This window comes from Mesorhizobium sp. P2_F8 (assembly GCF_056403655.1).
Genome location: NZ_JBFUFB010000010.1, coordinates 164,323 through 272,160, shown reverse-complemented (window position 1 = coordinate 272,160; position 107,838 = coordinate 164,323). Strand labels below are relative to the sequence as shown.

Annotated in this window: 119 protein-coding genes and 2 tRNA genes (2 of these 121 cut by a window edge); 49 read left to right on the top strand and 72 right to left on the bottom strand. The window is 63.2% G+C overall.

The genetic code is table 11. The features are described from left to right. Positions 1–843, top strand: partial view of a GlxA family transcriptional regulator gene (locus AC1DZP_RS25010; RefSeq protein WP_477306068.1) — the 3' portion only. It extends 120 nt beyond the left edge of the window; only the last 843 of its 963 coding nucleotides appear in the window; its start codon lies beyond the left edge, outside the window; the stop codon is at positions 841–843. 59 nt (positions 844–902) lie between these two features. Further along, positions 903–2,786 (top strand): DNA mismatch repair endonuclease MutL, encoded by a 1,884-nt coding sequence (mutL, locus tag AC1DZP_RS25005; protein ID WP_477306066.1) that lies wholly within the window; start codon positions 903–905, stop codon positions 2,784–2,786. A gap of 45 nt (positions 2,787–2,831) precedes the next feature. Here mutL and AC1DZP_RS25000 read toward each other — a convergent pair whose 3' ends face one another. Next, the gene (locus AC1DZP_RS25000) at positions 2,832–3,176 is read right to left on the bottom strand and encodes a DUF2185 domain-containing protein (RefSeq protein ID WP_477306064.1); all 345 of its coding nucleotides are present in this window, start codon (positions 3,174–3,176) and stop codon (positions 2,832–2,834) included. Positions 3,177–3,247: 71 nt separating this feature from the next. Continuing rightward, positions 3,248–4,141, bottom strand: coding sequence for a DMT family transporter (locus tag AC1DZP_RS24995; RefSeq protein ID WP_477306062.1), 894 nt, complete (start codon positions 4,139–4,141; stop codon positions 3,248–3,250). A gap of 92 nt (positions 4,142–4,233) precedes the next feature. On the opposite strand from AC1DZP_RS24995, the gene AC1DZP_RS24990 reads away from it, so the two are divergent. Further along, entirely contained in the window at positions 4,234–5,160 is a 927-nt protein-coding gene (locus tag AC1DZP_RS24990; RefSeq protein ID WP_477306060.1) for a LysR family transcriptional regulator, read from the top strand. Here the strand turns inward: AC1DZP_RS24990 and AC1DZP_RS24985 are convergent. Further along, a complete protein-coding gene (locus tag AC1DZP_RS24985; protein ID WP_477306058.1) occupies positions 5,157–5,756 on the bottom strand; it encodes a hypothetical protein in 600 nt (199 codons plus the stop codon). The genes AC1DZP_RS24990 and AC1DZP_RS24985 overlap by 4 nt on opposite strands. A 125-nt stretch (positions 5,757–5,881) precedes the next feature. On the opposite strand from AC1DZP_RS24985, the gene AC1DZP_RS24980 reads away from it, so the two are divergent. Next, complete coding sequence (locus AC1DZP_RS24980; protein ID WP_095085946.1) at positions 5,882–6,115, top strand: DUF2093 domain-containing protein; 234 nt, start codon at positions 5,882–5,884, stop codon at positions 6,113–6,115. 51 nt (positions 6,116–6,166) lie between these two features. Here AC1DZP_RS24980 and lpxK read toward each other — a convergent pair whose 3' ends face one another. The 6 genes from lpxK to AC1DZP_RS24950 form a co-directional block, all read right to left on the bottom strand. Further along, positions 6,167–7,192 carry a tetraacyldisaccharide 4'-kinase gene (gene lpxK, locus AC1DZP_RS24975; RefSeq protein WP_477306056.1) on the bottom strand — a complete coding sequence of 342 codons (1,026 nt, stop codon included), beginning with the start codon at positions 7,190–7,192 and terminating at the stop codon, positions 6,167–6,169. A 1-nt stretch (position 7,193) separates the two neighbouring features. Then, positions 7,194–8,510, bottom strand: coding sequence for a lipid IV(A) 3-deoxy-D-manno-octulosonic acid transferase (gene waaA / locus AC1DZP_RS24970; protein ID WP_184871010.1), 1,317 nt, complete (start codon positions 8,508–8,510; stop codon positions 7,194–7,196). Continuing rightward, positions 8,507–9,298 (bottom strand): lysophospholipid acyltransferase family protein, encoded by a 792-nt coding sequence (locus AC1DZP_RS24965; RefSeq protein WP_477306054.1) that lies wholly within the window; start codon positions 9,296–9,298, stop codon positions 8,507–8,509. The genes waaA and AC1DZP_RS24965 overlap by 4 nt, the downstream gene beginning before the upstream one ends. Positions 9,299–9,303: 5 nt before the next feature. After that, on the bottom strand, positions 9,304–9,549 hold the full coding sequence (locus AC1DZP_RS24960) for a DUF4170 domain-containing protein (RefSeq protein ID WP_477306052.1): 246 nt from the start codon (positions 9,547–9,549) through the stop codon (positions 9,304–9,306). Between the two features lie 76 nt (positions 9,550–9,625). After that, a complete protein-coding gene (locus AC1DZP_RS24955; protein WP_477306050.1) occupies positions 9,626–10,429 on the bottom strand; it encodes a 3'(2'),5'-bisphosphate nucleotidase CysQ in 804 nt (267 codons plus the stop codon). Next, on the bottom strand, positions 10,416–11,759 hold the full coding sequence (locus tag AC1DZP_RS24950; protein ID WP_477306048.1) for a TldD/PmbA family protein: 1,344 nt from the start codon (positions 11,757–11,759) through the stop codon (positions 10,416–10,418). Before AC1DZP_RS24950 ends, AC1DZP_RS24955 begins: the two co-directional genes overlap by 14 nt. 165 nt (positions 11,760–11,924) lie before the next feature. Here AC1DZP_RS24950 and AC1DZP_RS24945 point away from each other — a divergent pair, with 165 nt between their 5' ends. Continuing rightward, on the top strand, positions 11,925–12,341 hold the full coding sequence (locus AC1DZP_RS24945) for a VOC family protein (RefSeq protein ID WP_477306046.1): 417 nt from the start codon (positions 11,925–11,927) through the stop codon (positions 12,339–12,341). A 28-nt stretch (positions 12,342–12,369) separates the two neighbouring features. Here the strand turns inward: AC1DZP_RS24945 and epmA are convergent, their stop codons facing one another. Next, positions 12,370–13,428 (bottom strand): EF-P lysine aminoacylase EpmA, encoded by a 1,059-nt coding sequence (epmA, locus tag AC1DZP_RS24940; RefSeq protein ID WP_477306044.1) that lies wholly within the window; start codon positions 13,426–13,428, stop codon positions 12,370–12,372. A 113-nt stretch (positions 13,429–13,541) separates the two neighbouring features. Between epmA and efp the strand changes: the two genes are divergently transcribed. Together efp and AC1DZP_RS24930 are read left to right on the top strand one after the other, a co-directional pair. After that, positions 13,542–14,111 (top strand): elongation factor P, encoded by a 570-nt coding sequence (gene efp / locus AC1DZP_RS24935; protein WP_095085972.1) that lies wholly within the window; start codon positions 13,542–13,544, stop codon positions 14,109–14,111. 190 nt (positions 14,112–14,301) lie between these two features. Beyond that, positions 14,302–14,841, top strand: coding sequence for a dihydrofolate reductase family protein (locus AC1DZP_RS24930; protein WP_477306042.1), 540 nt, complete (start codon positions 14,302–14,304; stop codon positions 14,839–14,841). A 126-nt stretch (positions 14,842–14,967) separates the two neighbouring features. Here AC1DZP_RS24930 and AC1DZP_RS24925 read toward each other — a convergent pair whose 3' ends face one another. The 5 genes from AC1DZP_RS24925 to AC1DZP_RS24905 form a co-directional block, all read right to left on the bottom strand. Beyond that, the gene (locus AC1DZP_RS24925) at positions 14,968–15,840 is read right to left on the bottom strand and encodes a patatin-like phospholipase family protein (RefSeq protein WP_477306040.1); all 873 of its coding nucleotides are present in this window, start codon (positions 15,838–15,840) and stop codon (positions 14,968–14,970) included. Between the two features lie 5 nt (positions 15,841–15,845). Next, the gene (locus AC1DZP_RS24920) at positions 15,846–17,096 is read right to left on the bottom strand and encodes a M16 family metallopeptidase (protein WP_477306038.1); all 1,251 of its coding nucleotides are present in this window, start codon (positions 17,094–17,096) and stop codon (positions 15,846–15,848) included. A 298-nt stretch (positions 17,097–17,394) separates the two neighbouring features. After that, positions 17,395–18,783, bottom strand: coding sequence for a M16 family metallopeptidase (locus AC1DZP_RS24915; protein ID WP_477306036.1), 1,389 nt, complete (start codon positions 18,781–18,783; stop codon positions 17,395–17,397). 118 nt (positions 18,784–18,901) lie between these two features. Then, positions 18,902–19,456: a 16S rRNA (guanine(966)-N(2))-methyltransferase RsmD gene (gene rsmD, locus AC1DZP_RS24910; RefSeq protein ID WP_095085986.1), complete on the bottom strand. Its 555-nt coding sequence runs from the start codon at positions 19,454–19,456 to the stop codon at positions 18,902–18,904. 29 nt (positions 19,457–19,485) lie between these two features. Next, positions 19,486–21,615 carry a pseudouridine synthase gene (locus AC1DZP_RS24905; protein ID WP_477306034.1) on the bottom strand — a complete coding sequence of 710 codons (2,130 nt, stop codon included), beginning with the start codon at positions 21,613–21,615 and terminating at the stop codon, positions 19,486–19,488. Positions 21,616–21,896: 281 nt separating this feature from the next. Here AC1DZP_RS24905 and AC1DZP_RS24900 point away from each other — a divergent pair, with 281 nt between their 5' ends. Beyond that, positions 21,897–22,346: a nucleoside deaminase gene (locus AC1DZP_RS24900; RefSeq protein ID WP_477306033.1), complete on the top strand. Its 450-nt coding sequence runs from the start codon at positions 21,897–21,899 to the stop codon at positions 22,344–22,346. Between the two features lie 39 nt (positions 22,347–22,385). Here AC1DZP_RS24900 and AC1DZP_RS24895 read toward each other — a convergent pair whose 3' ends face one another. From AC1DZP_RS24895 to AC1DZP_RS24885, 3 genes are all read right to left on the bottom strand, one after another. After that, on the bottom strand, positions 22,386–23,066 hold the full coding sequence (locus AC1DZP_RS24895) for a hypothetical protein (RefSeq protein WP_457152033.1): 681 nt from the start codon (positions 23,064–23,066) through the stop codon (positions 22,386–22,388). 216 nt (positions 23,067–23,282) lie between these two features. Continuing rightward, positions 23,283–26,255, bottom strand: coding sequence for an isoleucine--tRNA ligase (ileS, locus tag AC1DZP_RS24890; RefSeq protein ID WP_477306031.1), 2,973 nt, complete (start codon positions 26,253–26,255; stop codon positions 23,283–23,285). Between the two features lie 292 nt (positions 26,256–26,547). Next, on the bottom strand, positions 26,548–27,354 hold the full coding sequence (locus AC1DZP_RS24885; protein ID WP_477306029.1) for a MipA/OmpV family protein: 807 nt from the start codon (positions 27,352–27,354) through the stop codon (positions 26,548–26,550). Between the two features lie 196 nt (positions 27,355–27,550). Here AC1DZP_RS24885 and AC1DZP_RS24880 point away from each other — a divergent pair, with 196 nt between their 5' ends. Further along, positions 27,551–28,105: an HdeD family acid-resistance protein gene (locus tag AC1DZP_RS24880; RefSeq protein WP_457152030.1), complete on the top strand. Its 555-nt coding sequence runs from the start codon at positions 27,551–27,553 to the stop codon at positions 28,103–28,105. 112 nt (positions 28,106–28,217) lie between these two features. Here AC1DZP_RS24880 and AC1DZP_RS24875 read toward each other — a convergent pair whose 3' ends face one another. Both AC1DZP_RS24875 and AC1DZP_RS24870 read right to left on the bottom strand, forming a co-directional pair. After that, positions 28,218–29,198, bottom strand: coding sequence for a bifunctional riboflavin kinase/FAD synthetase (locus AC1DZP_RS24875; RefSeq protein WP_477306027.1), 981 nt, complete (start codon positions 29,196–29,198; stop codon positions 28,218–28,220). A gap of 6 nt (positions 29,199–29,204) precedes the next feature. Next, positions 29,205–30,065, bottom strand: a complete 861-nt coding sequence (locus AC1DZP_RS24870) for a TIGR01459 family HAD-type hydrolase (RefSeq protein WP_477306025.1) — start codon at positions 30,063–30,065, stop codon at positions 29,205–29,207. A gap of 234 nt (positions 30,066–30,299) precedes the next feature. Here AC1DZP_RS24870 and AC1DZP_RS24865 point away from each other — a divergent pair, with 234 nt between their 5' ends. Both AC1DZP_RS24865 and AC1DZP_RS24860 read left to right on the top strand, forming a co-directional pair. Continuing rightward, a complete protein-coding gene (locus tag AC1DZP_RS24865; protein ID WP_477306023.1) occupies positions 30,300–32,285 on the top strand; it encodes a TadE/TadG family type IV pilus assembly protein in 1,986 nt (661 codons plus the stop codon). A gap of 123 nt (positions 32,286–32,408) precedes the next feature. Next, the gene (locus AC1DZP_RS24860; RefSeq protein WP_095086701.1) at positions 32,409–33,041 is read left to right on the top strand and encodes a LysE family translocator; all 633 of its coding nucleotides are present in this window, start codon (positions 32,409–32,411) and stop codon (positions 33,039–33,041) included. 6 nt (positions 33,042–33,047) lie between these two features. Here the strand turns inward: AC1DZP_RS24860 and AC1DZP_RS24855 are convergent, their stop codons facing one another. Next, positions 33,048–33,872 (bottom strand): DUF2189 domain-containing protein, encoded by an 825-nt coding sequence (locus tag AC1DZP_RS24855; protein WP_477306021.1) that lies wholly within the window; start codon positions 33,870–33,872, stop codon positions 33,048–33,050. A 290-nt stretch (positions 33,873–34,162) separates the two neighbouring features. On the opposite strand from AC1DZP_RS24855, the gene AC1DZP_RS24850 reads away from it, so the two are divergent. Then, positions 34,163–35,386 (top strand): TadE/TadG family type IV pilus assembly protein, encoded by a 1,224-nt coding sequence (locus tag AC1DZP_RS24850; RefSeq protein WP_477306019.1) that lies wholly within the window; start codon positions 34,163–34,165, stop codon positions 35,384–35,386. Between the two features lie 79 nt (positions 35,387–35,465). After that, positions 35,466–35,981, top strand: coding sequence for a CAP domain-containing protein (locus tag AC1DZP_RS24845; protein WP_477306017.1), 516 nt, complete (start codon positions 35,466–35,468; stop codon positions 35,979–35,981). 48 nt (positions 35,982–36,029) lie between these two features. On the opposite strand, the gene AC1DZP_RS24840 is transcribed toward AC1DZP_RS24845, so the two are convergent. From AC1DZP_RS24840 to AC1DZP_RS24830, 3 genes are all read right to left on the bottom strand, one after another. Next, the gene (locus tag AC1DZP_RS24840) at positions 36,030–37,562 is read right to left on the bottom strand and encodes a DHA2 family efflux MFS transporter permease subunit (RefSeq protein WP_477306015.1); all 1,533 of its coding nucleotides are present in this window, start codon (positions 37,560–37,562) and stop codon (positions 36,030–36,032) included. Between the two features lie 322 nt (positions 37,563–37,884). After that, positions 37,885–39,054 carry an HlyD family secretion protein gene (locus tag AC1DZP_RS24835; protein ID WP_477306013.1) on the bottom strand — a complete coding sequence of 390 codons (1,170 nt, stop codon included), beginning with the start codon at positions 39,052–39,054 and terminating at the stop codon, positions 37,885–37,887. Continuing rightward, positions 39,051–39,530, bottom strand: coding sequence for a MarR family winged helix-turn-helix transcriptional regulator (locus AC1DZP_RS24830; RefSeq protein WP_457151787.1), 480 nt, complete (start codon positions 39,528–39,530; stop codon positions 39,051–39,053). Before AC1DZP_RS24830 ends, AC1DZP_RS24835 begins: the two co-directional genes overlap by 4 nt. Before the next feature lie 244 nt (positions 39,531–39,774). Between AC1DZP_RS24830 and AC1DZP_RS24825 the strand changes: the two genes are divergently transcribed. The 7 genes from AC1DZP_RS24825 to AC1DZP_RS24795 all read left to right on the top strand — a co-directional run bounded on the left by AC1DZP_RS24825 (position 39,775) and on the right by AC1DZP_RS24795 (position 46,644). Then, positions 39,775–40,380, top strand: coding sequence for a CDP-alcohol phosphatidyltransferase family protein (locus AC1DZP_RS24825; protein WP_477306011.1), 606 nt, complete (start codon positions 39,775–39,777; stop codon positions 40,378–40,380). A 37-nt stretch (positions 40,381–40,417) separates the two neighbouring features. Then, complete coding sequence (locus AC1DZP_RS24820; RefSeq protein WP_477306009.1) at positions 40,418–42,196, top strand: bifunctional alpha/beta hydrolase/class I SAM-dependent methyltransferase; 1,779 nt, start codon at positions 40,418–40,420, stop codon at positions 42,194–42,196. 5 nt (positions 42,197–42,201) lie between these two features. Beyond that, positions 42,202–43,527, top strand: a complete 1,326-nt coding sequence (locus AC1DZP_RS24815) for a phosphatase PAP2/dual specificity phosphatase family protein (protein ID WP_477306007.1) — start codon at positions 42,202–42,204, stop codon at positions 43,525–43,527. Continuing rightward, positions 43,524–43,967 (top strand): hypothetical protein, encoded by a 444-nt coding sequence (locus tag AC1DZP_RS24810; RefSeq protein ID WP_477306005.1) that lies wholly within the window; start codon positions 43,524–43,526, stop codon positions 43,965–43,967. The genes AC1DZP_RS24815 and AC1DZP_RS24810 overlap by 4 nt, the downstream gene beginning before the upstream one ends. Beyond that, positions 43,964–44,626 (top strand): lysophospholipid acyltransferase family protein, encoded by a 663-nt coding sequence (locus AC1DZP_RS24805; protein ID WP_457151781.1) that lies wholly within the window; start codon positions 43,964–43,966, stop codon positions 44,624–44,626. The genes AC1DZP_RS24810 and AC1DZP_RS24805 overlap by 4 nt, the downstream gene beginning before the upstream one ends. Beyond that, positions 44,626–45,561 (top strand): phosphatidate cytidylyltransferase, encoded by a 936-nt coding sequence (locus tag AC1DZP_RS24800; RefSeq protein WP_457151782.1) that lies wholly within the window; start codon positions 44,626–44,628, stop codon positions 45,559–45,561. The genes AC1DZP_RS24805 and AC1DZP_RS24800 overlap by 1 nt, the downstream gene beginning before the upstream one ends. A 108-nt stretch (positions 45,562–45,669) precedes the next feature. After that, positions 45,670–46,644, top strand: coding sequence for a nucleoside hydrolase (locus tag AC1DZP_RS24795; protein WP_477306003.1), 975 nt, complete (start codon positions 45,670–45,672; stop codon positions 46,642–46,644). Between the two features lie 187 nt (positions 46,645–46,831). Here the strand turns inward: AC1DZP_RS24795 and AC1DZP_RS24790 are convergent, their stop codons facing one another. From AC1DZP_RS24790 to AC1DZP_RS24770, 5 genes are all read right to left on the bottom strand, one after another. Further along, positions 46,832–47,815, bottom strand: a complete 984-nt coding sequence (locus tag AC1DZP_RS24790) for a substrate-binding domain-containing protein (protein ID WP_457151784.1) — start codon at positions 47,813–47,815, stop codon at positions 46,832–46,834. 67 nt (positions 47,816–47,882) lie between these two features. Then, a complete protein-coding gene (locus AC1DZP_RS24785) occupies positions 47,883–48,932 on the bottom strand; it encodes an ABC transporter permease (protein ID WP_477306001.1) in 1,050 nt (349 codons plus the stop codon). Beyond that, positions 48,932–50,449: a sugar ABC transporter ATP-binding protein gene (locus tag AC1DZP_RS24780; RefSeq protein ID WP_477305999.1), complete on the bottom strand. Its 1,518-nt coding sequence runs from the start codon at positions 50,447–50,449 to the stop codon at positions 48,932–48,934. The genes AC1DZP_RS24785 and AC1DZP_RS24780 overlap by 1 nt, the downstream gene beginning before the upstream one ends. Further along, positions 50,446–51,444 (bottom strand): LacI family DNA-binding transcriptional regulator, encoded by a 999-nt coding sequence (locus AC1DZP_RS24775; protein ID WP_477305997.1) that lies wholly within the window; start codon positions 51,442–51,444, stop codon positions 50,446–50,448. The genes AC1DZP_RS24780 and AC1DZP_RS24775 overlap by 4 nt, the downstream gene beginning before the upstream one ends. Beyond that, entirely contained in the window at positions 51,428–51,724 is a 297-nt protein-coding gene (locus AC1DZP_RS24770; protein WP_477305995.1) for a hypothetical protein, read from the bottom strand. The genes AC1DZP_RS24775 and AC1DZP_RS24770 overlap by 17 nt, the downstream gene beginning before the upstream one ends. Positions 51,725–51,923: 199 nt before the next feature. On the opposite strand from AC1DZP_RS24770, the gene AC1DZP_RS24765 reads away from it, so the two are divergent. Together AC1DZP_RS24765 and AC1DZP_RS24760 are read left to right on the top strand one after the other, a co-directional pair. Continuing rightward, a complete protein-coding gene (locus AC1DZP_RS24765; RefSeq protein WP_477305993.1) occupies positions 51,924–53,498 on the top strand; it encodes an FAD-dependent monooxygenase in 1,575 nt (524 codons plus the stop codon). A gap of 77 nt (positions 53,499–53,575) precedes the next feature. Next, positions 53,576–53,905: a hypothetical protein gene (locus tag AC1DZP_RS24760; protein WP_477305991.1), complete on the top strand. Its 330-nt coding sequence runs from the start codon at positions 53,576–53,578 to the stop codon at positions 53,903–53,905. On the opposite strand, the gene AC1DZP_RS24755 is transcribed toward AC1DZP_RS24760, so the two are convergent. Then, entirely contained in the window at positions 53,881–55,416 is a 1,536-nt protein-coding gene (locus AC1DZP_RS24755; RefSeq protein WP_477305989.1) for a winged helix-turn-helix domain-containing tetratricopeptide repeat protein, read from the bottom strand. The genes AC1DZP_RS24760 and AC1DZP_RS24755 overlap by 25 nt on opposite strands. 154 nt (positions 55,417–55,570) lie before the next feature. On the opposite strand from AC1DZP_RS24755, the gene AC1DZP_RS24750 reads away from it, so the two are divergent. Then, positions 55,571–56,407 carry a GyrI-like domain-containing protein gene (locus tag AC1DZP_RS24750; RefSeq protein ID WP_477305987.1) on the top strand — a complete coding sequence of 279 codons (837 nt, stop codon included), beginning with the start codon at positions 55,571–55,573 and terminating at the stop codon, positions 56,405–56,407. A gap of 4 nt (positions 56,408–56,411) precedes the next feature. Here the strand turns inward: AC1DZP_RS24750 and AC1DZP_RS24745 are convergent, their stop codons facing one another. From AC1DZP_RS24745 to AC1DZP_RS24735, 3 genes are read right to left on the bottom strand one after another with little or no spacing between them, the layout of a single operon-like run. Beyond that, positions 56,412–57,557 (bottom strand): alanine racemase, encoded by a 1,146-nt coding sequence (locus AC1DZP_RS24745; protein ID WP_477305985.1) that lies wholly within the window; start codon positions 57,555–57,557, stop codon positions 56,412–56,414. Continuing rightward, positions 57,554–58,834, bottom strand: a complete 1,281-nt coding sequence (locus tag AC1DZP_RS24740) for a D-arabinono-1,4-lactone oxidase (RefSeq protein ID WP_477305983.1) — start codon at positions 58,832–58,834, stop codon at positions 57,554–57,556. The genes AC1DZP_RS24745 and AC1DZP_RS24740 overlap by 4 nt, the downstream gene beginning before the upstream one ends. A 9-nt stretch (positions 58,835–58,843) precedes the next feature. Then, positions 58,844–60,031, bottom strand: coding sequence for an MFS transporter (locus AC1DZP_RS24735; protein ID WP_477305981.1), 1,188 nt, complete (start codon positions 60,029–60,031; stop codon positions 58,844–58,846). A 124-nt stretch (positions 60,032–60,155) separates the two neighbouring features. Between AC1DZP_RS24735 and AC1DZP_RS24730 the strand changes: the two genes are divergently transcribed. The 3 genes from AC1DZP_RS24730 (at position 60,156) to groL (ending at position 62,970) form a co-directional block, all read left to right on the top strand. Next, the gene (locus AC1DZP_RS24730; protein WP_477305979.1) at positions 60,156–60,782 is read left to right on the top strand and encodes a TetR/AcrR family transcriptional regulator; all 627 of its coding nucleotides are present in this window, start codon (positions 60,156–60,158) and stop codon (positions 60,780–60,782) included. 173 nt (positions 60,783–60,955) lie between these two features. Continuing rightward, positions 60,956–61,252 carry a co-chaperone GroES gene (gene groES / locus AC1DZP_RS24725; RefSeq protein ID WP_006203049.1) on the top strand — a complete coding sequence of 99 codons (297 nt, stop codon included), beginning with the start codon at positions 60,956–60,958 and terminating at the stop codon, positions 61,250–61,252. 62 nt (positions 61,253–61,314) lie between these two features. Further along, positions 61,315–62,970 carry a chaperonin GroEL gene (groL, locus tag AC1DZP_RS24720; RefSeq protein WP_095086076.1) on the top strand — a complete coding sequence of 552 codons (1,656 nt, stop codon included), beginning with the start codon at positions 61,315–61,317 and terminating at the stop codon, positions 62,968–62,970. 156 nt (positions 62,971–63,126) lie between these two features. Here groL and AC1DZP_RS24715 read toward each other — a convergent pair whose 3' ends face one another. Next, a complete protein-coding gene (locus tag AC1DZP_RS24715) occupies positions 63,127–63,735 on the bottom strand; it encodes a TetR/AcrR family transcriptional regulator (protein ID WP_477305977.1) in 609 nt (202 codons plus the stop codon). A 98-nt stretch (positions 63,736–63,833) separates the two neighbouring features. On the opposite strand from AC1DZP_RS24715, the gene AC1DZP_RS24710 reads away from it, so the two are divergent. The 3 genes from AC1DZP_RS24710 to AC1DZP_RS24700 are packed head-to-tail and all read left to right on the top strand — an operon-like array spanning position 63,834 to position 65,730. After that, positions 63,834–64,844 carry a zinc-dependent alcohol dehydrogenase family protein gene (locus AC1DZP_RS24710; RefSeq protein ID WP_477305975.1) on the top strand — a complete coding sequence of 337 codons (1,011 nt, stop codon included), beginning with the start codon at positions 63,834–63,836 and terminating at the stop codon, positions 64,842–64,844. Positions 64,845–64,878: 34 nt separating this feature from the next. After that, positions 64,879–65,328, top strand: coding sequence for an OsmC family protein (locus AC1DZP_RS24705; protein WP_477305973.1), 450 nt, complete (start codon positions 64,879–64,881; stop codon positions 65,326–65,328). A 15-nt stretch (positions 65,329–65,343) separates the two neighbouring features. Beyond that, the gene (locus AC1DZP_RS24700; protein ID WP_477305971.1) at positions 65,344–65,730 is read left to right on the top strand and encodes a nuclear transport factor 2 family protein; all 387 of its coding nucleotides are present in this window, start codon (positions 65,344–65,346) and stop codon (positions 65,728–65,730) included. A 20-nt stretch (positions 65,731–65,750) separates the two neighbouring features. Here AC1DZP_RS24700 and AC1DZP_RS24695 read toward each other — a convergent pair whose 3' ends face one another. From AC1DZP_RS24695 to AC1DZP_RS24650, 10 genes are all read right to left on the bottom strand, one after another. Continuing rightward, positions 65,751–66,362 carry a LysE family translocator gene (locus AC1DZP_RS24695; protein WP_457150662.1) on the bottom strand — a complete coding sequence of 204 codons (612 nt, stop codon included), beginning with the start codon at positions 66,360–66,362 and terminating at the stop codon, positions 65,751–65,753. A 140-nt stretch (positions 66,363–66,502) separates the two neighbouring features. Beyond that, positions 66,503–66,886: a YkgJ family cysteine cluster protein gene (locus tag AC1DZP_RS24690; protein WP_477305969.1), complete on the bottom strand. Its 384-nt coding sequence runs from the start codon at positions 66,884–66,886 to the stop codon at positions 66,503–66,505. A 4-nt stretch (positions 66,887–66,890) separates the two neighbouring features. Beyond that, the gene (locus AC1DZP_RS24685; protein WP_477305967.1) at positions 66,891–67,046 is read right to left on the bottom strand and encodes a hypothetical protein; all 156 of its coding nucleotides are present in this window, start codon (positions 67,044–67,046) and stop codon (positions 66,891–66,893) included. Position 67,047: 1 nt separating this feature from the next. Beyond that, complete coding sequence (locus AC1DZP_RS24680) at positions 67,048–67,455, bottom strand: hypothetical protein (protein ID WP_477287079.1); 408 nt, start codon at positions 67,453–67,455, stop codon at positions 67,048–67,050. Further along, complete coding sequence (locus AC1DZP_RS24675; protein WP_095086096.1) at positions 67,455–67,682, bottom strand: hypothetical protein; 228 nt, start codon at positions 67,680–67,682, stop codon at positions 67,455–67,457. Before AC1DZP_RS24675 ends, AC1DZP_RS24680 begins: the two co-directional genes overlap by 1 nt. Positions 67,683–68,065: 383 nt before the next feature. Beyond that, complete coding sequence (locus AC1DZP_RS24670) at positions 68,066–68,275, bottom strand: cold-shock protein (RefSeq protein WP_010915421.1); 210 nt, start codon at positions 68,273–68,275, stop codon at positions 68,066–68,068. Between the two features lie 85 nt (positions 68,276–68,360). Then, complete coding sequence (locus AC1DZP_RS24665; RefSeq protein WP_477305965.1) at positions 68,361–68,564, bottom strand: hypothetical protein; 204 nt, start codon at positions 68,562–68,564, stop codon at positions 68,361–68,363. Between the two features lie 106 nt (positions 68,565–68,670). After that, on the bottom strand, positions 68,671–69,453 hold the full coding sequence (locus tag AC1DZP_RS24660; RefSeq protein ID WP_477305963.1) for an SRPBCC domain-containing protein: 783 nt from the start codon (positions 69,451–69,453) through the stop codon (positions 68,671–68,673). Further along, positions 69,450–69,770, bottom strand: a complete 321-nt coding sequence (locus AC1DZP_RS24655; protein WP_477305961.1) for an ArsR/SmtB family transcription factor — start codon at positions 69,768–69,770, stop codon at positions 69,450–69,452. Before AC1DZP_RS24655 ends, AC1DZP_RS24660 begins: the two co-directional genes overlap by 4 nt. A gap of 212 nt (positions 69,771–69,982) precedes the next feature. Beyond that, positions 69,983–70,642 (bottom strand): glutathione S-transferase family protein, encoded by a 660-nt coding sequence (locus AC1DZP_RS24650; protein ID WP_477305959.1) that lies wholly within the window; start codon positions 70,640–70,642, stop codon positions 69,983–69,985. Between the two features lie 164 nt (positions 70,643–70,806). Here AC1DZP_RS24650 and AC1DZP_RS24645 point away from each other — a divergent pair, with 164 nt between their 5' ends. Beyond that, complete coding sequence (locus AC1DZP_RS24645) at positions 70,807–70,995, top strand: CsbD family protein (RefSeq protein ID WP_477226350.1); 189 nt, start codon at positions 70,807–70,809, stop codon at positions 70,993–70,995. A gap of 54 nt (positions 70,996–71,049) precedes the next feature. Here AC1DZP_RS24645 and AC1DZP_RS24640 read toward each other — a convergent pair whose 3' ends face one another. Both AC1DZP_RS24640 and AC1DZP_RS24635 read right to left on the bottom strand, forming a co-directional pair. Next, positions 71,050–72,183 carry a metallophosphoesterase gene (locus tag AC1DZP_RS24640; RefSeq protein ID WP_477305957.1) on the bottom strand — a complete coding sequence of 378 codons (1,134 nt, stop codon included), beginning with the start codon at positions 72,181–72,183 and terminating at the stop codon, positions 71,050–71,052. Between the two features lie 95 nt (positions 72,184–72,278). Next, positions 72,279–72,839 carry a TetR/AcrR family transcriptional regulator gene (locus AC1DZP_RS24635; RefSeq protein ID WP_477305956.1) on the bottom strand — a complete coding sequence of 187 codons (561 nt, stop codon included), beginning with the start codon at positions 72,837–72,839 and terminating at the stop codon, positions 72,279–72,281. A gap of 149 nt (positions 72,840–72,988) precedes the next feature. On the opposite strand from AC1DZP_RS24635, the gene AC1DZP_RS24630 reads away from it, so the two are divergent. Further along, positions 72,989–73,780, top strand: coding sequence for an NIPSNAP family protein (locus AC1DZP_RS24630; protein ID WP_477305954.1), 792 nt, complete (start codon positions 72,989–72,991; stop codon positions 73,778–73,780). Between the two features lie 56 nt (positions 73,781–73,836). Here the strand turns inward: AC1DZP_RS24630 and AC1DZP_RS24625 are convergent, their stop codons facing one another. Both AC1DZP_RS24625 and choX read right to left on the bottom strand, forming a co-directional pair. Continuing rightward, a complete protein-coding gene (locus tag AC1DZP_RS24625; RefSeq protein ID WP_477305952.1) occupies positions 73,837–74,676 on the bottom strand; it encodes an alpha/beta fold hydrolase in 840 nt (279 codons plus the stop codon). Continuing rightward, positions 74,673–75,611: a choline ABC transporter substrate-binding protein gene (choX, locus tag AC1DZP_RS24620; RefSeq protein ID WP_477305950.1), complete on the bottom strand. Its 939-nt coding sequence runs from the start codon at positions 75,609–75,611 to the stop codon at positions 74,673–74,675. Before choX ends, AC1DZP_RS24625 begins: the two co-directional genes overlap by 4 nt. 82 nt (positions 75,612–75,693) lie before the next feature. Here choX and betI point away from each other — a divergent pair, with 82 nt between their 5' ends. From betI to AC1DZP_RS24595, 5 genes are all read left to right on the top strand, one after another. Beyond that, positions 75,694–76,353, top strand: a complete 660-nt coding sequence (betI, locus tag AC1DZP_RS24615) for a choline-binding transcriptional repressor BetI (RefSeq protein WP_477226344.1) — start codon at positions 75,694–75,696, stop codon at positions 76,351–76,353. Between the two features lie 67 nt (positions 76,354–76,420). Next, positions 76,421–77,179 (top strand): SDR family NAD(P)-dependent oxidoreductase, encoded by a 759-nt coding sequence (locus AC1DZP_RS24610; RefSeq protein ID WP_477305948.1) that lies wholly within the window; start codon positions 76,421–76,423, stop codon positions 77,177–77,179. A 127-nt stretch (positions 77,180–77,306) separates the two neighbouring features. After that, entirely contained in the window at positions 77,307–78,704 is a 1,398-nt protein-coding gene (gene fumC, locus AC1DZP_RS24605) for a class II fumarate hydratase (protein ID WP_477305946.1), read from the top strand. A 180-nt stretch (positions 78,705–78,884) separates the two neighbouring features. Continuing rightward, positions 78,885–79,304 carry a DoxX family protein gene (locus AC1DZP_RS24600; protein WP_477226342.1) on the top strand — a complete coding sequence of 140 codons (420 nt, stop codon included), beginning with the start codon at positions 78,885–78,887 and terminating at the stop codon, positions 79,302–79,304. A 181-nt stretch (positions 79,305–79,485) separates the two neighbouring features. Further along, entirely contained in the window at positions 79,486–79,890 is a 405-nt protein-coding gene (locus tag AC1DZP_RS24595) for a DoxX family protein (protein WP_477305944.1), read from the top strand. Positions 79,891–79,911: 21 nt separating this feature from the next. Here AC1DZP_RS24595 and ppx read toward each other — a convergent pair whose 3' ends face one another. Further along, a complete protein-coding gene (gene ppx / locus AC1DZP_RS24590) occupies positions 79,912–81,447 on the bottom strand; it encodes an exopolyphosphatase (protein WP_477305943.1) in 1,536 nt (511 codons plus the stop codon). Then, positions 81,447–83,648, bottom strand: coding sequence for an RNA degradosome polyphosphate kinase (locus AC1DZP_RS24585; protein WP_477305941.1), 2,202 nt, complete (start codon positions 83,646–83,648; stop codon positions 81,447–81,449). The genes ppx and AC1DZP_RS24585 overlap by 1 nt, the downstream gene beginning before the upstream one ends. Before the next feature lie 236 nt (positions 83,649–83,884). On the opposite strand from AC1DZP_RS24585, the gene AC1DZP_RS24580 reads away from it, so the two are divergent. Continuing rightward, on the top strand, positions 83,885–84,130 hold the full coding sequence (locus tag AC1DZP_RS24580; protein ID WP_095086137.1) for a zinc-finger domain-containing protein: 246 nt from the start codon (positions 83,885–83,887) through the stop codon (positions 84,128–84,130). Between the two features lie 19 nt (positions 84,131–84,149). After that, on the top strand, positions 84,150–85,388 hold the full coding sequence (locus AC1DZP_RS24575) for an FAD-dependent monooxygenase (protein WP_477305939.1): 1,239 nt from the start codon (positions 84,150–84,152) through the stop codon (positions 85,386–85,388). 40 nt (positions 85,389–85,428) lie between these two features. On the opposite strand, the gene AC1DZP_RS24570 is transcribed toward AC1DZP_RS24575, so the two are convergent. The 5 genes from AC1DZP_RS24570 to AC1DZP_RS24550 form a co-directional block, all read right to left on the bottom strand. Then, positions 85,429–86,097: a TIGR02117 family protein gene (locus AC1DZP_RS24570; RefSeq protein ID WP_477306086.1), complete on the bottom strand. Its 669-nt coding sequence runs from the start codon at positions 86,095–86,097 to the stop codon at positions 85,429–85,431. A 115-nt stretch (positions 86,098–86,212) separates the two neighbouring features. Further along, the gene (locus AC1DZP_RS24565) at positions 86,213–86,962 is read right to left on the bottom strand and encodes an amino acid ABC transporter ATP-binding protein (protein ID WP_184872215.1); all 750 of its coding nucleotides are present in this window, start codon (positions 86,960–86,962) and stop codon (positions 86,213–86,215) included. Positions 86,963–87,041: 79 nt separating this feature from the next. Beyond that, positions 87,042–88,199, bottom strand: coding sequence for an amino acid ABC transporter permease (locus AC1DZP_RS24560; RefSeq protein WP_095086157.1), 1,158 nt, complete (start codon positions 88,197–88,199; stop codon positions 87,042–87,044). Between the two features lie 4 nt (positions 88,200–88,203). Next, positions 88,204–89,391, bottom strand: coding sequence for an amino acid ABC transporter permease (locus AC1DZP_RS24555; RefSeq protein WP_477305936.1), 1,188 nt, complete (start codon positions 89,389–89,391; stop codon positions 88,204–88,206). A gap of 62 nt (positions 89,392–89,453) precedes the next feature. Continuing rightward, a complete protein-coding gene (locus AC1DZP_RS24550) occupies positions 89,454–90,482 on the bottom strand; it encodes an amino acid ABC transporter substrate-binding protein (protein WP_095086162.1) in 1,029 nt (342 codons plus the stop codon). Here AC1DZP_RS24550 and AC1DZP_RS24545 point away from each other — a divergent pair. After that, positions 90,481–90,828, top strand: coding sequence for a hypothetical protein (locus AC1DZP_RS24545; protein WP_143748784.1), 348 nt, complete (start codon positions 90,481–90,483; stop codon positions 90,826–90,828). The genes AC1DZP_RS24550 and AC1DZP_RS24545 overlap by 2 nt on opposite strands. A 76-nt stretch (positions 90,829–90,904) precedes the next feature. Here the strand turns inward: AC1DZP_RS24545 and AC1DZP_RS24540 are convergent, their stop codons facing one another. Then, positions 90,905–91,795: a DUF2182 domain-containing protein gene (locus tag AC1DZP_RS24540; RefSeq protein ID WP_477305934.1), complete on the bottom strand. Its 891-nt coding sequence runs from the start codon at positions 91,793–91,795 to the stop codon at positions 90,905–90,907. 9 nt (positions 91,796–91,804) lie between these two features. Next, positions 91,805–92,440, bottom strand: a complete 636-nt coding sequence (locus tag AC1DZP_RS24535; protein ID WP_477305932.1) for a DUF1326 domain-containing protein — start codon at positions 92,438–92,440, stop codon at positions 91,805–91,807. Between the two features lie 330 nt (positions 92,441–92,770). Here AC1DZP_RS24535 and AC1DZP_RS24530 point away from each other — a divergent pair, with 330 nt between their 5' ends. From AC1DZP_RS24530 to AC1DZP_RS24510, 5 genes are all read left to right on the top strand, one after another. After that, entirely contained in the window at positions 92,771–93,940 is a 1,170-nt protein-coding gene (locus tag AC1DZP_RS24530; protein WP_095086170.1) for a cystathionine beta-lyase, read from the top strand. Between the two features lie 167 nt (positions 93,941–94,107). Next, positions 94,108–95,193, top strand: coding sequence for an HPP family protein (locus tag AC1DZP_RS24525; protein ID WP_477305930.1), 1,086 nt, complete (start codon positions 94,108–94,110; stop codon positions 95,191–95,193). Between the two features lie 100 nt (positions 95,194–95,293). Next, the gene (locus AC1DZP_RS24520; RefSeq protein WP_477305928.1) at positions 95,294–95,968 is read left to right on the top strand and encodes an RNA polymerase sigma factor; all 675 of its coding nucleotides are present in this window, start codon (positions 95,294–95,296) and stop codon (positions 95,966–95,968) included. A gap of 105 nt (positions 95,969–96,073) precedes the next feature. Continuing rightward, complete coding sequence (locus tag AC1DZP_RS24515) at positions 96,074–96,598, top strand: DUF4142 domain-containing protein (RefSeq protein ID WP_477305927.1); 525 nt, start codon at positions 96,074–96,076, stop codon at positions 96,596–96,598. 11 nt (positions 96,599–96,609) lie between these two features. Then, a complete protein-coding gene (locus AC1DZP_RS24510) occupies positions 96,610–96,918 on the top strand; it encodes a cupredoxin domain-containing protein (protein ID WP_477305925.1) in 309 nt (102 codons plus the stop codon). Here AC1DZP_RS24510 and AC1DZP_RS24505 read toward each other — a convergent pair. After that, positions 96,864–97,760 carry a crotonase/enoyl-CoA hydratase family protein gene (locus AC1DZP_RS24505; RefSeq protein WP_477305923.1) on the bottom strand — a complete coding sequence of 299 codons (897 nt, stop codon included), beginning with the start codon at positions 97,758–97,760 and terminating at the stop codon, positions 96,864–96,866. The two genes, AC1DZP_RS24510 and AC1DZP_RS24505, sit on opposite strands and share 55 nt — an antisense overlap. 87 nt (positions 97,761–97,847) lie before the next feature. On the opposite strand from AC1DZP_RS24505, the gene AC1DZP_RS24500 reads away from it, so the two are divergent. Then, complete coding sequence (locus AC1DZP_RS24500; RefSeq protein WP_477305921.1) at positions 97,848–98,435, top strand: TetR/AcrR family transcriptional regulator; 588 nt, start codon at positions 97,848–97,850, stop codon at positions 98,433–98,435. Between the two features lie 98 nt (positions 98,436–98,533). Here AC1DZP_RS24500 and AC1DZP_RS24495 read toward each other — a convergent pair whose 3' ends face one another. The 11 genes from AC1DZP_RS24495 to AC1DZP_RS24445 form a co-directional block, all read right to left on the bottom strand. Beyond that, on the bottom strand, positions 98,534–99,760 hold the full coding sequence (locus tag AC1DZP_RS24495; protein WP_477226327.1) for an anion transporter: 1,227 nt from the start codon (positions 99,758–99,760) through the stop codon (positions 98,534–98,536). A gap of 120 nt (positions 99,761–99,880) precedes the next feature. Then, positions 99,881–100,768, bottom strand: a complete 888-nt coding sequence (locus AC1DZP_RS24490; protein ID WP_477305919.1) for a glycosyltransferase — start codon at positions 100,766–100,768, stop codon at positions 99,881–99,883. Positions 100,769–101,088: 320 nt separating this feature from the next. Then, positions 101,089–101,871, bottom strand: a complete 783-nt coding sequence (locus AC1DZP_RS24485) for a GGDEF domain-containing protein (protein ID WP_477226326.1) — start codon at positions 101,869–101,871, stop codon at positions 101,089–101,091. Between the two features lie 178 nt (positions 101,872–102,049). Continuing rightward, complete coding sequence (locus AC1DZP_RS24480; RefSeq protein WP_095086203.1) at positions 102,050–102,274, bottom strand: hypothetical protein; 225 nt, start codon at positions 102,272–102,274, stop codon at positions 102,050–102,052. Positions 102,275–102,546: 272 nt separating this feature from the next. Next, a tRNA-Ser gene (locus AC1DZP_RS24475) sits at positions 102,547–102,611 on the bottom strand. Between the two features lie 252 nt (positions 102,612–102,863). Further along, positions 102,864–103,223, bottom strand: a complete 360-nt coding sequence (locus tag AC1DZP_RS24470; protein WP_457155689.1) for a DUF7674 family protein — start codon at positions 103,221–103,223, stop codon at positions 102,864–102,866. A 116-nt stretch (positions 103,224–103,339) separates the two neighbouring features. Next, positions 103,340–103,555: a hypothetical protein gene (locus AC1DZP_RS24465; protein WP_457155688.1), complete on the bottom strand. Its 216-nt coding sequence runs from the start codon at positions 103,553–103,555 to the stop codon at positions 103,340–103,342. 207 nt (positions 103,556–103,762) lie between these two features. Continuing rightward, complete coding sequence (locus AC1DZP_RS24460) at positions 103,763–103,969, bottom strand: hypothetical protein (protein ID WP_477305917.1); 207 nt, start codon at positions 103,967–103,969, stop codon at positions 103,763–103,765. Positions 103,970–103,973: 4 nt separating this feature from the next. Next, on the bottom strand, positions 103,974–104,237 hold the full coding sequence (locus tag AC1DZP_RS24455; protein WP_457155651.1) for a hypothetical protein: 264 nt from the start codon (positions 104,235–104,237) through the stop codon (positions 103,974–103,976). 183 nt (positions 104,238–104,420) lie between these two features. After that, the gene (locus AC1DZP_RS24450; RefSeq protein ID WP_477305915.1) at positions 104,421–104,771 is read right to left on the bottom strand and encodes a hypothetical protein; all 351 of its coding nucleotides are present in this window, start codon (positions 104,769–104,771) and stop codon (positions 104,421–104,423) included. Between the two features lie 9 nt (positions 104,772–104,780). Then, positions 104,781–105,008: a helix-turn-helix domain-containing protein gene (locus AC1DZP_RS24445; RefSeq protein ID WP_457155618.1), complete on the bottom strand. Its 228-nt coding sequence runs from the start codon at positions 105,006–105,008 to the stop codon at positions 104,781–104,783. Positions 105,009–105,090: 82 nt separating this feature from the next. On the opposite strand from AC1DZP_RS24445, the gene AC1DZP_RS24440 reads away from it, so the two are divergent. The 4 genes from AC1DZP_RS24440 (at position 105,091) to AC1DZP_RS24425 (ending at position 106,404) form a co-directional block, all read left to right on the top strand. Then, positions 105,091–105,333, top strand: a complete 243-nt coding sequence (locus tag AC1DZP_RS24440) for a hypothetical protein (RefSeq protein ID WP_477305913.1) — start codon at positions 105,091–105,093, stop codon at positions 105,331–105,333. Further along, a complete protein-coding gene (locus tag AC1DZP_RS24435; protein WP_477226324.1) occupies positions 105,330–105,656 on the top strand; it encodes a hypothetical protein in 327 nt (108 codons plus the stop codon). Before AC1DZP_RS24440 ends, AC1DZP_RS24435 begins: the two co-directional genes overlap by 4 nt. Further along, on the top strand, positions 105,653–105,859 hold the full coding sequence (locus tag AC1DZP_RS24430; protein ID WP_477226323.1) for a hypothetical protein: 207 nt from the start codon (positions 105,653–105,655) through the stop codon (positions 105,857–105,859). The genes AC1DZP_RS24435 and AC1DZP_RS24430 overlap by 4 nt, the downstream gene beginning before the upstream one ends. A 176-nt stretch (positions 105,860–106,035) precedes the next feature. Next, complete coding sequence (locus AC1DZP_RS24425) at positions 106,036–106,404, top strand: hypothetical protein (protein WP_477226322.1); 369 nt, start codon at positions 106,036–106,038, stop codon at positions 106,402–106,404. A gap of 212 nt (positions 106,405–106,616) precedes the next feature. Here the strand turns inward: AC1DZP_RS24425 and AC1DZP_RS24420 are convergent, their stop codons facing one another. The 3 genes from AC1DZP_RS24420 to AC1DZP_RS24410 form a co-directional block, all read right to left on the bottom strand. Next, positions 106,617–107,444: a hypothetical protein gene (locus tag AC1DZP_RS24420; protein ID WP_477305911.1), complete on the bottom strand. Its 828-nt coding sequence runs from the start codon at positions 107,442–107,444 to the stop codon at positions 106,617–106,619. A 171-nt stretch (positions 107,445–107,615) separates the two neighbouring features. Next, positions 107,616–107,692 (bottom strand) — tRNA-Arg (locus tag AC1DZP_RS24415). Positions 107,693–107,738: 46 nt separating this feature from the next. Further along, positions 107,739–107,838: the end of an ETC complex I subunit gene (locus tag AC1DZP_RS24410; protein ID WP_095086744.1), read on the bottom strand. It continues 206 nt past the right edge of the window; 100 of the gene's 306 nt are visible here — the last part of the coding sequence; the start codon falls outside the window, past its right edge — the gene reads right to left on this strand; the stop codon is at positions 107,739–107,741.

Here is a 107,838-nt window from a genome sequence, read left to right as displayed (position 1 = left end):
GCCGTGACCATTGTCGGGGTGAGCGACACGGTCCACACCGCGCAAGGCCTTCAGGTGCCGGTCGTCTCGATGGGCAGCGAGCCCGAGCCCGACTGGCTGGTGATCCCCGCGATCGGCCAGAAGATGCCCGGCCCGCTTGGCGAGGCGCTGAAGCGAAGCGACATTGCCAAGGCGACCAAGGCATTGCGGGCTGCCGCCGATGCCGGCGCGCGCATCGGGGCGGCCTGTATCGGTACTTTCATCCTGGCGGAAACCGGCCTGCTCGACCGTCGGCCGTCAACCACGACCTGGTGGCTGGCACCGATGTTCCGGCAACGCTACCCGCAAGTGCGGCTCGATGCGTCGCGCATGCTGATCAATGACGGGCAGTTCGCAACCGCCGGAGCAGCACTCGGCCACATCGACCTCGCTCTGATGGTCATCCGCCAGACAAGCCCGGAGCTTGCCGCGCTGACCGCCAAATATCTGATCGTCGACAGCCGGCCGTTGCAGTCGGCCTATGCCATCTCGGATCATCTCGCCCATTCGAACCCGCTGGTCGAGCGGTTCGAGCGATGGGCGCGCTGCCATCTCGCCGCCGGCTTCAACCTGGACGAAGCTGCCGCGGCACTGGGAGCCAGCAAGCGCACGCTGTCGCGGAGGGTCAACGATGTGCTTGGCAAGACACCGCTGTCCTATTTTCAGGATCTGCGGGTCGAGCAGGCTGTGCATTTGTTGAAGACCACATCCGACAGTGTCGATGAGATCGCCGCGAAGGTCGGCTATGGCGACGGGGTGACGCTGCGCAATCTGTTGCGCCGGCGGCTGCACAAGGGCGTGCGTGAAATCCGTGCCGCGCACTGATCCCCCGCTCTCGCGATATTGCCTCTCCCGCGCCCCCCGAATCCGCTTATAGTATCTCCATGCCCATTCGCCAGCTTTCCGAAACGATGATCAACCAGATCGCCGCCGGCGAAGTCATCGAGCGTCCGGCAAGCGTGGTCAAGGAACTGGTCGAGAATGCGCTCGATGCCGGTGCCGGCAAGGTAGAGGTCGTCACCGCCGGCGGCGGGCTGAACCTGATCCGCGTCACCGACGACGGCTCCGGCATCCCCGAACCGGAGCTGGCGATGGCGATCGCACGCCACTGCACCTCCAAGCTCACCGAGGATATCAACGACATCCGTTCGCTGGGCTTTCGCGGCGAGGCGCTGCCGTCGATCGGCTCGGTGTCGCGGCTGTCGATCCGTTCGCGGACAGCAACAAGCGACAGCGCCGCCGAGATCGGCATCGAGGGCGGCCGCGTCTTGCCCGTCAGGCCGGCGGCAGCCAACCGCGGCACCACGGTCGAAGTGCGCGACCTGTTCTTCGCCACGCCCGCCCGACTGAAATTCATGAAGGGCGAGCGCGCGGAGAGCTCGGCTACCAGCGACGTGGTCAAGCGCATCGCCATCGCCTTCCCCGCCGTGCGCTTCACATTGGCGGGTTCGGATCGCTCGACCCTGGAATTGCCGGCGACGGACGACAGTCCGGAAGGCAGCCTGCGCCGCGTCGCCCAGGTGATGGGCGCCGAGTTTCCGGACAATTCCATTGCCATCGACGCGATGCGCGAAGGCGTGCGTCTGACCGGTCACGTGTCGATCCCGTCCTTCACCCGCGCCAACGCGCTGCAGCAATATGCCTATGTCAATGGCAGGCCGGTGCGCGACAAGCTGATTGCCGGCGCCATACGCGGCGCCTTCGCGGATGTCTTGCCGCGCGACCGCCATGCGGTGACGGTGCTGTTCATGACGCTCGATCCGGCCGTCGTCGATGTCAACGTCCATCCGGCCAAGGCCGATGTGCGCTTCCGCGATCCCGGACTGGTGCGCGGGCTGATCGTCGGCGCTGTCCGGCAAGCACTCGCGGATGCCGGCATCCGCGCCGCCACCACGGGCGCGGCCGGCATGATGGCGGCGTTCCGGCCTGGTGCGGCATCCTACGGCCACGGCGGGCCCGCCAATGGCCACCGCAGCTATGAAGCATCCTACCATGCCTCCGGCCCAGCCGGCTTTGATCCGACGCGCTCGCCGCAGCGGCCCCTCGACATGGGGTTCGAAGGGGCGGGTTTCGAAGGCCCCGGTCAGCGCGGCTTGCGCGAAAATGGGCAGGCGGCATTCGATGCCGGCCCGCTGGCCAGCGCCGACGCACGCGCCGGGCAGAGCGAAGCGGCCGAGACGCTGCTTGGCGCGGTGCTGGGTGCGGCACGCGCTCAGGTGCATGAGAACTATATCGTCGCGCAGACCAGGGATTCGCTCATCATCGTCGACCAGCATGCGGCGCATGAGCGGCTGGTCTATGAGGCGCTGAAGAACGCGCTGCATTCGCGCGCCGTGCCGTCACAGATGCTGTTGCTGCCGGAAATCGTCGACCTGCCGGAAGAAGACGCCGAACGGCTGGCGATGCATTCCGAGACGCTGGCCCGCTTTGGACTTGGCGTCGAGCGTTTCGGCCCGGGTGCGGTCGCGGTGCGCGAGACGCCGTCGATGCTGGGCGAGACCAATGTCCAGCAACTGGTGCGCGACCTTGCCGACGAGATCGCCGACAACGACACGGTCGACACGCTGAAGGAGCGGTTGGACAAGATCGCGGCCACCATGGCCTGCCACGGCTCGGTACGCTCCGGCCGCCTGCTCAAGGCCGAGGAGATGAACGCGCTGCTGCGCCAGATGGAGGCAACGCCCGGCTCCGGCACCTGCAACCACGGGCGGCCGACCTATATCGAACTCAAGCTCGCGGATATCGAGAGGCTGTTTGGGAGGCGGTAAGGGGCATGCTCGCCGCGGTGCTTCTCTCTTCGGTCATCTACGAATTCAAACTTCGTCCAGAGGTTCGAGCTTCTCACGGACGAATTTTCCATCGACTCTAAAAAAGGCAGTTCCGAAAGGAGCTTCTAAGCAAGTCGCTATGAGCGGGTCGTAATTCGCAATTGTATTGACATCGTACAAGCCAAAATTATTTGGGTTGTCGGCGTACTCGTCAGATTCATCACCGGCAAAAAAGCGCCAACCGCTGTCGGTCGGATGATCTGGCGTTTCGCGGTAGAGATAGCCGACTTGCGCACCATCCACAGTGATCCGGTCAGCAGCAATACAGCTGCCGTAACCGATCGCGATCGGGCGAAACGTCGACGCGTCCCGAAAAAACGTCCTCGCCATTCTCAACTCGCTGCTGGTGCCCGTATCTCTAGTCAGCTGAGTACGCCGCCAACAGTCAAGTACCGCTCGCATCACCTCTTCAAATTCACCACGATGACACCGCCCAGCGCCAGCGCGCCGCCAAGCATGCCGAGCAGCGTCGGCACTTCGCCCAGCCAGAAGAAGCCGATCAGGGCGGACATGGGCGAAACCAGATAGAGGAAGTTCGACGCACGTGCGGCCGGCAGGCGCGACAGAGCGGTCGCCCAGGCGGCATAGGCGATCAGGCTGGGCACGATGCCGAGAAAGATGACGGCGCCAAGGCCAGCTGTGTCGGCGACCGCTGCCTGCGCGAGGCCGCTCGGCAGGAAGGGCGACAGGCAGAGAGCGCCAAGTATCATGTTCGAGGCCGAAATGGTCAGCGGGTGGTGGCGGGCGAAGAGCGGCTTCTGGACGATGGTGTTGACGGCCGAGCAAAGCGCCGAACCCAGCACCAGCAGCGCCCCGGCGTTGAAATGCAGGCCGTCCCCGTCGCCGATGGCGATGATGCCGATGCCGGCGAAGGAAATGGCGGTGCCAACCCATGCCGTGCCGGAGAAGCGTTCGCCAAGCAGCGCCATCGCCATGATGGCGGTGAAGATCGGGCTGACATTGATGATGAAGCCGGCAGCGCCGGCCGAGACGGTCAGTTCGCCGAAATTGAGCATTGCCGTGTACAGCGCCACGAAGATGGCACCGCCAAAGGCCAGGCGCCACAATTCATCCAGCCTCGGCAGCGCCGGACGCTTGACGGCGAGGAAGATCGCCGCCGGCACCGCGGCGATGGCAAAGCGCAGCGCGCCGAGTTCCAGCGGCCCGAAGGCGGCAAGCCCAGCGCGGATAGCCGGAAAAGCAGAGGCCCAGCCGACCACCGTGAGCGCCACCGCGATGGCTGCCGTGGTGTCCATCCGTTGTGTCGGATTCAACGTGCTGGTCATTGCGCTCATCTCACTGTCCTCTTGATTCTCGTGCCCTGAAATGCAGAAAACGCCTTTTCGGGCCAGTTGACAAACGACCAAATCGAGGATCAGCTGTGACTATGGATCACAGCTCAGACACAATGGTGCCACTCGAAACGCTGCGCGCCTTCGACGCGGCGGCGCGGACGGGCAGCTTTTCGGCAGCAGCTGAAAAGCTCAACATCACCCACGGCGCCGTCAGCCGGCAGATCGCCAAGCTCGAGGACTGGCTGGGGCTGAAAGTGTTCGATCGCGGCGCGCGCGGTGTCTCGCTGACGATCGAAGGCAACAGGCTGCATCTGCGCACGGCGGAAGCATTCGCGCTGATATCGACCCATTCCGACCGCTGGGTCGAGCCGCGCGGCACCGCGGTGGTGCGCCTGACCTCGATCCCTTCGGTCAGCGGGCTGTGGCTGATGCCGCGCATGGCGGCGCTGGAGAACAATCCCTCCAAGCTGCGCATCGTACTCGACGTCGATATCCGTCAGGCCGACCTTGCCGATGAGGGTATCGATCTGTCGATCCGCTGTGGCCGCGGCGGCATTCCGGGCCGCGTCTCGGTGCAGCTTTTCGAGGAACATGTTTTTCCCGTCGCATCGCCCGAGCTTGCCCGCGAGATCGGCCGCGGCGACCCTGCCCGGCTGCTCAAATTTCCACTGATCAACGATTCCGATGCTTCGGCCTGGCGTGCCTGGTTTGCCGCGCAAGGCATGGATTACCGCCCGCGCCCGCAGGACCGGCGCTTCGAGGACTACAATCTGGTGCTCGACGCCGCAGCTTATGGGCTCGGCATTGCGCTGGCGCGCCCACCCCTGACCGGGCATCAATTGAAGGCCGGCCGCATCACGGCCGTCGACGAGCGCACCGCGCTCAATCCGGTATCCTACTGGCTCGACCGGCCGATGGGACGACCCCGTGCGGCAGCGGCAGAACTGGCGCGCCGTATCGCGGTGCAGGCAGGACTTGCATCGGAAAAGATGGAAGCCTTTATCGAGGCTGAGAGTTAGCTCAGCACCACCAGAACGAACCCGACGACCGCCGCGGCCAGCAGCCCGGCAGTCAGCGACATCAGCCCGACACTCGTCCGCCTGTTTTCAGGCCTGGCCGCTTCGCTCGGCCCGGCGCTTGCACGCCCTCGCCTGGCCACGGCATCGTTGTCATGCGTGCGGTGCAACGGCAACAGTTCGGATGCAAGAAGAGGTAACCATGGCAAGGTCGCCGGCCTTACCGGGGCACCCTCATCGCCCCTTGCCAAAGGCAGCGCCAAGCCACGCTGCACAGTGTCGCTGTCAGTTGGTCTCCTCGGCGCGGTGGACACCGATGCGGCGTCGCCGACTGTTTCGTCGTCCGGTTCCGCGAGTGCCAGATAGGCTTGGATTATTTCGGCCGAGGCCGTCTGCTGCGCTCTTATCGCTGTCGCCTGCGACAGCACCGGCAAAGTCGGTGTCGCCACGGGTCGCACGGGTGCGCCAGAAGGCGCCGGCGGCGCCACCAGCGCCTTCACCAGTGCCGTTTTGACCGGATCGGCCTTTGCCGACGGCACGGCCCGCGTCGTCATCGCTTCCCTGAGCAAGGCAGCAAGACGAGCGGAGGAAATGTCCATGGTGCCCCGACAACAGCATTTTTCCGCGAAAGATTAAGGGGGCAGCATTGTCTCAGGCTTGTCACATGCTTGACCTTGCCGCCAATTTGTGGCGATGAAATCCTCATGAACCTCGGCGCCGCTGCATGATGAACCGTTTCGAAGGCCCTGGCGGCAAGGAAGCCCGTATCCGCTATCTCGATGGCGACTTCCAGGTTACCAGCCCGGGCGCTTTCGTGCGCTGCGCGGTGACCGGCGAAAGCATCCCGCTCGATGAGTTGAAATACTGGAGCGTCGCCAGGCAAGAGCCCTACATCAACGCTGCCGCTTCGCTGCGCCGCGAAATCGAAGTGCAGCCGGAGCTACGCAGCCGGCGTTGATGTTTGCGCGAGTCGTTTGCGCAAGCCGGTAACGCACTTCACGACGACAGGTCAGCCCTTCAGCTTGCGTTGACGCCAGGCATCCAGCGTTTCGTCGATGATGCGTTCGGGCACGCGTTCGAGCTCGAAAACCGTGTCGATTTCCAGAACCTCGAGCTGGTCGAGAAAGTCCTGCGGGGCGCCGTGGCGCAGCCGGGCGGCGTCCTTGGCGGTGGTGATGAGGCCGAGCCCTTCGGCGCGCGCCGTCGCCGCCAGTTCGGCGAGCTCGTCCTCGCCGTAGAAATGATGGTCCGGAAACGGTCGCGTCAACGCCAGTTCGCCGCCCGCCTCGCGCACCGTGTCGAAGAATTTTTCGGGATGGCCGATGCCGGCGAAAGCCAGGAACCGCTTGCCGGCAAGCCCCTGCTTGCTGCTTGGCTTGGTGTGGGCCTCGAAGATCGGCCGGGCGGCGCGTGCCGCCTGGCGGACCACGGCGTCGGCGGCGGTGCCCTCGCCCATCTTCAACAACCCGCTGGTGAAGACCAGCTGGTCGACGATCCTGGCCCGGAGCGGACCGCCCGGAATGACGCGGCCATTGCCGATGCCGTAGCGCGCGTCGACGACCACCAGCGCATAATCGATGTGGATGCGCGCGCTCTGGAAACCATCGTCCATGATCAGGAAATCGCAGCCATGCCTTTCCAGCAGCAGCCGGGCGCCGGCCGCACGGTTCGGCGTCACCGCCACCGGCGCGTGTTCGGCCAGGAGCAGCGGCTCGTCGCCGACATGCCTGGCGCTGTCGTGATGGGCATCGACGACATGCGGCTCGGCGAACGAGCCGCCGTGGCCGCGCGACAGGAAACCGGGTTTGAGCTGCATGCGCTTGGCCTGTTCGGCCAAGGCGATCGCCACCGGCGTCTTGCCGGTGCCGCCAACGGTGAAGTTGCCGATGCATAGGACCGGCGCCTCGATCTTCTCGCGCCGGGCGCGCCGCATGCCGCGGCCGGCGACGAGCGCATAGATGGCCGACAGCGGCGACAGTGCCAGGACCCGCCAGTCCGGCTTTTCCCACCAGAATGGTGGTGCTTCGGAAGCCACCTTAGCGCCCGTTCGCGCCCTTCAGGCGCGACTTGATGACCAGCGGCTGGATGTAGGGTTCGAGCGATTTCAGCGTGCGCGCCAGCGCGCCGCGCATCTCGTCGACGGTCGCCACGCCCGCAGCCATCATTTCGTGACGCGCCACTTCGTTGGTCAGCAGGAAATTGACGGCGCCGGCCAGCATGTCACGATCGCGCACAAGCTTGGCGCCGCCGCTGTCGAGCAGGCGCTGGTAGGCCTCGCGAAAATTCTGGACATTGCGGCCGGCGAGTACCGCCGTGTCGAGCATGGCCGGCTCGAGCGGGTTCTGGCCACCCTCAGAGGTCAGCGAGCGGCCGACAAAGGCGATTTCGGTCAGCCTGAGATAGAGCCCCATCTCGCCGATCGTGTCGCCAAGCAGGATGTCGGTGTCGGCGGCGATCCGGTCGCCCGTGCTGCGCCGCGCGACCGTCAGGCCCATGCCCGAAATCTGTGCGGCAAGCGCCTCGGCGCGATCGGGATGGCGCGGAACGACGATGGTCAGAAGACCATGGTGGCGTTTGTGCAGCGTCGCATGAACCTCGGCGGCGACCACCTCTTCGCCATCATGGGTCGAGATCGCCGCCCAGGTCGGGCGGGCGCCGATCTGACGCCGCAGCGTCGCCAGCACTCGTTCGTCGACAGGCGGCGGCAAGGTATCGACCTTGAGGTTGCCCGACACGGTCACCGGGCGGGCGCCGAGCGCAAGGAAGCGCTCGCCATCGACATCGGACTGGGCAACGACGTGGGCGAGATTCTCGAACAGCGCCTCGGCGATGTTGGCCCGTTTCTTCCACGAGGTGAACGAACGGTCGGACAGCCTGCCGTTGACCAGCACCTGCGGCACGCGGCGCGCGCCAAGCTCAAGAATGGTCATCGGCCAGATCTCGGATTCAGCGATGATTGCCAGATCCGGCTGCCAGTGATCGAGAAACCGGCTGACCGCCGGCTTGAGGTCGAGCGGCACATATTGGTGGATGATGCGATCGCCGAGCCGCTCGTCGACGACCTGCGCCGAGGTCACCGTGCCGGTCGTCAGCACAATGTTGACGCCGTAATCGAGTATGCTTTCGACCAGTGGCACGACGGCCAGGGTCTCACCGACGCTCGCCGCATGGATCCAGATCATCGGCCCCTCGGGGCGTGGTCGGCCGGCGACGCCGTAGCGCTCGCGGCGGCGGCTGCGGTCTTCCTTGCCGCGCGAGGTGCGCCAGGCGACATAGGGCCCAACCAGCGGATAGGCGGCGGCACCGGCGAAACGGTATGCCGTCAACATGGTTCGCGCCCAGCGACCGCTCATCGCGAACCATCCACGAGACGGTAGGCCTCGGCAGTCGCGGCGTTGAGCGCGACCGTGATTTCCTGGCGCTTGCGCTCCATTTCGGCCTCGTCGGCGCCGATCGGCACGAAGATCGGCGCGCCGATGACGATCGACGAGCGGCCGAACGGCAGGTTGATGGTGGTCTTGTCCCAGCTCTTCTCCAGCACCTTGCGGCGGCTGGTGGTGATGGCGACGGGCAGCAGAGGCCGACCGGAGAGGCGTGCCAGAAGAACGATACCAAGTCCCGCGTCACGCGGCGTGCCGTGGGGAATGTCGGCGATCATGGCGACGTTCTTGCCGGCGGCGAGCGACTTTTTCAGGGCGATGAGCGCCTTTGCCCCGCCCTTGTCGAGATGCCTGGCATTGTCACGCCCGCCCGAACCGCGCACCGCCTCGATGCCAAATTTCCCCAGCATCAGCGCGTTAAGCTCGGCATCGGCGCTGCGCGAGACCATCGCGACCAGCGGCTTGCGCCTGGGATAATAGGCTGGGGTCAACAGGTGCTGGCCGTGCCACAGGGCGATGATGCCGGGCTCGAATTCGGCATAGGCGCTGCTCGAAAACCGCGCCGACCCATCGACGACGCGATTGGTTATGCGCACCAACCGCACAAACTGGGCGAACAGGCTGGCGATGGCGTTCTTGACGAATCGCGACTGCGCCAGCGGTTCGCGAATCCTGCGCCAGAAAGCCTTGGTCGTGCGGCTGCGGCCCCTGCGCACGGGCGTGGGCTCAGTGGCTGGCTCTTTCGCCAGGTCTTGCTCCATCGAGGTCAACCGACAGCCTTGTTGTCGGGGTCCAGCAGCCGGTGCAGATGAACGACGAAATAACGCATGTGGGCATTGTCCACGCTGGCCTGCGCTTTGGCTTTCCACGCCGTGCGCGCGGATTGATAGTCCGGATAGATGCCGACGATGTCGAGCCCGTCGAGATCGCGGAACTCGGTGCCGCCAAGCTTCGTCAGTTCGCCACCGAACACCAGGTGCAAAAGCTGCTTTTTTCCGTCTTCCGCGGCCATGTCGGTCCTTCACATATCGTGAGTTTGTGACAGGTCTAGACCAAAGCCGTCGACTTTGGAACCTTCGAAAACGCTTTCACCCATCCAGCCCGGCAATGACGCCGGCGAGCACGGCCAGCAGTTCACCGCTGCCGGCGGCGAGCGCGCCGTGGCGGGTCACCTCGCCGGCATAGAGCGGGGCGCGGCCATGCCGGTCGAGCAACTGGCCGCCGGCCTCGCGCAAAATGAGATCGGCGGCGGCAATATCCCAGTCATGCGCGTTCGGCTTGACGAAAGTGGCATCGAGCGCGCCATTGGCGATCATGGCCAGCCGATAGGCGAGCGACGGGCTGTAGGGCGCCCGCTTCAGTCGCGCCTGCCAGTCGGTCGGCATCAGGTCGGTCAACTGCTTCAGCCCGGAAATCTCGGCCGTATCCGCCAGCTTGCGCACCGCGATGCGCTTGCCGTTGCGGAAGGCGCCCTGTCCGGGCAGCGCCCAATAGGTCTCGTTCATCGCCGGGCATTCCAGCACGCCGGCAAGCGTGCGGCCACGCTCGACGACGGCAACGCTGACGCACCAGGTGCGCTGGCCTTCCAGGAAGCCGCGCGTGCCGTCGATCGGGTCGACGACGAAGGTGCGGCGCGCCGAAAGCCGCACCGGATCGTCGGCTGTTTCTTCCGACAGCCAGCCATAGTCGGGCCGCGCCGCAAGCAGCGTCTGGCGCAAATAGGCGTCGGCGGCATGGTCGGCTTCGCTGACCGGCGATGTGCCGCCCTTCATCCAGACTTGCGGGTTGTTGCCGAAGTAGCGCATGGCGATGACCCCGGCCTCGCGGGCGGCATCGCGCAGCAAAGGCAAATCCTCGGTAGCACTGGCAGAGATCAGGTCATGCTCCGGCAAGGGTCATGCCTTCGATCAGAAGCGTGGGGGCGGCGGTGCCGAAATTCCGGTCGAGGTCATCAGCCGCCACCATGTTGAGGAACATGGTCTTCAGGTTCGAGGCGATGGTGACCTCGGCGACGGGATAGGCCAGCGCACCATTTTCGATCCAGAAGCCGGAGGCGCCACGGCTGTATTCGCCGGTGACCATGTCGACGCCCTGGCCGAACACCTCGGTGACGTAGAAGCCGGTCTTGAGCGATTTGATCAAATCCTCGGGCGACCGTTCGCCGGGTTCGATGGCGAGATTGGTCGAGGACGGCGAGACGGACGAGCCGCCGCGCGAACCGCGCCCATTGGTGACGAGACCAAGCTCGCGCGCGGCCGATGTCGACAGGAACCAGTGGTTGAGCACGCCTTTTTCGACCATGAACAGCTTCTCGCCCTCGATGCCTTCGCCATCGAACGGACGCGAGGCCTGGCCACGCTGCCTGAGCGGCTCGTCGGTGATGGTGATCGCGGAGGCGGCCACCTGCTTGCCCATCATGTCGCGCAGGAACGACGTCTTGCGCGCGACCGAGGCGCCGTTGATGGCGCCGGCAAGATGGCCGGCGATGCCGCGCGCGACGCGCGGGTCGAACACAACGTCAATCGGCCCGGTCGCCGCCTTGCGCGCGCCGATACGGCGCACGGCACGTTCGCCGGCCTTGCGGCCGATGTCTTCAGGCGCATCGAGATCGGCAAAATGCTGGCGCGAGGAGAATTCATAGTCGCGCTCCATGCCAGTGCCCTCGCCAGCAATGACGCTGGCCGAGCGCGAGAAACGCGACCCGACATAGTGGCCGAGGAAGCCGTGCGAGGTGGCCAGCACCAAGCCGCCGAGGCCGGCACCGGCGCTGGCGCCGGCCGAATTGGTCACGCCCTTGACGGCAAGGGCCGCCGCTTCCGCCGCAAGTGCCGCTTCCTTCATTTGATCGGCCGACACCTCGGTGGCGTCGAACAGGTCGAGATCGCGCGTCTGTTTCACCAGCAATGCCGGGTCGGCCAGCCCCTGATAGGGGTCCTGTGGCGACACTTTCGCCATCGCCACGGCACGCTCGGCTAGGGTTGCAGGATCGGATGCTGCGGTTGCCGAGACGCTGGCCACACGCCCATCGACGAAGACGCGTAGCGAGACATCCTCGCTCTCGGCCGATTCGGTGCCCTCGACCTTGCCGAGCCGCACCGACACACCGGTCGAGCGGCTGCGCACGGCCACCGCATCGGCGGCGTCGGCGCCAGCCTTCTTGGCAGCTTCGACCAGAGCCGCGACACGGTCGGTCAATTTTGCTGCATCTGTGATATCGGTCATGCGCGTGATCCTGCTGGCGCGGCGAGCTTTGGCCGCAGCCACCATCTATTGTTCCGGTCCGGCTTGTGCAATGGCATAGGCTTCAATCAAAATGCATCGGTTCACGGTTCAGATCTCGAACCGAGGCATGGTAACCCGGTCCGCAGCCCGCTCGGAGCATTTTCGATGACGCCTTTCCATCTCGCCTTCCCGGTCCGTGATCTCGATGAAACTCGCTTTTTCTATGGCGAGGTGCTGGGTTGTGCGATCGGCCGCTCATCGGCGACCTGGGTCGATTTCGATCTTTACGGCCACCAGATGTCGGCGCATCTGCGGCCACAGGCCATGCCAGCCGTCAGTGACGGCAAGGTCGACGGCATCGTCGTGCCGATCCCCCATTTCGGCGCCGTGCTCTTGATGGACGACTGGCAGCGGCTGGCGACGCGGCTGGAGGCGCGCGGCGACATCGACTGGCTGGAACGGCCAATGGTCCGCTTCAAGGGCGAGCCCGGCGAACAGGCGACGCTGTTCATCCGCGATCCCTCGGGCAATGCGCTGGAATTCAAGGGCTTTCGCTCACTGGAGCAGGTTTTCGCGCACTGAGGCGCCGGGCAGGCAGCGAACCCGTGGTTCAGGACGCCGAGACAGGCGTCCAGATGACATCATCGATTTTCTGCGCGCCCGTCGCCAGCATCACCAGGCGGTCGAAGCCGAGCGCGATGCCGCTGGCCTGCGGCATGATGGCAAGGGCGGCGAGAAAATCCTCATCCAGTGGATAGCGCTCGCCATAGATGCGCTCTTTCTCGTCCATCTGGATGATGAAGCGCCGGCGCTGCTCGTCGGCATCGGTCAGTTCGCCAAAGCCGTTGGCGAGCTCGACGCCGCAGCAATAGAGTTCGAAGCGCTCGGCAACGCGCGCATCCCTGGGGCTTGGCCGTGCCAATGCCGCCTCGGCCAGCGGATATTCGCACAGGATGGTCGCCCGCCCATGGCCGAGCAACGGCTCGATCTTTTCCACCATCACCCGGCTGAACAAATCGGCCCAGCTGTCGTCAGATGCGGTGCGCAGGCCGGCCTGGGTCAAGGCGGCATAAAGCGCGTCCCGGTCGGTGGCGCCGTCGGCGGCGACCGTGGCCAGCAGATCGATGCCGGCATAACGGGTGAAGGCATCCGCGACCGTCAGCCGTTCCGCCTCGGCAATCGGATCGCAGTCGCGGCCCCGGAAGGAAAAGCGCGTCGCCCCTGCCCTTGTCGCGGCCAGCGCCAACATGGCCGCGCAATCCTGCATCAGGCTCTCATAGGCCTCGCCCACCCGGTACCATTCGAGCATGGTGAATTCGGGATGGTGCAAGGGGCCGCGCTCGCGGTTGCGGTAGACCGGACCGAGGCTGAAAATGCGCTGTTCGCCGGCGGCAAGCAGCTTCTTGCAGGCGAATTCCGGCGAGGTGTGGAGATAAAGCGGCGACCGCGTGCCGTCCGGTCCGATCGCTTGCGTGGTGAAAGCCGCCAGGTGTGCCTCGTTGCCGGGCGAGACCTGCAGGGCCGCCGTTTCCACCTCGACGAAGTCTTCGGCGGCGAACCAGTCACGCAGGCTGGCGGCGATGGCGTTGCGCAGCATCAGCCGCGGGCGGCGGTCGGTGTGGACATGCGGCGTCCACCAGGGCGAGGCATCGGGCGACGTAACGTTCATGGGGCTCAGATCATATGGAATGGGGCTGGCGGTTGCGGCCAAGATGCGCTAGTTCGCAGCGGACGGCTGCTGAAGCCGATTTGTACCAATCAACCATTTCAGGATTGTAAGCCGTGGTGAAAGTCATCGCCAGTTCGCTCCGTAAAGGCAATGTCGTCGACAAGGACGGCAAGCTTTATGTGATCCTCTTTGCCGAAAACATCCACCCAGGCAAGGGCACGCCGGTGACCCAGCTCGACATGCGCCGCATCGGCGACGGGGTGAAGGTTTCGGAGCGCTACCGCACCACCGAGCAGGTGGAGCGCGCCTATGTGGAAGAGCGCGAGCACACCTTCCTCTACGCCGACGGCGAAGGCTATCATTTCATGAATCCGGAAAGCTACGACCAGGTGGCGGTGTCGGAAGCCGTGGTCGGCGACATGGCGCCTTATCTCCTGGAGGGCATGGCCGTGCAGTTGTCACAGTTCAACGGCATTGCCATTTCACTTGTGCTGCCGCAGCGCGCCACCTTCGAGGTGGTGGAAACCGAGCCGACGACCAAGGGACAGACCGCGTCTTCATCCTACAAGCCGGCCGTGCTCTCCAACGGCGTGCGCACGCTGGTACCGCCACACATCGCCCCCGGCACTCGCGTGGTGGTGATGACAGCGGACGGGGCTTACGTGGAGCGCGCGAAGGACTGAGGGGGAGCCTTCGCTCACAAACCCTTTGGGCTATCGTCGATGATCAGGTACGGGCGTCGGCGCGGTGGCCGTGGTATCGGTCTTCGTAAGCTCGCGCTGAAAGCCCTTCTGACAAAGCGCCCCGATTTTTCATGCAGCGTGTCGCACAAGGCCCGCATGGTTCGTCCTCTGATGGAAGAAGGAGAACGCCATGCGAAAACTTATCGTCACCGAATTCATCAGCGTCGATGGCATTGCCGAGGTCGAGAAGCTGCCCGGCGTGACCTGGAACGATGAGATGAACAGGTTCAAGGAGGACGAGCTTGCCGACAGCGGCGCCATGCTTTTGGGGCGCACGACCTATGAGATTTTTGCCGGCTCGTGGCCCAAGGAAACCGGAGATTTTGCCGACCGGTTCAATGCGCTGCCAAAATATGTCGCATCGACCAGCCTGAAGGCGCTCGACTGGAAGCCGGCCGAATTGCTGAAGGGAGCCCTGCCGGAAGCGGTCAGGGCGCTGAAGCAAGGCAGCGGCGGCAACATCTATGTGCATGGCAGCCTCAGCGTCGCGCAGGAACTGCTGCGCCACGGCCTGGTCGATCGCGTCAGGCTGCTCAGCTACCCCGGCGCTGTCGGCCAGGGCAAGCCGCTGTTCCCCGTCGGCGAGGCAGTGGCGCTCGAGCTGATTTCGGCGACGCCTTTCAGCAACGGCGTGGTGGCGCTGGAATATGTGCCGGTGGCGAAGTCGTAGTTGGCTTCGTGGATGACAACAGCGCTCGACTTTAAGCCCTTGTTTTCATGCATGTCGTTGTCCCAAAACTGGGGCCACATTTGAGCGACATGCATTGGACGATCAATTGCCGACGTCGCTCCGCCTTCACCCGGCCTTCTTCCTCCGCCTGCCCTTGACGGCAGCGCCATTCCTAGCCTCCACCACCCGCTCGACCTCTCGCTTCAGCTGATCCTTTATGTCGGCCGTATCGTTCATCAAAGCCTCGATCTTCAGGAAATCGAGCACGCGGTATTTTGATACTGCCGGGCGGACCAGGATGTCGGGGCTGCACTGCTTCAGCTTGTTGGCGATGATCGACTGCATCATCAATTGCGTGGCGCCGAACATCAGGTCGACGGAGGTCGGGTGCCTGCGGTCGGCTTCTTCCGGCGCGCCGACCACGTCGACGCCGATGATGATGTCGGCGTCGTTCTCGATCAGGTCGAACGGCACGGGGTTGTAGATGCCGCCGTCTATCAGCAGCCTTCCGTCGCGCGTCACCGGGCGGAACACGGCGGGTATGGCCGCCGAGGCGGCAAGTGCCGAGTGCAGGTCGCCGTCATGGAACACGGCGAGCTTGTGGCCGAAATAGTCGGTCGCCGTCACCTTGAGCGGGATCTTGAGCTCGGCGAAGGTCTCGGGGATAGCCTCGGGCAAAAAGGCCTTCAGGATGCGCTCGACGTTGAACTGGCTGACGCGGATGCCATTCTGCATGGCTTCGGCGATAGTGCCCGGCCGCGCCCGCCACATGCGGCTCGCCACTTCGGCGCGGCGGCCGAGGATCGAGCGGGCGTAGTCGTGGATGTCCTTGCCGGTCATGCCGGCGGCCATGCCGGCGCCCATGATGGCGCCGATCGACGAGCCGGCAATGGCCACCGGCCTGATGCCCAGTTCGTCCAGCGCCTCGATGACGTGGATATGCGCCAGCCCGCGCGCGCCGCCGCCGCCGAAGGCGATGCCGAAGGTCGGGCTCGTCATTGGGCTCATCCCTTGCCGGCCCCGGCCAGTTTCGGGCCGATAACCATGATGGTCGGCTCGGCCGACAGCAGCTTTTTCGCCGCCGCCTTGACCTGATCAAGCGTCACCGCGTTGATATAGCCGGCGCGACGCTGCATGTAGTCGATGCCGAGATCGTCGAGCTGCAGCTCGACCAGCGTCGAGGCAATGGAACTCGAAGAGTCCAGATTGTTGATGGCGTAGGCGCCGATCATGTATTTCTTGGTCGCCGCCAGCTCAGCCTCGGTCGGGCCTTCCTCGGCCAGTTGCTTGACCACGTCGCGGACGATGCCCAGCGTCTCGGCCGCTCGGTCCGACCGGGTCCCGGTGCTGACGACCAGTGCGTCGGCATGGTCCTGGTTGATCAGCGAGGAGTTGACGCTGTAGGCCAGCCCGCGCTTTTCGCGCACCTCCTGGAACAGGCGCGAGGTGAAGGTGCCACCGCCGAGGATCTCGTTCATCAGCACGGCGGCAAAAAAATCCGGCGCCTTGCGCTTCACGCCGGGATAGGCGAGCTGCAGCGAGGTCTGTGGCAGGTCGTAGTCGACCTCGACATGCTGCGCCAGCTTCGGGTCGATATCGGCCACCGGCCTCAGCGCCTGGTTCTGCGGCAGATCGCCGAACACCATGTCGAGCTTCTTCTTCAGCGTCTCGGGGTCGATGGCGCCGACCACGGCGACATGCAGGCCGCCGCGCGCGAACACCGCCTTGTGCAAGGCTTTCAAATCATCCGGCGTGATGGTGGCGATGCTCTGCCTGGTGCCTTGGTCGGAGCGGGAATAGGGATGATCGCCATAGAGTGCGCGCGCCCATTTGTCCTGCGCGACCGTATCGGGATCGTTCTCGCCGGCGATGATGCCGGACAGGATCTGGGCGCGGATGCGGTCGATCGGCGCCGGGTCGAAGCGCGGCTGGTTGACCGCCAGCCGCAACAGGTCGAACGCCTCGTCGCGCTGCTCGGCCAGCATGCGCATCGAGCCGTAGATGCCGTCGCGGCTTTCGTCGAAGCTCATCTCAGCGCCGGCATCGTCGAGCTTGATCTGGAAGGCTTCTGAGTCGAGCGGGCCGGCGCCTTCGTCGAACAGCCCGGTCATCAGATTGGCCAGGCCCTCTTTGCCAACTGGATCCTGCGTCGAGCCGCCGCCGAAGACGAAGCGGATGGCGACGACCGGCACCGAATAATCCTCGACCAGCCAGGCGGTGATGCCCTTTGGCGAGGTGACGGACTGGATGTCCATGGCGCGAGCGGTGAGTGCCGGCAGGATCAGGAAGAGGATGGAGAGGAAAAGGGTCGCAAGCGCTGCGGCAGCGCGCCGGGCTCTTCCTTCTCCCCTTGCGGGAGAAGGTGGATCGGCGCGTAGCGCCGAGACGGTTGAGGGGTGTTGGACGGCGTACGGACGGTGCCAAGCGGGAGCACCCCTCATCCGACCGAGCTGCGCTCGGCCACCGCCCTGGGGCGAGCCACGGGTCTCGCCCCGTCCTTCGGACCCCACAAGGGGGAAAGAAAGAGAGCGGCGGTGCTGGTTCGTCATCAAATCAGTTCTCCGCCTTGACTTGCGGCAGCAAATAGCCGGTCGTCGACCGGTCGAGCACCAGATAGCGCGCGGCGACGGCCTTGATCTCGTCTGCTGTCACCTTGCGGATGCGCTCTGGCCATTGCTGGACGTCTTGCACATTGCCGCCGGTGGCCAGCGTCGAGCCATATATGTTGGCCATGGACTCCTGCTTGTCGCGGGCAAAGATCATCGAGCGCACGTAGCGGTCCTTGGCCTTTTCCAGCTCCGATGGCGTGACGCCGTCCCTGGCGATGCGCGCCACCTCGGCATCAACCGCCGCTTCGACATCGGCGAGCTTGGCATCGCCGCGCGGGGCGCCATAGACGGTGAAATTGGTGTCGTCCAGCATGGTGCCCTGGAAATAGGCGCCGGCGTTGGACGCGATGCCTTGCTGGACGACGAGTGCCTGGTAGAGCCGGCTGCGGGTGCCGCCACCGAGGATCTCGGCCAGCAGGTCGAGTGCTTCGGCCTCGCCCGGCTTGCCCGAGTGATAGGACGGCACCACCCACTGCGTAGAGAAACTCGGCACGCTGACACGGGCGTCCGAGAGCGTGACCGTGCGCTTGGTGTTCTGCTCGGGTTCAACCGGACGGATGCGCGGCGGCAGATCGGGCCCGCGCGCCACCTTGCCATAGGTTTTCTCGGCCAGTGCCCGCACCGTGTCCGGTTCGACATCGCCGGCCACGATCAGCACGGCGTTGTTGGGCCGGTAATATTTGTCATAGAAGGCGGTGGCGTCGGTGCGGTTCAGCTGCTCCATCTCCTGCATCCAGCCGATGACCGGGATGCGGTAAGGCTGGTTCTGCCACAGCGTGGCGTCGACTTCCTCGTCCAGCACCGCCTCGGGATTGTTGTCGATGCGCGAGCGGCGCTCCTCGAGGATGACGTCGCGCTCGGTCTTGATGACGTCGTCGGTGAGGATGAGGTTGCGCATGCGGTCGGCCTCGAAACTCATCATCAGCTCGAGCGCCGACGGCGCCACCGTCTCGTGGAAGGCAGTGTAGTCGTAGGAGGTGAAGGCGTTGTTGGAGCCGCCGATATCGGAGATGGCGCGGTCGAACTCGCCGGCCACATGGTGGGTCGTCGCCTTGAACATCAGGTGCTCGAAGAAATGGGCGATGCCGGATTTTCCGGGCGGCTCGTCGGCGCTGCCGATCTTGTACCACACCATGTGGGTGACGATCGGCGCGCGGTGGTCGGGGATGACGACCACCTCCATGCCGTTGTCGAGCAGGAAATCCGTCACCTTGAACGCGTCCGGCTTCGCGTTGGCCAACACGGTGCTGTCGGCCAGGACCGGGCCGGTCATGGTGATAGCCAGCGATGTCGCCAGCAGTGTTGCGCGCAGCCATTCAACCCTAGATGTCATCAATGGCTCCGTTTTCCAGGCAGGACGATAGGCAAGGCGCTGGCGACAGCATAGTGAATTGTTGGTCATGTTGCCGGCAAAGGCGGCGGCAAAGAGGCCGGCATCGATGCAAGGCGCATCACGCAACCTCGATAAACCGGATCACCGTCTCGCCGTAATTGCGCTCATCCAGCACGGAAAAGCCGGGACCCGGCTCGAAGGGCGCCACAGCCGCCTCCTCGACCACGCATAGCGCGCCGGGACGAAGCCAGCCGCCGGCCCTGGCCGACTGCAAGGCGCGCTCGCCGAGGCCCTTGCCGTAGGGCGGATCGGCGAAGACGAGGCCGAATGGAGCGAGCGTGCCAGCTTCGCCAAGGCCGGTGGCATCGCGGCGAAAGATCTTGGTGCGGCCCGTCAGGCCGAAGGCCTCGACATTGTCGCGGATCAGGCCACGGCCTTCCGCCGATTCCTCGATGAAGACGCCGTAGGAAGCACCGCGCGACAGCGCTTCGAGGCCGAGCGCGCCGGTGCCGGCGAACAGGTCGAGCACGCGCGCCCCGTCCAATTGCTCCGCAAAACGATGCGCCAACACATTGAAGACGGCCTCGCGGGTGCGATCGGTCGTCGGGCGGATAGCGCTGCTGCGGGGCGTCGCCAGGGGACGCCCGCGAAACTCACCGCCGACGATTCTCATCTTGCGCTAGGCCTCATTCCATCCGGGCCTCATTTCGTCCTGGGACCCTTGGGGCCGCTGCGCGGCCGTTCGCCGCCACCGGCACCGCCCGGACGCTCGCCACGCGGTTTGCCGAACGGCTTGGCGCCCGCCGGTTTGCCATAGGACGGCTTGAACGACGCCTTGCGCGCCTTGGCGTCGGCCGCCTTGGCGGCGTCGGCCTCAGCCCTGCCCTTGCCGATCGGCCGCGCTCCCGGTGCCATCCAGACATTGGCCTTGCGCTGGCCAGGCGGCTCGATCGGCCGCTGCTCGCGCTCGGATTTCTTGCCACCGCCCGGCTTGCCACCAAAACTGCCGCGCGGCTTGTCGCCAAAGCCGCCACGGGGCTTGTCGCCAAAGCTGCGTTCGGGTCGCGGGCCGCGCTCACCATAGCTCTTTTCCGGCCCAGCGCTTCTGTCGGGACTTGTCGACAGCTTGCCCAGTGCCTCGTCGCGGCTGCCTTCGCGGCGCTTGCGGTTCTTGATCAGCCCGCCCTCGCCGATCGGCCGGCGCTCGCCATCTCTTGTGAACTTCGGCCGCTCCGGCTCCGGCTCGCGGATCTCGGTGCGCCGCACCGGCTTGTTGGAAAACGGCTTTGAAATCTCGGCATCGAAATTGGCGCCGGATTCCTCGACCAGACGCTCGCCAAGCTGGTCGCGCAGCACCCGCCCCTTGATCTCCAGCACATGGCCCTCGGCGAGGTCATCGAGTTGGAACGGCCCGTAGGAAATGCGGATCAGCCGCGTCACATCCAGGCCAAGCGAACCGAGGATGTTCCTGACTTCGCGGTTCTTGCCCTCGCGCAGGCCGATCGTCAGCCAGGCATTGGTGCCCTGCTCACGGTCGAGCGTCGCTTCGATGGCGCCGTAAAAGACGCCATCGACGGCAATACCTTCACGCAGGCCGGCGAGCGCGCTTTCCTCGACCTTGCCGTGGACGCGGACGCGGTAGCGGCGCAGCCAGCCGGTTGCCGGCAGTTCGAGCACGCGCGACAAGCCGCCATCATTGGTGAGCAGCAGCAGGCCTTCGGTGTTGATGTCGAGGCGACCGATGGTCATCAGCCGCGGCAATTCGGCCGGCAGCACGTCGAAGACGGTCTTGCGGCCCTCGGGATCGCGGTTGGTGGTGACGACACCGGCAGGCTTGTGGAACAGGAACAGCCGTGTGCGCTCGATCGGCGGGATTTCCATGCCGTCGAGGTGGATGATGTCGTCGGGCATGACGTTGAAGGCCGGCGAGGTCAGCGCCCGGCCATTGACCTTGACGCGGCCGGCGGCGATCAGTTCCTCGGCATCGCGGCGCGAAGCAAGGCCGGCGCGCGCCAGCCGCTTGGCGATGCGCTCGCCTGCCTCTTCCGTCACTTCCGCCGAACGCGGACGCGGTTTGAAGCCAGCACCCGATGCCCCTTGCGGCCGATCACTGAAGTCGCGCTTGGGACGGTCGCCACCGAAGTCACGCTTGGGGCGATCGGCGAAGTCGCGCTTGGGACGGTCAGCGAAATCGCGCTTCGGACGATCGCCGGCGTCGCGCGGCGCGCGATCGCTGAAATCCCGCTTGGGACGTTCGAAGCGCTTTTCGCCGCCCTCCGCCGCCGCAGCAGCCGGACGGTCGCCGCGTGGTGCATAAGGCTTGCGCGGTCCTTCGCGCTTTTCATACGGCTTGCGCTCGCCTTCGGCCGCCGTCGGACGGTCGCCACGTGGCGCATAAGGCTTGCGCGGTCCTTCGCGCTTTTCATACGGCTTGCGCTCGCCTTCGGTGGCCATCGGACGATCGCCGCGCGGCGCATAGGGCTTGCGCGGTCCTTCGCGCTTTTCATACGGCTTGCGCTCGCCTTCGGCGGCCATCGGGCGGTCGCCGCGAGGTGCGTAGGGCTTGCGTGGTCCCTCGCGCTTATCGAAGGGCTTGCCTTCGGGACGCGGACCCTTGCCGAATGGCTTGTCACCACCCTTGAAGTCGCGCTTCGGCCGCTCGCCCTCAGCAGCCATCGGCCGATCTCCGCGTGAGGCGTAAGGTTTCTTGGTACCAAAGGACGGCTTGCCGCCTTTGTCGGCGGCGCCATCACGGCTGCGCGGTCCGGCAGCCTTCGAGCCGCTCCTGACCGGACCCTTTTTGGGTCGGAATTTCTTGTTGTTGTCGTCCATGTGGCCTTTGTCCGTTTGCGCTGCTACAGCGTGGCGCATCCTTTGGGGCGCGCAACGAACGCTGTAGCACTTTTGATTTGGCGCATGATCATTTCCGAAAACCGAGTCCGATTTTCGGGTTATGCGCTCAATAACAGGATCACCAGAGTTTGTCAGGGAAAAGTGGAGACCGGCTTTTTCCGAAAAGACAAACGAAAATCAAAAGCCTGGAGCAAGTGCGGTTCATTCGGAAGCGGACTTGCTCCAGCGAGTGACGAGGAGATAATCGGAATGGAGATCGCGTGAAGCGGCCGGATTTCATGGCGCTGGCGCTGAAAGAGGCTGAGGCCGCCGCCTTGCGCGGCGAAGTGCCGGTCGGCGCCGTGATCGCCAGCGGCGGCACAGTCATTGCCAGCGCCGGCAACCGCACCCGCGAGCTTGCCGACCCGACGGCGCACGCCGAGATGCTGGTCATCCGCGAGGCCTGCCGCAAGCTCTCGAGCGAGCGGCTCACCGGCCATGATCTCTATGTGACGCTGGAGCCTTGCGCCATGTGCGCCGCCGCCATTTCCTTCGCCCGGCTGCGCCGGCTCTATTTCGGCGCCGCCGACGACAAGGGGGGCGCGGTGATCAATGGCGCCCGCTTCTTCGCCTCGACGACCTGCCACCACGCGCCCGACATCTATCCGGGCATGGGCGAGACCGAAGCGGCCCTGCTGCTCAAAGGATTTTTCCGGGAGCGGCGCGACTGAACCGGGCGCACCGCAAAGGCAACGAAGCGTGGCCCGTTCTTACAGGGACGGCAGCCAGTCGAACCAGCCGCTGCCCTTCTTGCCTTCGGCCTCTTTCTTCAGCCGGCGTTCCTTCTTGTACTCGTCTTCGCCAAGCTCGTTCTGCGGCGCGGTGTCGGAGGCGACGCGATATTGCACCGGCGGCTCGCTCAGATATTTACGGGTGTTCGGATCGCCCTGCTTGCTTTCGACAAGGCGGCGCTGGATCTCGGCGGCACGACCCTTGTCCGAATCCGCGGGGCTCCACGCCGGCGGGTGGCTCGAGCCTGAATCCGCCATTGCCTTCTTGATCGATGCTGGATCGGACTGCACGTCGTCGACGATCTCTGACTGATAAGCCGGATCGTTCTGATGGGCGGTCGCGTCGGCGCGCAGGCGGGCGCGACGCTGCTCCGGCGATTCGGGCCATTCGGCGCTCGCCGTCTCGATGCTGTCCTGCGGCGCCGGCAACACTTCCTTCTGGCCTGGTGCCGGCTTGACCAGCGTCGGGCGCGGCTTGTAGTCGATCCGTTCCTTTTGCTTCGGCGCGATCGAAAAGGCGCTTGAAATATCGCCGGCCAGCTGTTCACCGGCGGTCTTGTCGGTGCCATAGGTCGGAGAGCTCATGCAGCCGGACAGAGCGAGGCCCGATGCGACAAGCGGCGCCAGCAGCGCCAGGCGCACGTTATATCTCTCGGTCATGCCAAAAAGTCCCACTCTAGACAGCCTCTCGATTGCCACCGGCCCTGTGTCCGGTCCCCATCGTCCAAGCACTTGCGACGGAAATCCGGCGACAATTTGTCTTCCGGAGTTTCGCGTGTTTACCTCAACCACTCGTTAAGGGCAACGCGCGGGCGGTTTTCGCCCGCCCGGCGTGGCATTTGTGCACCGATAGAGCCATTCCGACCGGCCGGCCTGTCAAAGCCGGCCAAGCGCTTTCAACTCATGCAGCACCGCCGCATCCCTGGCCGAAACGTCGGGAAACGCAACGTCCTGCCCGACATCAGCGGTGTAGCGCCAGGAACGCGCGCACTTCACCAGGCCGCGGTCCTCGGCCTTCTCGACCACGACGGCGACACCCCTGACGTCGTCGAGCGTGAAGGCGCCAGCCGGCACCTCGCCATGCGCGATGACGAGATCGCTGGTGATCGCCATCTCGGCCATGTCGACATCGGATATCGCCGCTTCGAGCGCTGCATCGTCGATGGTGACGACCGGCACCGCTTCCAGCGACGAACCGATCACCTTCTGTGCGCGCGCGATCTCCAGTGCGCCGGTGACGACGCGTCGCACCTGCCGCACCTTGCGCCACTTTTCCGCCAGCGCCTCGTTCTTCCAGTCCGCCGGGATTTGCGGAAACTGGTCGAGATGCACCGAGACGGCGTCCGCATGAAGGTCGAGCCAGGCTTCTTCCATGGTGAAAGGCAGCATCGGCGCCAGCCATTTGACCAGACAATCGAAGAGATGACGCACCACTTGCACCGAGGCCTTGCGCCTAACGCTCGACGGCGCGTCGCAGTACAGCGCGTCCTTGCGGATGTCGAAATAGAAGGCCGACAGTTCCACCACCATGAAATCAAGCAGCATGCGCGTGATGCGCTTGAATTCAAAGGCGTCGTAGCCCGATCGCACCACCTCATCGAGCTCGGCCAGCCGATGCAGCATCAGCCGCTCCAGCTCCGGCATCTTGTCGAGCGGCACCTCCTCGCCATCGTCATGGGCAAGCGTGCCCAGCATCCAGCGGATGGTGTTGCGCAGCTTGCGATACGCGTCGATGTTGGTCTGCAGCACATTCTTGCCGAGACGCTGGTCTTCCCAATAGTCGGTCGTCACCACCCACAGGCGCAGGATGTCGGCGCCCGACTGCTTGATGACGTCCTGTGGCACGACGGTGTTGCCGAGCGACTTCGACATCTTGCGGCCGTCTTCATCCATGGTGAAGCCGTGGGTGACGACGGTGTCGTAAGGCGCCCTGCCCCTGGTGCCGCAGCTTTCCAGCAGCGACGAGTGGAACCAGCCGCGATGCTGGTCGGAGCCTTCGAGATAGACATCGGCCGGCCATTTCAAATCCGGGCGATCCTCCAGCGTGAAAACGTGAGTCGAGCCTGAATCGAACCAGACGTCGAGGATGTCCATCACCTGCTTCCACTTGGATGCATCGTGGTTGCCAAGGAAACGCTCCTTGGCACCGGCGGCGAACCAGGCGTCGGCGCCTTCCTGCTCGAAGGCGTCCATGATGCGCTGGTTGACAGCCTCGTCCTTCAGCACATTGCCGTCGGCATCGGCGAAGACGGCGATCGGCACGCCCCAGGCGCGCTGGCGCGACAGCACCCAGTCAGGACGCTCCTCGATCATGGCGCGGATGCGGTTCTGGCCGGCGGCGGGCACGAAACGGGTGTCGTCGATCGCCTTCAGCGCGCGGCTGCGCAACGTCGAGCCATCGCCGAGGTCCTTGTCCATATAGACAAACCATTGCGGCGTGTTGCGGAAGATGATCGGTTTCTTGGACCGCCAGGAATGCGGATAGGAGTGCTTCAGCCGGCCGCGTGCGAACAGTGCATTGCGCTTGATCAGCTCATCGATGACTGCCTGGTTGGCGTTGCCCTTCTTGCCATTGTCGTCGATGACGCGCGCGGCTCCGCCCTCGCGGTCCGGGCCAAAACCCGGCGCGTCCTTGGTGAAGAAGCCGCCATCGTCGACGGTGAACGGAATGGCGCTGTCGATGCCGCGCGCGCGCAAATCCGCCGCGGCATCCATCCAGGCGTCAAAGTCCTCGCGGCCATGGCCGGGCGCGGTGTGGACGAAGCCGGTGCCGGCATCGTCGGTGACATGGTCGCCGGCGAGCATCGGCACGGGAAACTCATAGCCGCCGCCAAAACCCTTGAACGGATGGGAAAGCGTAAGCCTTCCAAGCTCTTGCGGCGAAACACTGCGAAGCCGATTCAAGGTGACCTTGGCCTTGGCAGCGGACTCGTCGGCCAGCGCGTCGGCGAAGATCAGCTTTTCGCCCGGCTGCGGGCCGAACGCATTCTCGGCCGCCGTTACCTCGTAGAGGCCATAGCTGATGCGAGGCGAGTAGTTGACGGCGCGGTTGCCCGGGATCGTCCATGGCGTCGTCGTCCAGATGACGACGTGGGCCTGCAACAGATCCAGCGCCCCTTCCGTCAGTTTGGTCACGCCGTCATCGACCGGCTGGTCCAGGCTGACGACCGGGAACTTCACCCAGATCGTGTCGGACTCGTAATCCTGGTACTCGACCTCGGCCTCGGCAAGTGCCGTGCGTTCGACCACACTCCACATCACCGGCTTGGAGCCGCGATAGAGTTGGCCCGACATGGCGAACTTCAGCAGCTCGCCGGCGATGCGTGACTCGGCATGGAAGGCCATCGTCGTATAGGGGTTCTTGAAGTCGCCGATGACGCCGAGCCGCTGGAACTCGCCGCCCTGCACCGTGATCCAGTGCGCGGCGAACTCGCGGCACTCCCGGCGGAACTCGTTGACCGGAACCTCGTCCTTGTTCTTGCCCTTGGCGCGATACTGCTCCTCGATCTTCCATTCGATCGGCAGGCCATGGCAGTCCCAGCCCGGCACGTAGTTCGAGTCATAGCCACGCATCTGGAACGAGCGGGTGATGACGTCCTTGAGGATCTTGTTCAGCGCGTGACCGATATGGATGTTGCCGTTGGCGTAGGGCGGACCGTCATGCAGCACGTATTTGGTCCGGCCGGCCGCGCTCTCACGCAGCTTGCGGTAGAGGTCCATGTCCTGCCAGCGCTGGACCAGCAGCGGCTCCTTTTCGGGCAAGCCGGCGCGCATCGGGAAATCCGTCTGCGGCAAATAGAGCGTCTTGGAATAGTCGATTGTTGAATTATCGGACGTTTTGTCGGTCATTGGTCTGCCATCTACATTACCCGGCCGCGAATGGCTCGGGCGTGAGGTCGTTGCTTTGACGGATATCGTTTTCCCAAAACCGAAGCCACTTTTGGGCGATATGCGTTGATGATCTGGAAAAAGCGCGAGAGGCCGCGCGCAAAATTCCCGGCGGCTCCGGCGACCCCTCAGGCCGCCCGGAACACCGGGCCGGTAATTCGTATGGTCAGCGCGTGAAGGCGCGAAAAGCTCGTCATCGGTGGGCTTCTAGCGGAGATAGGCGCAAGAATAAAGTGTCTCTCGCTCGATTCCGTTACATCGTAAAATCGAAGCGGTAGCTGGTCGACACGCCGATCATGAACTGATTGCGGTCGCCGCGTTCCCTGACCAGGCTGGAATCGGCCGCCGGTCCCATCAGGCGCGAATATTCACCGAACAGGCTGGCGGTCATCGGCTCCGTCACCTTCCAGGTTATCGCGCCACCGAGGCCGGTCGACTTCAGGCCACCGCCGGGATGATATTCACTGAGCCCGGAGGCCACGGCCTCCTGTGCGTCGACGCCATAATAGGCATCGAAATATTTTTCCGAGGCGAAGGAGACACGCGGTCCCCCAGAAATCCGGACAGTTGGCGTGACATCATAAAAAGCGTCGGCGGCGATATCGGCGACAAAGCCGTTATGGGCGCGGATGCCGTGGCGCAGCTCGGCGCGTGCGCGCAGCCAGTCGGTCGGATAGAATTCGAAGAAGCCGCCGACCTCGCCGCCCCAGCGCACCGGATCGAGGCCCTTCAGTTCATCGGCATTGTCGTCATCACGGGAAAACAGGAACTTGCCGGTCAGGCCGGCGCGAACGCCGCCATCGTCGATCAAGGCCAGCGAGATGTTGTCGTTACGCGAGGTGAAGCGGGCCGCCGGTCCGGCCTTGCCCAGCGAGATGATCGGCGAGGCGCTGAGCAGGTATTTCTTGCCGCCCTCGAAGTCCGGCGCGATCATGCCGGTTGCGCCAACGGTCAGATACCAGTCGCCGGACAGCCAGCTGCCCTCGCCCGCATTGGCGGCGCCCGCACCACCCAGCAGCGCAGCGGCCACCACCACAGAGATTCTTCCGAACGGACTCATGGCCACTCCACTACCACAACGCGCACTGTTTACCGATGACAGCTTTGAAGGCCGTTTGGTAAAATTTGATTTAAATCCGAGACGTCCGATCACGGATTGCAGCGCTGCAGCTTTCGGCCATCGACTGGACGTTGGCAAGCGCCGGGATTAACCTCCGCCCGGCAGTATCCCGCAGCCCCAGATGGAGACCGCGACAATGACCCTGCATGGCGACGCCTTGAGAACCGCGATGGAACAGACACGGACAAAATGGGGATGGTTCGTCGCGCTTGGCGTGCTGCTGCTCATCTTCGGCGGCATTGCCTTTGGCAATCTGTTCATCGCCACCGTGGCTTCGGTCTATGTCGTGGGTTGGCTGATGCTGATGGCCGGCGTGATCGAGATCGTGCATGCCTTCGGCGTCAAGACCTGGAGCCGGTTCTTCTACTGGCTGCTCAGCGGACTGCTCTATGCCATCGCCGGATTTTTCGCCTTCGACAATCCGCTGCTCGCTTCAGCGGTATTGACGTTCCTGCTGGCGATCGCGCTGATCGCTTCCGGGGTGCTCCGGGCCTGGGTCGGCTACAGCCACAGGCCGGAACCCGGCTGGGGCTGGATCGTCGCCGCCGGCGTCATCAGCGCGCTTGCCGGCCTGATCATCGCCATGGGCTGGCCCGTCAACAGCCTGTGGGTGCTCGGGCTGTTTCTGGCGATCGACCTGATCTTCCAGGGCTGGACCTTCATCGCCGTCGGCCTGGCGCTGAAAAAGTAAATTTTGCCTGGGCATGATCTTGCCCGAAAACCGGTTCCCACTTTTCGGGATCATGCTTCTTGCCTGGGCATGATCTGGTCCGAAAACCGGTTCCCACTTTTCGGGACCATGCCTAGAAGGCCATGGCCGCGTCGAGTTCGGAGAGCGGCTTGACGCCGGCAAGCAGCGCGCGCGCCTCGGCTTCATCGCGCTTCATCTGCGCGACCAGCGCATCGAGCCCTTCGAACTTCACCTCCGGGCGCAGGAAACCGAAGAAGGAAACCTGGCAGACCTCGCCATAGAGGTCGCCTGAGAAATCAAAGACGAAGGTTTCCAGCAGTGGCGCGCCGTTGTCGTCTACGGTCGGGCGGCGGCCGAAGCTGGCGACACCGTCGTGAAGCGTGCCATCGGCGCGACGAAAGCGGACGGCGTAGATGCCCTCTTGGAGCGCGGCTTCCGTGGAAAGCCTCATGTTCGCGGTTGGAAAGCCAAGCGTGCGGCCGAGCTGCTGGCCGCCCACAACCTCGCTTTCGATGGTGAAGCGATAGCCGAGCAGTCCGGCCGCCTCGGCCACCGCGCCTTCGCTTAGCAAGCCGCGGATGCGGCTCGACGACACCACCTCGTGGCCCTCGTCACGAAAGGCGTCGACGAGCGTGACGCCGAAGCCATGACGCTCGCCGGCCGCCATCAGGTACGCCGGACCGCCTTGACGGTCCTTGCCGAAATGGAAATCGAACCCGGTCACGGCGTGGGTAATGCCAAGGTTCCTTTCCAGCACATCGGTCACGAAGGCTTCCGCCGACAGCGAGGCGAAGTCGCGCGTGAACGGCTGCTCGACAAGCGCGGCAAAACCCAGCAACGACAGGAGCCTCGCCTTCATCGGCGGCGGCGTCAGCACGAACAACGGCATGTCAGGCTTGAAGACCTTGCGCGGATGCGGTTCGAATGTCAGCACCAGGGCCGGCACCTGGCGTCGCCCGGCCTCGGCCAGGGCTCGCTCGAGCACCGTCTGATGGCCGCGGTGGACACCGTCGAAATTGCCGATCGCCACCACGCCGCCACGCAAATCGGCGGGCAGCGACGCGGTTGCCAAAATGTGCTGGAGGGCCGCCATCGTCACCTACCGCAGTCTGGGAATGACAGCCACCGGACGATATCCATGCTTTTCCAGGAAGGTCGCCAGCCTTGCTGGATCGGGTTGTAATGCATCGCCATAGTCGCGCGCATGGATGCCGCCGGACACGTAGAGAACGTCGAAACCATTGTCGACCGCGCCCTTCACGTCGGTCATCATGCCGTCGCCGATGGCCAGCACATGCGAACGCTCGATCGGCCGGCCAAGAATCTCGGCAACCTCCTTCATCGCGACGTTATAGATCGGCGCGTAGGGTTTACCGGCGATCAAGGTGTGACCGCCGAGCTGGGCATAGTCGCGTGCCAGCGCACCGGCACACCAGATGATGCGTTCGCCGCGCTCGACCACGATATCGGGATTTGCACAGATGAAGGGCAGGTTCCTGGCGCGCAACCGCCGCAGAAGCTCGGTGTAGTCCTCGGGCTTTTCGACCTCGTCATCGAACAGACCGGTGCAGACGACGCCGGACGCCTCGAATTCCTCGACAAGCTCAACGTCGAGACCGTCATAGAGGGTGAAATCTCGGTCGGCGCCAATATGAAAGATCTTTCGGGGGCCTTCGGCGATCAGGTCGCGGGTGACGTCGCCTGACGTGACGACACGGTCGTAGGCTGACGGTGGGACGCCGATCGCGTTCATCTGCGCCACGACATCGGCACTTCTGCGCGGCGAATTCGTGATCAGAACGATGGGGATTTCCGCCTCGCGAGCCCTCGCCAGCGCCGAGGCCGCGACAGGAAAGTGCGTCTCGCCATTGTGCACCACGCCCCAGACATCGCACAGGATTGCCGAATAGGGCTTCGACACGTCTTCGAGCGAGCCGATGATTTCAGGCGAATCCGCCATGCCGTTTCCTTCAGTCATGATCATTGCGAGCGCCGCGGCCGACGGTTCGCCGCAGCCGGTTCCGATTAACCGAACCGCCCCCGCCTGTCACCAGCTTTCGCCCGGATGCCGGATTGGTTAGCGGTTGGTGAAGCGCGGACCAGGCAATCGAGCGGTTTCCCAAACCCGTCCTTCAGCGTTTTGTGGAAAGTTGGCGCCTGATCAAGAATCCGCCGGCGGGGGCCGCAGCAAGACATGCATGAACTTTGGCGTCAGTTCTGCCGCGACAAACGCGGCAACTATGCTCTTATGACGGTTGTTGCGCTGGTTCCGCTGATGGGCGGGCTGGCGATGGCGGTCGACTACACCGAGATGAATCGTGAAAAGCAGACGGTGTTGAATGCGCTCGATGCCGCCAACTTCGCCACGGCACGACGGCTGACGGAAGGTGCGACCGACGACCAGTTGAGAGCCTATGCGCTCGACTTCTTCAACGCCAACCTCAACAGCGTTGATCCCGCCAACGCGACGCTCAACGTCACCTTGCCGAGCAACACCAGCGGCGGCGGCTTGCTCAAGATGAGCGCGCGGCTTGACTACAAGCCCTATTTCTTTCCTGCCTTCGGCCAGCTCATCGGCAAATCCCAAACCGACGCAAACCAGAAGATCAGCTTCGACGTCAACTCGGAAGTGCGGCTGAAGAACACGCTGGAAGTTGCCCTGGTGCTCGACAATTCCGGATCGATGACCACAACCGGAACCGGCTCGGGGCAAAAGCGCATCGATCTTCTCAAAACTGCTGCCAAGCAGCTGGTCGACACGCTGGCCCTGCAAGCGGCAATGATCAAGCAGGTGGACAGGCCGGTGCAATTCGGCCTCGTGCCCTTTGCTGCCTCGGTCAATGTCGGTGCCAGCAACGGCAACGCATCGTGGATGGACACCGAAGGCCTGTCGCCGGTATCGAACGAGAACTTCGACTGGTCGACGCTGAACACGGCCAACAAATACGCCCAGCAGACCAACGGCATATGGTACAAGCGCGGCTCCGGATGGGGTGCCGATGAAGGCCAGATGCTGACCAGGTTTTCGCTCTATCGCGACATGAAGGTCGTCACAAACCACGAGCGCGTCACCAACAGCAAGCGCGTGGTGTGCGACGAGTACAACTCGAACAACACCTGCAAACGAAGCCACGACGAGTATGACTACATCGATTCCTATGGCCCGTTCGCCAGTTGGCAAGGCTGCGTCGAAGCCCGGCCCTACCCCTACAATGTCAACGACGCGCCGCCGTCCGGCGGCTCGTCGAACACCGGCATAGGGATCGGCGATCCGGCGACGATGTTCGTGCCGATGTTCGCCCCGGACGAACCCGGCAACCATTGGAAGCTCACCCAGGATCCCGATGAGGCCATGCCGACGACCTATGGCGCCGTGAACAGCTGGTGGAATGACGACCCGACGAGCAGCACCGGCCAATCCCGGCTGCGCAACATGGCCAAATATTTCCAGCCGCGGCCGATCGATGCGCCGGCGCTGCCGGCCGGAAACGGCCCGAACTACAGCTGCACCACCAACCCGATCACACCGCTGACCGATGTCAGCGTCACCGACGGACTGACCTCGATCAAGGCCGCGATCGACCTGATGCAGCCGAATGGCGGCACCAGCGTTCCGGAGGGCATGGCCTGGGGCTGGCGGGTGGTCTCAAGCGGCGAGCCGTTCACGCAAGGACGCCCGGAAACAGAAAGAGGCAACGACAAGGTCGTGATCGTGCTGACCGACGGCGCCAACACCTACTACACGCCTGCGTCGCTCGGCTATTCCGATCCCGCCGATTCGAAGTCGACCTACGCGTCCTACGGCTATCTCAACCCCGGCTACAACGGTACCTCGGTCGGCCGCATGTTTCTGGGGACATCGAGCGCCATCGGCCAGTTCGACTATTCGAACGGCAACTACACGAGCGCGCTCAACGAACAGATGGCGACGCTTTGCAACAACGCCAAGGCAGCCAACATCATGGTGATGACGGTGGCGCTCGACCTGTCCACGACCAAAACCAGCGATCAGGCGGCGATCGCGGCGCTGAAATCCTGCTCGTCGAACTCGCGCTTCCGCAAGGACCCGACGGATCCGAGCAAGCCGGCCAAGCTGTTCTGGAACGCCACCGGCGCCACCTTGTCGAACGATTTCAAGGAAATCGGCAACGAATTGTCGAACCTGCGCGTCGTCAGCTGATCCGGAGGCACTGGCAGCCATCTGGCGCAACGGCTGGCGGCGCCATGCCCTTGCGGACGCCCGCCGGTGCGGGCAGATATTGGCCGCTCGCTTCCGCACCGGGGTGCGCAGGGGAACGAACAGATGCCCGAAACCGCCAACCATCTCGCCTTTGCGCTAGTCTGCCTCGGCATGGTGCTGACGCCAGGCCCCAACATGATCTACCTGATCTCGCGTTCCCTGTCGCAGGGGCCAAAGGCGGGGCTGATCTCACTTGGCGGCGTCGCGCTCGGCTTTGTCTTCTATGTACTGGCGGCGGCGTTCGGCATCACCGCGCTGCTGCTTGCCGTGCCCTATGCCTATGACGCGCTGCGCTTTGCCGGCGTGCTCTATCTCCTGTGGCTGGCCTGGCAAGCTGTGAAGCCGGGCGGACGCTCGCCGTTCCAGGTGCGCGAGCTGCCGCGGGACCGGCCGCGCAAGCTGTTCGCCATGGGCCTGATGACCAATCTGCTCAATCCGAAGGTGGCCGTGCTCTATCTGTCGCTGCTGCCGCAGTTCATCAGCCTGGACAAAGGCCATGTCCTGTCGCAGCTGCTGGTGCTCGGTGCGACGCAGATATCGATCAGCCTCAGCGTCAATGCCATTATCGCGGTGACAGCAGGCTCGATAGCCACCTTCCTCGCCGGCCGGCCGCTATGGCTGGTCATCCAGCGCTGGATGATGGGCACCGTGCTGATGGCACTCGCGCTGAAGATGGCGACAGACGCACAGCGCTGAGGTTCTTTACATCGGCCGCCGGATCTGCTGCGCCCGTTCCGGCTCGACCACCTTGCGGTAGAGATGCCAGGTGGCGTGGCCGAGCACCGGCATGACCACTGCGAGCCCGGCAAACAGCGGGATCGAGCCGATCACCAGCAGTACGGCGACTATCAACCCCCACAGCGCCATCTGCAGCGGGTTTGCCATCACCGCGCGCGCCGAGGTCTCGATGGCCGAAACAGCGCCGACATCGCGGTCGAGCAACAGCGGGAAGGCAACCACAGTGGTGGCGAGCACGACAACGGCGAAGACAAAACCGGCGGCGTTGCCGGCGAGGATCAGGGTCCAGCCCTTGCCGGTCGTCAGCACCTCGCGGACAAAGTCACCGATCGATGCCGGCGGCTGGTCGCCGAACAGACCGGTGTAGATCGACTGCGCGGTGTAGAGCCACAGCAGGAATAGCGCCACCAGCATGATACCGATCGCCGCGATCGACGGAATCGCCGGCGAGTGGCGCACATCGAGCGCATGCCGCCAGGAGGTGTTCATGCCGAGTTCGCGGCGGCGGCTGATCTCGTAAAGACCGATGGCGGCAAACGGGCCGACCAGCGCGAAACCTGACATCAGGGGATAGATGAGCTGGATGGCATTGGCGCCGGACGTCCATCGCGTCAGGATCAGACCGACAACAGGGTAGATCAGGCACAGGAACACGTAGTGCGATGGTTTTGCCCAGAAATCCTCGGCGCCGAGGCGCAGCGCATCCCTGAGATCCGCAGTGGTGATGCTGCGCACCGTGGGCTGTACGTGCGCCCCGTGTGCGTCCGCCATGACATGAAAGCCGGCCATAACCTTCCTCCCGTGTGTCGGGGACGGTCACCGCCCGGCCGCCCGCAGCTGCCACTAGTAGATGTAGCACCATAGCCGATTTGCCAGGGGTTGTCGCCGCGTCAATAGCTTGAAGCTGCTCCTCGTGCTCATCTCTCCCTGTCGCCTCTCATATGGCCGTGCGTTGGCAGGCTTTCGTTTTGGTCGGCCATCTTGCTGCATTTAAGCATTACAAATTTTAGTAATTACTGAAATAGYGCGTAGAGACCCCTGGCGTATCACTTGGGCTTTACAGGTTTTGGCGAGGGGCGATGTTCGTATTGAAGGGCTTCTGGTCTTCGGAGCGCGGCAACTTTGCCATGGCGACCGCCATAGCAATGCTGCCGATAATGCTTGTCGTGGCCGGTACGATCGATCTGACAGGCACGAGCGACGACGCCGCGCAATTGCAGAATTCGCTGGACGCGGCTGGACTTGCCGTCGGCACAAAGTACCTACCCAGCATGACCGCGAGTGATGTGCAGGACCTTGGGCTGGCATTCTTTACGGCCAATATGAGCGTCGCCGACCAGCAGGAGTATGCGGGCAGTGTCTCCGCCTTTTCGGCAAGCGCCAGCGGCGACCCGAGTGCCTATTACATCTCGGTTTCGTCCAGCATCAACCGTCCGAGCTTCATCAATGGCGCGGCCCCCTGGCCAGCCCACCGCTCGGCCACGGTCAAGATGAATCCCGGCGCGCAGGCCTGTGTGCTGGCGCTCGATCCACATGCGTCGGCCGCCGTGAGCCTGCAGGGCTCGACCGATGTCTCTATGAGCAGTTGCGTGATCGCGGCAAACTCGGATGCGCCCGATGCTGCCAGCTTAGGTGGTTCGGCGCAGGTGTCGGCGGGCTGCGTCTCGACCGTCGGCGGCACTTCCGGACTTTCGCCGCCCAACGCCAATCTTACCTGCGGTGCGCCGCTCGAACATCAATATGCGTCGTTCGATCCACTGGCGGACGTCGTCCCACCCCCCTACACATTGTGCCTGCCCGTGCCGAACGGCAAAACCTACACGCTGTCGCCCGGCACGTATTGCGACAAGACCTTGTCGGGAAACATCACGCTCAATCCAGGTGTCTACATCCTGCGCGGCACCACCATAAAGCCGGGCGGCAACGGCAGCCTGAACGGCCAAGGCGTGACCATATTCCTCATGGAGGGCGCACAGACCTACATAAATGCAAATGAGATGGTGAACCTTTCCCCTCCCACCAGCGGTCCCTACGCTGGCATTACCATTTTCGAGAGTCATGGCAACACTTCGGCCTTGACGCTGAATGGCGGCGCAAATTCCGTGATCAGCGGGTTCGTCTATGCGCCCGACGCGCCCATTTCCTTTGCCGGCAACTCAGATATGAGCGGTCAAGGCGACTGCCTGAGGCTTGTTGGCCTGACCGTGCAGATGACCGGCAACTCATCCATCAAGACCGACTGCACAGCCGTGCTTGGAAATCGCGAGATGTATGCAAGCCGCCTCATCACCCTGGTGAAATGAGCGGGCAACTGCCGTTTCGATTCCAGATTTCCACCGCCCTGCCCGGCAAAAGCCATGATCGCGACTATCTCAGGCAGGCATGACCACTACGGGAATCGAACACGAGCAGATCGCGAACTTGAACAGGCGCAAATGGCTCAAGGCAGTCGGCCTTGCAGCCCTGGCCGGGCTTGCCGCCTGCAGCACAGTTTCGCTGCCGACCGGCGAAGGCGCCGGCGTCTCCTCGTCCGCCACCGGCACGCTGGCCAGCATCCGCGCCTCGACCGGGCTTCCGCCGCTGGTCGCCGACCCACAGCTCGAGCAAGCCGCCCTGCAGCAGGCCGGCTACATGGCGCGGCGTGGCCGCATGAACCACACCACCGGCTGGGGAAAGGATTTCGCCTCGCGCGTCAAGGACAATCGCATTGCCGGCGCCGCCGCAGAGAATATTGCCGAGGGCCGTTTCGACCTGCAGAAGCTGTTCGACATATGGGCGCATTCGCCCGACCACCGCCGCAATATGCTCGACCCGCGCTTCACCCGCTTTGGCCTCGCCTATGTGCGCGACGGCCGCGACGGCGCCCTGCGCTATTGGAGCCTTGTGCTCGGAAGGTGAGGCGGCACTCGCCGATAGGTCGTTCCCTTAGATTTCGAGGGCGACGATCTAGTCCATGTGTGCGGCTGGTGCGCTACCGGCCGGCGCCTGTTTTGGCTTGCGCAGCAGGAAAACAAACGGAATGGAAATCAGCGTCATCACCATGAGTATTTTGAAGTCATTGACGTAGGAGATCATCATCGCCTGCAGATTGACCATGCGATCCACCTCCGAAAGCGCCATTGGATCGCCGCTTGCGCCCGCCGGCGATACCGCCCACAGATTGGGGTTGAACGGATTGATGAAGGCCGAAAGCTCGGTGTGATTGACCTGCGTGTTGCGCACCATCAGAACCGTCACCACCGACACGCCGATGGACGAGCCAAGATTGCGCACCAGGCTGAACAAGGCCGTGGCATCGGTGCGGAAGCGCACGTCAAGCGTGGCGAACGCCACGGTCGAAAGCGGCACGAACACCATTCCCATTCCCAGGCCCTGGATGACGCCGGAGCTGATGATCAGCCAGTTGTCCATCTGCGGCGTGAAGCTGGACATGGTGTAGAGTGACTGCGCGGTCAGCAGAAAGCCGATGACGACCAGGATCCTGGCGTCGATCTTGCTCATGATCCGCCCGACGACGAGCATCGAAATCATGGTGCCGATACCACGTGGCCCAAGGACAACGCCAATGGTGATGGTCGGATAGCCGAAGATGGTCGACAGCATTGGCGGCAGCAGCGACATGCTCGCCAGGATGAGCACACCCATGACGAAAATGAACGCCAGGCCGGTGACGAAATTGCGGTCGAGGAAGATCTTGGGATCGATGAAGGGATGTTCGGCCGTCACCGTGTGGATGATGAACACCCAGAAGCCGGTCAGCGAAAGACCAAGCTCGATCCAGATCTCATTCGATGAAAACCAGTCGACCTCGCCGCCGCGATCGAGCAGCAGCTGAAGCGCACCGACGCCGAGCGATATCATGGCGAAGCCGAAGAAATCGAAACCGCGCACCCGCCGGGCAACAGCCGGCAAATAGGCGGCCATGCCGAGGAAGGCGACAATGCCGACCGGCAGGTTGATGAAGAACACCCAGCGCCAGTTGAAATTCTCGGTCAGCCAGCCACCGAGCGTCGGGCCCAGAATTGGCCCGAGCATAATGCCGGCGCCCCAGATGGCCATCGCCTGGCCGTGGCGCTCCCTCGGGTTGATGTCGAGCAGGAAGGTCTGCGACAACGGCACGATCGCGGCGCCGAACACGCCTTGCATCAGCCGGAAGAACACTATGCTCTCCAGGCTCCAGGCGATGCCGCACAGCATCGAGAACACCGTGAAGCCGACCACCGCCGTCAGGAACAGTTCCTTGCGGCCGAAGCGGTCGGCCAGCCAGCCGGTGACCGGCGTCATGATGGCGGCGGCAACGATGTAGGACGTCAGCACCCAGTTGATGTTGTCCGGCGAGGCGCCGAGATCGCCGGTCATGGTCGGCAGCGCGACGTTGGCGATCGTCGTGTCGAGCGCCTGCATGATCGTCGCCAGCATGAGCGCGACCGTAATCAGGCCACGATGCGGCACTTCTTTGAAGGGTTCGGGCGTGCTCATGATGCGGAACTTCCGGCAGGTAACAAAATCGTGTAGAACAGGTTTCCGGGCGGCATGGCCTTCCGTTGAGAGACCCTCATTCGCGGTGGGACGCGATGGTCGATGTGGGGGTTACATCGACCGAAAGTCTCTGATGAGCGGATGCCTGCCGCCCGGAAACATGAGGACCGAGGGGTCCGTGTCGAAGATTTCAGATTCCGGTCGAGTCGCGACGCGGGTCCAACCAAACGCTTGTTCTTCCCATCCTCCCATCAGACCAATCCTGCTACCGGTTTGCACCCGCTTGGTTCCCCACAGGCTCGCGCCGATTTTACTCCGCCGCCTAGCCCGCCGTAGCGTGGCCGAATATGGCGGGAAACCCGCGGGCAACGCCGGTGTCGACTGTAACGGTCGCGCTCATGCCGGTGCGCAACGCCATCTTGGCGTCGGCATCGGTCAGTTCCAGGCGCACCGGAATGCGCTGCGTGACCTTGACCCAGTTGCCTGTGGCATTCTGGGCCGGCAGCAGGGAGAATTCGGCTCCCGTGCCGGCGCCGATTGCCTTGACCGTCGCCTCGAAGGTTCTGCCCGGATAGGTGTCGACCATGATCTCGGCCTTCTGGCCGGGCTTCATGTGGGTCAGCTGGGTCTCCTTGAAATTGGCGTCGATCCAGGTGTCGCCGGTCTCGACCAGCGAAAACAGCGGTGTGCCGGAGCCGACATACTGACCGACCTTGAACGACGAGGCCTGGCTGACGACGCCGTCGGCCGGCGCCTTGACTGTGGTCTGCGCCAGATCGTAGGCCGCCTTGTCGCGCGCTGCGAGCGCGGCCATCACGGTCGGATGCTTGTCGGTCTCGATGTCGGGATTGCCACCAAGGGCCGCCTTGGCGCTGATGATGCCTTGCTCGGCAACGGCAAGCTGCTGCTTGGCCTTGTCGAGATCGTTCTTGGCCTGGTCGAGCGACGACTTGGCGTTGATGCCCTTCTGGGCAAGGTCCGCGGCACGGTCGAATTGCGACTGGGCGAAGTCGACCTCACTGGCATCGGACCTTTGCTGTGCCATCGACTGGCCATAGGCCGCGCGCAACTGCTCGACATTGAGACGCGCGCCCGCCACCGCCGCGTCGGCCTGGGCCAGCGCGATCCGGTAGGGCTCCGGGTCAATGGCAAACAGCACATCGCCCTGCTTGACCAGCTGGTTATCGGCGATGTCGACCTGAACGATGCGACCGGCCGTGTCGGAAGCGATCGACACCTTGGCCTGCTGCAGATTGGCGTTTTCCGTCTCCTGGTAGCGGCCGCCGGTGACCCAGACGTAACCGCCGCCGATAGCTAGCACCGCAGGCAGCGCAACCATCAGCAGGGAGCGGCCCAGCCGGCGCTTCTTCTTCACCGGCGCCGGGGCCGGCTGCATCGGAGGAGCAACCGCCACCGGGGCCGCGGCCGGCTGCGCCGGCGCGTCCACTTCCAGCTCGGTCACCTTCTCGTCTATCTTGGCTACCGCGTTCATGCTGCTGCGCCTTCTGCACTCTTCACTTTTTCAACGGACGGCGTCTCGTCGTCAGTCAGGTTGCGGACCATCGCCTCAAGTCCCTCGATCAGGACGCGACGGGCTTCCGGTTTCACGCCGACCAGCGATTCTTCATAGACTTCTCCCGCAATGCTCTTGATCACGGCGTAGGCGTCGCTCGCCTTGGGCGTCAGGAAGATCATGCGGACGCGGCGATCGGCTGCGTCGGGGCGGCGCTCGATCCAGCCACCCTCCTCCATGCGGTCAACCAGGCGCGAAACGCTGATCGGCTCGATTTCAAGAAGTTCGGCCAGCCGCGCCTGCGCGACACCATCTTCCTTGGCAACGCGGACCAGAAGCCGCCATTGCGCCGAAGAAAGCCCCAAGCCACTGGCCCTCGCCTCGAAGCGTTTGCGCATCAGGCGCTGCACGTCGTGGATCAAGAAGCCCAATCTGTCTATGCCATCAGAAACCATGAGCGGCATATATAATAAGCGTGCTTATTATTCAAGATGCCGGGTTGCACCAGAAACCGGCAAATGTGCATGACGGCCGTGCTTCGCAATCATGGTTAGCAGGCGGTGAACGTCTGGTTGGTGGCCATGGCAGTCGGCCCGCATCCACATCAGGGTGTGCGCACTGGAGAGGCGCCGCTTCGTGCCGCTGGTCGAATGTGACAGATTGATGTACAGCCGCTGTCAGGATCGGGGGATCAACGAAATGCCGACGCTCTACGCCCTCAAGCCAGCTTTCCAGGGAAGGCTGCGGCCACTGGTCAATCGGCTGGCGGCGATCGGGATCACAGCAAACAGCATAACCATCCTTGCCGCCCTGATGTCGATCGCGGCCGGGACGGCCATCGCGATCTGGCATGACTGGCGCTCGCTGCTGCTCGTTCCCGTCGTGATGTTCGTGCGAATGGCGCTGAACGCAGTCGATGGCATGCTGGCGCGGGAACACGGGCAGGCCTCGACGCTCGGCATGTATCTGAACGAGTTTTGCGACGTCGTTTCGGACCTTGCGCTGATCCTGCCGTTCGCCGTCTTTCCACAGTTCGGCCCATGGGGCGTCGTCGCCTTCGCCCTCACCGCTGTGCTGACCGAGTTCGCCGGCGTGCTCGGCATCGCCGCCGGGATCGGGCGAAATTATGCCGGGCCGTTCGGCAAGAGCGACAGGGCGCTGGCGCTGGGCGTGGTCGCAGTGTTGTGCGCCGCCGGGCTCTGGCCGGCTTCCATCGCGCCGCTTGTGTTTCCTGCCATGGCAACGCTTTCACTGTTGACCGCCATAAACCGGATACGCGCTGGCCTTATTGGCAGCGCCAGCTAAGCATCGAGGCTTCGCCATGCCGCCCGAGGGAAAGACCATGATGCACGAACCGATCGCCGCGGAAAGCCTTGAGCGGCAAGCGCAAGAGCGTGTCTTCCGCAGCCATGACGGGACGGAGATCTTCTACCGCTTCTGGCCGGCAGCTTCGGCCAATGCCAAGGGCGCGGTCGTGCTCTTCCACCGCGGCCACGAGCATGGCGGTCGCATGGTCCATCTCGTCGACGAATTGCAGATGCCGGACCACGCCTTCTATGCCTGGGATGCCCGCGGCAATGGCCGCTCGTCCGGCGAGCGCGGCTATGCTCCTTCCTTCTCGGCCCTGGTGCGCGACATCGACTGCTTCGTGCGCGAGATCGCCGCCCGGGATGGCTTCGCCACGCAGGATATTGCGCTGATCGCGCAATCCTTCGGTGCCGTGCTCACTGCGGCCTGGGTGCACGACTATGCACCGAAGCTGCGTGCCATGGTGCTGGCTTCACCAGCCTTTTCGGTCAAGCTCTACGTGCCCTTCGCCAAGGAAGGCATCGCGTTCTGGCAGAACATCAAGGGCCGCTTCTTCGTCAATTCCTACGTCAAGGCGAAGTTCCTGACCCACGATCCCGTGCGCATTGCGTCCTTCGAGAGCGATCCGCTGATCACGCGGCCGATCGCCTCCAACATCCTGGTCGAACTCTACCAGCACGCGGCGCGCATCGTTGCGGACGCCCGCGCCATAACCGTACCGACGCAGCTTCTGCTTTCCGGCAGCGACTGGGTGGTGCGCCACGGCCCGCAGCACGCGTTTTTCGTCAATCTCGGCAGCCGCACAAAGGAACGCCACGTGTTGCCGGGTTTCTTCCACGACACGCTGGGCGAGCGTGACAGAGCGCAGGCCCTCGACCTGATCCGGCCGTTCCTGGAAAAGCAGTTCGCGTCGCCGGATGCGCCTGTCGACCTGAAGCAGGCTGATATCGCCGGGTACACGCGCGATGAGGCCGACAGGCTTGCGTCGCCGCTCGATCTTTTGTCGCCGAAGGGCCTTTATTGGGCATTCAGCCGCGCCTCCATCCGCATGGGCGCCTGGGTCTCGTCAGGCATGAAGGCGGGCGTCACCACCGGCTTCGATTCCGGCTCGACGCTGGATTATGTCTACGAGAACGACGCGCGGGGTCTCACACCGCTTGGCCGCGCCGTCGACCGCATCTTCCTGGAAGCCATTGGCTGGCGCGGCATCCGCCAGCGCAAGCTGCATCTCGAAGAGCTGATCGGCTCTTGCCTGGCGGCGCTCAAGGCCGCTGGACGGCCAGCCCACATTCTCGACATCGCCGCCGGCCATGGCCGCTATGTTCTCGACGCCATCGTGAAGAGCCCCGAACAGCCGGCGAGCGTGCGCCTGCAGGATTACTCCGACCTCAATGTCCAGCTTGGCCGCAAGCTGATCGCCGAACGGCAATTGCCGGCGAGCGTCTCGTTTCAGCGCGCGGACGCTTTCGATGCCGACATGCTCGCCTCGATCGATCCGGCGCCCGACCTCGCCATCGTTTCCGGCCTCTACGAACTGTTCTCCGACAATGCCATGATCGCCCGCTCGCTAGGTGGGCTTGCCCACGCCATGGAGCCGGGCAGCCTGTTGCTCTACACCAACCAGCCCTGGCATCCGCAGCTTGAGATGATCGCCCGCAGCCTGACCTCGCATCGCGGCGGCCAGGCTTGGGTGATGCGCCGGCGCACGCAAGGCGAGATGGACCAGCTCGTCGAAGCCGCCGGTTTCGACAAGCTCGAGCAGCGCATCGACCAATGGGGCATCTTCACCGTCTCGGTCGCACGGCGCCGCTGAACAGGATGGCGTCATCACTTGCATCCACGGTGCGCGCAGAACCTTATGGCCGGGTGGTCGTCAGGGCAGCCCTTTGGCTGGCCTTCCTGGCGCCGTTCTTCTACCTCAGCTACGGCTTCGCCAACTGGCTGTCGTCGCGGCGCGACGACGTCGGCAGCATCGTGTTCGCCTGGGAGCACAGCATCCCCTTCCTCGCCTGGACCATCGTGCCCTACTGGTCGATCAACCTGTTCTACGGCCTGTCGCTGCTGCTCAACGACAGCAGGCAAGGGGTCGACCGCCTGGCCGGGCGCTATCTCACCGCGCAGATCGTCGCCGTTGCCTGTTTCATCCTGTTCCCGCTAACGCTGACGTTCGTGCGGCCTGCAACGAGCGGCCTGCCGGGCTTCCTGTTTGCCGTGCTTGGCGGTTTCGACAAACCGTTCAACCAGGCGCCCTCGCTGCACATCGCCCTGCTGGTGATCATCTGGGATCACTGGCGCCACCGGCTCGGCGGCCTCCTCCTGCCGCTCTGGCATGGCTGGTGCTTCCTGATCGGCGCCTCGGTGCTGACGACCTGGCAACATCATTTCATCGACATCCCGACCGGCGCGCTGCTCGGGTTCTTCGCCCTGTGGCTGTTTCCGCGCACCGGCGAGCTGCCGTTTTCAGGCGCCCGGCTGACCAGCGATACCAAGGCGTGCCGGCTGGCGCAGTTCTATGCGCTGGGCGCCGTCCTTGCGTTGGCCGGTGCCGCGCTCGGCGCCTTCTTTTCCGCCACGGCACTCATCCTGCTTTGGCCGGCACTGGCGCTGGCCATCGTCGCCTTCGGCTATGCCGGGGCCGGCGCAAAGGTGTTCCAGAAGACTGCGGAAGGTCATGTGTCCCTGGCAAGCCGCGTCCTGCTTTGGCCCTACCGACTTGGCGCTGGGGTGAATGCCGCGATTTGGACGCGTAAGTTCCCGCCGTTCGTAGCTATCACCGACGGTGTCTTTCTCGGCCGCTTTCCGACGGCAAGCGAGGCCAGCGGCTTCGGCACCGTGATCGATCTCGCCGCCGAACTTGAAAGACCGGCGGGAACGGATTGCCGCTGGATCAGCTTTCCGATGATCGACCTGTTGCCGCCGCCCGTGACGATGCTTGAGCAGGCAGCCAGCGCGCTGGAGAGCGCGCGCCGCGACGGCACCGTGCTGGTCTGCTGCGCGCTCGGCTTCCAGCGCAGCGCCGGCGTTCTCGCCGAATGGCTGGTGGCAACCGGCAGGGCCAGGGCGCCGAAGCTTGCCCGCGAGATGCTGATGGCCACCGGCCGGCCGGTTCATCTTGCCGAGGCCAAAGAGCGGGCGGCGTCATGACGGGCAATGCCGACCAGGAACGCGCCGGTCGCTTCGCCCGCACGCTGATGCAGCAGGCCGCATGGCCGGCCGCGATTGTGGTGGCCGCAAATATCCTTGCGCCTTTGGCTGCTTCGGCACGCGGCGCCTTCGAGACCTTGCCCGCGGCCATCGCGCTGTCCCTCACCGCCGCGAGCGCGGTTGCCGTGCTGGCGCTGTCGGCGCTCCTGGTGTTCGACGCGCTGTTGTTCCGGCTGATGGCCAGCCACGATGACGAGGCTTCCGGTGGTGCCGCGGTGGATGACATACTGGCGCGCATGCGCCTGAAACCCTTCCCGTCCACGACACGTTCGCTCGATGACCGCATGGCCGGTACCCGCGCCTTGCTGTTCAAGCAGCGCGCCGCGCTGGCCCTGTTTGCCGCAGCGCTTCTGGCGGCGGGGTTTTGGGCGCCGCGATGAGCAAGCTTTCGCTCACGACCTTCACCTTGCTGCAGACGGTAACTTCCGTCGGCCTGTCTGCGCTGGCCTGGGTGGTGACCGGGGTGCGTCCGATCTGGAATGGCAGCCTGCCGTCCGACCGGCAGCGCATCTATTTCGCCAATCACACCAGCCACGGCGACTTCATCCTGCTGTCGGCCTGCCTGAGCGAGAAGGAGCGCGCGGTCACCCACGCCGTTGCCGCCGGCGAGTACTGGGGAAAGTCGCGGCTGCGACGCTTCATCGCCGAGGACATGCTGTCGTCGGTGCTCATCAACCGGCAATGGACGAGACCTGAAGAAAACCCCATAGAGATCATGCTGTCCGTTCTCGACCAGGGCCATTCGCTGATCCTGTTTCCCGAGGGCACGCGCAACATGACCGAAGAGCCGCTGCTGGCATTCCGCTCGGGGCTCTACAATCTTTCGATGGCACGGCCTGAGGTCGAGCTGATCCCCTGTTGGATCGAGAACATGTCGCGCGTGCTGCCCAAGGGCCAGTTCCTGCCGGTGCCGCTGCTGTGCCGCGTCGTCTTCGGCGCGCCGGTGGCGGTGGCTCCAGGCGAAGAACGCCGCGCCTTTCTCGAGCGCGCCCACGCCACGCTTCTGGCGCTCAACCCGCGCCCCGAGCGAGACGATTGATGCGCCACGAAATCTCCATTCTGATCATCGGCCTGCTGGCGGTGCTGACCACCGCCAGCATCGTCGCCGCCATACTTTCGGCGCGGGCGCCGAAGCCGCTCAGTTCAACGTTGGTCAACCTCACCCAGCGCATCAACGCCTGGTGGGTGATGGTGGTGTTGATAACGGTCGCCTTCTTCTTCGGCCGCGACGGCATGACCATCCTGTTCGCGCTGATTTCGTTTGCGGCGCTGCGCGAATTCGTGACGTTGACGCATACAAGCCGCAGCGACCATTGGGTGCTGCTCGGCATGTTCGGCATCATCATACCGTTTCAATACTGGCTGGTGTGGACCGCCTGGTACGGGCTCTTTGTCATCTTCATTCCGGTCTACTGCTTCCTGCTGATGCCGGCCATCACCGCGCTGCATGGCGACACCGAACGCTTTCTCGAGCGGATCGCCGCCCAGCAATGGGCGGTGATGATCTCGGTCTATTGCGTCAGCCACGTTCCGGCGCTGCTAACCCTCAATGTGCCAGGCTTCGAAGGCCGCAACCTGTTGCTGATCGCCTTCCTGATCATCGTCGTGCAAGGCAGCGACGTGCTGCAATACATCTTCGGCAAGCTGTTCGGAAAACACCGTTTTTCGCCGAACGTCTCGCCTTCGAAAACCTGGGAAGGCCTGATCGGCGGACTGGTGTCGGCGAGCCTGCTCGGCGCGCTGCTGTCGTTCGTGACGCCGTTCTCGCCGCTGCAGGCGGCAGCCGTGGCCTTCGTCGCCTGCTCGATGGGTTTTCTGGGTGGACTGGTCGCCTCGGCCATCAAGCGCGACCAGGGCGTCAAGGACTGGGGCCATCTGATCGAAGGTCATGGCGGCATGATGGACCGCACCGACAGCCTGGTCTTCGCTGCCCCGGTCTTCTTTCACATCGTGCGCTATTTCTGGACGGTGTGAGCGCCTGTTTGGAAACTCTACGCTGGGTCGGCTGAGCGCCAGACGCTTGACGGCGTAGGTGCGGCAGTCTCTTGTCCCGACAGGCTCGGCCGGCAAAAGAGGTGCCACATGGAAAAGATCATACTGGACTGCGACCCTGGGCATGATGACGCTATCGCCATCCTGCTGGCGGCAGGCAATCCACGGATCGATCTCCTCGGCATCACCACGGTGTCGGGCAACCACAATGTCGAAAACACCACGCGCAATGCCCTTTCGGTATGCACCGCCTACGGCATCAAGGTGCCGGTGGCGAAGGGCTCTCCCGGTCCGCTCCTCATCGATCAGGTGCTGGCCATCGAGATCCATGGCGAAACCGGGCTCGACGGCCCCGTACTGCCGCCCGCCTCGTTCGAACTCGACAAGCGCCATGCCGTCGACTTCATCATCGACACAGTCATGGCGCATGAGCCGAAGACGATCACGCTGGTGCCGGTCGGTCCCTACACCAACATCGCACTTGCCGTGCGCAAGGACCCCCGCATCGTCGAGCGGGTGAAAGGGGTCGTCGCGATGGGGGGAAGTTATACCAGAGGCAACATCACGCCCTCGGCTGAGTTCAACGTCTATGCCGACCCGGAAGCCGCCGATGTGGTGTTCCGGGCCAACTGGGACGTCACCATGGTGGGGCTCGATCTCACGCACCAGGCGCTGGCCACCAAGGGACTTCAGGACAGGGTGCGCGCCGTCGGCGGCCCGATGGCCAAGTTCATCCTCGATATCTGGGAATTCATCGCGACCACGCATGGCGGCCTCCTGCAGATCGAGTATCCCGCCGTCCATGACGCATGCTGCGTCGCGGCCATGATCGACCCGACCGTCTTCACCACCGAGAAGGCCGACATCCGCGTCGAGCTTGCCGGACGGTGGACCAAGGGCATGACGGTCTGCAATTTCGAGAAGATGGGTGGCATGCGCCATTTTGGCGGCACGGCGAGCGAGCAGGTCGACTTCCGCCACACTGTTGCGATGAAGCTCGACCATCAAAAATTCTGCGATTTGATTGTGGATGCGCTGGAGCGGCTGACCAAGAAAAAGGCGTGACACCCCCTCCTCCGGATAGTCGTCGTAGCGATATCGCTATCTTCGCCCGTGACGTCACGCGCCCCGTGTGATCCAGCGAACTCTTACCCACCGCGATCAGAGCCGGTCGACTTGCCGGTGAGGGTTGCGAACGCGCGCAGGGCGGGGTCTGGACCCCGCCCTGGTTCGGACAATCTACAAGAAGGGCCTACTTGCCGGCGAGCTGCTTGGCGTTCTCGGGCGTGATCGCGGTGGTGTCGACGGTGACGGTCGAATCCACTGACGAGGCGCAGTCGAGCAGGATCTTCTTCGACATCTCGATCGCTTCCTTGGCACCGGTCGGATAGGTGAAGGTCGCGGCCCAGTCGCCTTTCGCCACCGCCTCAATGCCGCCGGCAGGTCCCGGCAAGCCGTCGGTGCCGATGATCTTGACGTCCTTGCCGGCGCCCTTGGCGGCGAGCAGTGCCCCGGCCGCCATCATGTCGTTCGAGGCATAAAGCACCTTGATGTCGGGGTGCGCCTGCAGCATGGCCGAGAAGGCAGTCTGGGCTTTGTCCGGCACCCAGTCGGCGGCTTGTTCGGCGACGACCTGGATCTTGGCATTCTCCTTGACGCCATCCTTGAAGCCGTTCAGCCGTTCGACTGCGGGCGTGGAGCTTGGCAGTCCTTCGAGCACGGCTGCTTCGCCACCATCGGGCAGCAAGGTCTTGGCGGTATACTTGCCCGCCTCGAGCGCGATCTTGTAATTGTCGCCGCCGATGAAAGCGGTGTAGTCCTTGCCGGGATCGCCGACCGTCTTGCGATCGAGTTCGATGACCGGGATGCCGGCATCCATGGCGCGTTTGACCGCCGGCGTCAGCGGTGCCGCCTCGAAGGGCGAGATCAGCAGCAAGTCGACCTTCTGGGTGATGAAATTGTCGACCTGCGAGGTCTGCGTGTTGACGTTGCCGGCGCCGTCGGCGATCTGCAGCGTGAAGCCCGGCACTTCCTTGGCCGCCGCGGTCAGCTCGTCATTGACGTGCTGACGATAGGGTTCGGCATTGTTGGCTTGCGAAAAGCCGATGATGAACTGGCCGTCCTTGGCACAGGCCTTGACCATGGGATCGGCAGCCTGGGCGGCTCCCGCGATGCACAGGCCAGCGCCTGCCAGAAGTGCTGCCTTGAGGGCACGCCTTTGTCTTGTGGTTTTCATACTCACTCTCCTCCTCGTCGGGCCGGGGCCAGACCTTGGTTGACTTCGACTTCCTGCCGCCAACCTCCTAACGACCCAAACCCTCGCGGCGACGAACGAGGGATTGAAGCACTGCCGCCAGCACGATGATCGCGGCGGTCGCGAGCAGCTGCATGGCGGGGGTGATGTTGTTGAGCTGAAGGATGTTGGCGAGCGCGCCGAGCATAATGGTGCCGGCGACGGTGCCGACCATCGAGCCGGCGCCGCCGAACAGGCTGGTGCCGCCGATGACCACGGCGGCAATCGCGGTAAGCTCGTAGCCCATGCCGTCATTGGCACTGCCAAAATTGAACTGGCCGGCATGCACGATGCCGGCAAGTGCGGCGGCAAAGCCGGTGATGGCGTAGACCGATATCTTGACCATCGACACCGGCACGCCGGAAATACGCGCTGCGCGCTCGTTGCCTCCAACGGCAAAGACATAGCGGCCGAAACGTGTGGTGTTGAGTACGATCGTAGCGATCGCGGCAAAGACGATGAACACGATCGTCGCCACAGGCACGGTGTTGTCGAACAGCCGCTCACCCAGCACCGCGAACACCGGTGGCGCCAGCCCCGGCCCGTCGCCATAGGAAATGTTGATGTACTGATTGCCCGACACGACCAGCGCCAGTCCGCGCGCCGCCTGCAGGCCGGCGAGCGTCACGATGAACGGCTCGAGCCGGAAGCGGCTGGAGATGGTGCCCTGGATGACGCCGAAGACGATGCCCATGACGAGCACCGCGAGGATGGTGGGGATGAGCCCGAAGCCGCCCGAGATCATCATCGATGCCGTGACGACGCTGGAGAGCCCGAGCACCGCGCCGACAGAAAGGTCGATGCCGGCGGTGATGATGACGAAGGTCATGCCGATGGCGATGATGCCGGTCTCGGACACGGCGCGAACGATGTTGGCGATGTTGTCGGGGTTGAGGAACAGGATTTCGCCATGCCGGCGCGGCGAGAAGATGACCCCGCCGATGGCCACGACGACGAGGCCGATCAGGCTCTGGAAGCGCACCACCAAGGCTAGCGGATCGCGATGCACCGGTGCTGGGGCCACCGGGCCGCTTGCCTCCGAAATCTTCTGCTCAGACATCAGGCCTCCCTGCCATTTGCCGCGTCAAGTACTGTGTGCTCGTCGACGCCGCCGATGAATTCCGCCACGTTGCGCCCTTGGCGCAGCACCACGATGCGGTCGCACAGGCCGATCAGCTCCGGCATCTCGCTGGAAGCGACCAGAATACCGAGGCCCTGTGCAGCCAGTTGCCGCAGCCGCGTGTAGATCTCACCCTTGGCGCCGACATCGACGCCGCGCGTCGGTTCGTCGAGCAGCAGCAGCTGGGGATTGCCGAGGATCTCCTTGGCGAGCACCACCTTCTGCTGATTGCCGCCCGAAAGCGCGCCGACGGCGATGTCAGGATTCTTCGGCCTGATATCGAACTGGCCGAAGGACTGCTTCACCGCGTCCGCCTGCCGGCGCGCCGACATCAGCCCGAAGGGTGAGATGCGCCGGATCACCGACATCACCAGGTTGAGGCCGACCGCCATCCTCAGCATCAGGCCGCTGCCGCGCCGATCGTCGGTGACGAAGGCGATGCCGGCGTCGCGTGCGGCCTTGATGGAATCGAGCTTTACCGGGCGGCCGTCGACCGCGACATCACCCTCCCAGCGGCCGGCAAGGCCGGTGCCGTAGAGCGCGCTCAAGAGCTCGGTACGCCCTGCCCCCATGATGCCGGCCAACCCGACGATCTCACCCGCCTTGACGTCGAGTGAGATGCCTGTCGGCGGCTGCCATCCAGCGCTTTCATGGGCGAGCCTGAAGCTCGCATTGCGCAGGCTGAGCAGCGTCTTGCCAGCCTCCCTGGCGCGCTCGGGATAAAGCTCATCCAGTGGTCGCCCGACCAGAAGGCGCACCAGCTCGGCCTGCGGCGCATGCGGCTCGGTGACGCCGGCGACGCGACCGTCGCGCATCACCGTAACCCGGTCGGCGATCTGCGGCACCTCTTCCAGGCGATGCGAGATATAGACGATGCCGACGCCGCTGGCGGCGAGCTTGCGCATGATGTCGAAGAGCCTTTCGACCTCGCCCACCGTCAGCGCTGCCGTCGGCTCGTCCATGATCAGCACGCGCGAGGCGTAGGAAAGCGCCTTGACGATCGCCACCACCTGGCGCTGACCGATCGACAGGTTCGCCACCATGCTGGCGGGATCGATGGCAAGCTCTATTGCTTCGAGCCGTTTGCGGGCCTGGCTGCGCATCGCCGGCACGTCGAGGAAGCCGCCCGGCCGCATCAGTTCGCGGCCGAGGAAGAGGTTGGCCGCCACGTCGAGCGTTGGCACCAGGTCGAGCTCCTGGAAAATGGTGGCGATGCCGGCCGCCTGCGCTTCCCGCGGGTTGTTGAAGCGCACTGGCTTGCCGTCGATCTGGATGGTGCCCTCGTCCGGCGCATAGACACCAGACAACAGGTTCATGAGGGTCGACTTGCCGGCGCCGTTTTCGCCGAGCAGCGCATGGATCTCGCCGGGTTTGAGGTCGAAGTCGACGCCACGCAGCGCCTGGACGCCGCCAAAGCGCTTGACCGCGCCGGTGACCGACAGAAGTGGCGCACTCATGCCGGCCTCGCACAGGATTGACGGACCTGCAGCGTGGCCTGCAGCCGCACCGCCTGCGGCTCCAAACCGGTGGACGCGATGCGGGCACAGAGCAAGGCAGCCGCCTGTCGTCCGATCTCGGTACAGGGCTGCGCGACAAGCGTCAGGCGCGGCTCGAAGCAGTCCGCCCATTCGAAATCGTCGAAGCCGGCAAGCGAAAGGTCCGCCGGTATCGAGAGGCCTCGTTCGCGGATCGCCCGCACCGCTCCGATCGTCGTCATGTTGTTGCCGGTGACCAATGCCGTAGGCGGCGAAGGCAATGACAGGATGGCGTGGGTCGATGCCGTTGCGCTCGCCGTGTCGACGTTCTCCGGCGAGACATAGTGCGGCAGGCACTCGAGTCCATTGGCGGCCAGCGACCCGCGAAAAGCGTCGATGCGTTCGCGCGTCGTCGCCAGGTCCGGCTGGCCGGCGACATAGCCGATGCGTTTGTGGCCGAAGGAGGCGACGTGATCGATCAGCGCGCGCATCGACGACTGGTTCTCGACGCCGATCTGGTCGAAGCGGTCGTCGGCGAAGCGGTCGATGAACACGCAGGGCAGCTTCTTCTCTGCCAGATAGTCGATGGCCCGCTGCGGCGCGCCCGACGGCGCCAGGATGACGCCGTCGACCCGCCGCTGGTGGAAGGCCCGCACCACCGAAAGCTCGCGGTCGGGATCCTCCTGCGTATCAGAGAGGAAGACCATGAGGCCAAGGCGCGCGCATTCGGCCTCCACCGCGCAGATGATGTCGGTGAAATAGGGGTTGGAAATCGCCGAGATCGCCAAGCCCACACTGTTGGTCGAGGCCACTTTCAACGATCGCGCCAGCTCGTTGGGCTGATAACCCATGGCGGCGATCGCATCATTGATGAGCTGCGCCTTCTGCGGCGAGACAAAGCGGGTGCGGTTGATAACATGCGAAACGGTCGAAACCGACACGCCTGCGCGGCGCGCGACCTCAGCCATTGTCGGCATGGTGACTCAAACGGAGTGCTGGCAAGCGCTCCTCCCTGATGATGCGTTCCAGTCCGCTCTCATTGGTCTTGGCGGATTTTGGGAAACAATAGGGCCATCGAAACGTTTGCGCAATCGCTTCGATAGCCTTTTCCGGCCCAATTCTCGTCGCCCCCAAAAGATGGGCGTCTTGCAGGATCGGCCGATCATCTTCGTTTCGACTTTGCTCGATGCGCATTCGATGAAACAGACCGGGGTATCCCTTGGCGCTGTCAAGCGACGCTCTGCTGAGGCTGTCCACTCAAGGCAACATTCCCGGCCCGCCGTGCCGCGATCCTTGCCGCGCCGATAGCTCGAGGCGGTGGCGATGCCTGCACAAGCAGACGACCAACTCAACCAAACATCGGAAAATTTTCAGAAACGAATCGGGATTTTTGGGCCCCGAAATCGCAAGACCATGCGGCTGGCGAAAAAGTCCGCACTGTTCAAGGAGAAGAAAAATGAGCATGTCAAAGACCAAGGTCCTCATTGCCGGTGCCGGGCCGACCGGGCTGACGCTCGCGCTCTGGTTGACGCGACTCGGCGTGCCGGTCCGCATCTTCGACAAGGCGTCCGGTCCAGGCGAAACCTCGCGTGCGCTGGCCGTCCAGGCACGGACGCTGGAGTTCCATCGGCAGATCGGCATCGTCGAGGACGTGCTCGCCGCCGGCGTGCGGATCGAACAGCTCACCGTGCACACGCCGGCCGGCATAGCAGCCAGGTTGCCGCTCACCGACTTCGGCCGCGGCATCAGCCCCTACCCGTTCGCTTTCGCGTTGCCGCAGGACATCCACGAGCGCGTGCTGATCACGCACCTGGAACGTGCCGGCGTCGAGGTCGAGCGCGACACGGAGCTGGTCGCCTTGGAGGACAAGGGCGATGCTGTCGTCGTTACCTTGAATAGGGACGGCCGCACTGAAACGGTCAGTGCCGCCTACCTGGCCGGTTGCGATGGCGCTCGCAGCGCCGTGCGCCACGGGCTGAACATCGGCTTTCCCGGCGGCACCTACGAACAGTCCTTCTACGTCGCCGACGTCGACGGTCGCGGCGACGTCACACGCAATGGCATGGACACTGTCATCAGCGCCTATGGCTTCGCCATCGTCATGCCAGTCCGGCAATCGGGCTCCCTGCGCCTGATCGGCATCGTGCCGAAAGCGCATGAGGCCGACGAGTCGATCACCTTCGAGACGATCCGCGCCGATGTCGAGCGTGACACCGGCGTCAAGGTTCATCAAGTCAACTGGTTCTCGACCTACCGCGTGCATCATCGAGTCGCCGAGAATTTCCGCATCGGCCGGGTGTTCCTCGCCGGCGATGCCGGCCACATCCACAGCCCGGCCGGCGGCCAGGGCATGAATACCGGCATGGGCGATGCGGTTAACCTCGCCTGGAAACTCGCTGCAGTGGTTCAGGGGCGCGCCGACCAGCGCCTGCTCGACAGCTACCAGCCGGAGCGCATCGCCTTCGCCCGCAAGCTGATCGACAGCACCGACCAGGCGTTTCGGGTCGCGACCAGCCGCTCGCGGCTGGTCGGGCTGTTCCGCCGCTACCTGATGCCGAAGATCCTGCGCATAGTGCTCGGGACGACGGTGGGATCGCGCGCGTTTTTCGGGCTGATTTCGCAGACCCGCATCCGCTACCGCGAAAGTCCGATCAGCAGCGGCAAGGCCGGTAAGATCGAGGGTGGCGACCGCCTGCCCTATATCGCCGGCACCAAGGACGACAATTTCGAGCCGCTGCGATCGCTGGATTGGCAGGTGCATGTCTATGGAGAACTCAATGCCGAGTTCCGGGCGATGCTTGCGCCCGCCGGCATCCCAATCCATGCCTTCGCCTGGTCGGACATGGCCAAGGCCGCTGGCCTGCAGCGCGACGGCGCCTATCTGGTGAGGCCGGACGGCCATGTCGCGCTGGCCTCACCGGTCCAGGAACCAGCCTCCTTCCAGCGGTACATCGCAGGCCTCGCCATCAGGCCTCGGATCGCCGAGCGCGCGCCCTATCGCATCTCGGGCACCATGCACAGCCTGGCTTGAATGCGCCAACCCAACGGCGTGCGCATTCTCGCGTACAGAAAAGACGTTTCATCATGACCAAAATCAGGAGAGAGAAAATGCCTATCGAATCCGTGAATAAAATCAGCCTGATCGCCACGGCGGCCGCAATTGGCCTCGCCGTAGAGATCATCGGCAGCACCCTGCCGGCGCTGTCATTCGTCAGCCAGGCCGAAGCGCGTATCGGTCAGCCCTGGACGCCCCGCAGTGCCGCAGGCGTGGCGCGGCGGACCACAGCATGGCGCGTGCTGAGACACACCACGGCTTGGGTCGCCACACTGCCGGCAGGCTGCGTGCGCACCAAGGTCAACGGCTTCGACGTCTGGCGTTGCGGCGGCACATACTACCGTGCCTATCAGGGCCGCTATATCGTGGTGGTCGTCGATTGACCGGCCTCGGACGTGGTCTCGCCGAGGGCGAGTCTGACGCCTTCCGCAAGGTGCTCGGCGTCAACCTTGTTCTCGAACGGCACGCCGCCCAGAGCATAGTCGATCGGCGAAAACGGATCGCCCGCCTCGATGAGGGCGATCTGACGCCGCGCCCGCTCCATGTCGCCTATCTGGGCATAGCAGGCTGCCAGCCTGGTGCGTATCCAGGGTGCCGGACGCGTGGCTAGCTCCAGCGCCTCCGCCGCCTGCCGGTATTCCCCCATCATGTAGAGCGCCAGAGCCCGGTCAAACTGGTACCAGTGCGGGTGCAAGGGATCGATGCGGATGCCGCGCGCGAGCCACGTCAGTGCATCGAGCGGCCGGCCGCGCATGGTGAGCAGCATGCCCATCTGCTCAATGCAGTCGGCATCGTAGGGATTGAGCTGCAGCGCGATGCGCATGTGATGCTCGGCCGCTTCATGGTCGCGCATATATAGCCTGATCAATGACTGCACACGATGGCCGGTCGGCTGGTCCGGCGACAATGCCAGGCCCTTGTCGGCGAGATCGCGCGCATTTTCCAGCACTGCGTCGCTGGCGCGTCCGAATTCCCCATCCAACGCCTTGGTCAGAGCAAGGTAGGTGTAGGCCAGTCCATAGTTCGGATCCTTGGCGATTGCCGCCTCGAACAGTTCCTCCGCACCTTTCTGGTCGGTCTGGGCTGGATCACGCAACAGCGCAAAGCCGCGCAAAGCAAGTTCATAGGCGGCAAGGCTGGTGACCGGCTTGCGCGATGCCTGTTGCAGCCCTGCATTGGTGACTCGCGTAACCAGCCTGCCGACGATCTGTTCGACGACCTCCTGCTCGATCGCGAACAGGCCTGTGCCCTGCGACTGGTAGCGGTCGCCCCAGAGTTGGCTTGCGGTCGCGATGTCGATGAGGTTCACGGTTGTCATGACTTGCTCGCCTTGGCGGCGCAGCGATCCTTCGACAAGATAGTCGGCGCCGATGCGGGCGCGGATTTGAGACCACTCGTCGCGCCCGAAGGAGGCGAACGAAAAACTCGAATTGCGGGCGAGCACGGTGACGGTGCCGAAGCGCGCCAGGCCGTTGATGATGTCCTCGGCAAAGCCGTCGACGACCGCCTCGTCGGCCGGATCACCGCTGTCGTTGCGAAAGCGTATCACGGCCACAACCGGTTGCCCCCCGATCTCCGGCGCAGTCTCTGCTTCGGCGGCGAGCATATAGCCGCGCTTGGATACAGTACGCACCATGTCGTCGCCGAGCACCTTGCGGATTTCGCGGATCGATTGGGTCAGCGAATCCTCGGTGACGTAGACACCCGGCCATACGACATCCATCAGTTCCGATTTCGGAACGACGCGGCCCATGTTGCGGGCAAGGTGCGAAAGCAGCGCGTAGGCCTTCGGGCGCAGGAACAGCGGCTCGTTGACGCCACGCAACGTTCCCTTGGCGAGGTCGAGTGTGAATCCGCCAAACAGGAAAAGCTGACCGGCAGTCGCAGTTGTCATTGAGACCCCTCCCCGGACACTGCACATCATGCCGTGTCGAACCCACATCAACGCGGCACGGGATTTGGTGCATTATTGCCCAGTGCGCAATTTCAATCAAACTGGCCGCTTGGAGAGACAGCAAGATGATCTGGCCAACGCGGGAAGGAACTCGATGAATCCGACGGAAAAAGCGCTGTGGTTCGTCGAGAGCCATCTGCCCGAAGCGATCTCGCTAGACGATATCGCCCAAAGCAGTGGCGTGTCGCGCTTTCATGTGACGCGGGCTTTCGGGGCCGCCACCGGCCGCTCGGTGATGGGCTACATGCGCGCACGCCGGCTGACCGAAGCGGCGCGCAAGCTGGCCGGCGGGGCGCCCGACATCCTCTCGCTCGCGCTCGATGCCGGCTACAACTCGCATGAGGCGTTCACCCGCGCCTTCCGCGACCAGTTCGGCACCACGCCGGAACTGGTGCGCGCGCGAGGCACGCTCGACAACCTCGATCTCGTGGAGCCCATCCTGATGGACCAGTCCTTTCTTGCCAACCTCGAACCGCCACGCTTCGAAACCAGCCGGCCGTTCCTGATCGCCGGCCTCGGCGAACGCTACAGCTGCGAATCGAGCGCCGCCATTCCCATGCAGTGGCAACGCTTCGGCCCCTATATCGGCAACATTCCGGGCGAGACCGGCGACGTCGCCTACGGCGTCTGCGTCAACGGCGACGATGCCGGCAATTTCGACTACATCGCCGGCGTCGAAGTGACGGATTTTTCTTCCGACCTGCCGAAGGAATTTAGCCGGGTGCGCGTGCCGGCGCAGAAATATGCCGTATTCGCCCACCGCGAGCACATCTCGACCATCCGCCGGACCGTCAACACGATCTGGAACAAATGGCTGCCGGCCTCCGGCCACGAGATCGCGGATGCTCCCGAATTCGAGCGCTACGGCCCCGAATTCGATCCGCGCAGCGGCAATGGCGGGCTGGAGATCTGGATACCGGTCAAGGCGTAGTCGTTCATCCCATCGGCAGAGCGGGCCATCGCTCGGCGATCCTGCCGCCGGAAAACACCGCGATCGATCCGAACTGCTGCAGCACCGCCTCGCTCTGCGTCGGGCGCAGGAAGGCGTAGTCGCCGGGCCTTGCGGTCGCGTCGGCCGGCAGGCCCATGAATTGCTGGTTCGAGGACAGGCCGAGCAGGCCGTTCGTCTTTATTCCTGAGGGAAAGACCGGCTCGGCCATCCACTTGCCGCTATAGAGATAGCAGCCCTTGCGCGGAAACCGGCCGAGCGCCTGCAGCAGGCGGGTGACGGCCGGCGGGCCGGGCAGCTTCGGCTCTACCACTTTCAGGATCGGCGTCGCGATAAAGGCCGCCGGCTGGAAGCCTTCGAGGCCGGGCGTATCGAAATCGCTCGGCAGCACAAAGGCCGAGCCCATCGAAACCTCGTTGGCGGCGCTGCGATGGTGAAGCAGCGCGGTCTTGCTGCCGCCGATGTTCAGGATACGGCGCTGGTCGGCGCCGAGGCACGCGACGAAGGCGGTGGCCCGTTCCGAAGCTTGAGCCAACGCCTTGGCCGGCCCGCCGAACAGGCCGGGGATGAGCGGCGCATGCGCCTCGTAAGCCATGACGCCTTCGCAATGCAGCCGTTGATGAGCCGGCAGCGCGCCTAATGCTTTCGATAAGGCCTCCGGGCTGGCAAAGCCGCCGCGATGCAGCCCGACATCGATCTCGAAGGCGATGCGCAGCTCGACGCCGAGTTCGTCCGCGAGTGCGCCGTACTCGGCCAGCCTCTCCTGGGTATCGATCAGCCAGCAGACACGCGACCAGTCGGCGTCCCCTTTCACCAGTGCCGCCCTTGCCCCTTCGACCGGCATCGGCTTGCCATAAAGCAGATCGGCATCTGGAAATGCCTTCAACACCGCTCCGCTGATCGGCGGATGGAAAGTCATGAATCGATTGGTGCCTAGAGCCTTGCCGATGTGCGACAGCAGCGGCAGGCAAGCGAGCGACTTGTCGACCAGCCGCACGGCAAGGCCGGCGTCAAGCCTCTCTTTCACCAGGTCAATGTTGCGGTCCAGCCGATCACGATCGAGCAGCAGGCAGGGCTGGAAGATACCGGCTTCCTTCAACGCATCCGAAAGAGCGACGAAATAGGCGCTCATTGGTCGATGCCGAACAGGCCGGCCATGTATGGCGAGATGAGTCGGTTTTGCGGGTCGATGTCGCGGCGGACCGCCATGGCGTCGTCCCAGCGCGGATAGAGCTTTTTCAAGTCCGCCGCCTTCAGGCTGTGCATCTTGCCCCAATGCGGCCTGCCGCCATATTTGCGGAAGATCGGCTCGGCCGCCCGCATGAACGGCAGCGGATCGCTTGCCGCGTCATGGTGGATGGCGATCGAGCAGGTCAGCCTGTTGTGGAATGGCGAAAGCCAGAACTGATCCGGTGCGACGGAGCGAACCTCCATCGGGAAATAGACCTCGGGAAACCGCTTTTCCGTCAGCTCGATGATCTCGGCCAGCGCCTTCGGCCCCTCCTCGAACGGCAGATGATATTCCATCTCGTTGAACTTGGTCTGTCGGTCGCTGGCATAGACGTTGAGCCAGTCCTGCACATAATCCTCGGCGGGCACTTTCGCGACGGCGCCGCGGATCAGCCGGCGGCGGAGCGACGGCAGCCAGGCGAGCCCGGCGCGCAGCCGGCGCAGCGTCCTCAACCCGCCCTCGTCATCCTCGGTCGGGCGCGTGGTGGTCGCCGCAGTGCTGAAATCGCTTGCGATGAACTGCGCATAGCTGGAAAACGGAATGTAGTAGAATTCGGCCGAACGATGCGCGGCCATCATCGTTTCGAAATCGCGCAGCATGTCGGCGATCGGCAGCACCCATTTGCGGCGGCGCAGCCGGTAGGTCGCAATGTTGTTCAGCGTCACCTCGGTCATCACGCCGAAGGCGCCAAGTGCCACGCCGATGGCATGGATCATCTCCTGATCCCCTGCCCGCTTGAAGTCGCGGAGTTTGCCAAGCCCGTCGGCGATCTGCACCGTTTCAAGCTGCGTGTGGTAGGCACCGAGCGTCGGTCCAGAGCCATGCGTGGCGGTGCCGAGCGCGCCACCGATCGCCTGGCGGTCGATGTCGCCCATATTTGGCAGGCCCTGGCCGATGCCTTGCAGGATGTGCATGAGCGGGCCGAGCCGGGTCCCTGCCCGCACGCTTGCCTGATGTTTTTCGGCGTCGTGCGAAACCAGCCCTTCCAGTCTCTCCAAGGACAGGATCGTGCCCTCGGATTTCACCAGCGGCGTGAAGGAATGGCCAGCACCGACGACGCGGACCGGACCGGGTGCGGTGCGAACGAGATCACCGAGTTCGCCGGCGTCAGTTGGGGTGGCAATCAGCTGCGGTTCAGCGCTGACGTAGCCGGACCAGTTGCTCCAGGTGTTCGACATGTTGCCTCCTCAGGCAACGGCGCGGCGACGCCGCGACACGAGGATGAACAGGCCGAGCAGCGCCGCGCTGGCAATGGCGCTGGTGGCGGCGAATTCCGGCACCGGGCGAAAATCCTTGCCGTCGATAAGCAGCGACGCCGCGACCGGCCCGATCGCCAGGCCAAAAAGCTGCGCCGCCGGCACCAGCAGCACGGCGGTGCGCGTCTCATCGGCGGTGATCGCCAGTCGGATCTGGTAGGGTACGATGAACAAGAGGATGAAGCCCATGACCAAGGCGGCAACCCAGAATGTGATGAGGTCAGGTCCGCTGGCGAGGACCAGGGAGCTGACAAACGCGACGGCGCCGATCGCGGCGATGGCAAGGCGGTAATCGATGCGCGCCTCGAAGACGGTCGCTGTCATCGCACCCAGGACCTGAACCGCGAGGCTTGCCGAGACGATCAGCCCGACGGTGCGGCCATCGATGCCGTATTGTGCGCCAAGCGGCTCCAGAAAGGCCCACACCGCGCCGAAGAACATGAAGTAGCAGAAGACCGACAGCAGCGCAGTCATCGAGGGGACCGTCAGCACATTGGCCAGATTCTCTTCCTTGGGCAGATCGGCATAGTCACTGGGAACGGTGAAGGCGACCGCCACCGAGGCAACGCAGACGACGGCGAGAACGATGAAGCCGCCCGCCGACCCGGCTGCCGGGATGACATAGAGCGCTAGCAGCAGGGCAAGCGCGCATTGCGCCAGCGTCTGCATGGTGACGAAATAACCGCCGATGCGCTCGGCCCGCCGCGAGCGGGCAATGAGTTCGGTGGCGACCGCCACCAGGCCGCCCTCGGCCAGGCCTGCCAGGGCGCGAGCCGCAATCAGCATGTTGGCGCCGGCGGCATAGGCCGTCCAAACATTCGCCAGCGCCAACAGGAGCAGGAGGGCCGCACTTTTCCAGCGCATGTTGTGGGCCGAAAGCAGCATCGCCACGATTGCCGAGCCGATGGCAATGGCGATCATCTCGGCGGTGGCGACCAGCGCCAGCTCATCGCCGCTGACATGGCCCTCGGTGAAAAGGGCGCCGAGCAGCACCGGTTGCAGTCCGAGAATGAGCAGGCCGACCGAACCGATCCACAGCGCCGAGGCGAGCTGCCTGCCGGTGGGATTGCCGACCAGCCAGTCGCCGCTTCCGGTGTGCCCGGTATCTGTCGAAGTCAAAGGCGCCTCCCAACGTCCTTGCCGTGCGGCAAAAAAACTGACAACCTGTCAGTATTTCAGAAACTGATACTTGATCATATTTTTTGTCAATCAGAATTTGGAAACTCGTGCGAAAGACCCGTGCATGATGGAAGCAACGCGAACAGCCACCGAACCCAGGCGCAAACCCAAGCAGGAGCGCAGCCGCGAGCGCATCGACGCGATCCTGTCGACAACCATGCGGCTGATCGGCGAAAAGGGCATCGACGCCGTGACCATGAAGGAGGTCGGCATGCTGGCGGGCGGACCGATCGCCACCGTCTACCATTACTTTCCCAACAAGTCGGCGATCCTGGCAATGCTCTACGAGCGGTTTTCCGAGGTCAGCCGCACGCGGCTGACAGCGATCATCAGCGACATCCGCGAAGCCAAGGACGTGATCGTGGCGGCCGACCGGCTGCTTGACGACTATCACAGCCGTGTCGCCGGCGATCCGGCCATCCAGGATTTGCAGAACGCCATCCAGGCCGACAAGGCGCTCAAGAATCTCGACATCGCCGAAACCCGGCATCAAGCCAAGATGTTCTGCGACCGCGTCAGTCCCCTGCTCGCCCCCGAGAAGCGCGAGCAGTTCGAACGCATCGTTCTGCTGATCTTCCAGCTAGCCGGTGGTGTGGTGCGCCTGGCGCTTGCCGATGGCGAAGCGGAAAGTCGGCAAACCATCGAGGATTACCGGTCGATCATCCACACTCAGTTGCGGCTCTTTCTCTAGCCGCCGCCTCATGCGAATTTCGCGTGTTTCAACAGCGTGTCGCGCCTTGACTCTGGCAGGCCGGCGGCCTATTTCAGCGCCACGTTAGCACTCGCCATTGGTGAGTGCTAACCATATGTCCGGCGTCGCCGGACGGAGGAACTGTTCTCACCGTTCTCATCGAGGAAGAAAAAATGGCAAAGTCGAAGTTCCGCCCGCTTCATGACCGCGTGGTCGTTCGCCGGGTCGAATCCGAATCCAAGACCGCCGGCGGGATCATCATCCCCGATACGGCAAAGGAAAAGCCGCAGGAAGGCGAGATCATCGCTGTCGGCTCCGGCGCTCGTGACGAAGCCGGCAAGCTTGTCCCGCTGGACGTCAAGGCCGGCGACCGCATCCTGTTCGGCAAGTGGTCGGGCACCGAAGTCAAGCTCAATGGCGAAGACCTTCTGATCATGAAGGAATCCGACATCATGGGCATCATCGGCTGATATCAGCACTTTCCGTCAACTGAATTCCCGGGCTCAATCCAAGCCCTTGCCAGGAGTTAAAAATGGCTGCCAAAGACGTAAAATTCTCCCGTGATGCCCGCGAGCGCATGCTGCGCGGCGTCAACATCCTCGCCGACGCGGTGAAGGTCACGCTCGGCCCCAAGGGCCGCAACGTCGTTATCGACAAGTCGTTCGGCGCCCCGCGCATCACCAAGGACGGCGTCACCGTCGCCAAGGAAATCGAGCTCGAGGACAAGTTCGAAAACATGGGCGCGCAGATGGTCCGCGAAGTTGCTTCGAAGACCAACGACATTGCCGGCGACGGCACCACGACCGCGACCGTTCTGGCGCAGTCGATCGTCCAGGAAGGCCACAAGTCGGTTGCCGCAGGCATGAACCCGATGGACCTGAAGCGCGGCATCGATCTGGCCGTGACCGAAGTCGTCGCGGCGCTTGGCAAGGCTGCCAAGAAGATCAAGACCTCCGAGGAAGTTGCCCAGGTCGGCACGATCTCGGCCAATGGCGACGAGTCGGTCGGCAAGATGATCGCGGAAGCGATGCAGAAGGTCGGCAACGAGGGCGTCATCACGGTCGAGGAAGCCAAGACCGCCGAGACCGAACTCGAAGTCGTCGAAGGCATGCAGTTCGACCGCGGCTACCTCAGCCCCTACTTCGTCACCAACGCCGACAAGATGGTTGCCGAGCTCGAGGACGTCTACATCCTCCTGCACGAGAAGAAGCTCTCCAACCTTCAGGCCATGCTGCCGGTTCTCGAAGCCGTCGTGCAGACCTCGAAGCCGCTGCTCATCATCTCGGAAGACGTCGAAGGCGAGGCTCTGGCCACGCTGGTCGTCAACAAGCTGCGTGGCGGCCTGAAGATCGCCGCCGTCAAGGCGCCGGGCTTCGGTGATCGCCGCAAGGCCATGCTGGAAGACATCGCCATCCTCACCGGTGGCCAGGTCATTTCGGAAGACCTCGGCATCAAGCTCGAGAACGTCGGCCTCAACATGCTCGGCCGCGCCAAGAAGGTGTCGATCTCCAAGGAGAACACCACCATCGTCGACGGCGCCGGCAAGAAGGCCGAGATCCAGGGCCGCGTTGCCCAGATCAAGCAGCAGATCGAAGAGACCACCTCGGACTACGACAAGGAGAAGCTGCAGGAACGTCTCGCGAAGCTCGCGGGCGGCGTTGCGGTGATCCGCGTCGGCGGCGCGACGGAAGTCGAAGTCAAGGAAAAGAAGGACCGCGTCGATGACGCCCTCAACGCGACCCGCGCGGCCGTGGAAGAAGGCATCGTTGCAGGCGGCGGCGTCGCCCTGCTGCGCGCTTCGGCCAACATCAAGGCCACCGGCGCCAATGCCGACCAGGCCGCTGGCATCAACATCGTTCGTCGTGCACTGCAGGCTCCGGCCCGCCAGATCGCGGCGAACGCCGGTGCGGAAGCATCGATCGTTGCCGGCAAGATCCTTGAGAACAAGGGCGCGACCTTCGGTTACAACGCCCAGACCGGCGAGTATGGCGACATGATCGCCATGGGTATCGTCGATCCGGTCAAGGTCGTGCGCACGGCTCTCCAGGACGCGGCCTCGGTTGCCGGCCTGCTCGTCACCACCGAAGCCATGATCGCGGAGGCTCCGAAGAAGGAGTCGGCTGGCGGCGGCATGCCTGGCGGCATGGGCGGCGGCGGCATGGGCGGCATGGGCGGTATGGACTTCTAAGAAGTCCATAAACATGCCCATGAATCCAAGTTGCTCAAGCCCGCAAGCGGGCTTGAGTGGCGGCATGGACTTCTAATCCAGCCAATCTCGCTGAGCTTATGGAAAGGGCGCCGAAAGGCGCCCTTTTTGTTCGCCTGCACCTTGATCGCAGCGGCCTCAGACCGCGGCATCCGCGCGTCGCCCTGCCTCTCCAGCCAGCACCGCGCCTTCAATCAGTGCCGCGACTTCGTCGGCGACCGCCTGCAGCGGGGCACGGTCGCGGGTGGCGCGCGCGATCACCATCAGCCCTTCCAGCGACGATTCGACCAGCAGCGCCAGGGCATGGGCGCGGCGCTCGGGCACCCCTGCCCTGACGAAGGCCTGTTGCAGAAGGCCGATCCATTGCTCGAAGGCCGACCGGCACAATTCGGCCAGCTCCGGTACATCGACCGGTGAATCCAACACCACGGGTGCGATCGGGCAGCCGAGCGTGAATTGGTTCTCCTCGAGCATGTGTCCGACCTCCTGGTAGATATGGTGGACGGCCACTGCCGGATCCTGCTCGGCGGCCAATGCCGCGCCGAGCCTTTTCGTCACCTTGTCGACGCTGTCACGCGTCACCTCGATGACCAGTTGGTCCTTGCCGCCGGGAAAATGGAAGTAGAGCGAGCCGCGCGGCGCACCGCTGGCGCTCAAAATGTCGTTGAGCGAGGTGCCGTGATAGCCGCGCTGCCTGAGCAGCAGCGCTGTCGTCTCGAGTATGCGGGTGCGGGTGTCGTTGGCCATGTCAACCTCTGTCAGTAGCCATCATTATATGCCTTGCATCAAATATGACAATCGGTCTACATAATATGTAGATCAGTCTATATATTTGAGAGGTCGACATGAACGCCTATCGTCTTGAAGGATCCAGCGGGGCGGAACGCCTGGTGATGCGCGACGAAGCGCGCCCGGAGCCGAAACCGCATGAGATCGTCGTGCGCGTTCGCGCCACCTCGCTCAACCGGCGCGACACGATGATCCTCAACGGCGCCTATCCGCTGACGCCACGCCAGGGCGTCGTTCCCCTGAGCGACGGGGCTGGCGAAATCGTCGCCATCGGCGATGCCGTCACCCGCTTTGCCGTTGGCGATCGCGTGACCGGCAGCTATTTCGCCCGCTGGATCGACGGCCGCATCAACGCCGGCCTCATCGACCAGCTCGGCTGCACGCTTGACGGCATGCTGGCCGAACATGCCGTTCTCGACGAGCAATGGGCCGTGCGCTTGCCAGATCATCTCGACTGGCACGAAGCAGCAACGCTGACCTGCGCCGGCCTGACCGCCTGGAATGCGGTGACCGGCGCTGGAATTCCGAAGCCTGGCCAGTGGGTTCTGGTCATCGGCTCGGGCGGCGTCTCGCTGTTTGCGCTACAGTTCGCCAAGCTGCTCGGCTGCCGCGTCGTCGCCGTCACCTCACGTGGCGAGAAGGCCGAGAGGCTGCGGATGCTGGGCGCCGACCTTGTGATCTCGACTTCGGAGATGCCCGAATGGGGTGCGACTGTCCGCGACCAGACAGGCGGCATCGACCTCGTTGTCGAAACCGGCGGCCCGGCGACATTCGCGCAATCGCTGATCGCCAGCACGCTCTACGGGCACATCGTGCTGCTGACGCTGCAGGACCAGCAAGGCAGGTCAATCGAGATGCCGGCAGCGCTCTACCAGCGCAGCCTCGCCACCATCAGCCGCCTGTTCGTCGGCAGCCGGACCAATCTCGAAGCCATGCTGCGCGCTGTCTCACATCACCGGCTGCGGCCCGTCATCGACAAGGTCTTTGCCTTCACCCAAGCCGGTGATGCGTACCGCTATTTCCAGCAGGGCGACGTCTTCGGAAAAGTGGTCGTCGACGGCGCCTGACCCATCCATTTCTCGGAACCAAGGAGTGCAGACAATGACAATTCGTAAAGCTTCGGCCGAGTGGCAAGGCACGCTGAAGGAAGGCTCAGGACGGCTACGGCTCGGCAGCGGTGTGTTCGAAGGCGCTTATTCCTTTCCGTCGCGTTTCGAAAACGGTCCGGGCACGAACCCGGAGGAACTGATCGCGGCAGCGCATGCCGGCTGCTTCTCGATGGCTTTGAGCGCCATACTGGGCGGCGCCAAGTACGTCCCGACAAGCATCAACACGATCGCCAAGGTGCATCTCGGCGCAACCGCTGCGGGGCCGACGATCACCCGCATCGAAATTGAGACCCAAGCCGAGATCCCGGGCATTGCCCCGGACGAATTCCAGAACCTTGCGGAAACGGCGAAAGCGGCATGCCTTGTGTCGCGCGCCCTGGCCGGCGTGGCAACCATCACGCTGAAAGCCGAGCTCGTCGCGACCGCCGCTACGCAACAATGAAATCAGGAGGATGAGATGAAACAGGACAGCATCGTGACCGTTCATCCCGACGAACAGTCCAGGCAGACAGCTGAAATCATGCAGCGCTTCAACGACGTGTTCCAGTTGCATGATCCGTCGGCACTCCCCGGCCTGGTCGCCGAACACTGCGTGATCGAAAACACCGTGCCGGCACCGGACGGCGCCCGTCATGTCGGTCGGGAGGCGTGCGTCCAGCTGTGGTCAGCGATCGCCACCCAGCCCGGCACGCGATTCGACCTTGAGGAGACATTCGTTGCGGGCGAACGGGCGACGATCCGTTGGCGCTATTGGCTCGCCGATGGCCACTCCATCCGCGGCGTCAATCTGATGCGCGTCGAGGGCGGGCTGATCGTCGAAGCGATGGGGTACGTCAAGGGATAGCCGCCCCTGACCGCTCGCCGCTACCGGTCTGCCAAGGCCAGTTTTGCGCCGAGCATGACAAAGGCGCCGGCGAAGGTCCTGCGCATCCAGGTCAGCACCATCGGCCGCGACACGACATGGCTGCGGATCGAGGCGGCGAAGATGCCGTAGCCGACGAAAACAACGAAGGTCAGGAGCATGAAGACGGAGCTGAGCTCCAGCATCTTCGACAGCGCATTCGGCTCGGTGGTGCTGACGAATTGCGGCAGGAAGGCGAAGAAGAAGATCGACAGTTTCGGATTGAGCACGTTGACGAGGACGCCGGTCGCAATCACCTTGCCGGCGGAGCGGGGCGTCACATCCTGCTCGACGCTCAGGCCACCCTTCTCCTTCAGTGTGTTCCAGGCCATGTAGAGCAGATAGGCGACGCCGAGATATTTCAGCGTCTCGAAGGCAACCGCGCTGGTGTGCAGCAGCGCCGCAAGGCCGGTGATGGCGGCTGCCATGTGCGGAATGATGCCGAGCGTGCAGCCGAAGGCGGCGATGATCGAGGCGCGTGCGCCGCGCGAAAGGCCGGCGCTCAGCGTGTAGAGAACACCGGTGCCGGGCGAAGCCACGACGATCAGCGACGTCAACAGAAATTCGATGCTCACGATGGTTCCTCCCGGCGCGCCTGCCCTGTAGCAGCGTAGCCAGCAAGGAGGTTGCACACAAGCCGCCGGCTGTCGTTGCCGGTGCGTGTCGTCCGAAAGTGCGCAGCGGTCTTGCGACAACCTGTGCGAAAAAAAGGACTTTAAGACGTCGGCAATCCGTGCGCGCGGCGCGCCATCAGGCAATCGTCGTCGCCCGGCATGCAGGCGCGGCAGACATCCGGGCGGACTTCATAGATGCCACAAGCGGTCGACTTGCCGATCTCGCCGGAGAGCGCCGAGCAGCGCACGCCGTCGCAGCGCATGCCGGACAAGTTGGCTGCCACATATTTTTCCGGGATGCGGTCGAGATGGGCGTCATCCTCGGTGGAAAAGCGCGGCCACTCCGCCGAATAGGAACAGCAGGCGCCGCAGCTCTGGCAGTCGAAGACAGGGCCGGTGCTGCGTTGCGACGACGAAAGACTTGCAGCGGCCGCGAAGGCGAACAGTCCCGGCTCGGCAGGGTTGTGATCGGCGTCTTGCGGCAAGGTGTTATTTCTTCTTGCCTGTCTTGCCCTTTGGCGCATCCACCGGCGACTTGAACAGATCGGTCGCGGCTTCGTCGGCTTTCGGCGCGGCAACCGGTTTGCCCGGTTTTGCAGCAGCTGGCGTTGCAGGCTGGTCCTTGGCGGAGAATTTTATGGCCATGTCAGTCCTCGTCGGCGAAACGCGATGATGGAGCGCGCGGATTGCGCAAGCGGCCGATCAGCGCCGAAACCGCCGTGATGTTCATTTCCTCGGGCGACCAGTTCTTAACCGCCTCGATGTGGTGGGGCGCCAGTTCGCGATGCGTGCTGCCGCTGTAGGCGGCATCCTGATAAGTCACCCGCTCATGCGTCTTGGTGTCTTCGCGGACATACTCGATCAGGTAGTTCGGGCACTCAGCCCGGCCACGCACGCCGACGCGCACCTGGGCGTCCCCATGGGCACGCTTGCAGCGTTCGAGTTTTTCCAGCACGCGCCGGACATATTCGACCGGCTTGTCGAGGCCTTCGACCATGTCGGCAATGGTCGCATCGGTCGCAATCGGAGTAGGCGGGACGCGCTTGGTGGCCATCAGCGTTTTCCGACTCGTTTCGGCAAAGCGGCGAGAGCCGCGGCCGCGGCCATCTCATCGGCCTCCTTCTCCAGGCGCTGTTCGCGTAGCCGCGCGGTCTTGGCTTCCCGCGCCTCGCTGACGGCATCGCGCTCGGAAATGATGCGGTTGAGTGACATCGACTGGGTCTGCGTCTTGCTGAACAGGGACACGGCCTGATCAGGGGCTGTCTTCGAATTGGCGGTCAAAATCTTTCTCCTGTCAGGAGCTGGTGCAGACATGGCGAGACCGGGTCTTCGGTCAGGACCACGCACAAAGCAATACGGCAGCGGATTCAAATTGCTGGAGCGTCCCTTAGCACGTTCAGGCCGACGCGCAGTGCACTTTCGGCGGCAAGACGCGCAAAATGAAAAAGGCCAGGCACCGCCTGACCTCCCCATGAGAGCGCCGCGCATCCAATGACATCCAGAAGGATGCACAGGTGACATCCAGAAGGATGCACCAGGGATGCAAGGCAACGCCCTTCACATGCGCATGCCGTAGAAACTCAAGTCTCCGCGGCCAAGCGCCCGAATTCGCCATTCACCGGTGCCAGTACATCCGTGGTCACCGGGAAGGCTGAATTCTGTTTTCAGGCCGCCTTCAACTGGTCGGCGGACATCTTGCCCGACTTGTTGTCGCGGACCATCTCGTAGCCGAGCTTCTGGCCCTCGACGATGTCGCGCATGCCGGCGCGCTCTACGGCCGAGATGTGGACAAAAACGTCGGCCGAGCCGTCGTCAGGCTGAATAAAACCAAAACCCTTGGTGGCGTTGAACCATTTAACTGTGCCGGTGCTCATGACGAACCCTTTCCATGGCAAATATTCGTTAATCGCGGTGCGAATGCACAACGATTTTTGTCTCGATTTTTGATGGGGAAGTTCGTCAAAGGCGCGCAAGCGTGCGCGGATAACAAAAGTCGGTCAAACAAATATCGACGAAATTCTTGTAGGCTTCTTTTTGCGCCGTGTCAATTTCTGGTTTAGCCGCCATCGAGATCAGGCGCAAAGTTGTCCGGCGAGAAGGAAACGAAACGCCGCCGCTCCAAAAAAACGCAACATGCCGGGAACCAGATCGGCGCCCGTGCATTTTAGCTGTGTCGTCAGCAGTTCATGAGAGCAATCGAAGGAAAGGTTGACGGCAAAAGACGCCTCCCGCGCGATAAAAGGCGCGAGGGGCGTTTTTGTTTTTGCCCTCACATCACGGCGGTCATCATCGGCAGGATCTCGTATCGAAAGCCCAACCCGGAACGAACCGTCGGGTCCGCCTCGGTCAGCGCCCGGACGGCGGCCTCATCGACGGCACGCACGATACCGAGCCCCCAGGGACCGGCGGGATCAGCGACCGGCCCAAACAGGATGACAGCCCCCTCACCCAATTTGCCGCGCAGATAGTCCGAGTGCTGCTTCATCAGTGTTTTTTCTGCATCGGTCAGGGTGAAGGCAAAGTCGGGCCGGGGCGGGATCAGCCGGCAGTGGAACACGCCTTGCGGCTTGCTGCCGGCTTCATCGGTGAGGAAAGTGGTCAGCCAGCCGAGCACGCGCTCCCAGCCGGAGCCGTGATCGCGGCATGCGCCTTGACGGACGCCAAACCCTTCATGGCGTAAGGTCAGCCGCGTTCCGGCACCCACCGCCTCGAGCATGTAGGTCACGGTGGTGACGTTGTCGCCGTCCCATGGCGCTTTCCACGTCAGCACCAGAAGGTGCGGCGGCTCCACCCTGAGATACTCGCCCTGGACATGAAAGTCCTGACCGTCGGCCCCCTTGCCTTCCGATCGCCACGCCCCGCCCGGCCGCAAGTCGGCGGTATGTCTCGTCGTCCGGTAAAGTTCGTCCGACCCCCACCAGAGCGGTATCTGGTCGTCCGCCGTCAACGCGCGAAACACTCGCTCGGGCGGCACCGCGATCGTTACCGTGGCGAGAATCGTGCCCGCCGATACATCGGCGATAGCGCGCGGTCTGTCGTTGTTGGCCATCATTCATTCTCCAGGTAGGATTTCAGGCTGCCGAGGCTCGCTTGCCAGAAATCGCGATATGGCAAGATCCAGTCGGCCACGTCCTTCAACTCCGCCGGTTCCAGCCGGTAGAGCCGCTCGCGGCCATATTTCTGTTCGGAGACTACCCGGAGCTCGCGCAGGACCCTGAGATGCTTGGAGATCGCTGGCCGGCTCTGCGAAAAGGCCGAGGCAAGTTCGTTGACCGGCGCCGGTCCCTGCCGCAAGCGGTCGAGGATCGCGCGCCGCGTCGGATCGGCAATTGCGCGGAAAACGGAACGGTCGGGGTCAGCCTGCGGCAAAATACGTATCCATTTGGTTACGAATTATGCCGAATTGCCGTTCCGGTCAATTCTCGTTCGCAGCCGATTCCGGATGCATGTGGAGACTGCCTCACTCCAAGCCAGACACGCCTGGCGTTGCCGCCGACATCCGCGAGGGACAGACAGGCGCCCCTCAGCCGCATCGCCTGAAACCATATTTGCGGCTGCGAGGCTCGAAGCCGCGTGCCAGATCAGTCCTGTTCGTGCGGACCAGGCTCGGGCCAGGTTTCCTTGGCGGCCTCCGCGTACCAGTGACGCATTGCTGGCGTTGAAAGCACCGCATCGACATAGGCTCTGGTGTCGGGCGCCAGCGTGCCGCCATAAGTGTCGAAGCGGGTGACGATCGGTGCATACATGGCGTCAGCCGCGGTGAAGTGGCCGAACAGGAACGGGCCGCCCTTGCCGTGTCCTTCCCGGCACTCGCGCCACAGGGCCTCGATGCGCTCCCGCTGCGCCTCGCCCTCGGCGTCGAGAGGCTTGTGGCCTTTCGGGCGACGCAAATTCATCGGCCAGCCATAGCGGACCTCGCGAAAACCGGAATGCATTTCGGTCGCCACGGAGCGCGCCAGCGCACGGGCGCCGATATCGGCCGGCCAGAGATTTTTCTCAGGAAACAGGTCGGCAAGATATTCAAGGATGGCAAGAGTTTCCCAGATGATCCTGCCATTGTGATTCAAGACCGGCACCAGCCCGGTCGGCGAAATCTTGCCGAGATTGGCCGCAGTCTCGGGCGTGCGCAGCCGCACGAACCCCTCCTCGAACGGAATCTCCAGATGCTTCATCGCCACCCAGGGCCGAAGCGACCATGAGGAGAAGCACTTGTTGCCGATATAGAGTGTGAATTCAGCCATTTTTCTCCCCGAGCGCACGATTGTCCTGAAGTCCTTTAGCCTGCCAGCCTTAACGCCGAAAGCGGTTGCGCAACTTTGATTCGCGGCTGGGGAAGCTTGGAACCTAACCGACGCCGGCTCGTTAGCCTCCGCGGACGAATTCCCCGAATTCAAACTCCCAGGAGATGCGGAAAATGGTGAACAAGGATCAGGTCGCGGGCATGGCCAAGCAGGTCAAGGGCTCTGTCAAGGAAGCTGCCGGCAAGGCGACCGGCAACAGGCAGACCCAAGCCGAAGGCACGGCCGACAAGATCGCCGGCAAGGTGCAGAAGGCCTATGGCGACGTGAAGGACAAGATCAAGAAGGCGCTCTGATCCCCATCGGATATCGCTTTTGCCCGGGAAAGGCGGCCGCCAGGGCCGCCTTTTTCATGTGCTCCAGTCCTTGCTGAAGGCGTTGGTGAAGGCGACCTCGCCATGATCACCGGTCGCCTCGCCCAGCACCACGTCCATGGCGTCGCTAGTCACCCTGGCCAGCGCGAAGCCACCCATATAGGCAGCCTTCGGCTTGATGAGGTCGAGCCCGTCGCCGCGGTAGATCAGCGGTGTGTCGTGCTTGTGGCCATGGAAAATGGCGACGACATTGTAGCCCTTCAGCGCCGCCAGCAGGGCCTGCCGGTCGGCCTCGCTCCACCAGTGCGGCGCGCCGGCACCGCCATCGTCATACGTCCTTTTGGCGGCATCCCACCGTTCTATCGAGAAGGTGTCCCAGCCATAGTGCTGGAACAGGATGACCGGGCGGCCATCCGCAGCGTAGGTGGCCAGATCCTGCTTCAGCCATGGCAGGCCGCTGTCGGCGCCGTGGCCGGTGTCGCCGGCGAAACGATGCGTCTGTACGAGATGCAGGCCGCCCCAGTCCCAGGAATAACAATCGCTGTCGACGTCGTAGTCGGTGGCCGGCACCGGCGGCTTGAAGAATACGCCGGCGCGGTGATTGACCTCGACATAGTCGCGCATTTCGCGCCGGTACCAGTCGACATGGTGCGGCGGGCCGTTCTGGTCGAGATCGTGGTTGCCGAGCCCGACATAGACCGGCACGTGCACGCGATCGGAACCGACACCTTGCTGGTAGCGCTGGCTGAACTGGAGCAGTTGGGTGCCCTCGCTCGGCTGCGTGATCTGGCCGCCGCCATCGTCGGTGATGTCGCCGCCAACGACGAGCCCAAGCGGCGTGCCGATACGGCTGCCGGCCGAGCGCAGACCGGTGGCGACGCCGTTGATCTCGGCCGGCCAATCCTTGTCGCCGAGGGCGTTCAGCGCTGCGATGTTGCGCAGCAGCGCGGCGTCGGTCTTGCCTTCCTTTTGGCAGTTGGGGCTCAAGCCGCTCGCCATGCGACAGGCATGGACATCTGCGATGAACAGGAAGGTGGCGTCGATCGGCTCGACGCGCTGCCCGGTCTGGCTGCGTGCCGGGCACGACAACGCGCCGGCCGCGGCCAATCCGGCGGCCTGGGCCAGAAAGTTGCGTCGAGAAAACAAACCAGGCGAGCGGCGATTCATCATGAGGTGAATTTCAGCATGGAGAGCGGCCGGCCGTCCAGTTCAACGCGCGACATCGCGACAACAGCGTCACAGAACTGCTCGATCACCTTTCGGGATCATTTCCAGGCCTCGCCCTGCACCGGCAGGCAGTCGCGCAGCACACCCGCATCCTGCGCCGTCTTGGCCATCGACATGGCGCCGGAATAGGTGGCTACGGCAAGTGCTGCAAAGCGCTGGGGGTCGATGCCTTGCTCCCCGCCCGCCTGCTGGTCGGCCCTGACCTTGTCGGCGATCGCCTGGCGCCATGCCGAAAAGATGCGGGCAAGTGCCGTCCGGAAATCGGGATCGGCGAGCGACAGTTCATGCGCCAGATTGTTGAGCGGGCAGCCGCGCACGAAACCCTGCTGTTCCAGTTCCGCTGCCACGGCCTCGAACACCGCGCGCACGCCCTCGCGTGCCGAAGCCGCCGCCCGCACCGGCGCGATCCATGTCGCTTCGACCGCTGCCGCCACACGCTCGTCGATCACCGCCAGCGCCAGCGCCTTCTTGGTCGGGAAATGGTGGTGCAGCGCGCCGCCGCTGACACCAGCCGCCGCCATCAGGTCGCCGAGGCTGGAGGCATGATAGCCGCGCGCCTGAAACGCCGCCTCCGCGACATCGAGCACCTTGTTGCGCATGCCTTCGGGGTCGTTGATGCGCTTTCGCGACCGAAGCCTCGGTCGAGTTGTGATCTCTGCTGACATTACCGAACAATAGCATGTTGACAAAACAGGACAACCGGTCTGTTTATAAACAGGACAATCACCCTGTTCTTGGAGACTGACGGATGAACCTGCCCCTGAATGCCACGCCGCAACCCGCGGTGCTCGCCTCGCCTGTGGTCGAGCTGCGGCAATACACGCTGAAGCCCGGCAAGCGTGACACGCTCATCGACATCTTCGACGGCAGACTGATCGAGGGCCAGGAAGACGTCGGGATGACCATCATCGGCCAGTTCAGGGATCTCGATCGTCCGGACATGTTCGTCTGGATGCGCGGTTTCGACGGCATGGACGCGCGCAGGGATGCACTGACCGCCTTTTATGGCGGGCCGATCTGGGCGGCGCATAGCAATGCGGCCAACGCAACAATGATCGATTCCGACGATGTGTTGCTGCTCAAGCCGGCATGGCCAGGCGCCGGTTTTGATCTCTCGGGCACACTGCGGGCAGGCTTGACCGCCGACAAAAAATCAAGCCGGAACAAGCCCCTGTCGGCCATTGTTGTGATCCGGATTCATCATTTGCGGCCAGGCGCCGAGGGCATTTTTGCCAGTCGCTTCGAGCCCGAGATGGCGCCGCTGATGACCGCACCCGGCGCGCGCGTGTTCGCCGCGTTCGTTACCGAGCATACCGAAAACAGCTTTCCGCGCCTGCCGATACGGGCCATCGAAAACGTCTTCATCAGCGTCATGGGATTTGACAGCCCGGAAACACACGCCCGCCACGAGGCCACGCTGGCCGGTTCGCCTGCATGGCAGGTGTTTTGGCAAGCGGTCCAGCAGGATCTGACCAGACCAACCGAGACTTTGCGTCTGTCCCCGACCTCGCGTTCGCGGCTTGGGCAGCGGTCCGCTTGATCAGGGATAGTGATGGTGCCTAAGCCCGGCAGGACGTGCAACCGGTTGTTCGGGCGCTAGCCGAGCCCGAATGTCTTGCCGATGGCCTCGGCAACAAAAGCCGGATCCTCCCAATGAGGATTGTGGCCACACTCCTCGGCGTGCACGAGGCTTGCCCCAACAAGGGCATCCAACAGCGCCCGCTGATGCGCCTCGCCGAACAGCGGGTCGTGCTGGCCGGCGATGATCAGCGTTCGAGCCTGCACGGCTCGCGCCAGGTCACTCAGATCGGTGCGGCGAATTTCCTTCAGGGTCGCTTGCCAGCGTGATGCCGGCATCTCCGAGGCGTCTTTGGCCAGGCCTGCGAGAAAGGGCTGGGGCACGCCAGGCCGGCAGGCATGCCACCAGGCATAGAACGGGTCGTCCGGCGATATCGGGTCGCGCAGAGCCTCAACGCCCATGACCAGTGGATGGTTCTGCGCCAGGTCGGGCTTCAATGTGCCGGCCAACAATACCAGCCCGCCGATGAGTTCGTTATGCCGCGCAGCCAACGCGATAGCCACCATGGCGCCCAGCGAATGGCCGACGAGCACCGGCCGGTCAAGTCGCAAGTGGGCGATCAATCCAGCAATGTCACTTGCGAAATCGGCGATGCGGCAACCTTCGCCAGTTTGCGACCCGCCATGGCCGCGCAGATCCGGCATGATCAGCCGACGTCCGGCCAGATGCGGCGCCAGGAGCGAAAAGCTGCGGCTGGTGTCAGTGAAGCCGTGCACCAACAGCAGCGCCGGCTCGGCGCCGGCGATCTCGACATAAGCAATGTCGAGATCGCCGCTATTGATGAATTGCTTGCGGCCAGCCCAGCCGTCCTGTTCCGCCCAGCCATTCGGAAAGGCATCAAATGCTGCCGGTCTCACAGGCCAAGCTTTTCCTTGACCGCGGTAAGGCCGGGCTTGCCGTCGAATGTGGTGACCCCGGCAAGCCAGGTGTCCAGACGATCCTTGTTCAGCTTGATCGCCTTCAGCCCCGCCTCTTCCGGCTTCATGCCGTCATTGATCAGGTAGCCCATGCCGACATTTTCAAAATCGATGTCAAAGGTGAGGTTTTTCAACAATTGCCCGGCATTCGGGCACTGTTGCAGGTAGCCCTTCCGCACCTGCGTGGTCACCGTCGCGGCGCCGAGGTTGGGGCCATAAAATTTGTCGCCGCCGGTGAGATATTTGAAATCGTACATCGTGTTCATCGGATGCGGCGCCCAGCCCTGGAAGACGATGAACTGCTTTTCCTTGATCTCATAGCCGACCTCCGACAGCATGCCAGCTTCACTCGACTCGACGACCTGCCAGCCGTCGAGGCCAAGCGAGGGATCGGCAATGGCATCCATCATCAGTTGGTTCGAGCCGGGCTCGATGCCGTACATTTTCTTGCCGAACTTGTCGGCGAACTTGTGCAGGTCGGCAAAATCCTTGACGCCGGCGTCCCAGACGTAGGTCGGCACGGCGAAGGTGTATTTGGCGCCTTCCAGATTGACGCGCACGTCTTCGACCGAGCCATCCTTCTTGTAGGGCTCGTAATAGGTGACCATGGCCGGATTCCAATAACCGAGGAACAGGTCGAGATCGTTGTTCTTCATGCCTTCATAGATGACGTTGATGCCTAGCACCGAGCTCTGTGGCTGGTAGCCGAGTGCACCCAGCAGGACATTGGCAACGCCGGTGGTGAAGGCCAGATCGTTCCAGCCGGGTTCGGCCATACGGACCGCCCTGCACTGTTCGGCCTCGGCAGCTTCAGCCGCAGAACAGGCCAACGCCAGGGCAGCGAGACAGACGCCATTCGCAAGGATGCGGAACATTTCGGTTCTCCTCATTTTCGACAATTGACCAATTGGTCTTTTTATTGTCCCATTGGTCAATAGTTGATCTGTGCGGACGAAAATGTCAATGTGGAATCGCAATGCATGGATCGATCCGGTGAAACTCAAGCGTCTCAGCGAGATACGCCGCAAGGAACTGCGGCAGGCGGCGTTCGCGGTGCTGGAGCGCGAAGGCATTGCCGGCGCGACGCTGGAAAAGGTGGCGGCCCAGGCCGGCGCCTCGAAGGGAATCGTGCTGCACTATTTCCGCAACAAGCAGGAGTTGTTCGAGCACGCGATGCGCGAAGCCAACGCCGTCCTGTGTCAGGCGGTGATCGCGCGCCTTCGCCGGGCGATCACCCCGATGGAGCGGATGGATGCCGTGATCGAGGGCAATTTCGAACCGCATCTTTTTCAGCCGCCTCTGTGCCATGCCTGGCTTTCGCTCTGCGCCGAGGTGCCGCGCGACGAGAAGATGGCGCGTATCCAGAGAGTGATCCACGCGCGCATGCGCTCGAACCTGTTGTCCGGCCTGCGCGGCCTTGCCTCGCCGGCGGATGCCGACGACATCGCGCTTGGCGTCACCGCATTGATCGACGGGCTTTGGCTGCGGCTCGGCCTGCAGCCAGGCAGCGTCTCGCGCGAACAGGCGGTCCGCCAGGTCAAGAACTATGTCGCGGGACGGCTCGCCATTCGGGAACCCATGCGAGAGCCGGCGGTCGAAGTTCATACCGTCGGATAGGCCGATGGCTTGACCGCGGCCGCTTATATGCGGTGCTCTCGATGGCCAAGCTGCCTCGGAGCGTAGAATGAGACTTCACGACAAGCGCGCGCTGGTTACCGGCGGATCGGACGGCATCGGCCTTGCGATCGCCGAGGCCTTTTCGCGTGAGGGTGCGGATGTCCTGATCGTCGGCCGCGACACCGAAAAACTTGATGCCGCGGCCAAGCACCTCGGCGGCAATGTCGAGACGCTGTCGGCCGATCTTGCCACCAGCGTCGGCATCGAAGGCGTGGCCGGGTACGTGAAACATTCCGGTCGGCCGCTCGATATCCTCGTCAACAATGCCGGGGTGGCTTTCCTGGTGCCGTTCGAGACCGTCAGCAAGGAACAGTTCCAGCAATCCTTCGCGCTCAATGTAACCGCGGTGTTCTTCCTCACCCAGGCTCTGCTGCCGCATCTGGCAGCAGGCGCGTCGGTGATCAACATCTCGTCCTATTTCGCCAACAAGATGATCCCGAAGCGGCCGTCGAGCCTCTATTCCCTGTCGAAGGGCGCGGTGAACTCGCTGACCAAATCACTGGCCTTCGAACTCGGCCCGCGCGGCATCCGCGTCAATGCCATCGCGCCCGGCACGGTCGACACCGCCATGCGGCGCAGCACGGTCGACAACCTGCCGGCCGAGGCAAAGGCGGAGCTGACGGCCTATGTCGAGCGCAGCTATCCGCTTGGCCGCATCGGCCGCCCCGACGATCTGGCCGGCATCACGGTCTATCTCGCCAGCGACGAGGCCGCCTGGACCAGTGGCGGCGTCTTTGCGATCGACGGCGGCTACACGGCCGGGTAAGCGTCCCGGCTCTCCCATCGAGGGGGCAAGCGCTTCAACCGATTTGCATCCGTCCTGCCCGCAATCTCCGCTTGAAGCCGTTTGTGCAACGCGATACGCCGTTGCCGACTTCGACAAGGAGAGACCCGTGACCGCTGCAAAGACCAGAACCGAAACCGACACGTTCGGCCCCATCGAAGTCGCCGCCGATCGTTATTGGGGGGCCCAGGCCCAGCGTTCGCTCGCGAATTTCAAGATAGGTTGGGAGAAGCAGCCGGCGTCGATCGTGCGCGCGCTCGGCATCGTCAAGCGGGCCGCGGCGGAAGCCAACATGGAACTGAAGCGGCTCGATCCGGCGATCGGCAAGGTCATCGTCGAGGCAGCGCAAGAGGTTATCGACGGCAAGCTCAACGACCATTTCCCACTGGTCGTCTGGCAGACCGGCTCGGGCACGCAGTCCAACATGAACGCCAACGAAGTGATCTCCAACCGGGCGATCGAGATGCTGGGCGGCGTCATGGGCTCGAAGAAGCCCGTGCATCCCAACGACCACGTCAACATGAGCCAGTCGTCGAACGACACCTATCCGACGGCCATGCACATCGCTTGCGCCGAGCGCATCGTGCACGATTTGCTACCGGCCCTGAAGCACCTGCACAAGGCGCTGGACGCCAAGAGCCGGGCTTTCGCCCACATCATCAAGATCGGCCGCACGCACACGCAGGATGCCACCCCCCTCACCCTCGGTCAGGAATTTTCGGGCTATGCCGCGCAGGTCGCTTCGTCGATCAAGCGCATCGAGCTGACGCTGCCCGGTCTGCAGGAGCTGGCGCAGGGCGGCACCGCCGTCGGCACCGGCCTCAATGCGCCGGTCGGCTTCGCCGAAAGGGTGGCGGATCGCATCGCCGCCATCACCGGCATTGCCTTCGTAACCGCTCCGAACAAGTTCGAGGCGCTGGCAGCCCACGATTCCATGGTGTTCTCGCACGGCGCGATCAACGCCTGCGCCGCCGCCCTGTTCAAGATCGCCAACGACATCCGCTTCCTCGGTTCCGGCCCGCGTTCGGGCCTCGGCGAACTGTCGCTGCCGGAAAACGAGCCGGGCTCGTCGATCATGCCGGGCAAGGTCAATCCGACCCAGTGCGAGGCAATGACCCAGGTCTGCGTGCAGGTGTTCGGCAACAATGCCGCGCTCACCTTCGCCGGCAGCCAGGGCCATTTCGAGCTCAACGTCTATAATCCGCTGATGGCCTACAACTTCCTGCAGTCGGTGCAGTTGCTCTGCGACGCTTCGGTCTCCTTCACCGACAATTGCGTCGTCGGCATCGAGGCGCGCGAAGACAACATCAAGGCGGCACTCGACCGCTCGCTGATGCTGGTGACGGCACTGGCGCCGACCATCGGCTACGACAATGCCGCCAAGATCGCCAAGACCGCGCACAAGAAGGGCACCACGCTACGCCAGGAAGCGCTGGCCACGGGGTTGGTCAGCGAAGCCGACTACGACCGGCTGGTACGGCCGGAGGATATGACGCACCCGGGGTAAGACGTTAGACGACGGGAGAATTTACTCGCGTCGCGACCTCATTCGACGCGAATTTTGCGTAAGCCGCCCGCTCACGGAAACGTACGCACTGTGAACAATGTGTCGTCAATCTGGCGGCTTTGGTGAACAGTCAGCTTGCTCTATCTGGGTTGCATTGAACCCTTCCCAGAGAGAGCCACCATGTCCATCAACACTTCAGTCGCCGGTTCCGGCGCTTCCAATGCCTCAGCCACCATCCTCCTCGGTCGCGTCCTGCTTGCCGCCATCTTCCTGCTTTCAGGTTTCGGCAAGCTCACCGCGATCGCAGGCACAGCCGGTTATTTCGGCAGCCTCGGCCTGCCCGTACCGACCGCGACGGCCATCATCGTCGGCCTGATCGAGCTTGTCGGCGGCGCCGCCATACTTGTCGGCTTCCAGACCCGGATTGCCGCCTGGGTGCTCGCTATCTTCACCGTCGCCACCGCGCTGGTCGCCCACACCGGCTGGGCCGATCAGATGCAGATGATCAACTTCCTCAAGAATCTGGGGATTGCCGGCGGCTTCATCGTGCTGGCCACCTCGGGTGCCGGCGCCTACTCGGTTGATGCCAAGCGCGGCTGATCCACAGCCAGAACACGAAAAACAAAAGCGGCGCGGAATTTTCCGCGCCGCTTTTTCGTTGTCGGTGCACAAGTCCATGTCCCGATTTGCCAGCCGGGATTTACGCCCGCATTGCTGGTAGGATCGACCTTCAGATGCGCAACAGGACCAGCCGGCCGGACTGACGACGGAGATGATAAGCATGCCTCGTAATGCACTGCTTCTGCTTTCCCGGCTGCTGCTTGCCGCCTTGTTCGTACCCTCCGGCTTCCACGCGCTTTCCGACATTGTCGGCACGACAGGCTATTTCGCCAGCCTCGGCCTGCCGCTGCCGACGCTCGCCGCCTGGGGCACCGGCTTGTTCGAACTGATCGCCGGGCTGCTCATCCTGGCCGGTTTCCAGACCCGGATCACCGCGCTGCTGCTCGCCGCCTTCTGCATTGTCGCTGGTTTCATCGGCCATTACGGCCAGGGCGGCGACGACGCGATGCTTGCCTTCCTGCATTCGCAGATGCTGATGAAGGACATCGCCATTGCGGGCGGCTTCCTGGCGCTGGCGATGGCCGGCGCCGGTGCCTGGTCGGCCGACGGGCGTGGTTCGGCGTAAGGCCTACTTCACCGAAGCGCTCTATTTCACCGAAACGCTTGGGCCGCCCTCGACGGCCAGCACCAGCCGGCGGTTGGTTATCCTTGCCAGTTGCGCCAGGCGGCCGGCCGGCCGTTCGCCATAGAGGTCGGCCAGAGATGCAGGCAGCACCAGCGCCAGCACGCCGTTGCCGCGCTGTTCCCATTTCAGCCGGGGCATGATGCCGGGCATCGATGCCGTGAGCAGGTAGACGACGCGCATCATCGCCGCCAGCACGCGTGCCCGCTCGAGGTAACGCGGCGAAGCCAGCGCCTTGATCTCGGGCGCGATGGCTTCGTTGAAGATGCCGTCGTGACGATAGGCGTTGGCCAGTGCCAGGAAGGCACGGCCGGGATGGTCGACGCCGAAGAAGGACGCGTGCGCGATAATGTTGAGCGACTGCTTGCCGCGATATTCGGGATGCGCGCGCCAGCCGATGTCGGCCAGCAATGCGGCGGCGTGGCGATAGCGCGCCTCGTCCTCTGTCTCGTCGATGCCGAAGGCGGCAAAGGTCCTGGCGGTCCAGTCGACAAGTTCATGCGCATGAGTGACGGAGCGTGAGCGCAGCCGGGCGAGTTCCTCCGACGCCGAAATCAATGGATCGGCCTTCTGCTCGGCCTCGCCGAGCAGCGAATAGAGAAAGCCCTCGCGCACGCCGAGCGCCGACACGATGATCTTCGACGGCTGCATCGCCGCCATGATCTCCTGCAGCACGATGGCGCCATAAGGCAGCAGCGAACGACGATTCTTCGAAACGCCTTCGATGCCCTTGACCTTCTCGATCTCGGCTTTGGCCACCTGCTTGAGGAAGTTCGTCGCACTGTCGGCGCTGATCTCGTAATGGTGCATGACACCGAGCGGATAATTGGTCATTTCCATGTGCAGCCGGGCGAGATTTCGCCAGGTGCCGCCGACCGCGTAGAAAGGCCTGCCCTGCCCGCCTTTCAACAGCTTGGCCCTCGACAGTTCGTCACGCGCGATCTTGGCCGCCTGGGTCAGCGAGTTCTTCGCCATGTCCTGCAGGCGCAAGCCGCCAAGCGGCAGCGTTATGCCGTCGCCGATCGCCTCGCCGTTGACGTCGACCAGTTCGAGACTGCCGCCACCCAGATCGCCGGCGATGCCATTGGCCGGATGGAAGCCCGAAATGACGCCGAGCGCCGAATAATAGGCTTCCTGGCGGCCACTGATCACCCGGATCTCGGTCTTGAGCACATCCTCGGCACGGTGGATGAAATCGGGACCGTTGATCGCCTCGCGCGCCGCGGCGGTGGCCAGCACATACATGTGCTCGGCGCCGGCCTGGTCGGAGAGCGCGCGAAAGCGGCGGAACTCTTCCATCGAGCGCGTCACCGCCTCGGGGTCGAGCTTGCCGGTGGAAACGATGCCCCGGCCGAGGCCGGCCAGCATCTTTTCGTTGAACAGCATGGTCGGCGAGCGCGCCAGCCCCTCATAGACGACGAGGCGGATCGAATTCGACCCGATGTCGATGATGGATAGCGGTCGGCGGTCCTGCAACCGGCCCTGGGAATCAGACAGCATCAGGTGGACGCTGCGGCGTTCTTCTTGCGGCGCTTGAACTGCGCGATACGCTTGGGCGCATGCGACTTCAGCGCGTCACCCCGTCCCGACAGGCTCGGATTGGTCATGAAATATTCCTGCGCGTTGAACGGTTCCTCGCCCTCCTCCAGCACCACGCGCCGGGAGGTTCCATCAGCCAATACGTCGAAACTTTGCTGATTGTCCATGATGTTGCCCAGCATGATCTGGCCCAGGATCTGTTCATGCACAGTTGGATTGGTGATCGGCACCATGGTCTCGACGCGTCGGTCGAGATTGCGCGGCATGAGGTCGGCCGAAGAGATGTAGACGATCGCCTCGTCCGATGGCAGCCCATGGCCATTGCCGAAGCAATAGATGCGGCTGTGTTCCAGGAAACGGCCGACGATCGACTTGACCCTGATATTTTCCGACAGGCCCGGCACCTGCGGCCGCAGGCAGCAGATGCCGCGCACGACGAGGTCGATCTCGACGCCGGCACGGCTGGCGTCATAGAGCGCGTCGATGATGATCGGATCGACAAGCGCGTTCATCTTCATCCAGATGCGCGCCGGCCTCCCGTCCACCGCATGAGCAATCTCGTCGGCAATATGCTTCAAGATGCGGCTTCTCAACGTGAACGGCGAGATTGCCAACCGCATTTCATCCGTCGGCTCGGCATAGCCGGTGATGAAATTGAAGAGCTGGGCGACATCGCGGGCAATCGTGGGATCGGTGGTGAAGAAAGACAGATCGGTGTAGATGCGCGCGGTGACCGGATGGTAGTTGCCGGTGCCGAGATGCACATAGTTGCGCAGCTTGCCGTCCTCGCGCCGCACCACCAGCGACATTTTCGCATGGGTTTTCAACTCGAGGAAGCCGAACACGACCTGCACACCGGCGCGCTCCAGGTCGCGCGCCCAGCGGATGTTGGCTTCCTCGTCGAAACGCGCCTTGAGCTCGACCAGCGCGGTCACCGACTTGCCGGCCTCCGCCGCATCGACCAGTGCGCGCACGATCGGGCTGTCGTTGGAAGTGCGGTAAAGCGTCTGCTTGATCGCCACCACTTCGGGATCGGCCATCGCCTGGCGCAGGAACTGCACCACCACATCGAAGGATTCGTAGGGGTGATGGACGACGATGTCCTTCTCGCGGATGGCGGCGAAGCAGTCGCCGCCGTGCTCGCGGATGCGCTCGGGAAAGCGCGGATTGTAGGGCGTGAACTTGAGGTCGTCGCGCGGGACGGCGACGATCTCGGAAATCTGGCTGAGCGCCAGCGGACCGGTCAGAACGCTGATGCGGCTCGACGATACGCCTAGCTCGCCGGCAACGAAGTCGCGCAGTTCGGCCGGCATCAATACGTCAAATTCGATGCGGATCACCGACCCGCGGCGGCGGCGCTTCAGCGCCGTCTCGAACAGGCGCACCAGATCCTCGGATTCCTCCTCGACCTCGATATCACTGTCGCGGATGATGCGGAACGTGCCGGAGCCCTTGACCTCATAGCCTGGGAACAGCTTGCCGATATAGAGGCCGACTGCCTCTTCCAGCGGGATGAAACGGACATGGTGCTTGCGGTCCGGCAAACGGATGAAGCGCTTCAGCGCCACAGGCAGGCGCAGAAGCGCGCTCATCTCTTCGCCGTTCTTGCGGTGGCGCAATTGCAGCGCCATCGAGAAACCGAGATTGGGGATGAACGGGAACGGATGCGCCGGGTCGATCGACAGCGGCGTCAGCACCGGAAACACCTGCTCCTGGAAATGGTCTTCCAGCCAGATCTTTTCGTCCTTGGTCAGTGCGTCACGGGTGATGCTCTCGATGCCTTCCTTGTTGAGCAGCACGATGAGTGCCGAAAGGCTCTTCTGCTGGTCTTCCTGCAGCCGTTCGACCTCCCGCAGCAGCTGCTCGAGCTGCTGTTCGGGGGTGCGGCCGTCAGGGCTCTTCAGCGTGATGCCCTCGCGCACCTGGCCGGCAAGACCAGCGACGCGGACCATGAAGAACTCGTCGAGGTTGGCCGCCGAGATCGACAGGAAACGGACGCGCTCCAGCAGCGGATGATTGAGGTTCAGCGACTCCTCGAGAACGCGCCGGTTGAACTGCAGCCAGGAAAACTCCCGGTTGACAAAGCGATCCGGGTTGCCGCCCTCCGGGCGAGCCACCTCGACATTCACGAATTCGCTCTGCACCGGCTTCAGTTCGTTCATTTTTCCTGCTCTTCCCGCATGCTCCGCCGCCGAGCGACACAACCTTCCCGGATGCGCCGCAGGTGACCTGAAGCGAGGCCTGACCCTCTCCGTAACCCGATTCCGTTTTCGGGGTCATTGCCTTAACCGGCTTAACTTATCCTCTGACAGGCTTTTGCGACAGTTTGATTTCATCGAACTTGCAAAGAGACCGGTTATGATCCAGATGCAGAAGAGACTGCGTTAAGGAGACGACGATGGCAGGCGGTTCCATTCCCCATTTCCAGAACGATGCGGGCCACCCGGCGATCGACATCGGCGTCAAGGAATTCATGTGCACGGGCGCCAACCCGCCGTTCGACCACCCGCATGTGTTTCTCGACATGGGCGACGACAACGAAAAAGTCTGCCCCTATTGCTCGACGCTCTACCGCTATTCGTCCAAGCTGAAGGCGACAGAAACGCTGCCGGCCGGCTGTATCTACATCGACCAAGCCGCCTGATTCCTTCGCGGCAAGCCCGATGGACAACACGCGGTCCCGGCAAATCGTCATCGCCGGGGCGGGCGTCGCCGGGCTGACCGCCGCGCTGGCGTTCGCCAAACGCGGTTACCCCGTGCAGGTGTTCGAACAGGCGCAGCGTCTGGAAGCCGCAGGCGCCGGCATCCAGCTTTCTCCCAACGCAACTCGCATTCTTCGCCACCTTGGCGCGCTCGACCGGCTGCTGCCGGCAGCGGTGCGGCCGGAAGCGGTGGTGTTGAAGGACGCCGCGACGTTGCGCGAACTGGCACGCGTGCCGCTGGGACAAGCCGCCGAAGCCCGCTGGCAGGCACCCTATCTCGTTGCTCACAGGGCTGACTTGCAGAGCGCACTGACTGCGCGCGTTGCCGAAATGCCGAACATTCATCTGACTTCCGGCGCGCATGTCAGCGGCGTTGCCAAAGGCAGCCATGGCGTCACCGTGGCTGCCGAGATGGACGGCGAGACCATCGAGGCCCAGGGCTTGCTGCTGGTCGGCGCCGATGGCGTCTGGTCATCGGTGCGCGGGCTTGTCGACACAACCAAGGGAGCGCCCTCGCCAAGAAGTCACTTTTCGGGCGAACTGGCCTGGCGTGCCACCATTCCCGCCGACAGCGCTGCCGGAAAAGCCTTCGCCGCGATCGGCGCCACCAATTGCGTCACGACCTTCCTGCATCCCGGCTTCCACATGGTCGCCTATCCCGTCAGCAAGAGTGCTGCCTTCAATCTTGTCGCCTTTACCAAAGGCGAACGCATTGCCGAGGGCTGGTCCGGGAACGCCGACACCGGGATCTTGACCGGTGCCATGCGCGGTACGGCAGCAGCACTTGCTCGTCTGATCGAGGAAGCCGGCCGGTGGACGGCGTGGCCGATCCATACGGTCGACAGCAAACAACCTTGGACGGCGCCGGGCATGGTGCTGATCGGCGATGCCGCGCACGCGATGACGCCGTTCGCGGCGCAAGGTGCCGCCATGGCGATCGAAGATGCGGCCGCACTTGCGGATGTCGTTGCGGACTTGCCCGGCGATCCGGGACAAGGTCTTCAAATCTGGGAGAACCTGCGGCGGCCGCGCGTTGCCAGGGTCGCCCGTCGCGGCGCCCTCAACCGCCTCGCCTGGCATGCCGCGGGCCCAGTCTCCATCGCACGCAATCTGTTCCTGAAAATGCGCTCGTCTGAAAAACTCGCCGCCGATCTGGACTGGCTTTATGGCTGGCAGGCGCAGAAAATCATCCGGCGCTGAAAGCTGGGGCATAGCCCGGATGCCAGCCCGTTGAGCGGTGCTAATTGTAAAGCCGCAGCGACAGACCGAGCGAAGCCGGCAGCGCGTTCCACCAGCCGGTGCGCAAGCCGGCGGTGCGCAAAGCCGCCGCGGTCCAGGTGTTGCAGCCGACCAGCGCGTTGAAATGGCCGTTGGCTTCATAGAAGCGGTCGAAGCTGGAATAGGCCGCGCCCGGAACAAGAAGCGGGCCTTGCGGCCCCCGTTGGAAACTCGCATCGATGAAATCGAGCAGGGCCGCAAAACGCTCCTCGCCGATGTCGAAGCCGGCGACATCCGGATGCGGTTCGACTATGGCGCCAGCAACATCGACATGCATGACCGACGCGTCGAGGGTCAGTGCCTTCATCACCGGGACGGCCTTGAGTTCGGACCACGTCGGCGTCTCCAGGTAGAAGGCGCGACCGCCCCAGCCGAAGACGAAGTAGCGAACTTCCGGACCATCGGCTGGGATGCCGGCGTCGACCAGGAAATGGAACCGCTGGCGCACACTGTCGTCGACCGGGATGGCGATGTCGGTGTGGATCGGGTTGTTCAGCACCAGGATATGGCGCGTGTTGGCGGGATTGGCGACGGCCGGCGGCCACAGCGGCCGCGGCACCAGAGTGCCCAGCGTCACAGCAAGCGCAACGACGATCAGTAGCAGGCCTAGAAAACGTCCCAGCTTCTTCATGAATGGCGGCATTGCAAACGCACCCCGGCGCGACACGAGCCGCCCGCCTCCTGCTCATCCATACGCAAAAGAGCCCGGCACTGTTTCAGCCGGGCTCTTCCTGGTTGTCGAAAGCCTAGTGCAGGATCTGCGACAGGAACAGCTTTGTGCGCTCGTGGCGCGGATGATCGAAGAACTCGGCCGGCGTGTTCTGCTCGACGATCTGGCCCTGGTCCATGAAGATCACGCGGTTGGCGACCTTGCGGGCAAAGCCCATTTCGTGGGTGACGCACAGCATGGTCATGCCTTCTTCGGCAAGGCCGACCATCGTCTCCAGAACTTCCTTGATCATTTCCGGATCGAGCGCCGAGGTCGGCTCGTCGAACAGCATGATGCGCGGGTTCATGCACAGCGAACGGGCGATCGCCACGCGCTGCTGCTGGCCACCGGACAGCTGGCCCGGATATTTGTTGGCCTGTTCCGGGATCTTGACGCGCTTGAGGAAATGCATGGCGATTTCCTCAGCCTGCTTCTTCGGTGTCTTGCGCACCCAGATCGGCGCCAGCGTGCAGTTCTCCAGGATGGTCAGATGCGGGAACAGGTTGAAGTGCTGGAACACCATGCCGACCTCGCGGCGCACCTCGTCGATCTTCTTCAGATCGTTGGTCAGTTCCTTGCCGTCGACAATGATCTTGCCCTTCTGGTGCTCTTCCAGACGGTTGATGCAGCGGATCATCGTCGATTTGCCGGAGCCCGACGGGCCGCAGATGACGATGCGCTCGCCGCGCATCACTCTCAGGTTGATGTCCTTCAGCACATGGAACTCACCATACCATTTGTGCATGGCGACGATGTCGATGGCGACATCGGTGTCGGAGATGTGCATCTTGGCGGCGTTGACCTTGATCTCTTCCGCGCTGACAGCATTTTCGGTTGTCATGACAGGATCCCCTTGTTCTTTTTGTTTAGCGTTTGTGGCCGGTGTCGAGTCGGCGTTCAGTGTACATTGAATAGCGCGACATGCCGAAGCAGAACAGCCAGAAGACAAAGGCGGCGAAGATCAGACCCGACTTGGCGGTCTGCGCCGTCGCCCAGTTGGCGTCGGAGAAGTTCTGCTTGACGATGCCGAGCAGGTCGAACATCGAAATGATCGTGACCAGGCTGGTGTCCTTGAACATGCCGATGAAGGTGTTGACGATACCCGGGATGACCAGCTTCAGTGCCTGCGGCATGACGATGAAATACATCTTCTGCCAATAGCCAAGGCCAAGCGAATCGGCGCCTTCATACTGACCCTTGGGGATCGCCTGCAGGCCGCCGCGCACCACTTCAGCCATATAAGCGGCGGCAAACAGCGACACGCCGATCAGCGCACGCAGGTACTTGTCGAAGGTGACCCCCGGCGGCAGGAACAGCGGCAGCATGACGCTGGCCATGAACAGAACGGTGATCAGCGGAATGCCGCGTACGGCTTCGATGAAGATGACGCACAGCATCTTAACGATCGGCATCTTGGAGCGACGGCCAAGCGCCAGCACGATGCCAAGCGGCAACGACACGACGATGGCCACGAAGGACAACGACAGCGTCACCAGCAAGCCGCCCCAGCGCGCCGTTTCGACATGTTCCAGACCGAACGCGCCACCGACCAGCAGGAAGAACGACACAATCGGGAGACCGACGATCAGCAGCAGGGCGTTGAGACCCTTGCGCGGCACGCTTGGCATCAACATCGGCACCATGAGCACGACCAGCAATATGCCAACCAGGATCGGCCGCCAGCGCTCCTCGACCGGATAGGTGCCGAACATGATCTGGCCGAACTTGGCGTTGACGAAGGCCCAGCAGGCGCCGGACCAGCCATCCGGCTGGATACCGCCCTGCGCCACCGTGGCGCACACGGTCCGGTTAGGTCCCGTCCACACGGCGTTGATGAAGGCCCAGTTGATGATCTGCGGCAGGATCATCGCCACCAGCGCGAAACCGATGATGGTCAAAATGGTGTCGCCCGTCGACGCAATCAGGTTCTTGCGCACCCAGGCGCTGAAGCCTGTGACGCCGGCCGGCGCCGGCTGCGCCAGTGCCATTTCGGTGCGAACCCAGGACATATCATGTTCTTGCATGTCCTTACCTCTCCACCAGCGCCATTTTGGCGTTGAACCAGTTCATGAATAGCGAGGTCAGAAGGCTGATGGCCAGATAGATCACCATCATGATGACCACGCATTCGACCGCCTGGCCGGTCTGGTTGAGCACCGTGCCGGTGGTTGCCGTCAGGTCGGGATAGCCGATGGCGATGGCGAGTGAGGAATTCTTGGTCAGGTTGAGATATTGGCTGGCCAGCGGCGGAATGACGATGCGCATGGCCTGCGGCACAACCACCAGCCGCAACGCCTGGCCGGCACGCAGGCCAAGGGCTGACGAGGCCTCGCTCTGGCCCTTGGCAACACCGCGAATGCCGGCGCGCACGATCTCAGCGATGAAGGCGGCGGTATAGAAGGACAGCGCTAGATAGAGTGACAGGAATTCCGGCTTGACGACGAAGCCGCCAGTCAGGTTGAAAGTCGATTGCTTAGGAAAATCAAAGGTCACCGGGAAACCGCTCAGCACATAAGCGAGCAGCGGAAGCCCGATGATCAGCGCCAGCGACGTCCAGAACACCGGGAATTGCTGCCCGGTCGCCATCTGCCGCTGGTGCGCCTTGCGGGCGACGAACCACGCCATGGCGATGCCGACAAGCAGCCCCACCGGGATCAGCCAGGAGCCGTCGCCCCATACGGCGCGCGGAAAATAGAAGCCGCGCTGGTTGAGGAAGGATCCGAACGGCAGGCTGATGCTATCGCGGGGCGCCGGCAGCACGGCTAGCACGCCGGAATACCAGAAGAAGATGACCAGCAGCGGCGGAATGTTGCGGAACACCTCGACATAGACTGTGCAGATCTTCTGGATCAGCCAGTTCTGCGACAGCCGGCCAATGCCGACAATAAAACCAATTATGGTGGCGGTGATGATGCCGACAAACGCGACGATCAATGTGTTGATCAAGCCGACGATGATGGCCCGGCCATAGGTGGAGTCCGACGTATAGGCGATCGCCGTATCGGAAATGTCGAAGCCGGCGCGGCCTCTCAGAAAGGCGAAGCCGGAGGCAATGTGCAGGTTCGTCAGGTTCACGATGGTGTTGTGAACGATCCACCAGACCCCAGACACCAGCAAGGCGACGACCAGGCATTGATAGAAAATGCTGCGGACTTTTGGATCATTTATGAGAGAAGCGCGACTTGGCTCCTCGCGAAGAACTTCCTGCGATGCCATTCGACCGTCCCCTGAAAGAGAAACCGGAAGGCAGACGATCTGCCTTCCGGATCACATTTCGATCAGCGGATCGGTGGAGCGTATTGCAGGCCGCCCTTGGTCCATAGCGCGTTGATGCCGCGGGCGATCTTGAGCGGGCTCCCCGAGCCGACATTGCGGTCGAACATTTCGCCGTAGTTGCCGGTGGCCTTGACGATGTTGACGACCCAGTCATTTGAGACGCCAAGATCGGTGCCGATCTTGGTATCGGCTTCCTGGCCGAGCACGCGCTTGATCTCCGGGCTGGCGGAGTTCTTCATTTCGTCGACATTGGCCTTGGTGATGCCGAGCTCCTCGGCGTCGAGCAGCGCGAAATAGGTCCACTTGACGATGTGGTACCACTGGTCGTCGCCCTGGCGCACGGCCGGTCCGAGCGGCTCTTTCGAGATGATCTCGGGCAGCACGACGTGGTCGGCCGGCGCGCCCAGCGTCAGGCGAATACCATAAAGACCCGACTGATCGGTGGTGTAGACGTCGCAACGGCCGGCATCATAGGCGGCGTTGACCTCTTCCAGCTTCTCGAAGACGACCGGGTTGTACTCCATCTTGTTGGCCTTGAAATAGTCGGCGAGATTGAGCTCGGTGGTCGTGCCGCTCTGTACGCAGACAGCTGCACCGGAAAGCTGCAGCGCGGAATTGACGCCGGGCAGCTTCTTGGCGTTGATCATGAAGCCCTGGCCGTCATAGTAGGTGGTGCCGACGAAGTTCAGGCCAAGCGCCGTGTCGCGATTGATGGTCCAGGTGGTGTTGCGCGACAGGATGTCGACCTCGCCGGACTGCAGCGCGGTGAACCGCTCCTTGGCGCTGAGCGGCGTGAACTTGACCTTGGTGCCGTCACCAAAGACGGCGGCCGCGACTGCGCGGCAGAAATCCGCGTCGATACCTTGCCAGTCACCCTTGTCGTCCGGCGCCGAGAAGCCAGCCAGGCCGGTCGAGACACCGCACTGGATGAAGCCTTTCGCCTTGACGGTGTCGAGCGTCGTTGCCGAGGCGGCTGACGCCATCAACCCAAGCGTGGCGGCGCCAAGAATGCTGATAGCAATATGTTTCATGACCCACAGACCCTTTTCTCTGTTTTTCAGGCAAACCCTGATCTTTTCCCGTGTGAACGCAGCTCCCATTCCGGCCCATACCCGGAACCCCGCATCGCAACCGACGCGCCGCCTCCCATTCACGAATGGCATCGAAGGCGATAATTCCGGTGAGGTCAAGGAAAATGACCGAATTCCAAAGAGTTTGAAAACCAACGGCCGCAAATGCCTGAATTGCAGCCAAGAGCGTCCGAAAATTAGCAAGCCGCGCAAACAAAATCGGCAAGTCCGGTTGGCCGCGGATCCGGACCATGCCGGCGAAATCTGTCCCGCGGATTTACTACGCGCCACCAATATCCCGGAATGAATTGGAGTACCCAAAGACTAAATGCATGACGAGCAATCCGGTCGCATGGCATGCCGGAAACGGGAGAAGCGCATGCTCAGGATGCTTGGACGAGCAGCCAGACGCCGATTGCCGCCATCAGCGTGCCGGAGATGCGCGGGATCAACTGCCCGGTCGGGACGGTTTTTTCCAGGAGAATGAGGATAGCGATGCCGGCGATCCACAACACGTTCATGACGCCGCCGACGAACAGGAGCGCCATCAGCGCCCAGCAACAGCCGAGGCAATAGGCGCCATGAACGATCCCGAATCGAAGCGCACCAAGCGGATCGGAGCGGAACCCGCCATGACTGGCCAGAAATGCGATCGGTGCCTGGCATTGCTGCAGGCAGACGCCCTTCATCGGCGTCCATTGATAGAGGCCGGCCGCGATCAGGACGAGGCCGCCGAGAACCGTACTGTTGGTTGCCATCAACGGGCTCAGCAAGGCCTGACTGGCCAGCAGCCATTGCGCGCCGGTCGCGACCACGCTGAAGGCAACCCAGACGAGCAGATAGCCGGTGAAAAACCATGCAGTCGATGCGATGGGCCGCCCACCCGCACGCGCCTTGCGACCGACCCCGGCATAAAGCAGCACCATCGGCGCCACCGACGGCGTCATCATGCCAACCATCATCACGGCCCACATGGCGAAGATGAAAGCGAAATCAGCTGGCGCCCAGGCGCGGAAGCCGGGCGCCATCGTGGCGCCCATGTCCATGCCACCCCTGTCCATGCCCGGCATATCCATATTGCCCGCATCGGTGCCTGACATGTCCATGCCGGCCATATCGCCAACTGCGGCGCTCGGGGCGGCAGCATTCTGCATGGTCATGTCGGCCGCGAGCCACATCACATAGACCCATGCGAGCACGGCTATGATGACGAGCGCGGCCGTCACGACTGTGCGGTCGCGCCGCAGCACCGCCTCGAGAGCCGTGTCGATCATTGGATCAGCTCAATGCACGATGCCGCTTTGCGAGAGGTGCAAATTGGCGAAATGGCTGTGCGAGTCCGCCAGTTCGAACTTGATCGGGCCGGTCGCCTTGGTCCAGCCACGCCCGACCTCGGCAAGCGAATATTCGAAACCATGCGTGAGGTCGATGCGCACCCGATGCTCCGCACCGGTGACGGGATTCTTGATCGGCTCGCCGCGGCCCGAGGTTACGCCCGGCACGTGCAGGCGAGCGGCTCGGGCATCGATGTCAACTTCGAAGTCTATTGCCGCGAAGATCGGATCGTGGACCGTCTCCAATGTGGTCGAAAAGACCTGGAATATGGTCGCGCCGGGTTCGGTGTCCTCACCGCTGAGAATGCGAAGCAGCGCTCCGCGCTGCGCCTCGGTCGCCCGGTCGTCAATGACCACTGCCGCCTCACCCCTGCCGTGGTGAATTGCGCCGGGCCAGCGGAAGACACCGGCAAAGCGCAAGCCATCCAGCTTGGTGTCGCCGTGATAGCCGCTCTCGATTTCCACGCCGACCACCGCGCGGCAGAATCCGTTCGTCGGCAAGGCGTTGAACTGGCAGGGGCAGCCATAGGCGCAGTTGCAGTTGACGAACTCGCGCGCCTTGATCATCCACTTGACGTTCGTCATGGCATTCCTCCCCTTGGCTGCATTCACTGCTCTGCAAGCGAGATGCCCGGATCGCAGGGGATCAGGAGGTCAACCGGGAAGGATCATCCGGCAGCATCTGATCAAGGCAATCCGGGGCAAATATTAGAAATCAATCATATATCTTTCACGGCCGTCTTCAACAGACGATCGCCCAAGGGCGCAATGCGTTCGGACCGGGCAAGACTTGTGCGCCCCTTCACCAGACACGACTTGGTACATCCGAAGTCGGTTGCCTGGCGGGTGCAGGCCGGTTGCACGGCCAAAGCGGTCGCACTATGGCTAGCGCCTTGTCGAACAAGGCGAAGAAGAATGGCGAAAGACGGCGACCGACTGGGTATCAACACGCGGCTTACCCATTCGGGCAACAACCCGCATGACTATTTCGGTTTCGTCAATCCACCGGTGGTGCACGCCTCGACCGTTCTTTATCCCGACGCGGCGTCGATGGCTGCGCGCAGCCAGAAATACACTTATGGCACGCGTGGCACGCCAACGACCGATGCCCTTGCCCATGCCATAGATGCACTGGAGGGGTCGGCCGGCACGATCGTGGTGCCATCGGGCCTTGCGGCGGTGACCGTACCGCTGCTCGCCTTCGTCTCGGCGGGCGACCATCTGCTGATCGTCGATTCCGTCTATCACCCGACGCGCAACTTCGCCGACACCATGCTGAAGCGACTGGGCGTCGAGGTCGAGTACTACGCCCCCGATGTCGGCGCCGGCATCGCGGCGTTGATCAAGCCCAACACCAAGGTGGTGTTCACGGAATCGCCAGCGTCCAACACGTTCGAGCTGCAAGACATCCCGGCCATCGTCAAGGCGGCTCACGCCGCAGGCGCCATCGTCATGATGGACAATACCTGGGCGACGCCGCTGTATTTCCGCCCGCTCGACCACGGCGTCGACATCTCGATCCACGCGGCGACGAAATATCCGGCGGGCCATTCCGACGTGCTGCTTGGCACGGTCTCGGCCAACGAAGGCTGCTGGAAGCATCTTTACGAAAGCTTCTGCACGCTTGGCTGCTGCGCCGGGCCCGACGATGTCTACCAAGTGCTGCGCGGCCTGCGCACGATGGGCGTGCGCCTCGAGCACCATCAGCGCAGCGCGCTCGCCATCGCCTCCTGGCTCGAGGGCCAGAAGGGCGTGGCGCGCGTGCTCCACCCTGCCCTTCCCAGTCATCCGGACCACGGCCTGTGGAAGCGCGACTTCTCCGGCTCGAGCGGCATCTTTTCCATCGTGCTTGCCGGCGGCGGCCAGAAGCAGCAGCACGCCTTTCTCGACGCGCTGCAGATCTTCGGCCTCGGCTATTCCTGGGGCGGCTATGAGAGCCTTGCGGTGCCGGTCTGGCTCGCCGACCGCGTTGTCGCAAAGGGCCCGTATGAAGGCCCGTTGATCCGCCTCCAAATCGGCCTCGAGGATGTCGACGACCTGAAGGCCGACATTCTGCGTGGCCTGACCGCCGCGGCTTCTGCCTGAGCGATCGGGGCACCGCCCAACTGATTCGGCAAATCACGGAATTCTATTTCTCAAAGCTGCGCCTTTGCGGATCAATTTGGCTTTCAAATCCGACAATGCCGCGTCATTGCGGTGCGATCATCTGGTTTCGACTTCCCTCTGGCATACCGGCAGAGTTTCCGACTCCCATGGCCTTTCGCCTTTTTGTTCCGATTCTTGCCGGCGCGACGCTGCGCGAGCGCATCATCGCCTGCATCGGCGCGACGATCGGCATTGCACTGACCGGCGCGATCGGCGGTCTGGTGCTCGGCAACGGCCCGCACGTGCCGCTGCTGGTGGCGCCGATGGGAGCCTCGGCCGTGCTCCTGTTCGCGGTGCCGGCCAGCCCGTTGGCGCAGCCATGGTCGATCGTCGGCGGCAACACGATATCGGCCCTGGTCGGCGTGATCGTTGCGCATTTCATCCACGAAACCGCCCTTGCCACCGGCATTGCGGTGGCGCTTGCCATCGCCGCCATGTCGTTCACGCGCTGCCTGCATCCGCCAGGCGGAGCGGCCGCCCTGACGGCAGTGTTGGGAGGGCCTGCCGTCGTCAGCGCCGGCTTCCTGTTTCCATTCGTGCCGGTCGCACTGAACTCGCTTCTGCTGGTGGCGCTGGGCTACGGCTTCCACAAGCTGGCCCGTCGCAATTACCCGCACGTGCCGATTCCCCCGACGAACAGCCATGGCACCGTCGATCCGCCGGCGCAGTTGCGCGTCGGCTTCCAGCCCGAAGACATCGATGCCGCGCTTGGCGCGCTCGACGAGACGTTCGATATCGATCGCAACGATCTCGACCGGCTGCTGCGGCAAGTCGAATTGCAGGCGATGGTGCGCGCGCACCAGAGCCTGCTGTGCGAGGATATCATGTCGCGCGATGTGATCTCGGTCGACGAATACACGTCCACCGAGGCAGCGCGCCATTTGCTGCTTGACCACAACATCCGTACCTTGCCGGTCGTCAACGCAGAGGCAAGACTGGCAGGCACCGTGGGATTGCGAGAACTGGCGTTGGCCTCGGGAACGGTCGGATCCGTGATATCGCCGGCAGCGACAGCCGCCGCCGATTTCGCCGCCATGGGTCTGCTGCCGGTACTCACCGACGGCCGCAGCCATGCGGTCATCGTCGTCGACGACGACAAGCGCATTCTCGGGCTGATCACACAGACCGATCTGCTGGCGGCCGCCGCGCGTCTGCAGGCTGCTGACAAGTCCTCGCCGGAAGCGGTACGATAGCCACGCCGGACCCGGCAAAAATAGTCGGGAACCTTTTGCCGGCAATGCCATCCAATCTCTCAATCGGGTTCGGTCCGGGATTGGGTTTGAGGAACTGGCCATGCCTGCTGTCTTGACGGCCATGCCTTCTGTCGCTTCAGGCGACATGCAGCTCGTGCGCCGCGCCTTGGCGCGCGAGGGCGACGCTTTCCGCACCATCATCAAGATGCACAACCAGCGGCTCTACCGCATCGCCCGCGGCGTGGTGCGCAATGACAGCGAGGCCGAGGACATCGTGCAGGAGGCCTATGTCAGGGCCTTCGCCCATCTCGATGCGTTTCGCGGCGACTCCTCGCTTGCCACATGGTTGTCGCGCATCGTCATCAACGAGGCGCTCGGCCGACTGCGCAAACGACGCAGGACGGTGGCAATGCCGGAAAATCCGCAAGCCGAGATCATCCGGTTCCCCCTCAACCCCAGCGACGATCCGGAACGGACGATGGCGCAACGGCAGATCCTCCAGCTGGTCGAACGGGCCACCGACAGCCTTCCCGATGTCTACCGGACTGTGTTCGTGGCGCGGGTGATCGAGGGGCTGAGCATTGAAGAGACCGCCGATCTCCTCGGCGTCCGGCCACAAACCGTCAAGACAAGACTGCACCGCGCCCGCACCCTCGTACGCAAGGCACTGGACGACCAGATCGGGCCGGTGCTGCTCGATGCGTTCCCCTTCGCCGGCCGACGTTGCGAAAGGCTGACCAGCGCCGTGATGCGGCGGCTCGGCCTGGAAAGCTGACCTTTCGCCGATTCCTTGGGAACCTTTGCCGCGGTCCCGCATCCAATGACCGTCAACCGAGAAACACTGACCGGCGCGATTTCCGCTCCGGGCGAAGGAGATGCCATGCCTATCCGACACACCGCTGCCCTGGCCGCCATGCTGCTGCTTGGCACTGCCCCGTTCGCGCAAGCGGCCGACAAGCCGACCGACCCACAAATCGCCCACATCGCCTACACGGCCGGGGTCATCGACGTTGAAGCCGCCAAGCTGGCGATCGCGAAATCGAAGAACAAGGACGTCGTCGAATTCGCCAACGACATGGTGCGCGACCACGAAGCCGTGAACGTGCAGGCGCTCGACCTGGTCAAGAAGCTCAAGGTGACGCCTGAAGACAACGCCACCAGCCAGGCGCTGAGCAAGGCGGCCGCCGAAGAAAGGGCCAAGCTTGCCAAGCTCGAGGGTGCCGCCTTCGACAAGGCCTATGTCGACAACGAGGTCGCCTACCACAAGCAGGTCAACGGCGCTCTCGAAACGCTGCTCATCCCGTCGGCCAGCAATGCCGAACTGAAGAGCCTGCTGGAGACCGGCCTGAAGATCTTCCAGGGCCATGAGCAGCACGCTGAACATGTCGCCGGCATGCTGAAGTAAGGACAGGAAGCATGTCGAAACGCCATCTGTGGATCGCGCTGACGCTGGCCATCGGCATCGTGCCGGCACAGGCTGAAACCATCCAGGTCACCATCGACAAGCTGGTGTTCTCGCCAGCCACCGTCGAGGCCAAGGTCGGAGACACGATCGAGTGGGTGAACAAGGACGTGTTCGCCCACACGGCGACCGTCAAGGGCAGCTGGGAGGTAACGATCCCGCCGAAAAAGTCCGCGAGCCTCACCCTGCAGAAGGCTGAGACGGTCGATTATTTCTGCCGTTTCCACCCCAACATGAAAGGCCGTTTGGTGGTGGCGCCCTGATCCAGTGCCAACGAGGCCCGCCTGGCCTCGTCAGGCCGAGCGATGTGCGTCCATGAGCCGTCATAACGGGGCTCGCGGCGTGTCAGCCAGGCATCCAGCGCTTCGCGCAGGTCGGCGGTCGGAGCCATGCGGGCAAACTGCTCGGCTTCGACCTGCAGGCCTTCCGCGATGCTCAGGTTGAGGCCGCGCGCCACCGCTGTGAGGATACTGGCGATCGCAAGATCGGAGTGCCGCAGGATACGCTTGGCGAAGCCCATTGCGGCCGGCATCAGATCGCCATGCGGCACCACCTGGTTGACGAGGCCAAGTTCAAGGGCGCGCTGCGGTGGAAACCAATCGCCGGTCAAGAGCAGTTCGAGCGCCCGCTTGCGCCCGGCGAGCCTGGGCAGGCGCTGCGTTCCGCCAAAGGTCGGCGGCATGGCAAGATTGATTTCCGGCTTGGCGAACAGGGCGCGTTCGCTGGCGATGGCCAGCGGCACGGCCTCGGTGATTTCGCAGCCGCCGCCAAAGGCAATGCCGTTGACGGCGGCGATGACGGGTTTGCGGAATGCTTCCAGCCTTGCCGTCAGCCGCTGCCCGCGCATCACAAAGTCACGCATCGCGACATCGACGCCAAGCGCCACACTGGCCGAGAATTCGTGGATGTCGCCACCCGCCGAAAACGCCCGCTCCCCTGCTCCGGTAAGAATGACCGCCCGAACGCCGGCATCGACTTCAATGTCGTCGAGGACCGCGAGCAGGCGATCGACCAAGGCATAGTTCAACGCGTTGAGCTTCTCCGGCCGGTTGAGGGTGAGGATGGCAATCCCATCCCTGGTTTCGTTGAGGACAAGATCGGTCATTTGGCTTCCTTCTCCAGCGTACCCATGGCTGGGAAGGTTACGCCCTTCGTCGCTTGTGTATATTCACTAGTCGGTATACATAAGCGAATGCCTGAAGCGCAAAGCCCCACCCGCAAACGCATTGTCGATGCCGCGACAAGACTGTTTTACGCGGAAGGAATCGGCCGCGTCAGCGTCGATGCCGTTGCCGAGGAAGCCGGGCTCACCAAGCGGACGCTTTATTATCACTTCAAGAGCAAGGACGACCTGATCGCCGCCTATCTCGATGGCCGCGACCAACCCAATCTGAAGCGGATGGCCGGCTGGTTCGATGCCGCCGAAGGCGGAGCGGATCGCAAGGTCGAGGCGATCTTCGCCAATCTGGCGAAGGCCGCACACCATCCGAAATGGAAAGGATGCGGCTTCCTGCGCACGGCCGCGGAACTCGCCTCGATGCCTGGACACCCGGCGATCAAGGTCGGGTCGCGGCATAAATCAAATTTTGAGACGTGGCTGGCCGGTGCGTTGTCCGTCCGGGGAGTCGAGGAGCCGCAAGCCTTGGCACGCGAGATCGTGCTCCTGATAGATGGCTGCTTTTCGATCATGCTGATCCACCGCAATCCCGATTACATCGAGACAGCAGGCCGCGCCGCGGCGACGCTTGTCCGGGCCCGGATTGCAAGCAACCAGGTCTAAAGCGCGTCGCGTTTGAACGGATTCAGGCAACGCGCCTTAGGTCTTTGTTTTGATGCACGTCGTTCTCCCAAAACCGGGCCACTTTTGGGCGACATGCATTAGAATCCAAACGCCAGCCATGCCGTGCCGACCACCAGCGTTATCAATGTCAGCGGCAAGCCGACCTTGAAGAAAGCGCCGAACGACAACTGCGTGCCGGCGGTCCTTGCCTGCTCGGCGACAATCAGGTTGGCGACCGAACCGAGCAGCGTGAAGTTGCCGGCCAGCGTCGAGCTCATGGCGACCACCAGCCAGGCACGTTCGGGATTTTCAAGGCCGGGTATGAAGGGCCGCAGCGCCAGCACGGCCGGGACATTGCTCATGATGTTGGAGAGCACCGCGGTGAAGCCGGACAGGCGCCAGACATCGTCCAGCCCAAGGTTCTTTGCCGAGGCGATCATGTCTGGCGTCAGCAGCGTCTTTTCCGCGCCGGCAACGACCACGAACAGACCGGCGAACATGAACAGCAGCGGCCCGTCGATCTCGCGGTAGATGCGTTCCGGTTTGATGGCACGGGTGAGCAAGAGGATGGCACCGCCAATGAGTGCCGCCTTGGCGACGGGCACGCCGGCGAAGAAGGCGATGGCCAATCCGATGCAGACCACCACCGCCTTCAGGACCTGTCCCTTGTGCATGCGGCCACGCGAGACTTCTGGGGTCAATTGGGCCGTGCGGGCGAATTCGGCCCTGTAGACGATGCGTATGATGACAATGACCGCGACCAGGCCAAACAGGGCGACCGGAGCAAGGGCCGCTGAGAAGGCAGGATAGGAAATGCCCGACAGCGCGCCGATCACCATGTTTTGCGGATTGCCGGTGATGGTGGCGACGCTGCCGCAATTCGACGCGGTGGCGGTGGCGATCAGATAGGGGATGGGGTTGCGCTTGATGACGCGGGTGACGTGGACCACGATCGGCGCCATGACCAGGCAGATGGCATCGTTGACCAGGAAGGCCGACAGCACGCCGGTCAGCAGCGTCACCATGACCAGGAGCATGAAAGGCGCGTGTGCATGCTCGATGGCGACGGCGCCAAGACCGCGAAAGGCGCCGGAAACCTTCAGATGCGCCACCACAATCATCATGCCGAGCAGCAGCGTGATGGTGTCGAAATTGATCGCGCGGTAGGCATCTTCCATGCTCAGCGCGCCGACGGCGATCATCGCGGCCCCGCCGAGCAGCGCGATCCCTGCCCGGTCGAGGCGCAGGCCCGGGATGCGGCCAATGGCGACACCAGCGTAAGTCAGGATCAGGATCAGCAGTGCCGCCGCGCCCATCAATGTCATCGGTAAGAAGTCCCTGCTCAGTCTATGGCGCGCCGCTGCCCGTCCGCCCGATGGTTCGTTTGCATGCCAGCTTTAGCGCGATGCCGAGGGTGTCCGCAAAGCCCAGGGGACGATGTGCCGCTAATGCAGATAGAAATCCAGCCGCCGTCGAAGCGCCTGCGAAGAAAACAGCTGCTCAACGGTCCGCCGCGCCTCGCGACCCACCGTCGCCCGCAGCTCCGGATCGGCTTTGAGGTCGGCCAGGATCTGCCGCGCCTGTTGCGTCGTCTCGAACAGGAAACCGTTTTCGCCATGCCTGATATGGTCGGCATAGCCGCCATGCGAATGGCAGACCACAGGCAAACCACAGGCCATCGCTTCGAACACCACCCGGCCGAACGTCTCCACATGCGAGCCGGTGCGATAGTAGAACACGTCGAGCGTCGGCAGGAACTCTTCGGCCGCAAACCGGCCTTGCGGAAGGAGTTCGAGTTGTGGATGCGGTTTGAGCCTGTCCTTGAGCGGCATCCCGCCCTGAATCCGCAACGCGGCGCCATCCGCCAGCAATGCTTCGTAAAGCGGCACATCGTCCGCATGATGTTTGTCCGGGGTGTCGCGGCTCAATCGTCCCAGCGTGAACGGACGACCGGGCTTGACCGGTTTTGGTGAAAAACGTTCGATATCGATCGGCGACGGATGCACGACGCCATCGACCCGCAGCATGCGCTTTTGAAAATCGGAAATCAGCACCAGTTCGGCGTCGGGCCAGTTGAGCCTACGGGGCATACGCGTCGTCAGCGCGATGACCTTCGGGTGAAAGGTATTGAAGACATAGATCAGCCGGCGCGGTCGCGGAATCAGATAGGGCCACATTTTGTTGCGCCAATGCGTGCCGAGGAAGACGTAGGTACCGCCATCCGGCACATTCCACCTTGGCAGCGAGATGCGGCGAATTGGAAATTGTCGCATCAACTCGCCGGACACCCTGGAGGACGTTGCCCACAGACGCACATCCGAGTCGGCGCTCAACAGCCGGTACAGTTCCAGKGTTTCGAGGTCACTGCCGCCAAAACGGTTCTGAAAGCCATTGAACAGATGAATCATAGTTGCCGCGCTGATCTTGCCTGAACCGTCCCGCCATTCGTTCGCCGGCATTGAGAAAGGCGGTGACTGGACGGACCGGACGCTTGGAGAACTCAGGAAAGCAGTAACGTCTTCTAGCGCGATGTCAGCAAAGCGAAAGCACCGCCGCGCGACGCTTACTCAAATCAGCGTGCTGTGCCCGAGCTTTTTCGTGCCCAACCGTGACAGGACGCGACGGTTCAAGCTTGCGATGACCACGCTTGCTGTCAATGCACGATGGCGCCGCTGGGCACCAGGGAAGCCCCTGACGGATCGAAGCTGACTTGATCGCGCCCGTTCGATTTGGCCGCGTAAAGCCGCCTGTCGGCAGCCACGAAAATCTCTTCGAAGGTTGTCGGCCCGGTAAAGCTTGTGCCGCCGATGCTGACGGACAATGGGCATGGCCGCCCGCCCGGAGAGAAGTCCATCTCACGGATGCGCCGGCGAATGCTTTCGGCAACCACCCATGAATGCGAGGGATCGACGCCAGGCAGAAATACGCCGAACTCTTCGCCACCGATGCGGCCAACGATGTCGCCGCCGCGCAGCTGGCCTTTGATCGCCTGCGCGATCAGCTTGAGCGCCTGGTCTCCGCAGTCATGTCCGTGCCGGTCGTTGATCGACTTGAAATGGTCAGCATCGATGATCAGCAGCGCCCCAGAATGGGCCTGCTCCTGCTTGCGGGTCTGCTCGAGATAGGCTTCGACCAGCATCGAGAAGGCGCCGCGGTTCAGCACCGCCGTCAGGCTGTCGGTCGCGGCAACGATGCTGAGATCACGCTGGGCGATGGCCAGCTGGCGGATCTTCCACATCAGGAAAAACAGAAATGAGCCGCCCAGCACCAAAGGCAACATCAGATCGGTCAGTTGCGCCCGCCACAGTGCCTCGGGTGAAAGATAGGGGAAATTGAAGGAATCAACAAAGAACGCCACGGCGATGAAGAATGCCGTACCGGCTGCCGTAACAGCGATAACCCTGCCCCAGCTCGTCGGCGACAGATCGAGCCTCATCGCGTTCCACTCCGTTAGCCGCGGCTACTATGACGCAGCAACGCAAACAAATTGATAAGACTTTCCTTCCAATTCGATACCGGCAGACACGACAACGCAACGGCCACCGACGGCAGCCGTGCTCGCTCCCGCGGTGAAAACCGTCGCTCTGCTGGACTTCGTGCAGGACTCCTGAATGTCAGCGGTTGGGCGCTGGTCCACCCAGCGCCTCGGCAACGAACGATGCCGCGATCAAGTCGTCGGCATCCAGTCGTAGGGAGCCGTCGCCTGCCCCCATGATGGCGGCGACCTTGTGAAACGTTTTCATCTCATGGTCGGAAATTTCGGCATCCTGCATTCTGGCCTTGAGTTCAGCGATACGCCGCCCCAACGCGGGGGACGTTCCAATCTCACGTTTCGACATAACCTGGCTTCTCCTCCCCCAACCCGCGCTTGTTTTACCCCACCCCATTCGTCGGCCCACACATTGCCTTTTTATGAGGCACCGCGAATACAAGGCCCCGAACGCGTGGTGGGAGCTATGGTTCCAACCCCGCTGGATCACGAAATAATTCCGGATCGCTGCGCCGAACCCAGGCACAACTCCTTGTTGCACAAGGTGGTGGCGCTGGCAGTCGCGAGATGGCAGATTTAGCGGCCCTGATCAGGATAAACGGTACAAGCCTTTGAAATTATTGGCGATCCCGACAGGATTCGAACCTGTGACCATCGGCTTAGAAGGCCGGTTTTGTACCGCTTCCCTTTGCTGACAAAAAGCGTGCCGCAATATCTGTAACAGTTACGTACTTTCTCGGCTCACCATTGCCGGCGCTAGTGTAGCGGCATGAGGGGCGAACTGTATTTCTGGCTAGGTCTCGCGTGTGGCGTCGGCGTCATCGCGATGTTGTTGTTGTTGCTCGCGATGCTTAGCTTCGGTTTCGGCTTATACGCCGTTCCCGCTTAGTCGGCTATGTCTCGCAGCGATGGGTAGTGTCTCAGTTTGAAATTTGGGGCTAGAGGCCCGCAGTTGTCGATCCATAAAAGCGGTCCATGCCTCTGCAATATTCTTTAGAGGCTGGCCCCAGAAACTCGACAATCGTAGCGAAATCGAAGTCACCCCGGTCAGCGGCGTTCTGTAAGGCCTCAAGAAAGGTAGCAATGTCAGCATTGTCTTTGGCCGAGCTCTCTCGCAAGCCCTCTTCGCACAATTGGAAAACGCCTTTGACAACGTTCTCTGGGGTCTTCCCCAGATTCGATATCAAGGTCTCCGCCAATTCTGCGGCGGCAATTGTTGATGGAAATGCAGAGGGGGCCCATTGAGCGGCGAAGTCGCGGAGCGTATGGCGCAACTCTGGTGTCTGATCGGCGATCATATCTATGTATTTCCGACTGGACATGCCCGCTCGTCAGTTCTCCAAAGCTTTCTATATGGGCGTGCCACCCTGGCTTCGGCGCGACGGCGTCCATCTTCTCGCAAACAGGTAGTGTCTCAGTTTGAAATCTGGGGGCCGTTCGGCTCCAGCTTTGACCGGATTTGATGAATAGCGCTCACGATGGCGTTGGCTGACTGAACGTCCAGCGCAATATCTAACAGACCTTCGGTTGTGTGAATTGAGAGAACCCCAATCACACCCGCATTGTCCGTGATGGTGCCGACGTGGATTTCAGTCGGTACGAAGGGCCGCGCCTTTCCCTTGCGTTGCATTGCTCACACTCCCCTCGCGGCGACAGTCGCGCAACGCCGTGGCACATTCAAGCTGGCCTTAGGGTCATGTAACGGGCGGGAAGTGTTCTTAGGTTAGCGAGTGCTTAAAGCCTTACCTATTCGCCTATTTCGGCAGCTTCTTGTAGGGACCGCGCGCTGGCTTCGGCGCAACGGCGCCGTGCTAAAAACAAAATTCTCCCAGGCTGGCTACCCGGCGATCGCCATTCCAATACCGACACCAAGGCCGATAGCAACGCCCATGAGCAGCTTGCCGGCAAAGTCTAGGGCGAAGGCGCGGACAGCGCTCCAGGCATCCCCACGGGGCTCCCTGATGGCGTTCGACAGGTCATCGAAGATCGCGTCCATGCCGGCAATATAGATCGAAACCGCGATTCTGTGGATCCCCACCTTCACGGCGTTATCGCACCAGTAGATTGTAGCTCGGTTCCTCACAGTGATAGACGCGGCATTGGCCGTCGCGGGTTGGAACGGCGGCGGACATCGGCACGTCGGGCCAGTCGCACTCATTGCCGAACTGGCGCACATAACGGTCATATGTGTTGGGGCCGGTGGTCAGCACCACAGCGTGCCGGCTCTGGATCAACTGCTGAAGCTGCTCGCAGCTCATCGTGCGCGTGTCGGGCCGAGCCTCGGCGACGCTCGTGGCACAACAAACTGCCATCCCGGCAAGAAAGGCGATCGACGGACTTTTCGTGGCCAACACAACGGACTCCCGATCATGGTCCGCAGCATCGCGCGCGAGCTTCGTCCCCGCAAGGGCGCGCTTGACGATTTCAGCGAGTACGCGGCCGGTTCGGTGGGAGGGGCGCACCTCCGAGGGCAAGGAAGGTTCTGGCGCGCTGGTCTAGGGCTGCGCGTCCGTCGTCTGCGGCGGCGCCGGCCAAACAATATGTTGCCCCTCGAAAAGCAGCACTGTGACGTAGCCCGCAATCGAGGCGGCGGTCACGAGTAGAAGCATCGTGGCGATGGAGATACCGCGCCGTCTCGGTCGCGACTTTGGTGGGCGCGCTGGTGCTTCGGTATTCTGGTGCGTTGCTGCTTCGGTACTCGGGATGGGCTCGCTTGGCTGTGGCAAGTGAGCGGGATCAGGATCGGGGAACTTGCGATCGAGCGCGGCCTGCTTCCGACGCGTTTCCTCGTCAAATTGATATTTGCGTGCTCCACGCCAGTTTGCCTGGAACTCTTCTTTTGCCATCGTCCCCAACTAGCCGCCGCTATCTATGCCGCCACCCTTCCTCAGCCTCACCCCGGCACCGCCACCATTCTCGGGGATGAACTCGACGCCGGCAGATTCGAGAGCCTTCTCGATCGCAGCCAGGGCATCTTCCGAACCGCCATACTTGCCTGTCTCGAAATTCGAGATCGTGTTGCGGTGAATTCCGGCAGCCTTCGAAAGGTCAGCCAGGGACCAGTTCAACGCCGCTCTAGCCATCCTCACTTGTGCAGGCTTCACAACTCACAATCCTTGTGCTAATTTCACAAGTGTAAGTATCACAACTGAAGGGGAATTCCAAATGCCGAACACGTGTGTTCCGGCGGCCGGCGAAGCTATGCCCGCTGCCTTCCTTGGAAGATTTTCAGGTCGCGTCATTATCGGCGAGATCGCCGACCAAATGGCAGAGGCGTCACGACAGATCGACCGGGATATCGCTTCTATCGTTGCCGCAATGAAGGCGATCCATGGTGACAGCGAATACTACGTCTTCATCAACCATGAACTCCCCTTCGTGTTTATCGGCCAAAGGTCACCATCATGAGCGCGGCCATGCTGAAGCCCTTGGGGATGCCGAAGGGGATGAACCCGCAACAATGGCGCCAGTCAGTCGAGAAGCGCCTCAACGACCTTCTGGACCGCGCCATGTCGCTCATTACGGCACTGGATCTTATGGAGGTTGATTGCGACCTGGAGGATACGGCAGACGACGAGCCATCGCTAGGCTGCCTCGATGATCTGGAGCAGGACAACTGCGACGACGAGGAAGGTGGCGACGACGAGCCTTGCGTGGATATCTATGGCGAACGCATCATGTGGCCCGACGATCTGGCGTCGCAGGAAACGCTGGTGGAGAGCGGGATATGACGGCGCCGTTCTATCAACGACGCGCCTTCGACCCGCTATCAGCAGCGACAGAGCCGAGCAACGACATGATCGTCGTGCCGTTCCACCACGCTTACCGCAACAACTTCGGCATGATCCCTGTCCACACCGGCGACGATTTCATGCTCGTCTCGTCGTGGCACTACGACCCCGAGCACTATCCTCCGGGCTCTTGTATTCAATAAGGTTCCGACCGACCCATTGGCCCGCTGCTTCGGTGGCGGGCTTTTCAATTTGCCCAGCCCTTTGCCCACTTCACCCGTCGGGTGCCGCAGCGAATTCCATCTCAAGCGACGCTTTCGGCTTCTGCAGCTGCACGGCCACACAATGTCTGTTGGCGGCATCCCAGGAACTGCCGGTCATGCAGACAGGGCGCTTGGGCGAGCAGGACTTTCCGGCCAACGTGGACTTCAAGCTGCGCGTGCACACGCAGGCCCCTTTTCCCCAACCCCAATTCTCCGGGCAGCTCACGCAGCGCCGAGTTTTCGGATCGACGAACTGCCCCGCCCCACAGGAGCAGGCCGAGCGCTTGGCATCCCACGAGGCGCCCGCCGCACAAGAGACGCAAGTTTTCCTCTTCGGATTCCAGTATTTCCCCTCGGGGCATGCTCCGCTCTCACCGGTGGGCTTGCTGGGCTGGGCCGGCGATGGTGGCAACGCCTTCGCCGGCGCAGTCTTCTGTGGCTCCGCCGGCTGCTGGCCCGGACAAGTGAGCTTTTGGTCGCATTGAAGCGTGCACCCGACCACACCGCGAGACCGATTGACCGGAGTGTCCGGGTATTCGAAGGGACAGGGCATCTGCTGTGCGCTTGCGGTCCATCCGAACAGCATCATCAAACCGGCGAGAAGAAGATGGCGTCTCATAGTTCGGATAGTAGTGATTGTTCGCCGAATTGAAAACGGTAAACCGCGTGATGCCCGCTGCCTCACGGTGGCGGGCTTTCATTTTGAAACGGCGGGCTTGTCTGTCGCCATAGGGACAAAAATCGAGAAATCGTCAGTTCCATAGAACTTTCGCATCGCCGGCCCGATGCCAAATGTCACCTTCTCGCCCATCTCGATCAGACCCGGAAGCATTGACCGGATACCGCCGACTAGGCTTTCAAGCTCGAGTTCCACGGGCACCATGCGCGACACGTCCTCCTGGGTCATGCCAGAGGTAACTATGCCTGCGCTCACCCCGATATGGTTTGTGATGATGTCTTTGACCCGATCGCGCTTATCGGAATAGACCTTAACAATCTCAACCAAATTTCTGTGCTGCATGAAAAGGGTGCCGGCGACATGCATCAGATCGCTGTTCTTGGCGGCGATAAGGGGCGCCAACTCCTCGGCCTCCACGTCATAGATCTGATAACTGCCGACGATCGGCAGGACGCGAACCCATAGCGGCCTTGAGGTCAAACGAGCGTCGTTTGCGGCTGAAAGAGATTCGTCAATCGCCTTCTTGATGGCAATGGCATCGCTCAAAATCAACGAGGATTTCACCATCAATCTAAGAGCAAGTGAATGCTCTTGCGCCACCCTCGCATTCGTGTCGCGCTGCAGCGTTTCCTTGGACGTTTGTCGCGCCAACACCAAGGCCACAAATGCGCTCATTGCAGATCCTAAGACCGCACCACCAAATCCGCTCAACAGGGTTGCGTACTCGGCGATTGAAACACCCTTATCAGCAATATAGGCGCATATGGCCGCTCCCACCATCGCACCAAAAATGCCAACTGAGGCAAGTTCTACCACAGAGTTTTTTATGGAGATTTGCCTCGGCATAGTTACCCTTCTTATGACGCGTCCATGTCGCACGGAAAGAATTGGCACCGCAATTGGCACCGGTGGCGGGCTTTTTTGCTGACGACGCTGACACCGTGCTGACACGGCACAATATCAGCCTAGCACCCTGATTATCGTGAGCCTAATTGAGTAATCATTTCAAGGGTTTATTGGCGATCCCGACAGGATTCGAACCTGTGACCATCGGCTTAGAAGGCCGGTGCTCTATCCAGCTGAGCTACGGGACCGCTGGCCGGCCGCCGGGCCGGCTGAATACTTGACGCTGGCCGCCGGTCAATGCGTCCAGGGCGTCCTGCGGTCATAGCGGAAATTCTCCGCATAGGAAATCTGGCGGCGCTTGGTCTCTTTCGGCTCCTCGACGCGGAAGGCGAAC

Excerpts from the sequence above, each read along its gene's own strand:
- AC1DZP_RS24850 (WP_477306019.1), top strand. The coding sequence starts at position 34,163 with ATGTTCGTATTGAAGGGCTTCTGGTCTTCGGAGCGCGGCAACTTTGCC.
- epmA (WP_477306044.1), bottom strand. The coding sequence starts at position 13,428 with ATGAACGTTACGTCGCCCGATGCCTCGCCCTGGTGGACGCCGCATGTC.
- AC1DZP_RS24505 (WP_477305923.1), bottom strand. The coding sequence starts at position 97,760 with ATGACCGATCTTGTCCTCAACGAAACCAGGGATGGGATTGCCATCCTC.
- AC1DZP_RS24915 (WP_477306036.1), bottom strand. The coding sequence starts at position 18,783 with ATGACATCTAGGGTTGAATGGCTGCGCGCAACACTGCTGGCGACATCG.
- AC1DZP_RS24830 (WP_457151787.1), bottom strand. The coding sequence starts at position 39,530 with ATGGTTTCTGATGGCATAGACAGATTGGGCTTCTTGATCCACGACGTG.
- AC1DZP_RS24520 (WP_477305928.1), top strand. The coding sequence starts at position 95,294 with ATGCCTGCTGTCTTGACGGCCATGCCTTCTGTCGCTTCAGGCGACATG.
- AC1DZP_RS24705 (WP_477305973.1), top strand. The coding sequence starts at position 64,879 with ATGACAATTCGTAAAGCTTCGGCCGAGTGGCAAGGCACGCTGAAGGAA.
- AC1DZP_RS24820 (WP_477306009.1), top strand. The coding sequence starts at position 40,418 with ATGATGCACGAACCGATCGCCGCGGAAAGCCTTGAGCGGCAAGCGCAA.
- AC1DZP_RS24855 (WP_477306021.1), bottom strand. The coding sequence starts at position 33,872 with ATGGCCGGCTTTCATGTCATGGCGGACGCACACGGGGCGCACGTACAG.
- AC1DZP_RS24540 (WP_477305934.1), bottom strand. The coding sequence starts at position 91,795 with ATGATCGACACGGCTCTCGAGGCGGTGCTGCGGCGCGACCGCACAGTC.
- AC1DZP_RS24785 (WP_477306001.1), bottom strand. The coding sequence starts at position 48,932 with ATGTCTGAGCAGAAGATTTCGGAGGCAAGCGGCCCGGTGGCCCCAGCA.
- AC1DZP_RS24700 (WP_477305971.1), top strand. The coding sequence starts at position 65,344 with ATGAAACAGGACAGCATCGTGACCGTTCATCCCGACGAACAGTCCAGG.
- AC1DZP_RS24950 (WP_477306048.1), bottom strand. The coding sequence starts at position 11,759 with ATGACCGATATCACAGATGCAGCAAAATTGACCGACCGTGTCGCGGCT.
- AC1DZP_RS24775 (WP_477305997.1), bottom strand. The coding sequence starts at position 51,444 with ATGCCGACAATGGCTGAGGTCGCGCGCCGCGCAGGCGTGTCGGTTTCG.
- AC1DZP_RS24450 (WP_477305915.1), bottom strand. The coding sequence starts at position 104,771 with ATGGCAAAAGAAGAGTTCCAGGCAAACTGGCGTGGAGCACGCAAATAT.
- waaA (WP_184871010.1), bottom strand. The coding sequence starts at position 8,510 with ATGAGCGGTCGCTGGGCGCGAACCATGTTGACGGCATACCGTTTCGCC.
- AC1DZP_RS24925 (WP_477306040.1), bottom strand. The coding sequence starts at position 15,840 with ATGACGAGCCCGACCTTCGGCATCGCCTTCGGCGGCGGCGGCGCGCGC.
- AC1DZP_RS24420 (WP_477305911.1), bottom strand. The coding sequence starts at position 107,444 with ATGCCGAGGCAAATCTCCATAAAAAACTCTGTGGTAGAACTTGCCTCA.
- AC1DZP_RS24660 (WP_477305963.1), bottom strand. The coding sequence starts at position 69,453 with ATGATGGCCAACAACGACAGACCGCGCGCTATCGCCGATGTATCGGCG.
- AC1DZP_RS24835 (WP_477306013.1), bottom strand. The coding sequence starts at position 39,054 with ATGAACGCGGTAGCCAAGATAGACGAGAAGGTGACCGAGCTGGAAGTG.
- AC1DZP_RS24670 (WP_010915421.1), bottom strand. The coding sequence starts at position 68,275 with ATGAGCACCGGCACAGTTAAATGGTTCAACGCCACCAAGGGTTTTGGT.
- AC1DZP_RS24470 (WP_457155689.1), bottom strand. The coding sequence starts at position 103,223 with ATGATCGCCGATCAGACACCAGAGTTGCGCCATACGCTCCGCGACTTC.
- AC1DZP_RS24440 (WP_477305913.1), top strand. The coding sequence starts at position 105,091 with ATGCCGAACACGTGTGTTCCGGCGGCCGGCGAAGCTATGCCCGCTGCC.
- AC1DZP_RS24825 (WP_477306011.1), top strand. The coding sequence starts at position 39,775 with ATGCCGACGCTCTACGCCCTCAAGCCAGCTTTCCAGGGAAGGCTGCGG.
- AC1DZP_RS24980 (WP_095085946.1), top strand. The coding sequence starts at position 5,882 with ATGATGAACCGTTTCGAAGGCCCTGGCGGCAAGGAAGCCCGTATCCGC.
- AC1DZP_RS24760 (WP_477305991.1), top strand. The coding sequence starts at position 53,576 with ATGCCTATCGAATCCGTGAATAAAATCAGCCTGATCGCCACGGCGGCC.
- AC1DZP_RS24995 (WP_477306062.1), bottom strand. The coding sequence starts at position 4,141 with ATGAGCGCAATGACCAGCACGTTGAATCCGACACAACGGATGGACACC.
- betI (WP_477226344.1), top strand. The coding sequence starts at position 75,694 with ATGTCAATGTGGAATCGCAATGCATGGATCGATCCGGTGAAACTCAAG.
- AC1DZP_RS24805 (WP_457151781.1), top strand. The coding sequence starts at position 43,964 with ATGAGCAAGCTTTCGCTCACGACCTTCACCTTGCTGCAGACGGTAACT.
- AC1DZP_RS24550 (WP_095086162.1), bottom strand. The coding sequence starts at position 90,482 with ATGAAACATATTGCTATCAGCATTCTTGGCGCCGCCACGCTTGGGTTG.
- AC1DZP_RS24570 (WP_477306086.1), bottom strand. The coding sequence starts at position 86,097 with ATGAAGAAGCTGGGACGTTTTCTAGGCCTGCTACTGATCGTCGTTGCG.
- AC1DZP_RS24730 (WP_477305979.1), top strand. The coding sequence starts at position 60,156 with ATGATGGAAGCAACGCGAACAGCCACCGAACCCAGGCGCAAACCCAAG.
- AC1DZP_RS24560 (WP_095086157.1), bottom strand. The coding sequence starts at position 88,199 with ATGCAAGAACATGATATGTCCTGGGTTCGCACCGAAATGGCACTGGCG.
- AC1DZP_RS24795 (WP_477306003.1), top strand. The coding sequence starts at position 45,670 with ATGGAAAAGATCATACTGGACTGCGACCCTGGGCATGATGACGCTATC.
- AC1DZP_RS24580 (WP_095086137.1), top strand. The coding sequence starts at position 83,885 with ATGGCAGGCGGTTCCATTCCCCATTTCCAGAACGATGCGGGCCACCCG.
- AC1DZP_RS24445 (WP_457155618.1), bottom strand. The coding sequence starts at position 105,008 with ATGGCTAGAGCGGCGTTGAACTGGTCCCTGGCTGACCTTTCGAAGGCT.
- AC1DZP_RS24565 (WP_184872215.1), bottom strand. The coding sequence starts at position 86,962 with ATGCACATCTCCGACACCGATGTCGCCATCGACATCGTCGCCATGCAC.
- AC1DZP_RS24640 (WP_477305957.1), bottom strand. The coding sequence starts at position 72,183 with ATGATGAATCGCCGCTCGCCTGGTTTGTTTTCTCGACGCAACTTTCTG.
- AC1DZP_RS24800 (WP_457151782.1), top strand. The coding sequence starts at position 44,626 with ATGCGCCACGAAATCTCCATTCTGATCATCGGCCTGCTGGCGGTGCTG.
- AC1DZP_RS24430 (WP_477226323.1), top strand. The coding sequence starts at position 105,653 with ATGACGGCGCCGTTCTATCAACGACGCGCCTTCGACCCGCTATCAGCA.
- AC1DZP_RS24715 (WP_477305977.1), bottom strand. The coding sequence starts at position 63,735 with ATGGCCAACGACACCCGCACCCGCATACTCGAGACGACAGCGCTGCTG.
- AC1DZP_RS24845 (WP_477306017.1), top strand. The coding sequence starts at position 35,466 with ATGACCACTACGGGAATCGAACACGAGCAGATCGCGAACTTGAACAGG.
- AC1DZP_RS24535 (WP_477305932.1), bottom strand. The coding sequence starts at position 92,440 with ATGACGAACGTCAAGTGGATGATCAAGGCGCGCGAGTTCGTCAACTGC.
- AC1DZP_RS24945 (WP_477306046.1), top strand. The coding sequence starts at position 11,925 with ATGACGCCTTTCCATCTCGCCTTCCCGGTCCGTGATCTCGATGAAACT.
- AC1DZP_RS24555 (WP_477305936.1), bottom strand. The coding sequence starts at position 89,391 with ATGGCATCGCAGGAAGTTCTTCGCGAGGAGCCAAGTCGCGCTTCTCTC.
- AC1DZP_RS24875 (WP_477306027.1), bottom strand. The coding sequence starts at position 29,198 with ATGGCGGCCCTCCAGCACATTTTGGCAACCGCGTCGCTGCCCGCCGAT.
- AC1DZP_RS24600 (WP_477226342.1), top strand. The coding sequence starts at position 78,885 with ATGTCCATCAACACTTCAGTCGCCGGTTCCGGCGCTTCCAATGCCTCA.
- AC1DZP_RS24710 (WP_477305975.1), top strand. The coding sequence starts at position 63,834 with ATGAACGCCTATCGTCTTGAAGGATCCAGCGGGGCGGAACGCCTGGTG.
- AC1DZP_RS24645 (WP_477226350.1), top strand. The coding sequence starts at position 70,807 with ATGCGGAAAATGGTGAACAAGGATCAGGTCGCGGGCATGGCCAAGCAG.
- AC1DZP_RS24480 (WP_095086203.1), bottom strand. The coding sequence starts at position 102,274 with ATGTCGAAACGTGAGATTGGAACGTCCCCCGCGTTGGGGCGGCGTATC.
- AC1DZP_RS24585 (WP_477305941.1), bottom strand. The coding sequence starts at position 83,648 with ATGAACGAACTGAAGCCGGTGCAGAGCGAATTCGTGAATGTCGAGGTG.
- AC1DZP_RS24865 (WP_477306023.1), top strand. The coding sequence starts at position 30,300 with ATGCATGAACTTTGGCGTCAGTTCTGCCGCGACAAACGCGGCAACTAT.
- AC1DZP_RS24815 (WP_477306007.1), top strand. The coding sequence starts at position 42,202 with ATGGCGTCATCACTTGCATCCACGGTGCGCGCAGAACCTTATGGCCGG.
- AC1DZP_RS24745 (WP_477305985.1), bottom strand. The coding sequence starts at position 57,557 with ATGAGCGCCTATTTCGTCGCTCTTTCGGATGCGTTGAAGGAAGCCGGT.
- AC1DZP_RS24510 (WP_477305925.1), top strand. The coding sequence starts at position 96,610 with ATGTCGAAACGCCATCTGTGGATCGCGCTGACGCTGGCCATCGGCATC.
- AC1DZP_RS24665 (WP_477305965.1), bottom strand. The coding sequence starts at position 68,564 with ATGCACGGGCGCCGATCTGGTTCCCGGCATGTTGCGTTTTTTTGGAGC.
- AC1DZP_RS24750 (WP_477305987.1), top strand. The coding sequence starts at position 55,571 with ATGAATCCGACGGAAAAAGCGCTGTGGTTCGTCGAGAGCCATCTGCCC.
- AC1DZP_RS24495 (WP_477226327.1), bottom strand. The coding sequence starts at position 99,760 with ATGACATTGATGGGCGCGGCGGCACTGCTGATCCTGATCCTGACTTAC.
- rsmD (WP_095085986.1), bottom strand. The coding sequence starts at position 19,456 with ATGAGAATCGTCGGCGGTGAGTTTCGCGGGCGTCCCCTGGCGACGCCC.
- AC1DZP_RS24595 (WP_477305944.1), top strand. The coding sequence starts at position 79,486 with ATGCCTCGTAATGCACTGCTTCTGCTTTCCCGGCTGCTGCTTGCCGCC.
- AC1DZP_RS24810 (WP_477306005.1), top strand. The coding sequence starts at position 43,524 with ATGACGGGCAATGCCGACCAGGAACGCGCCGGTCGCTTCGCCCGCACG.
- groES (WP_006203049.1), top strand. The coding sequence starts at position 60,956 with ATGGCAAAGTCGAAGTTCCGCCCGCTTCATGACCGCGTGGTCGTTCGC.
- AC1DZP_RS24895 (WP_457152033.1), bottom strand. The coding sequence starts at position 23,066 with ATGACCGAGAGATATAACGTGCGCCTGGCGCTGCTGGCGCCGCTTGTC.
- AC1DZP_RS24650 (WP_477305959.1), bottom strand. The coding sequence starts at position 70,642 with ATGGCTGAATTCACACTCTATATCGGCAACAAGTGCTTCTCCTCATGG.
- AC1DZP_RS24545 (WP_143748784.1), top strand. The coding sequence starts at position 90,481 with ATGACCCACAGACCCTTTTCTCTGTTTTTCAGGCAAACCCTGATCTTT.
- AC1DZP_RS24870 (WP_477306025.1), bottom strand. The coding sequence starts at position 30,065 with ATGGCGGATTCGCCTGAAATCATCGGCTCGCTCGAAGACGTGTCGAAG.
- groL (WP_095086076.1), top strand. The coding sequence starts at position 61,315 with ATGGCTGCCAAAGACGTAAAATTCTCCCGTGATGCCCGCGAGCGCATG.
- AC1DZP_RS24930 (WP_477306042.1), top strand. The coding sequence starts at position 14,302 with ATGCGAAAACTTATCGTCACCGAATTCATCAGCGTCGATGGCATTGCC.
- AC1DZP_RS24630 (WP_477305954.1), top strand. The coding sequence starts at position 72,989 with ATGAACCTGCCCCTGAATGCCACGCCGCAACCCGCGGTGCTCGCCTCG.
- AC1DZP_RS24840 (WP_477306015.1), bottom strand. The coding sequence starts at position 37,562 with ATGAGCACGCCCGAACCCTTCAAAGAAGTGCCGCATCGTGGCCTGATT.
- AC1DZP_RS24885 (WP_477306029.1), bottom strand. The coding sequence starts at position 27,354 with ATGAGTCCGTTCGGAAGAATCTCTGTGGTGGTGGCCGCTGCGCTGCTG.
- AC1DZP_RS24635 (WP_477305956.1), bottom strand. The coding sequence starts at position 72,839 with ATGCGCAACAAGGTGCTCGATGTCGCGGAGGCGGCGTTTCAGGCGCGC.
- AC1DZP_RS24525 (WP_477305930.1), top strand. The coding sequence starts at position 94,108 with ATGGCCTTTCGCCTTTTTGTTCCGATTCTTGCCGGCGCGACGCTGCGC.
- AC1DZP_RS24435 (WP_477226324.1), top strand. The coding sequence starts at position 105,330 with ATGAGCGCGGCCATGCTGAAGCCCTTGGGGATGCCGAAGGGGATGAAC.
- AC1DZP_RS24575 (WP_477305939.1), top strand. The coding sequence starts at position 84,150 with ATGGACAACACGCGGTCCCGGCAAATCGTCATCGCCGGGGCGGGCGTC.
- AC1DZP_RS24790 (WP_457151784.1), bottom strand. The coding sequence starts at position 47,815 with ATGAAAACCACAAGACAAAGGCGTGCCCTCAAGGCAGCACTTCTGGCA.
- AC1DZP_RS24860 (WP_095086701.1), top strand. The coding sequence starts at position 32,409 with ATGCCCGAAACCGCCAACCATCTCGCCTTTGCGCTAGTCTGCCTCGGC.
- AC1DZP_RS24425 (WP_477226322.1), top strand. The coding sequence starts at position 106,036 with ATGCAGACAGGGCGCTTGGGCGAGCAGGACTTTCCGGCCAACGTGGAC.
- AC1DZP_RS24685 (WP_477305967.1), bottom strand. The coding sequence starts at position 67,046 with ATGGCCATAAAATTCTCCGCCAAGGACCAGCCTGCAACGCCAGCTGCT.
- ppx (WP_477305943.1), bottom strand. The coding sequence starts at position 81,447 with ATGCTGTCTGATTCCCAGGGCCGGTTGCAGGACCGCCGACCGCTATCC.
- AC1DZP_RS24500 (WP_477305921.1), top strand. The coding sequence starts at position 97,848 with ATGCCTGAAGCGCAAAGCCCCACCCGCAAACGCATTGTCGATGCCGCG.
- AC1DZP_RS24880 (WP_457152030.1), top strand. The coding sequence starts at position 27,551 with ATGACCCTGCATGGCGACGCCTTGAGAACCGCGATGGAACAGACACGG.
- AC1DZP_RS24765 (WP_477305993.1), top strand. The coding sequence starts at position 51,924 with ATGAGCATGTCAAAGACCAAGGTCCTCATTGCCGGTGCCGGGCCGACC.
- AC1DZP_RS25000 (WP_477306064.1), bottom strand. The coding sequence starts at position 3,176 with ATGGCGAGGACGTTTTTTCGGGACGCGTCGACGTTTCGCCCGATCGCG.
- AC1DZP_RS24465 (WP_457155688.1), bottom strand. The coding sequence starts at position 103,555 with ATGCAACGCAAGGGAAAGGCGCGGCCCTTCGTACCGACTGAAATCCAC.
- AC1DZP_RS24755 (WP_477305989.1), bottom strand. The coding sequence starts at position 55,416 with ATGACAACTGCGACTGCCGGTCAGCTTTTCCTGTTTGGCGGATTCACA.
- AC1DZP_RS24905 (WP_477306034.1), bottom strand. The coding sequence starts at position 21,615 with ATGGACGACAACAACAAGAAATTCCGACCCAAAAAGGGTCCGGTCAGG.
- AC1DZP_RS24920 (WP_477306038.1), bottom strand. The coding sequence starts at position 17,096 with ATGGACATCCAGTCCGTCACCTCGCCAAAGGGCATCACCGCCTGGCTG.
- AC1DZP_RS24780 (WP_477305999.1), bottom strand. The coding sequence starts at position 50,449 with ATGAGTGCGCCACTTCTGTCGGTCACCGGCGCGGTCAAGCGCTTTGGC.
- AC1DZP_RS24965 (WP_477306054.1), bottom strand. The coding sequence starts at position 9,298 with ATGGAGCAAGACCTGGCGAAAGAGCCAGCCACTGAGCCCACGCCCGTG.
- choX (WP_477305950.1), bottom strand. The coding sequence starts at position 75,611 with ATGTTCCGCATCCTTGCGAATGGCGTCTGTCTCGCTGCCCTGGCGTTG.
- AC1DZP_RS24960 (WP_477306052.1), bottom strand. The coding sequence starts at position 9,549 with ATGGCCGCGGAAGACGGAAAAAAGCAGCTTTTGCACCTGGTGTTCGGT.
- AC1DZP_RS24485 (WP_477226326.1), bottom strand. The coding sequence starts at position 101,871 with ATGAGGCTCGATCTGTCGCCGACGAGCTGGGGCAGGGTTATCGCTGTT.
- AC1DZP_RS24530 (WP_095086170.1), top strand. The coding sequence starts at position 92,771 with ATGGCGAAAGACGGCGACCGACTGGGTATCAACACGCGGCTTACCCAT.
- mutL (WP_477306066.1), top strand. The coding sequence starts at position 903 with ATGCCCATTCGCCAGCTTTCCGAAACGATGATCAACCAGATCGCCGCC.
- AC1DZP_RS24680 (WP_477287079.1), bottom strand. The coding sequence starts at position 67,455 with ATGGCCACCAAGCGCGTCCCGCCTACTCCGATTGCGACCGATGCGACC.
- AC1DZP_RS24740 (WP_477305983.1), bottom strand. The coding sequence starts at position 58,834 with ATGTCGAACACCTGGAGCAACTGGTCCGGCTACGTCAGCGCTGAACCG.
- ileS (WP_477306031.1), bottom strand. The coding sequence starts at position 26,255 with ATGACCGACAAAACGTCCGATAATTCAACAATCGACTATTCCAAGACG.
- AC1DZP_RS24610 (WP_477305948.1), top strand. The coding sequence starts at position 76,421 with ATGAGACTTCACGACAAGCGCGCGCTGGTTACCGGCGGATCGGACGGC.
- AC1DZP_RS24990 (WP_477306060.1), top strand. The coding sequence starts at position 4,234 with ATGGATCACAGCTCAGACACAATGGTGCCACTCGAAACGCTGCGCGCC.
- AC1DZP_RS24455 (WP_457155651.1), bottom strand. The coding sequence starts at position 104,237 with ATGGCAGTTTGTTGTGCCACGAGCGTCGCCGAGGCTCGGCCCGACACG.
- AC1DZP_RS24515 (WP_477305927.1), top strand. The coding sequence starts at position 96,074 with ATGCCTATCCGACACACCGCTGCCCTGGCCGCCATGCTGCTGCTTGGC.
- AC1DZP_RS24985 (WP_477306058.1), bottom strand. The coding sequence starts at position 5,756 with ATGGACATTTCCTCCGCTCGTCTTGCTGCCTTGCTCAGGGAAGCGATG.